This is a genomic window from Kitasatospora sp. NPDC028961 (assembly GCF_055564815.1).
Genome location: NZ_JBVHVO010000003.1, coordinates 55,246 through 167,954 on the forward strand (window position 1 = coordinate 55,246; position 112,709 = coordinate 167,954).

Annotated in this window: 102 protein-coding genes, 1 tRNA gene and 1 pseudogene (2 of these 104 only partly in view); 33 read left to right on the forward strand and 71 right to left on the reverse strand. The window is 73.2% G+C overall.

Annotated features, from left to right (window positions below; genetic code table 11):
* Positions 1-311, reverse strand: the 5' portion of a protein-coding gene (locus ACZ4UX_RS07705; RefSeq protein WP_352290268.1) for a LysR family transcriptional regulator. Its footprint begins 571 nt before the window's first position; 311 of the gene's 882 nt are visible here — the first part of the coding sequence; its start codon is at positions 309-311; its stop codon lies beyond the left edge, outside the window.
* 76 nt (positions 312-387) lie between these two features.
* Between ACZ4UX_RS07705 and ACZ4UX_RS07710 the strand changes: the two genes are divergently transcribed.
* A complete protein-coding gene (locus ACZ4UX_RS07710) occupies positions 388-1,125 on the forward strand; it encodes a CTP synthase C-terminal region-related (seleno)protein (protein ID WP_465706021.1) in 738 nt (245 codons plus the stop codon).
* 34 nt (positions 1,126-1,159) lie between these two features.
* On the opposite strand, the gene ACZ4UX_RS07715 is transcribed toward ACZ4UX_RS07710, so the two are convergent.
* The 3 genes from ACZ4UX_RS07715 to ACZ4UX_RS07725 are packed head-to-tail and all read right to left on the reverse strand — an operon-like array spanning position 1,160 to position 3,051.
* Positions 1,160-1,726 carry a GNAT family N-acetyltransferase gene (locus tag ACZ4UX_RS07715; RefSeq protein WP_465706022.1) on the reverse strand — a complete coding sequence of 189 codons (567 nt, stop codon included), beginning with the start codon at positions 1,724-1,726 and terminating at the stop codon, positions 1,160-1,162.
* Positions 1,727-1,764: 38 nt separating this feature from the next.
* Complete coding sequence (gene coaE / locus ACZ4UX_RS07720) at positions 1,765-2,361, reverse strand: dephospho-CoA kinase (protein ID WP_329487177.1); 597 nt, start codon at positions 2,359-2,361, stop codon at positions 1,765-1,767.
* Positions 2,362-2,409: 48 nt separating this feature from the next.
* Positions 2,410-3,051 (reverse strand): MBL fold metallo-hydrolase, encoded by a 642-nt coding sequence (locus ACZ4UX_RS07725; protein ID WP_329487178.1) that lies wholly within the window; start codon positions 3,049-3,051, stop codon positions 2,410-2,412.
* A gap of 61 nt (positions 3,052-3,112) precedes the next feature.
* Between ACZ4UX_RS07725 and ACZ4UX_RS07730 the strand changes: the two genes are divergently transcribed.
* On the forward strand, positions 3,113-3,571 hold the full coding sequence (locus ACZ4UX_RS07730) for a MarR family winged helix-turn-helix transcriptional regulator (protein ID WP_465706023.1): 459 nt from the start codon (positions 3,113-3,115) through the stop codon (positions 3,569-3,571).
* Positions 3,572-3,880: 309 nt separating this feature from the next.
* Here the strand turns inward: ACZ4UX_RS07730 and ACZ4UX_RS07735 are convergent, their stop codons facing one another.
* Together ACZ4UX_RS07735 and rpsA are read right to left on the reverse strand one after the other, a co-directional pair.
* Positions 3,881-6,115 (reverse strand): MMPL family transporter, encoded by a 2,235-nt coding sequence (locus tag ACZ4UX_RS07735; RefSeq protein ID WP_465706024.1) that lies wholly within the window; start codon positions 6,113-6,115, stop codon positions 3,881-3,883.
* A gap of 235 nt (positions 6,116-6,350) precedes the next feature.
* Positions 6,351-7,841 (reverse strand): 30S ribosomal protein S1, encoded by a 1,491-nt coding sequence (rpsA, locus tag ACZ4UX_RS07740; RefSeq protein ID WP_329487183.1) that lies wholly within the window; start codon positions 7,839-7,841, stop codon positions 6,351-6,353.
* A gap of 412 nt (positions 7,842-8,253) precedes the next feature.
* Between rpsA and ACZ4UX_RS07745 the strand changes: the two genes are divergently transcribed.
* Complete coding sequence (locus ACZ4UX_RS07745; RefSeq protein ID WP_380386090.1) at positions 8,254-9,108, forward strand: class I SAM-dependent methyltransferase; 855 nt, start codon at positions 8,254-8,256, stop codon at positions 9,106-9,108.
* A gap of 180 nt (positions 9,109-9,288) precedes the next feature.
* A complete protein-coding gene (gene hrpB, locus ACZ4UX_RS07750; RefSeq protein ID WP_465706025.1) occupies positions 9,289-11,826 on the forward strand; it encodes an ATP-dependent helicase HrpB in 2,538 nt (845 codons plus the stop codon).
* Positions 11,827-11,882: 56 nt separating this feature from the next.
* On the opposite strand, the gene ACZ4UX_RS07755 is transcribed toward hrpB, so the two are convergent.
* Both ACZ4UX_RS07755 and polA read right to left on the reverse strand, forming a co-directional pair.
* The gene (locus ACZ4UX_RS07755; RefSeq protein WP_465706026.1) at positions 11,883-13,079 is read right to left on the reverse strand and encodes a DUF3103 family protein; all 1,197 of its coding nucleotides are present in this window, start codon (positions 13,077-13,079) and stop codon (positions 11,883-11,885) included.
* Between the two features lie 224 nt (positions 13,080-13,303).
* Positions 13,304-16,003 (reverse strand): DNA polymerase I, encoded by a 2,700-nt coding sequence (gene polA, locus ACZ4UX_RS07760; RefSeq protein WP_465706296.1) that lies wholly within the window; start codon positions 16,001-16,003, stop codon positions 13,304-13,306.
* 383 nt (positions 16,004-16,386) lie between these two features.
* On the opposite strand from polA, the gene ACZ4UX_RS07765 reads away from it, so the two are divergent.
* The 6 genes from ACZ4UX_RS07765 (at position 16,387) to ACZ4UX_RS07790 (ending at position 23,242) form a co-directional block, all read left to right on the forward strand.
* Positions 16,387-16,866, forward strand: a complete 480-nt coding sequence (locus ACZ4UX_RS07765; protein ID WP_329487187.1) for a PaaI family thioesterase — start codon at positions 16,387-16,389, stop codon at positions 16,864-16,866.
* Between the two features lie 586 nt (positions 16,867-17,452).
* Positions 17,453-18,679, forward strand: coding sequence for a branched-chain amino acid ABC transporter substrate-binding protein (locus ACZ4UX_RS07770; protein WP_329487188.1), 1,227 nt, complete (start codon positions 17,453-17,455; stop codon positions 18,677-18,679).
* Between the two features lie 129 nt (positions 18,680-18,808).
* Complete coding sequence (locus ACZ4UX_RS07775) at positions 18,809-19,738, forward strand: branched-chain amino acid ABC transporter permease (RefSeq protein ID WP_465706027.1); 930 nt, start codon at positions 18,809-18,811, stop codon at positions 19,736-19,738.
* A 5-nt stretch (positions 19,739-19,743) separates the two neighbouring features.
* Positions 19,744-21,678: a branched-chain amino acid ABC transporter permease gene (locus tag ACZ4UX_RS07780; protein ID WP_465706297.1), complete on the forward strand. Its 1,935-nt coding sequence runs from the start codon at positions 19,744-19,746 to the stop codon at positions 21,676-21,678.
* Between the two features lie 8 nt (positions 21,679-21,686).
* The gene (locus tag ACZ4UX_RS07785) at positions 21,687-22,529 is read left to right on the forward strand and encodes an ABC transporter ATP-binding protein (RefSeq protein ID WP_465706298.1); all 843 of its coding nucleotides are present in this window, start codon (positions 21,687-21,689) and stop codon (positions 22,527-22,529) included.
* Complete coding sequence (locus ACZ4UX_RS07790) at positions 22,526-23,242, forward strand: ABC transporter ATP-binding protein (RefSeq protein ID WP_465706028.1); 717 nt, start codon at positions 22,526-22,528, stop codon at positions 23,240-23,242. Before ACZ4UX_RS07785 ends, ACZ4UX_RS07790 begins: the two co-directional genes overlap by 4 nt.
* 81 nt (positions 23,243-23,323) lie before the next feature.
* Here ACZ4UX_RS07790 and ACZ4UX_RS07795 read toward each other — a convergent pair whose 3' ends face one another.
* Positions 23,324-24,013 (reverse strand): ANTAR domain-containing response regulator, encoded by a 690-nt coding sequence (locus ACZ4UX_RS07795; RefSeq protein WP_380394343.1) that lies wholly within the window; start codon positions 24,011-24,013, stop codon positions 23,324-23,326.
* 62 nt (positions 24,014-24,075) lie between these two features.
* On the opposite strand from ACZ4UX_RS07795, the gene ACZ4UX_RS07800 reads away from it, so the two are divergent.
* The 3 genes and pseudogenes from ACZ4UX_RS07800 to ACZ4UX_RS07810 all read left to right on the forward strand — a co-directional run bounded on the left by ACZ4UX_RS07800 (position 24,076) and on the right by ACZ4UX_RS07810 (position 25,044).
* Positions 24,076-24,159: transfer RNA gene (locus ACZ4UX_RS07800), tRNA-Leu, on the forward strand.
* A gap of 99 nt (positions 24,160-24,258) precedes the next feature.
* Positions 24,259-24,405, forward strand: a pseudogene (locus tag ACZ4UX_RS07805) (helix-turn-helix domain-containing protein); the annotation flags it as partial.
* A gap of 42 nt (positions 24,406-24,447) precedes the next feature.
* Entirely contained in the window at positions 24,448-25,044 is a 597-nt protein-coding gene (locus ACZ4UX_RS07810) for a helix-turn-helix domain-containing protein (RefSeq protein WP_465706312.1), read from the forward strand.
* Positions 25,045-25,090: 46 nt separating this feature from the next.
* On the opposite strand, the gene ACZ4UX_RS07815 is transcribed toward ACZ4UX_RS07810, so the two are convergent.
* The 3 genes from ACZ4UX_RS07815 to pyk all read right to left on the reverse strand — a co-directional run bounded on the left by ACZ4UX_RS07815 (position 25,091) and on the right by pyk (position 27,073).
* Positions 25,091-25,390 (reverse strand): helix-turn-helix domain-containing protein, encoded by a 300-nt coding sequence (locus ACZ4UX_RS07815; RefSeq protein WP_465706029.1) that lies wholly within the window; start codon positions 25,388-25,390, stop codon positions 25,091-25,093.
* On the reverse strand, positions 25,387-25,554 hold the full coding sequence (locus ACZ4UX_RS07820; RefSeq protein ID WP_465706030.1) for a DNA-binding protein: 168 nt from the start codon (positions 25,552-25,554) through the stop codon (positions 25,387-25,389). The genes ACZ4UX_RS07815 and ACZ4UX_RS07820 overlap by 4 nt, the downstream gene beginning before the upstream one ends.
* A gap of 88 nt (positions 25,555-25,642) precedes the next feature.
* Positions 25,643-27,073 carry a pyruvate kinase gene (gene pyk / locus ACZ4UX_RS07825; protein ID WP_352290245.1) on the reverse strand — a complete coding sequence of 477 codons (1,431 nt, stop codon included), beginning with the start codon at positions 27,071-27,073 and terminating at the stop codon, positions 25,643-25,645.
* Between the two features lie 266 nt (positions 27,074-27,339).
* Between pyk and ACZ4UX_RS07830 the strand changes: the two genes are divergently transcribed.
* From ACZ4UX_RS07830 to ACZ4UX_RS07840, 3 genes are all read left to right on the forward strand, one after another.
* Positions 27,340-28,431, forward strand: a complete 1,092-nt coding sequence (locus tag ACZ4UX_RS07830) for a hypothetical protein (protein WP_465706031.1) — start codon at positions 27,340-27,342, stop codon at positions 28,429-28,431.
* 82 nt (positions 28,432-28,513) lie between these two features.
* Positions 28,514-30,166: a VWA domain-containing protein gene (locus ACZ4UX_RS07835; RefSeq protein WP_465706032.1), complete on the forward strand. Its 1,653-nt coding sequence runs from the start codon at positions 28,514-28,516 to the stop codon at positions 30,164-30,166.
* Entirely contained in the window at positions 30,153-30,692 is a 540-nt protein-coding gene (locus ACZ4UX_RS07840; protein WP_465706033.1) for a hypothetical protein, read from the forward strand. The genes ACZ4UX_RS07835 and ACZ4UX_RS07840 overlap by 14 nt, the downstream gene beginning before the upstream one ends.
* A gap of 39 nt (positions 30,693-30,731) precedes the next feature.
* Here the strand turns inward: ACZ4UX_RS07840 and ACZ4UX_RS07845 are convergent, their stop codons facing one another.
* The gene (locus ACZ4UX_RS07845; RefSeq protein WP_465706034.1) at positions 30,732-34,007 is read right to left on the reverse strand and encodes a helix-turn-helix transcriptional regulator; all 3,276 of its coding nucleotides are present in this window, start codon (positions 34,005-34,007) and stop codon (positions 30,732-30,734) included.
* 542 nt (positions 34,008-34,549) lie between these two features.
* Here ACZ4UX_RS07845 and ACZ4UX_RS07850 point away from each other — a divergent pair.
* From ACZ4UX_RS07850 to ACZ4UX_RS07860, 3 genes are all read left to right on the forward strand, one after another.
* Positions 34,550-35,227 (forward strand): helix-turn-helix transcriptional regulator, encoded by a 678-nt coding sequence (locus tag ACZ4UX_RS07850; RefSeq protein WP_329492076.1) that lies wholly within the window; start codon positions 34,550-34,552, stop codon positions 35,225-35,227.
* A 285-nt stretch (positions 35,228-35,512) separates the two neighbouring features.
* Positions 35,513-37,339: a bifunctional metallophosphatase/5'-nucleotidase gene (locus ACZ4UX_RS07855; protein WP_465706035.1), complete on the forward strand. Its 1,827-nt coding sequence runs from the start codon at positions 35,513-35,515 to the stop codon at positions 37,337-37,339.
* 104 nt (positions 37,340-37,443) lie between these two features.
* Positions 37,444-38,013: a Uma2 family endonuclease gene (locus ACZ4UX_RS07860; protein WP_465706036.1), complete on the forward strand. Its 570-nt coding sequence runs from the start codon at positions 37,444-37,446 to the stop codon at positions 38,011-38,013.
* A gap of 86 nt (positions 38,014-38,099) precedes the next feature.
* On the opposite strand, the gene ACZ4UX_RS07865 is transcribed toward ACZ4UX_RS07860, so the two are convergent.
* From ACZ4UX_RS07865 to ACZ4UX_RS07875, 3 genes are all read right to left on the reverse strand, one after another.
* On the reverse strand, positions 38,100-39,557 hold the full coding sequence (locus ACZ4UX_RS07865) for an aldehyde dehydrogenase family protein (protein ID WP_329487198.1): 1,458 nt from the start codon (positions 39,555-39,557) through the stop codon (positions 38,100-38,102).
* Between the two features lie 91 nt (positions 39,558-39,648).
* On the reverse strand, positions 39,649-40,515 hold the full coding sequence (locus tag ACZ4UX_RS07870) for a helix-turn-helix domain-containing protein (protein ID WP_465706037.1): 867 nt from the start codon (positions 40,513-40,515) through the stop codon (positions 39,649-39,651).
* A 79-nt stretch (positions 40,516-40,594) separates the two neighbouring features.
* A complete protein-coding gene (locus tag ACZ4UX_RS07875; protein ID WP_465706038.1) occupies positions 40,595-40,867 on the reverse strand; it encodes a hypothetical protein in 273 nt (90 codons plus the stop codon).
* Between ACZ4UX_RS07875 and ACZ4UX_RS07880 the strand changes: the two genes are divergently transcribed.
* Entirely contained in the window at positions 40,854-40,982 is a 129-nt protein-coding gene (locus tag ACZ4UX_RS07880) for a hypothetical protein (RefSeq protein WP_465706299.1), read from the forward strand. The two genes, ACZ4UX_RS07875 and ACZ4UX_RS07880, sit on opposite strands and share 14 nt — an antisense overlap.
* Positions 40,983-41,074: 92 nt before the next feature.
* Positions 41,075-41,257: a hypothetical protein gene (locus tag ACZ4UX_RS07885; protein WP_465600285.1), complete on the forward strand. Its 183-nt coding sequence runs from the start codon at positions 41,075-41,077 to the stop codon at positions 41,255-41,257.
* A 196-nt stretch (positions 41,258-41,453) separates the two neighbouring features.
* Here the strand turns inward: ACZ4UX_RS07885 and ACZ4UX_RS07890 are convergent, their stop codons facing one another.
* The 18 genes from ACZ4UX_RS07890 to ACZ4UX_RS07975 all read right to left on the reverse strand — a co-directional run bounded on the left by ACZ4UX_RS07890 (position 41,454) and on the right by ACZ4UX_RS07975 (position 60,097).
* A complete protein-coding gene (locus ACZ4UX_RS07890; protein WP_329487202.1) occupies positions 41,454-42,914 on the reverse strand; it encodes a glutamate synthase subunit beta in 1,461 nt (486 codons plus the stop codon).
* Positions 42,907-47,508 carry a glutamate synthase large subunit gene (gene gltB, locus ACZ4UX_RS07895; RefSeq protein ID WP_465706300.1) on the reverse strand — a complete coding sequence of 1,534 codons (4,602 nt, stop codon included), beginning with the start codon at positions 47,506-47,508 and terminating at the stop codon, positions 42,907-42,909. The genes ACZ4UX_RS07890 and gltB overlap by 8 nt, the downstream gene beginning before the upstream one ends.
* A gap of 516 nt (positions 47,509-48,024) precedes the next feature.
* Complete coding sequence (locus tag ACZ4UX_RS07900) at positions 48,025-48,756, reverse strand: VIT1/CCC1 transporter family protein (protein WP_329487203.1); 732 nt, start codon at positions 48,754-48,756, stop codon at positions 48,025-48,027.
* A gap of 153 nt (positions 48,757-48,909) precedes the next feature.
* Positions 48,910-49,890, reverse strand: coding sequence for a prolipoprotein diacylglyceryl transferase (gene lgt, locus ACZ4UX_RS07905; RefSeq protein WP_465706039.1), 981 nt, complete (start codon positions 49,888-49,890; stop codon positions 48,910-48,912).
* Positions 49,891-50,052: 162 nt separating this feature from the next.
* On the reverse strand, positions 50,053-50,916 hold the full coding sequence (locus ACZ4UX_RS07910; protein WP_465706040.1) for a DsbA family protein: 864 nt from the start codon (positions 50,914-50,916) through the stop codon (positions 50,053-50,055).
* Between the two features lie 74 nt (positions 50,917-50,990).
* The gene (locus ACZ4UX_RS07915) at positions 50,991-51,503 is read right to left on the reverse strand and encodes a MauE/DoxX family redox-associated membrane protein (RefSeq protein ID WP_329487206.1); all 513 of its coding nucleotides are present in this window, start codon (positions 51,501-51,503) and stop codon (positions 50,991-50,993) included.
* 125 nt (positions 51,504-51,628) lie between these two features.
* Complete coding sequence (locus ACZ4UX_RS07920) at positions 51,629-51,877, reverse strand: hypothetical protein (RefSeq protein ID WP_465706041.1); 249 nt, start codon at positions 51,875-51,877, stop codon at positions 51,629-51,631.
* Between the two features lie 202 nt (positions 51,878-52,079).
* The gene (gene trpA / locus ACZ4UX_RS07925; protein WP_465706042.1) at positions 52,080-52,889 is read right to left on the reverse strand and encodes a tryptophan synthase subunit alpha; all 810 of its coding nucleotides are present in this window, start codon (positions 52,887-52,889) and stop codon (positions 52,080-52,082) included.
* A gap of 2 nt (positions 52,890-52,891) precedes the next feature.
* Complete coding sequence (trpB, locus tag ACZ4UX_RS07930; RefSeq protein ID WP_465706043.1) at positions 52,892-54,166, reverse strand: tryptophan synthase subunit beta; 1,275 nt, start codon at positions 54,164-54,166, stop codon at positions 52,892-52,894.
* A gap of 44 nt (positions 54,167-54,210) precedes the next feature.
* Positions 54,211-54,363 (reverse strand): tryptophan biosynthesis modulator TrpM, encoded by a 153-nt coding sequence (gene trpM, locus ACZ4UX_RS07935; protein ID WP_380382725.1) that lies wholly within the window; start codon positions 54,361-54,363, stop codon positions 54,211-54,213.
* A gap of 10 nt (positions 54,364-54,373) precedes the next feature.
* Positions 54,374-55,180, reverse strand: coding sequence for an indole-3-glycerol phosphate synthase TrpC (trpC, locus tag ACZ4UX_RS07940; RefSeq protein ID WP_329487210.1), 807 nt, complete (start codon positions 55,178-55,180; stop codon positions 54,374-54,376).
* 200 nt (positions 55,181-55,380) lie between these two features.
* Positions 55,381-55,821, reverse strand: a complete 441-nt coding sequence (locus ACZ4UX_RS07945; protein ID WP_352287203.1) for a DUF2752 domain-containing protein — start codon at positions 55,819-55,821, stop codon at positions 55,381-55,383.
* A gap of 127 nt (positions 55,822-55,948) precedes the next feature.
* Positions 55,949-56,203 (reverse strand): HGxxPAAW family protein, encoded by a 255-nt coding sequence (locus tag ACZ4UX_RS07950; protein ID WP_352287201.1) that lies wholly within the window; start codon positions 56,201-56,203, stop codon positions 55,949-55,951.
* Between the two features lie 147 nt (positions 56,204-56,350).
* Complete coding sequence (locus ACZ4UX_RS07955; RefSeq protein ID WP_329487213.1) at positions 56,351-56,962, reverse strand: TIGR02234 family membrane protein; 612 nt, start codon at positions 56,960-56,962, stop codon at positions 56,351-56,353.
* Positions 56,959-57,570, reverse strand: coding sequence for a Uma2 family endonuclease (locus ACZ4UX_RS07960; protein ID WP_359802469.1), 612 nt, complete (start codon positions 57,568-57,570; stop codon positions 56,959-56,961). The genes ACZ4UX_RS07955 and ACZ4UX_RS07960 overlap by 4 nt, the downstream gene beginning before the upstream one ends.
* 26 nt (positions 57,571-57,596) lie before the next feature.
* Positions 57,597-59,117 carry an anthranilate synthase component I gene (locus ACZ4UX_RS07965; protein ID WP_465706044.1) on the reverse strand — a complete coding sequence of 507 codons (1,521 nt, stop codon included), beginning with the start codon at positions 59,115-59,117 and terminating at the stop codon, positions 57,597-57,599.
* A gap of 37 nt (positions 59,118-59,154) precedes the next feature.
* The gene (hisI, locus tag ACZ4UX_RS07970) at positions 59,155-59,526 is read right to left on the reverse strand and encodes a phosphoribosyl-AMP cyclohydrolase (RefSeq protein WP_329487216.1); all 372 of its coding nucleotides are present in this window, start codon (positions 59,524-59,526) and stop codon (positions 59,155-59,157) included.
* Between the two features lie 97 nt (positions 59,527-59,623).
* Positions 59,624-60,097: a hypothetical protein gene (locus ACZ4UX_RS07975; protein ID WP_465706045.1), complete on the reverse strand. Its 474-nt coding sequence runs from the start codon at positions 60,095-60,097 to the stop codon at positions 59,624-59,626.
* A gap of 150 nt (positions 60,098-60,247) precedes the next feature.
* Between ACZ4UX_RS07975 and ACZ4UX_RS07980 the strand changes: the two genes are divergently transcribed.
* From ACZ4UX_RS07980 to ACZ4UX_RS07990, 3 genes are all read left to right on the forward strand, one after another.
* Positions 60,248-60,823 (forward strand): hypothetical protein, encoded by a 576-nt coding sequence (locus tag ACZ4UX_RS07980; protein ID WP_465706046.1) that lies wholly within the window; start codon positions 60,248-60,250, stop codon positions 60,821-60,823.
* 36 nt (positions 60,824-60,859) lie between these two features.
* Positions 60,860-61,507, forward strand: coding sequence for a TIGR03085 family metal-binding protein (locus ACZ4UX_RS07985; RefSeq protein WP_465706047.1), 648 nt, complete (start codon positions 60,860-60,862; stop codon positions 61,505-61,507).
* A 152-nt stretch (positions 61,508-61,659) separates the two neighbouring features.
* Positions 61,660-62,445 carry a VOC family protein gene (locus ACZ4UX_RS07990; protein ID WP_465706048.1) on the forward strand — a complete coding sequence of 262 codons (786 nt, stop codon included), beginning with the start codon at positions 61,660-61,662 and terminating at the stop codon, positions 62,443-62,445.
* Between the two features lie 51 nt (positions 62,446-62,496).
* Here the strand turns inward: ACZ4UX_RS07990 and hisF are convergent, their stop codons facing one another.
* The 8 genes from hisF to hisD all read right to left on the reverse strand — a co-directional run bounded on the left by hisF (position 62,497) and on the right by hisD (position 68,381).
* Complete coding sequence (hisF, locus tag ACZ4UX_RS07995) at positions 62,497-63,267, reverse strand: imidazole glycerol phosphate synthase subunit HisF (RefSeq protein WP_465706049.1); 771 nt, start codon at positions 63,265-63,267, stop codon at positions 62,497-62,499.
* Positions 63,264-63,695: a Rid family hydrolase gene (locus ACZ4UX_RS08000; RefSeq protein ID WP_329487222.1), complete on the reverse strand. Its 432-nt coding sequence runs from the start codon at positions 63,693-63,695 to the stop codon at positions 63,264-63,266. Before ACZ4UX_RS08000 ends, hisF begins: the two co-directional genes overlap by 4 nt.
* Entirely contained in the window at positions 63,692-64,417 is a 726-nt protein-coding gene (gene priA, locus ACZ4UX_RS08005; RefSeq protein WP_360633292.1) for a bifunctional 1-(5-phosphoribosyl)-5-((5-phosphoribosylamino)methylideneamino)imidazole-4-carboxamide isomerase/phosphoribosylanthranilate isomerase PriA, read from the reverse strand. The genes ACZ4UX_RS08000 and priA overlap by 4 nt, the downstream gene beginning before the upstream one ends.
* Positions 64,418-64,439: 22 nt before the next feature.
* The gene (hisH, locus tag ACZ4UX_RS08010; RefSeq protein WP_329487224.1) at positions 64,440-65,075 is read right to left on the reverse strand and encodes an imidazole glycerol phosphate synthase subunit HisH; all 636 of its coding nucleotides are present in this window, start codon (positions 65,073-65,075) and stop codon (positions 64,440-64,442) included.
* Positions 65,076-65,153: 78 nt separating this feature from the next.
* Positions 65,154-65,306 (reverse strand): hypothetical protein, encoded by a 153-nt coding sequence (locus ACZ4UX_RS08015; RefSeq protein ID WP_329487225.1) that lies wholly within the window; start codon positions 65,304-65,306, stop codon positions 65,154-65,156.
* Positions 65,303-65,896, reverse strand: a complete 594-nt coding sequence (gene hisB, locus ACZ4UX_RS08020) for an imidazoleglycerol-phosphate dehydratase HisB (protein WP_329487226.1) — start codon at positions 65,894-65,896, stop codon at positions 65,303-65,305. The genes ACZ4UX_RS08015 and hisB overlap by 4 nt, the downstream gene beginning before the upstream one ends.
* A gap of 5 nt (positions 65,897-65,901) precedes the next feature.
* Positions 65,902-67,050, reverse strand: coding sequence for a histidinol-phosphate transaminase (locus ACZ4UX_RS08025; RefSeq protein WP_465706050.1), 1,149 nt, complete (start codon positions 67,048-67,050; stop codon positions 65,902-65,904).
* Positions 67,047-68,381, reverse strand: a complete 1,335-nt coding sequence (gene hisD / locus ACZ4UX_RS08030) for a histidinol dehydrogenase (RefSeq protein WP_352287180.1) — start codon at positions 68,379-68,381, stop codon at positions 67,047-67,049. The genes ACZ4UX_RS08025 and hisD overlap by 4 nt, the downstream gene beginning before the upstream one ends.
* A gap of 91 nt (positions 68,382-68,472) precedes the next feature.
* Between hisD and ACZ4UX_RS08035 the strand changes: the two genes are divergently transcribed.
* Genes ACZ4UX_RS08035 through ybaK form a run of 3 tightly spaced genes read left to right on the forward strand, consistent with a single transcriptional unit; the run spans position 68,473 to position 71,387 of the window.
* Complete coding sequence (locus ACZ4UX_RS08035; RefSeq protein WP_465706051.1) at positions 68,473-70,089, forward strand: oxidoreductase; 1,617 nt, start codon at positions 68,473-68,475, stop codon at positions 70,087-70,089.
* A 42-nt stretch (positions 70,090-70,131) separates the two neighbouring features.
* Positions 70,132-70,860, forward strand: a complete 729-nt coding sequence (locus ACZ4UX_RS08040) for an LON peptidase substrate-binding domain-containing protein (protein WP_329487230.1) — start codon at positions 70,132-70,134, stop codon at positions 70,858-70,860.
* 32 nt (positions 70,861-70,892) lie between these two features.
* A complete protein-coding gene (ybaK, locus tag ACZ4UX_RS08045) occupies positions 70,893-71,387 on the forward strand; it encodes a Cys-tRNA(Pro) deacylase (protein ID WP_352287176.1) in 495 nt (164 codons plus the stop codon).
* A gap of 54 nt (positions 71,388-71,441) precedes the next feature.
* Here the strand turns inward: ybaK and ACZ4UX_RS08050 are convergent, their stop codons facing one another.
* The 6 genes from ACZ4UX_RS08050 to ACZ4UX_RS08075 all read right to left on the reverse strand — a co-directional run bounded on the left by ACZ4UX_RS08050 (position 71,442) and on the right by ACZ4UX_RS08075 (position 78,018).
* Complete coding sequence (locus tag ACZ4UX_RS08050) at positions 71,442-72,275, reverse strand: hypothetical protein (RefSeq protein WP_465706052.1); 834 nt, start codon at positions 72,273-72,275, stop codon at positions 71,442-71,444.
* Positions 72,276-72,437: 162 nt separating this feature from the next.
* Complete coding sequence (locus ACZ4UX_RS08055; protein WP_465706053.1) at positions 72,438-73,250, reverse strand: ABC transporter permease; 813 nt, start codon at positions 73,248-73,250, stop codon at positions 72,438-72,440.
* Positions 73,247-74,248, reverse strand: coding sequence for an ABC transporter ATP-binding protein (locus ACZ4UX_RS08060; RefSeq protein WP_465706054.1), 1,002 nt, complete (start codon positions 74,246-74,248; stop codon positions 73,247-73,249). The genes ACZ4UX_RS08055 and ACZ4UX_RS08060 overlap by 4 nt, the downstream gene beginning before the upstream one ends.
* 149 nt (positions 74,249-74,397) lie before the next feature.
* Positions 74,398-75,603 carry an NYN domain-containing protein gene (locus ACZ4UX_RS08065; RefSeq protein ID WP_465706055.1) on the reverse strand — a complete coding sequence of 402 codons (1,206 nt, stop codon included), beginning with the start codon at positions 75,601-75,603 and terminating at the stop codon, positions 74,398-74,400.
* Positions 75,604-75,912: 309 nt separating this feature from the next.
* Complete coding sequence (locus tag ACZ4UX_RS08070) at positions 75,913-76,959, reverse strand: aspartate-semialdehyde dehydrogenase (protein ID WP_329487236.1); 1,047 nt, start codon at positions 76,957-76,959, stop codon at positions 75,913-75,915.
* A 159-nt stretch (positions 76,960-77,118) separates the two neighbouring features.
* Entirely contained in the window at positions 77,119-78,018 is a 900-nt protein-coding gene (locus ACZ4UX_RS08075; protein WP_465706056.1) for a dihydrodipicolinate synthase family protein, read from the reverse strand.
* Positions 78,019-78,090: 72 nt separating this feature from the next.
* Here ACZ4UX_RS08075 and ACZ4UX_RS08080 point away from each other — a divergent pair, with 72 nt between their 5' ends.
* Entirely contained in the window at positions 78,091-78,981 is an 891-nt protein-coding gene (locus tag ACZ4UX_RS08080; RefSeq protein WP_352287160.1) for a LysR family transcriptional regulator, read from the forward strand.
* A 31-nt stretch (positions 78,982-79,012) separates the two neighbouring features.
* On the opposite strand, the gene dnaE is transcribed toward ACZ4UX_RS08080, so the two are convergent.
* Complete coding sequence (gene dnaE, locus ACZ4UX_RS08085; RefSeq protein ID WP_359802506.1) at positions 79,013-82,546, reverse strand: DNA polymerase III subunit alpha; 3,534 nt, start codon at positions 82,544-82,546, stop codon at positions 79,013-79,015.
* Positions 82,547-82,733: 187 nt separating this feature from the next.
* On the opposite strand from dnaE, the gene ACZ4UX_RS08090 reads away from it, so the two are divergent.
* Complete coding sequence (locus ACZ4UX_RS08090) at positions 82,734-84,062, forward strand: DUF2252 domain-containing protein (protein ID WP_465706057.1); 1,329 nt, start codon at positions 82,734-82,736, stop codon at positions 84,060-84,062.
* A 2-nt stretch (positions 84,063-84,064) separates the two neighbouring features.
* On the opposite strand, the gene ACZ4UX_RS08095 is transcribed toward ACZ4UX_RS08090, so the two are convergent.
* A complete protein-coding gene (locus tag ACZ4UX_RS08095) occupies positions 84,065-85,282 on the reverse strand; it encodes a hypothetical protein (RefSeq protein WP_465706058.1) in 1,218 nt (405 codons plus the stop codon).
* A 74-nt stretch (positions 85,283-85,356) separates the two neighbouring features.
* Between ACZ4UX_RS08095 and ACZ4UX_RS08100 the strand changes: the two genes are divergently transcribed.
* Entirely contained in the window at positions 85,357-85,458 is a 102-nt protein-coding gene (locus ACZ4UX_RS08100; RefSeq protein WP_465706059.1) for a DNA glycosylase AlkZ-like family protein, read from the forward strand.
* A 56-nt stretch (positions 85,459-85,514) separates the two neighbouring features.
* Positions 85,515-85,700: a DNA glycosylase AlkZ-like family protein gene (locus tag ACZ4UX_RS08105; RefSeq protein WP_465706060.1), complete on the forward strand. Its 186-nt coding sequence runs from the start codon at positions 85,515-85,517 to the stop codon at positions 85,698-85,700.
* A 268-nt stretch (positions 85,701-85,968) separates the two neighbouring features.
* Here ACZ4UX_RS08105 and ACZ4UX_RS08110 read toward each other — a convergent pair whose 3' ends face one another.
* Positions 85,969-86,559: a dienelactone hydrolase family protein gene (locus tag ACZ4UX_RS08110; RefSeq protein WP_465706061.1), complete on the reverse strand. Its 591-nt coding sequence runs from the start codon at positions 86,557-86,559 to the stop codon at positions 85,969-85,971.
* 190 nt (positions 86,560-86,749) lie between these two features.
* Between ACZ4UX_RS08110 and ACZ4UX_RS08115 the strand changes: the two genes are divergently transcribed.
* Positions 86,750-88,384 (forward strand): alkaline phosphatase D family protein, encoded by a 1,635-nt coding sequence (locus ACZ4UX_RS08115; protein ID WP_465706301.1) that lies wholly within the window; start codon positions 86,750-86,752, stop codon positions 88,382-88,384.
* A 66-nt stretch (positions 88,385-88,450) separates the two neighbouring features.
* Here the strand turns inward: ACZ4UX_RS08115 and ACZ4UX_RS08120 are convergent, their stop codons facing one another.
* The 7 genes from ACZ4UX_RS08120 to ACZ4UX_RS08150 form a co-directional block, all read right to left on the reverse strand.
* Positions 88,451-89,323, reverse strand: coding sequence for an ABC transporter permease (locus ACZ4UX_RS08120; protein WP_465706062.1), 873 nt, complete (start codon positions 89,321-89,323; stop codon positions 88,451-88,453).
* Positions 89,320-92,154, reverse strand: a complete 2,835-nt coding sequence (locus ACZ4UX_RS08125; RefSeq protein WP_465706063.1) for an alpha/beta fold hydrolase — start codon at positions 92,152-92,154, stop codon at positions 89,320-89,322. Before ACZ4UX_RS08125 ends, ACZ4UX_RS08120 begins: the two co-directional genes overlap by 4 nt.
* A gap of 76 nt (positions 92,155-92,230) precedes the next feature.
* Complete coding sequence (locus ACZ4UX_RS08130) at positions 92,231-92,440, reverse strand: hypothetical protein (RefSeq protein ID WP_465706064.1); 210 nt, start codon at positions 92,438-92,440, stop codon at positions 92,231-92,233.
* A gap of 39 nt (positions 92,441-92,479) precedes the next feature.
* Complete coding sequence (locus tag ACZ4UX_RS08135) at positions 92,480-92,950, reverse strand: GNAT family N-acetyltransferase (protein WP_329487245.1); 471 nt, start codon at positions 92,948-92,950, stop codon at positions 92,480-92,482.
* A 1-nt stretch (position 92,951) separates the two neighbouring features.
* Positions 92,952-93,890: an RluA family pseudouridine synthase gene (locus ACZ4UX_RS08140; protein ID WP_329487246.1), complete on the reverse strand. Its 939-nt coding sequence runs from the start codon at positions 93,888-93,890 to the stop codon at positions 92,952-92,954.
* A 33-nt stretch (positions 93,891-93,923) separates the two neighbouring features.
* A complete protein-coding gene (gene lspA / locus ACZ4UX_RS08145) occupies positions 93,924-94,535 on the reverse strand; it encodes a signal peptidase II (RefSeq protein WP_352287138.1) in 612 nt (203 codons plus the stop codon).
* Between the two features lie 209 nt (positions 94,536-94,744).
* Entirely contained in the window at positions 94,745-95,251 is a 507-nt protein-coding gene (locus ACZ4UX_RS08150) for a TraR/DksA family transcriptional regulator (RefSeq protein WP_465706065.1), read from the reverse strand.
* A gap of 605 nt (positions 95,252-95,856) precedes the next feature.
* Between ACZ4UX_RS08150 and ileS the strand changes: the two genes are divergently transcribed.
* The gene (ileS, locus tag ACZ4UX_RS08155; protein ID WP_465706066.1) at positions 95,857-98,985 is read left to right on the forward strand and encodes an isoleucine--tRNA ligase; all 3,129 of its coding nucleotides are present in this window, start codon (positions 95,857-95,859) and stop codon (positions 98,983-98,985) included.
* A gap of 207 nt (positions 98,986-99,192) precedes the next feature.
* Here ileS and ACZ4UX_RS08160 read toward each other — a convergent pair whose 3' ends face one another.
* From ACZ4UX_RS08160 to ACZ4UX_RS08220, 13 genes are all read right to left on the reverse strand, one after another.
* Positions 99,193-100,524: a DivIVA domain-containing protein gene (locus ACZ4UX_RS08160; protein ID WP_352287132.1), complete on the reverse strand. Its 1,332-nt coding sequence runs from the start codon at positions 100,522-100,524 to the stop codon at positions 99,193-99,195.
* Positions 100,525-100,583: 59 nt separating this feature from the next.
* Positions 100,584-100,865 (reverse strand): YggT family protein, encoded by a 282-nt coding sequence (locus ACZ4UX_RS08165; RefSeq protein WP_148645520.1) that lies wholly within the window; start codon positions 100,863-100,865, stop codon positions 100,584-100,586.
* A 93-nt stretch (positions 100,866-100,958) separates the two neighbouring features.
* Positions 100,959-101,558 carry a cell division protein SepF gene (locus ACZ4UX_RS08170; RefSeq protein WP_329487250.1) on the reverse strand — a complete coding sequence of 200 codons (600 nt, stop codon included), beginning with the start codon at positions 101,556-101,558 and terminating at the stop codon, positions 100,959-100,961.
* Between the two features lie 303 nt (positions 101,559-101,861).
* A complete protein-coding gene (locus tag ACZ4UX_RS08175) occupies positions 101,862-102,650 on the reverse strand; it encodes a YggS family pyridoxal phosphate-dependent enzyme (protein ID WP_329487251.1) in 789 nt (262 codons plus the stop codon).
* Positions 102,647-103,381, reverse strand: coding sequence for a peptidoglycan editing factor PgeF (pgeF, locus tag ACZ4UX_RS08180; RefSeq protein WP_380382765.1), 735 nt, complete (start codon positions 103,379-103,381; stop codon positions 102,647-102,649). Before pgeF ends, ACZ4UX_RS08175 begins: the two co-directional genes overlap by 4 nt.
* Before the next feature lie 3 nt (positions 103,382-103,384).
* Positions 103,385-104,596 (reverse strand): cell division protein FtsZ, encoded by a 1,212-nt coding sequence (ftsZ, locus tag ACZ4UX_RS08185; RefSeq protein ID WP_329487253.1) that lies wholly within the window; start codon positions 104,594-104,596, stop codon positions 103,385-103,387.
* A 364-nt stretch (positions 104,597-104,960) separates the two neighbouring features.
* The gene (locus ACZ4UX_RS08190; protein ID WP_465706067.1) at positions 104,961-105,767 is read right to left on the reverse strand and encodes a cell division protein FtsQ/DivIB; all 807 of its coding nucleotides are present in this window, start codon (positions 105,765-105,767) and stop codon (positions 104,961-104,963) included.
* Positions 105,760-106,866, reverse strand: a complete 1,107-nt coding sequence (gene murG / locus ACZ4UX_RS08195) for an undecaprenyldiphospho-muramoylpentapeptide beta-N-acetylglucosaminyltransferase (protein WP_329487255.1) — start codon at positions 106,864-106,866, stop codon at positions 105,760-105,762. Before murG ends, ACZ4UX_RS08190 begins: the two co-directional genes overlap by 8 nt.
* A 6-nt stretch (positions 106,867-106,872) precedes the next feature.
* Positions 106,873-108,261, reverse strand: coding sequence for a putative lipid II flippase FtsW (ftsW, locus tag ACZ4UX_RS08200; RefSeq protein ID WP_465706068.1), 1,389 nt, complete (start codon positions 108,259-108,261; stop codon positions 106,873-106,875).
* 249 nt (positions 108,262-108,510) lie between these two features.
* The gene (gene murD / locus ACZ4UX_RS08205) at positions 108,511-109,944 is read right to left on the reverse strand and encodes a UDP-N-acetylmuramoyl-L-alanine--D-glutamate ligase (RefSeq protein WP_465706069.1); all 1,434 of its coding nucleotides are present in this window, start codon (positions 109,942-109,944) and stop codon (positions 108,511-108,513) included.
* Positions 109,941-111,002, reverse strand: coding sequence for a phospho-N-acetylmuramoyl-pentapeptide-transferase (gene mraY, locus ACZ4UX_RS08210; RefSeq protein WP_329487257.1), 1,062 nt, complete (start codon positions 111,000-111,002; stop codon positions 109,941-109,943). The genes murD and mraY overlap by 4 nt, the downstream gene beginning before the upstream one ends.
* A complete protein-coding gene (locus ACZ4UX_RS08215) occupies positions 111,002-112,405 on the reverse strand; it encodes a UDP-N-acetylmuramoyl-tripeptide--D-alanyl-D-alanine ligase (protein WP_329487258.1) in 1,404 nt (467 codons plus the stop codon). The genes mraY and ACZ4UX_RS08215 overlap by 1 nt, the downstream gene beginning before the upstream one ends.
* Positions 112,402-112,709, reverse strand: the 3' portion of a protein-coding gene (locus tag ACZ4UX_RS08220) for a UDP-N-acetylmuramoyl-L-alanyl-D-glutamate--2,6-diaminopimelate ligase (protein WP_465706070.1). 1,345 nt of this gene lie beyond the right edge of the window; the window shows 308 of its 1,653 coding nt (coding positions 1,346-1,653); the start codon falls outside the window, past its right edge; its stop codon occupies positions 112,402-112,404. The genes ACZ4UX_RS08215 and ACZ4UX_RS08220 overlap by 4 nt, the downstream gene beginning before the upstream one ends.

The following is a 112,709-nucleotide window of genomic DNA, read 5'->3' on the forward strand; positions in this document are numbered from 1 at the left end:
AGCGCGGCGCCGACCGCCAGCGGGGTGGCCCCGAGCACCAGGCGGGCGCTCGGGGTGCCCGCCAGGCGTGCGACATCGGCGCGCGCCGCGTCCAGCCGCACCAGCAGCGGGGCGGCGTGCTCCAGCAGCCGCGCGCCGGCCTCGGTCGGGCCGACCGGGCGGCGGCCGAGCAGGACCGTCCCGAGATCGGCCTCCAGCGCGGCGATCTGCTGGGAGACCGCGGACTGCGTGAAGCCGAGCGCACGGGCCGCCTCGGAGAAGGAGCCGAGCCGGACGACGGTGACGAAGGTGCGCAGCTGCTGGGGGTCCATGGCTATCAGATCCTCTGATCCAAAGGTAAGAGATCATCGTTGGCGCTGATCCGGAGTCAGGGGTCAGGATAGCCGCATGACCTATCTGACCCCCCGCCTCGCCCTGGTCGGCGACCGCTCCCCCGCCGTCCGCTCGCACGCCCGCGTGCCCGGGCTGCTCGACGCCCTCGCCACCCGCGACCAGCTCGCCCTGGACGCCTACTGGATCCCCACCGGGGACGCCGGGGCAGCGGGCGCCCTCGAAGGCTTCGACGCCGTCTGGTTGCTCCCGGGCAGCCCCTACCACAGCGAGGCGGGCGCGCTGGCCGCCGTCCGCACCGCCCGCGAGCGGGGCATCCCGTTCCTCGGCACCTGCGCCGGCTTCCAGCACGCCGTGGTGGAGTACGCCCGCAACGTCTGCGGCATCGACGGCGCGGCGCACGGCGAGAGCCACCCCGACGAGGACGACCTGGTGATCGTGCCGCTCAGCTGTTCACTGGTCGGGCACGAGGGCGCGGTGCGGATCGCCCCCGGCACCCTCGCCGAACGCGTGCTCGGGGAGACCCGGACGCTGGAGCGCTACCACTGCCAGTACGGGCTGAACCCGGCCTACCTGGAGCGGCTGCGCGCACCCGGGCTGCGGTTCAGCGGTACGGACGAGGCCGGCGAGCCGCGGATCCTCGAACTGCCGGAGCACCCCTTCTTCCTGGCCTCGCTCTTCCAGCCCGAACTGGCCGGGGACGGCACCCGGGCGCACCCCTTCGTCCGGGCACTGGCCGCCGCGGCGGCCGAGCACGCCGGCGCGGCCGCCCGCGCCCGAACCGGCCGCACCTGAGCCGGCCGCCGGGGTGCGGGCGGGAACGGCGGCCTCACATCGGCAGCGACCGCAGCCGCACCGGCCCGTCGGGCAGCCGCGCCCCCTCGGCCAGCGGTGTCCACATGGTTCGCAGCGGCATCGGCACGACCCGCCCGCCCGGCTGCTCCACCAGCACCTCACCCGCCGTCTCCCGCCAGCCGAGCCGCTCGTAGAGCGCGACCAGTGGCGGCCGGCAGAACAGCAGCGCGTACCGCGGGCCCAGCGTCCGGGCGTGCGCCAGGGCCGCGCCGACCACCACCCGGGCCAGCCCCCGGCCCCGGGCGTCGGGGGCGACGGCCACGCCGCCGACCCCCACCGCCTCGGTGTCCGTCCCGCCGACCGTCAGCGGCAGCGGCAGCGGCAGCAGGCCGGCGTGGGCGACCAGGCGGCCGTCCGCCGCCCGGACGCCGAAGTGGATCTCCTTCGGCAGCCAGGTCAGGCCGGTGTGCGCGACCCCGAAGGGATCGTCACCGGCGCCCAGGATCTCTTCGAGGTCGCGCCGGGCGTACTCGGCGAGGCGAACGGCAGCGGGTGCGGATGCGGATGCGGCGGCGGGTACGGGAGCGGGGTGATCGGCCATCCCCCCATGATCACCTTCCCGGCCGGCTTCGAGAAGGGTCAGCCCTGACGGGCCTTCAACGCGTTCCAGACCTCGTCGACCCGGGGGGCGAGTGCCTCCAGCGGTCCGCTGTTGTCGATCACCACGCCCGCGACGGCCAGCCGGTCGGCCCGGGAGGCCTGCGCGGCCATCCGGGCCCGGGCCTCCTCCTCGGTCATGCCGCGCAGCCGGACCAGCCGGTCGATCCGCACCTCGTCGTCGGCGTCGACCACCAGGACCAGGTCGTACAGCGGGGCGAGGCCGTTCTCCGCCAGCAGCGGGACGTCGTGCACCACCACGGCGTCCGGGGCGGCGGCCGCCTCCAGCTCGGCGGACCGGGCCCGGACCAGCGGGTGGACGATCGCGTTCAGCGCCCGCAGCCGCTCGGGGTCGGCGAAGACGACGGCGCCGAGCGCCGGGCGGTCCAGCGCACCGTCCGGCCGCAGCACGCCCTCGCCGAACTCGGCCACCACGGCGCCCAGGCCGTCCGTCCCCGGGGCGACCACCTCACGGGCGATCACGTCCGAGTCCACGATCACCGCGCCGTGGGCGGCGAGCAGCCGCGACACCTCGCTCTTGCCCGCACCGATGCCACCCGTCAGTCCGATCTTCAGCATGGCGCCAGGCTACCGGCGCCCCCGGCCAGCGGTCAGCCCCGACCGGGCTCAGTCCAGGTCGAGGCTCTCGCCGTCCCCGAGGGTGCGCAGCTCGGCGCCCGTCCCCGGGCCGCCGGGGCCGACCAGGCGGGTGTGCACGGCCAGGCCCGCCGGGCTGAGCACCGCGTCGTGGATCGGCAGCGCCCGGCGCGGGCCCGCCTCCCGGACGTAGTCGACCAGTTCGGAGACCTTGGTCCACGGGGCGGCGATCGGGAGCAGCAGCGTCTCCACCACGTGCGGCGGCACGGTCAGCGCGTCACCGGGGTGGAAGAGCCGGCCGTCGAAGAGGAAGCCGATGTTCTTCACCGGCGGGATGTCCGGGTGTATCACCGCGTGCCACTCGCCGTGCACGGAGACCTCGATCCCGCCGATCTCGAAGGCGTCGCCCTCGCCGACCACCGCGACCCGAGGGGCGACGCCCTCCAGCTGGTCGGCGACCGCTCGGTTGGTCCAGACCCGCAGCGCCGGGTCGGCCTCCAGGGCGGCGCGCAGCCGGGCCTCCTCGAAGTGGTCGGCGTGCTCGTGGGTGATCAGCACCGCGTCCGCGCCGGCGAAGGCGGCGGGGTCGGTGAACATTCCGGGGTCGACGACGACGGTGGTGCCGCCGTGCTCCAGGCGGACGCAGGCATGGCCGAACTTGGTGATTCGCATGGGGAAACCGTACAGCAAGGCTGTGCAGTTTCGCTGTACACCTGAGCGATAGACTTCTCCCATGACCAGCGACACCGCAGGCGGCCGCGACACCGCCGCCGCTCCACGTCCGGAGACCCTCGAACTGGCCGCCGACCTCCGCGCCGCCGTCGGCGACCTGGTCCGCGCGCTCCGCCCCGGCGACACCCTGCCGCAGAACCAGGCGGGCGTCCTCGGCCTGCTGATCCGCGACGGGCAGGCCCTCACCGTCAGCGAACTCGCCGCCCGCCAGCGCGTCCGCCACCAGTCGATGGCCCGCACGGTCGCCCTGCTCACCGGGGCCGGCCTGGTCGTCCAGGAGCCGCACGCCACCGACGGACGCAAGCTGCTCGTCTCCCCCACCGGGGCCGGCCGCGCCGCCCTCGCCGAGCAGCGCGCCCGCCGCGAGGCCCGGATCGCCACCGCCATCGAGGCCCGACTCACCCCCGGGGAGCGGGAGACCCTCCGCGACGCCGTCGCCCTGCTGCGCCGCCTGCCCTGACCGCCGCGCACGGCGGCGGGCCACGCCCCGGACCGGGGGCGGTTCTGACGCCCTGTCAGGTGCCGAGCCCGTGACGGACAGGGCTCAGCAGCAGTACGAGGCCATGCGGGGCCACTTCCACCGGGCCGCCGAGCAGCGCGGCTTCGTGCTCGACCCCGCACAGGAACCGCCGGTCGAACGGCTCAGCCGGCTCGCGGGCGAACTGGCCCGCCCGACCCGCTCGCCGGACTGCCCGCCGGCTCCGGTCTGCTGCGCGACCTCGACCGCACCGCCAGCCGGCTCGCCCTGCTCCGGCAGCCCGGCTGAGCCTCAGGTGTTCGCGCCCACCCCGGCGCCCGCCAGGTCGTGGACGGGGGCCCGCGGCACCGGCAGCACGGCCGGCTCGATGGCCGGCAGTTCGACGTGCTCGCTCAGGCCGAACCGCCGGTGCAGCCGCCGCAGCGGAGCCGGGGCCCACCAGTTGAACTCGCCGAAGAGGCTCATCGCGGCGGGCACCAGCAGGCAGCGGACCAGGGTCGCGTCCACCGCCACGGCGACGGCCAGCGCGATGCCCATCTGCTTGACCATCAGCATGTCGCCGAGCGCGAATCCGGCGAAGACGATCACCATCAGCAGGGCCGCCGAGGTGATGATCTTCCCGCTGCGCTGGACACCCAGTTCGACCGCCCGGGTACAGCTGTGCCCCTTGTCCCGCAGTTCCTTGATCCGGGCGAGCAGGAACACCTCGTAGTCCATCGACAGGCCGAACGCGAAGGCGAAGACCAGCACCGGGATGAACGTCTCCAGCCCGCCCGTGGGGCTGAAGCCGAGCAGACCGCTGAACCAGCCGTCCTGGAAGACCAGGGTGAGCGCGCCCAGGGAGGCGCCGAGCGAGAGCAGGTTCATCAGCAGGGCCTTGACCGGCATCACCAGCGAGCCCGTCATCAGGAAGAGCAGCACCAGTGTCCCGAGCGCCACCAGGCCGAGCGCGATCGGGCCCCGGGTGAGCAGTTCGTGCTGGAAGTCGACCACCGAGGCGGCCCCGCCGGTGACGTAGGTGGTGAGCCCGCTCCGGTCGGCGCGCAGCTCCTTGACCACCTGTTCGGCCTCGCCGCCCTGGGGGTCGCCGTACACCAGCACGTCGATGGTGGAGAGCCGGTCGCCGACCGGGGTCACCGCCCGGACGCCGTCCACTCCGGGCAGCTTGGCGACCACGTCGTCCGCGTACGCCTGGGCCACCGGCGCGCCGCCCTCGACGACCACGGTGATCGGGGCCTGGGCGGACTGCGGGAAGCGCTGGTCGATGGTCTCGGCGACCTGCCGGCCGGCCGAGGAGGCGGGCAGCACGGCGGCCCCGGAGGTCCGCATGTCGGCGTGCAGGAACGGCGCGCCGGCGGCCATCAGCAGCGCGGTGCAGGCGAGGGCGACGGGGACGGCGCGCTTGCGGACCCGGCGGACGGTGCGGCTGAAGAAGCCCTCGTCGGGGACGGGCGCGCTCGGTGCCTTGATCCGGCTCCCGGCGAAGCCGAGCAGCGCGGGTATCAGGGTCAGCGCCGCCGCCACGGCGATCACCACCACGCTGACTCCGGCGGCGGCGACCGCGCCGAGCACCGGGCTGGTGAAGACGAAGAGGCCGGACAGCGCCACGGCGACGGTCAGTCCGGAGAAGGCCACCGTCCGGCCCGCGGTGGCGGCGGTCCGTTCGACGGCGGCGGCGATGCCCGCGCCGTGCCCGCGTTCCTCGCGGAAACGATTCACCATGAGCAGCGCGTAGTCGATCGACAGGCCCAGTCCCAGCACGGTGGCGATCGGCAGCACGCTGGTGTCGATGTCCATGATCCTGCTGAACCCGAACATGGCCAGCAGCGCGCCGCCCACCGAGGCGACCGCGCCGATCACCGGCAGGCTGGCGGCGGCCAGGCCGCCGAAGACCAGCACCATGACGACCAGGGTGAGCGGCAGGGTGACGATCTCGCCGAACCGGGTGTCCTTCTCGGTCTGCTTCTTGACCTCCTGCTCCAGCACGAGGTCGCCGCCGACGGTGACCTCGGCCCCGTCCGCCCGGATCCCGGCGAGGCGCTGGCCGACGGCGTCGGTCTGCGCGGCGGTGCTGTCGTCGGCCATCCGGACCGAGACCAGGCCGGCGTCGCCGTCGGCCGAGCGCAGCGCGGCGGCGGCCGGGCCGGGGCCGTAGGCGTCGCTGACCGAGGAGACCCCGGGCAGTGCGGCGATCTCGGCGGTGGCGCGGGTGACGGCGTCCCGGACCCCCGGGTCGTCGACGGGCCTGCCGTCCACCACCGCGGTCACCGTGCCCCGGGCCGGGTCGGCCGCGGTGACCACCGCGCTGCCGCGGTCGGCCTCGGAACTGGCCGAGGAGGCACCGGCGACGGACCCCTCGAACACCCGGCCGCCGATCAGGACCCCGACCACCAGGACGACGGCCCAGAGACCGAGGACCCACCGCCGGTGCCGGAAGCAGAACCGGCCGAGGGCGGCGAGCCGCCCGTCGACCTGACGGCCGGCGGACGTGCGGGTGGGGGGTGTCACTGCGGTGCTACGGCGCATGTGCGGGGGGTGCCTAGCGTGCGGGGCCGGAGTGAACGACCCGTCGGGCAACTCATCCCAAGGTAGGGCCTAGGTCCTGAATCACCCATAGGCACCCGATGAGCCCCTTATCACAAAAATCCAGCGGATAAGGAACAAATAAGTGAATGCCCAAAACAATGAGCCCCACCCGGAGTTCCGGGTGGGGCTCATCGATCAAGCGGCTATGCGCAGGGCACTAGCGAAGGGCGAGAGCTCAGCTCTGGCCGCCCGCCAGCTTCTCGCGCAGGGCAGCCAGGGCCTCGTCCGAAGCGAGAGCGCCGGAGCCCTCGTCGCTGCTGGAGGAGTACGAGCCACCGGCGGCGGCGGCGACAGCGTCGCCACCCTCGGCAGCGGCCTCGGCGTCGGCCTCGCGGCTCTTGATGACCTGGGCCTGGTGCTGCTCGAAGCGGGACTGCGCCTCGGCGTACTGGCGCTCCCACTCCTCACGCTGCTTCTCGAAGCCGGGCAGCCAGTCGTTCGCCTCGGGGTCGAAGCCCTCCGGGTAGATGTAGTTGCCCTGGTCGTCGTACGAAGCGGCCATGCCGTACAGGGTCGGGTCGAACTCGACCTCGGCCGGGTTGGCACCGAGGGCCTCGTTGGCCTGCTTCAGCGAGAGGCTGATGCGACGACGCTCGAGGTCGATGTCGATGACCTTGACGAAGATCTCGTCGCCGACCTGGACGACCTGCTCCGGGATCTCGACGTGGCGCTCGGCCAGCTCGGAGATGTGGACCAGACCCTCGATGCCCTCGTCCACGCGGACGAACGCACCGAACGGAACCAGCTTGGTGACCTTACCCGGAACGACCTGGCCGATCTGGTGGGTACGGGCGAACTGCTGCCACGGGTCCTCCTGGGTCGCCTTCAGCGACAGGGAGACGCGCTCGCGGTCCATGTCAACGTCGAGAACCTCGACGGTGACCTCCTGGCCGACCTCGACAACCTCGGACGGGTGGTCGATGTGCTTCCAGGACAGCTCGGAGACGTGAACCAGACCGTCGACGCCGCCGAGGTCCACGAACGCACCGAAGTTGACGATCGAGGAGACGACGCCGGAGCGCACCTGACCCTTCTGCAGGGTGGTGAGGAAGGTCTGGCGGACCTCGCTCTGGGTCTGCTCCAGCCAGGCACGGCGGGACAGGACCACGTTGTTGCGGTTCTTGTCCAGCTCGATGATCTTGGCCTCGAGCTCCTTGCCCACGTAGGGCTGGAGGTCGCGGACGCGGCGCATCTCGACGAGCGAGGCCGGCAGGAAGCCACGGAGGCCGATGTCGAGGATGAGACCACCCTTGACGACCTCGATGACGGTACCGGTGACGATGCCGTCCTCTTCCTTGATCTTCTCGATCGTGCCCCAGGCGCGCTCGTACTGAGCACGCTTCTTGGACAGGATGAGACGACCCTCCTTGTCCTCCTTCTGGAGAACCAGGGCCTCGATGTTGTCCCCGACGGAGACGACCTCGTGCGGGTCGACGTCGTGCTTGATCGAGAGCTCACGGGACGGGATGACGCCCTCGGTCTTGTAACCGATGTCGAGGAGCACCTCGTCACGGTCGACCTTCACGATGACGCCCTCGACGATGTCGCCATCGTTGAAGTACTTGATGGTCTCGTCGATCGCGGCGAGGAACGCTTCCGCGTCGCCGATGTCGTTGACCGCGACCTGCGGGGTGGTGCTGAGGGAGGAGTCGGTGGGGCTCGTCATTAGGAAAAGGGCTCCGGTGCGGACATGAAGTCGTAGGTAATGCCACGCGGAGGGCCCGTATCGCTCCCACCGAAAGCCGGACAGCCAAGAACACGGCGCACCGAAACATCCCGCACAGCGAGAAATCGATGTCCGTCTTGCGACCGTGGGGTCTTCGACAGATGCGAGCGCGACCTGCTCCGTCCGAGGCGCGCAGGCCCGCAGCGCAACTTGTAGCATACGGGGACGGCCAGGCACGGTCAACGCCAAGGGCGCCAAGACGGTGGAGGCCGGTATGGATCAGGCCATATCCTCCGATTGCGCACCTATGGTGGCGTCCGCAGGAAGCCCTTCCCCGGATGCCACCGCCTGGATCCGGGCCCTGACGGGCCGGCTCGCGGCAGCGGCGCTTCCGCAGACCACACCCTACGCGATGGGCTCTATCACCGTGGCCACCACCCCCCTGTCCGACCCGCATGATCTTGACGACGACGGCGACGACGCGCTAAGGCGCGAGGCCGAGGCCGGCGAGAGCAGCCGGGCCAGCCGGCACTGGTGGGACCGCAACGCGGACGAGTACCAGGACGAGCACGGCGAGTTCCTCGGCGACGACCGCTTCACCTGGTGCCCGGAGGGCCTGGACGAGGCCGACGCCCGACTGCTCGGGGAGGTCGCGGACCGCCGCGTCCTGGAGATCGGCGCCGGCGCCGCCCAGTGCTCCCGCTGGCTGGCCGCCCGGGGCGCCCGGCCGGTCGCGCTGGACATCTCGCACCGCCAGCTCCAGCACTCCCGCCGGATCGACCTCGCCCGCGGCGGCGCGCCCGTACCGGTGGTCCAGGCCGACGCGGCGGTGCTGCCGTTCGCCGACGGCGCCTTCGACCTGGCCTGCTCGGCGTACGGGGCGGTGCCGTTCAGCGCCGACACCGGCGCGCTGATGCGCGAGGTGCGCCGGGTGCTGCGGCCCGGCGGGCGCTGGGTGTTCTCGGTGACCCACCCGATCCGCTGGGCGTTCCCGGACGAGCCCGGCGTCGAGGGGCTGACCGCCACCGCCTCGTACTTCGACCGCACGCCCTACGTCGAGCAGGACGAGCGGGGCCGGGCCACCTACGTCGAGCACCACCGCACGATCGGGGACCGGGTGCGCGAGCTGGTCGGCGCCGGGTTCCGGCTGCTGGACGTGGTGGAGCCGGAGTGGCCGGCCGGGCTCGACCAGGAGTGGGGCGGCTGGTCGCCGCTGCGCGGACGGCTGATCCCGGGCACCGCGATCTTCGTCTCCGAACGGGACTGAGCGGGCCGCCGGGGCCGTCGGACCGGCGCCCGGCGCGGCCGGGCCGGGGAGTCGGGGCCGCCGTGGCCGGGCCGGGGAGTCGGGGCCGCCGTGGCCGGGCCGGGGAGTCGGGGCCGTCGCGGCCGGGCCAGGCCAGGCCAGGCCAGGCCGGGGAGTCCGGGAGTCGGGGAGACTGTCCGGGTGAACCCCGCCTGGCGCGATCTGCCCGTCCGTACCGCCCTGCCGGCCCTGCACCGCGCGCTCGACCGGCGCGGGGTGGCCGCGCTGGCCGCCCCGCCCGGTACCGGCAAGACCACCCTGGTGCCGCTGGCCCTCGCCGGGCTGCTCACCGAGGAGGGCGACCGCCCGGTCCGCCGGGTGCTGGTCGCCGAGCCGCGCCGGCTCGCGGTGCGGGCGGCTGCCCGGCGGATGGCCTGGCTGCTCGGCTCGACGGTGGGGGCCGAGGTCGGCCACACCGTGCGCGGCGAGCGCCGGGTCGGGCCGGACACCGTGGTCGAGGTGGTGACCACCGGCGTCCTGCTCCAACGCCTCCAGCGCGACCAGGAACTGCCCGGGGTGGACGTGGTGGTGCTGGACGAGTGCCACGAACGGCACCTGGACGCCGACACCGCGCTCGCCTTCCTGCTGGACGTCCGGGCGGCGCTGCGGCCGGAGCTGCGAATCGTCTGCGCCTCGGCGACCTCGGACACCGCCGCCTGGGCCGAACTGCTCGGCGGCGCCGAGGGCCCGGCACCCGTCGTCGAGGCGCACGGCGTCTCGCACCCGGTCGACGTGGTGTGGGCGCCGCCGCCCCGGGCCGTCCGGCCCGCGCACGGCACCCGGGTCGACCCGGCGCTGCTGGAGCACGTCGCGGCCACCGTCCGGCGGGCGCTCACCGAGTGCCGGGGCGACGTGCTCTGCTTCCTGCCCGGCGTCGGCGAGATCACCCGGGTCGCCGGGCTGCTCGCGGACGCCCCGGCGCAGGTGCTCCAGTTGCACGGCCGGGCCCCGCAGTCGGTGCAGGACGCGGCGCTCGCGGCGGGCGAGGGCCGCCGGGTGGTGCTGTCCACCGCCGTCGCCGAGTCCTCGCTGACCGTGCCGGGGGTGCGCGTCGTGGTCGACGCCGGCCTGGCGCGCGAGCCGCGCACCGATCACGCGCGCGGCCTGGCCGGCCTGGTGACCGTCCGGGCCTCGCTGGCCGCCGCCCGGCAGCGCGCCGGGCGGGCCGGGCGCGAGGCGCCGGGCACCGTCTACCGCTGCTGGGCGGAGGCCGAGGACGCCCTCGCCGCGCGCTGGCCGACGCCCGAGATCGCGCTCGCCGACCTGACGCCGTTCGCCCTCCAGGCCTCCTGCTGGGGCGACCCGGACGCGACCGGGCTCGCGCTGCCCGATCGGCCCCCGGCCGGGGCGATGGCCGCCGCCCGCCAGACCCTGCGGGCGCTCGGTGCGGTGGACGCCGACGGCCGGGCCACCGCGCGCGGCGTCCGGCTGGCCCGGACGGGGCTCCACCCCCGGCTCGCCCGCGCCCTGGTGGACGGCGCACCGGCGGTCGGCGCGCGGCGCGCCGCCGAGGTGGTGGCCCTGCTGTCGGAGGAGCCGCCGCGCGCCCTCGGGGACGACCTGGGCGCCGTGCTGCGGACCGTCCGGGACGGCCGCGACCCGTACCCGGGCCGCTGGCGCGAGGAGGTGCGGCGACTGCTGCGCGGGGTGGACGGGAGCCCGGCGACCCCGCTGCCGGACGCGACGGCGGTCGGTCTGGTGGTGGCGCTGGCCTTCCCCGAGCGGATCGCCCGGGCCCGGGTGGAGAAGCCCGAACCGGGAGCCCGCAGCCCGTACCTGATGGCCTCGGGCACCGCCGCCGAGCTGGCGCCGGGCACCGCGCTCGGCTCGGTGCCCTGGCTGGCCGTCGCGGCGGCGGACCGGCCGGCCGGCTCGCCGTCCGCGCGGGTGCTGCACGCGGCCGCACTGGACGAGGAGACGGCCCGGCTGGCGGGGGCCCCGCTGCTGACCACCCGGGAGGAGGTGCGCTGGGACGTCCGGCGCCGCGAGGTGACCGCCCGGCGGGTGGAGTCGCTGGGCGCCGTCGAGCTGGCCGCGGCGACGCTGGACCGGCCCCGGCCGGCGCTGCTGCGGGCCGCGCTGCTGGAGGGGCTGGCCCGGGAGGGCGTCGGTGAGCTGCTGAGCTGGCCGGCCGGGGCGGCCGGCCTGCGGGAGCGGCTGGCCTTCCTGCACGCGGCGCTCGGCGAGCCCTGGCCGGCGGTCTCGGACGAGGCCCTGCTGGCCCGGGCGGACGACTGGCTGGAGCCCGAACTCTCGCGCGCCCGGCGGCGCTCCGACCTCGCCCGGATCGACACCGCGGGCGCCCTGCAGCGGCTGCTGCCCTGGGCGGGCGGCGCGGCCGGGCGGCTCGACGAACTGGCGCCGGAGCGGATCACGGTGCCGTCCGGCTCCCGGATCCGGGTCGACTACAGCGGCGAACGGCCGGTGCTGGCGGTCAAGTTGCAGGAGCTGTTCGGCTGGGCCGCCGCGCCCACGCTGGCCGGCGGGCGGGTGCCGCTCACCGTCCACCTGCTCTCCCCCGCCGGGCGCCCGGCCGCCGTGACCGGCGACCTCGCCTCGTTCTGGCGCGAGGGCTACCGGGCCGTCCGGGCCGAGCTGCGGGGCCGCTACCCGCGCCACCCGTGGCCGGAGGACCCGAGCACCGCCGAGCCGACCCGGCGCCTGAACGCCCGGCGCTGACCGGCCGGGTGGCCGGCCGCGGGTGGTGCCCCGCGGGCGGCCGCCCGGCCGGAACGTCAGAACTGCTCGACGAAGTACGGCTCGACGGTCATCCAGCCGTTGCCGCGGGCCCCGTTGAGCCGGCCCGAACTGGTCCGGGCGAGGGTGTACCAGGACTCCACGTAGTCCGGGTCGTCGACCCACCAGGAGGTCGGCAGGGCCGCCAGGACGGCGTTGACCAGCGGGATGTAGGCGCCCTGGTCGGCGATGGTGAGCAGGACGGCGGCCACCGCCTGGGCCAGCGCCAGGTAGTTGGTGTCGCCGTCGTCCTCCATCAGGACGACGTCGGCCAGGTTGTACTTGTAGTTCGACCAGTTCACCAGGATCTGGTTCGGGTAGTACACCGTGCCGTCGTACTGGAGGTACGGCATGGCGACCGAGTCGACCCGGACCTTGCCGTCCTGGCCGAAGCCGGTCACCAGGCCGAACATCTCGGCGGCGCCCTTGAACCAGGGCTCCTCGTCGTCGGCGACCTCGATGCCGCTGATCTTGGTGGCCCACCAGCCGCCGGCCGCCTGCGCCGCGCCCGGTCCCTGCGCCGCCCCCGGCCCGTTCGCCGCGGGGGCACCGCCCGCGGCGCCGAGACCGCGTGCGCCGAACTCCCGCTGGAGGACGGCCATACCGGCGGCCAGCGTCCTGGCGGTGTCGATGTCCACCAGGTAGACCGGCTGCCCGGGCACCGCCGCGGCGTCGAGCGCGTGGGCCCGGCCGGCGGTGTCGTAGGCGCGGACGGTGCGGGCGTGGTCGTCGGCGACGGCGGTGGCCACCAGCGGCGCGGCGCCCGCGTCCAGCGCGGCCCGCATCGACGGGTCGGCCAACTGGACGCGCAGCAGCGGGCCGAGGTCGCCGCCGAGGCCCTTGGCGGCGGCGATCCGGCGGTCCGCCTGCGCGGTGGTGGCGGCGAGCCGGCCGGCGGGGCCCTGGGCGGCCGCGGCCAGCGGGCCGAGGTCGGCGGCGCCGGAGGCCGCGTCGGCGGTCGCGGACCGCAGCCGGTCGCGCAGCGCGGCGTCGGTGAGGGCGCCGGCCAGCGCGCGGGCGACCTCGTCCTCGATCGCGGACACCTGGGTGGCGGTGGCCCGGGCGGCGGGCGCCTGGGCGGGAGCGGTGGGGTTCGGTGCCGGGGCCGGGGCGGCCAGCGCCTGGCCGGCGCCGAGCGCCAGCAGCGGCAGGGCCGCGAGCGCCACGACGGCGCGCCGCAGAGGGGGCACGGACATGAGGGGATCTCCAGACTCGTCGGGTGAGGCGTCGGAGCGGGTGGAGCGGCACGGCGCGCGGATCATGGACGTCGGTGCCATGACAAGTGAAGAGCTCTCCTGACGCCGGATCAACCCCCGGTACGAAGCAATCGCCCGCCGGGCGGCCCGGTCGGCCGCCGGACGGCGAGAAGGCGGTGGGCGCGGCCCGATCCGGACCGCGCCCACCGCCTTCTCGCCGGCCGTCAGTGCGCGGCGGCCTCCCAGTTCGCGCCGACGCCCACCGAGACGTCGAGCGGGGCGCGCAGCGGGTAGGCGCCGGCCATCTGCGCGCGGACGATCGCCTCGACCTGCTCGCGCTCACCGGGCGCCAGCTCCAGCACGATTTCGTCGTGCACCTGGAGCAGCATCCGGGAGGTGAGGCCGGCGGCGGTCAGCGCCTCGTCCACCCGGAGCATGGCGATCTTGACGATGTCGGCGGCCGAGCCCTGGATCGGGGCGTTGAGGGCCATCCGCTCGGCCATCTCGCGGCGCTGGCGGTTGTCGCTGTTGAGGTCCGGCAGGTAGCGGCGGCGGCCGAGCAGGGTCTCGGTGTAGCCGGTGGCGCGGGCCTCGTCGACGACCCGGCGCAGGTAGTCGCGCACGCCGCCGAAGCGCTCGAAGTAGGTGTCCATCAGGCCCTGGGCCTCGGCGGGCTTGATGCCGAGCTGCTGGGAGAGCCCGTACGCGGAGAGCCCGTACGCCAGACCGTAGGACATCGCCTTGATCTTGCGGCGCATCTCGGCGTCCACCGCGTCGCCGGGGACTTCGAAGACCTGGGAGGCGACGGTGGTGTGCAGGTCCTCGCCGGTGGCGAAGGCCTCGATCAGGGCCTCGTCCTCGGAGAGGTGGGCCATGATGCGCAGTTCGATCTGGGAGTAGTCGGCCGTCAGCAGCGCCTCGTAGCCCGCGCCGACGACGAAGGCGCGGCGGATGGCGCGGCCCTCCTCGGTGCGGACCGGGATGTTCTGCAGGTTCGGGTCCTGCGAGGAGAGCCGGCCGGTGGCGGCGACCATCTGGTTGAAGGTGGTGTGGATCCGGCCGGCCGGCGAGACCGTCTTGAGCAGGCCCTCGACGGTGGTGCGCAGCTTGGCCTGGTCGCGGTGGCGGAGCAGGATGACCGGCAGCTCGTTGTCGGTCTGGCCGGCCAGCCAGGTGAGCGCGTCGGCGTCGGTGGTGTAGCCGGTCTTGATCTTCTTGGTCTTGGGCAGGGCCAGCTCGCCGAAGAGGATCTCCTGGAGCTGCTTGGGCGAGCCGAGGTTGAACTCGTGGCCGGCGGCGGCGTGCGCCTCCTCCACCACGCGCTGGATCTCGGTGGCGAACTGGGCCTCCAGGCCGGTGAGCCAGGGGCGGTCGGCGGCGATGCCGGTGCGCTCCATCCGGGCCAGCAGGGCGGCGATCGGCAGCTCCATGTCGCGCAGCAGCTCGGTGGCGCCGACCTCGGCGAGGCGGGTGTCGAAGAGGGCCGCGAGGTCGAGCACGGCGCGGGCCTGGAGCATCAGCGCCTGGGCGCGGGCGGCCAGCGCGTCGACCTCGTCCGGCTCCTCGGGGGCGTCGAAGGCGAGCTGGCCGCTCTCGGCGACCGCGGCCGGGGCGAGCGAACGGGCCAGGTACTCCTCGGCGAGCACCTCCAGGGTGAAGGTGCGGCGGCCGGGCTTCTCCAGGTACGCGGCGAGGGCGGTGTCGGCGACGACGCCCGCGATCGTCCAGCCGCGCTCGGCGAAGGCGCGCATCACCTGCTTGGCGATGTGCAGGGCCTTGGGGGCGGCCGGGTCGGCCAGCCAGTCGGCGAAGGCGCGTTCGTCCTCCTCGGCGAGCAGCGCCGGGTCGAACCAGGCGGCGGTCTCGCCGGCGGCCAGCGCGATCTCGGTGACCTCGCCGGTGCCGAGCGCCCACCGGTAGACGGCGGCCAGCGCGACCGGGGCCTTGCCGTCGGAGTGCCCGCGCAGCCACCCGGCCAGCGTGCCCGGGTCGGTGAGCAGTTCGCCGTCCACCTCGACGCCGGGGGCGAGTTCGGCGGCGGCCTCGGGCTCGGCGGCGGCCGGGTCGATGCCGAAGACCCGGTCGCGGAAGTTGGCGTTGCGGAACTCCAGCGACTCCATCAGACCGGCGACCGCCTCGCGGTCGAACGCGGCGCGCTCCAGGTCGGCGACGGCGAGCGGGAGTTCGACGTCGCGGACCAGCTCGGTGAGGACGCGGTTGCGCTTGACCGAGTCCAGGTGGTCGCGCAGCTTCTCGCCGATCTTGCCCTTCACCTCGTCGGCGCGGGAGACGAGTTCGTCGAAGGAGCCGAACTGGTTGACCCACTTGGCGGCCGTCTTCTCGCCGACGCCCGGGATGCCGGGCAGGTTGTCGGACGGGTCACCGCGCAGCGCCGCGAGGTCGGGGTACTGGCGGGGGGTGACGCCGTACTTCTCGGCGACCTTCTCCGGGGTGTAGCGGGTGAGCTCGGAGACGCCCTTGGTCGGGTAGAGGACGGTGATGTGGTCGGTGACCAGCTGGAGCGAGTCCCGGTCGCCGGTGACGATGTCGACGTCGAAGCCGGCCGCCTCGGCGGCGGTGGCCAGGGTGGCGATGATGTCGTCGGCCTCGAAGCCCTCGACCGTCATCCGCGGCACCCGCATGGCGTCCAGCAGTTCGCCGATCAGGCCGATCTGGCTGCGGAACTCGTCCGGCGTCTTGGCCCGGTTGGCCTTGTAGTCGGGGAACTCGACGGAGCGGAACGTCTGCCGGGAGAGGTCGAAGGCCACCGCGAGGTGGGTGGGCCGCTCGTCCCGGACGGTGTTGGCGAGCATCGAGGCGAAGCCGTACACCGCGTTGGTGGGCTGGCCGGTGGAGGTGTTGAAGTTCTCCACGGGCAGCGCGTAGAACGCCCGGTAGGCCATCGAGTGCCCGTCGAGCAGCATCAGCCGGGGCCGCGCCCCGCCGCCACCCGCCGCGCCCTTGTCCGTACTCTGCGTAGCCACGTCAACGTCCGTTCCTGCCGATTCCACTACCGGCCACCGATCCTATGGCCCGGCACCGACAAAAAGGGCGCCGCGCGGTCCGGACGCCGGGCCCGCGGGGTGCGGCGCCCAGGGGCGTGCCCGGGCGGGCGCGCACCCGCGCGGGCGCCCGCGCGCGAGCAGCCGGGTCCGGCCGGCGGGGGAACGGGGTCCCGGCCGACGGGGGAACGGCCCGGGCGCACCCGCCACGCCAACTCCCCCACGCGATCACTACCGCCGAGTAGGACGGTCGTACGATCGCAGGCAGCACGACGACGTGACCCCCGAGCGGCAGGAGCTCCCCCATGACCGAAGCGGCCCCCGGCGCGACCACCCCCGAACCGGCCCCCGCCCTGAACATCCCGCAGGAGGTGCTGGACCACTTCGCGAAGCTCGGCGTCGACCCGGCCACCTTCTCCGGCGGCCGCCTCGGCGACAAGCTCGGGATCCGGGTCGTCGAGGCCTCCGGTGACCGGGTGGTCGGCACGATGCCGGTCGAGGGGAACCAGCAGCCGTACGGGCTGCTGCACGGCGGCGCCTCGGCGGCGCTGGCCGAGACCCTCGGGTCGGTCGGCGCGATGCTGCACGCCGGCCCCGGCCGGTACGCGGTGGGCGTGGACCTGAACGCCACCCACCACCGCTCGGCTACCTCCGGCCTGATCACCGGGGTCGCCACCGCCGTGTTCAAGGGACGCACCGCCGCCACCTACGAGATCGCGATCACCGACGACACCGGAAAGCGGATCACCAGCTGCCGCCTGACCTGCATGCTCCGCGACCTCTGACGCCCCGTCGGCCCGGCCGACCCGTCAATGGCCCGCCGGTCGGGCCGACCGATCATCAATTCCCTTGTCCGCCCCCTTGTTTGACCTTCGACTGCCCTGGGCAGGCGTTGGTCCAGACAAGGGGGCGGACGCGTTTGCGCGCACTGCGAGGGATGTAACACTGCGTAACAAGTAGGAAATCCGAACTTTCGACCGCTTCCGGGCCCGCATCGACCCGGGGGTGCTTCGTCATTCCCGCGAATGTCCGATATTCGGACGCACACGCCCGACACCAGCACGGCGGACAGTCGTGTCCGATTATCGGTGAGGCCAGGAGTCACCCGCAATTCTGGCCCTTACATGCACCTACCAGCGAGTAGACGCCTGTCAGTACAGGATCGATCGGGCCAGAACGACCACATAGTGAGACGGTCGCTCCGTGTGCTCATAACAAGAGAATCACAGCCTCGCCACAGCACTGCCCGAGCCGCCCAGAGGCATCTAGAGTCACGGCCAGTCACCGCGCCACCGGATTGGGCCAGGCCCATTGCGCATCCCGGCTCCCGCCACTCAGGCGCGGCGCCCTCCTGAACCGAAGGGGACCCCTGTGCGTCACCGTTCAGCAGTTGTCGTGAGCATTGCCGTGATCGGCGCCCTCAGCATCAGCGCCTGCGGATCCCGCGGCGAGAAGAAGTCCGGGGACGGCAACGCCGGGGCCACCACCGTCACCATCGGCGTGGACGCGCCGCTCACCGGCGACCTCTCCGCCCTCGGCCTCGGCATCCGCAACTCCGTCGAGCTCGCGGTCAAGCAGGCCAACGAGAAGAACGAGGTCCCCGGCGTCAAGTTCGAGATCAAGGCCCTCGACGACACCGGCAAGCCCGCCCCGGGCCAGCAGAACGCCACCCAGCTGGTCGCCGACAAGAACGTCATCGGCGTCGTCGGCCCGCTGAACTCCAGCGTCGCCCAGTCGATGCAGCAGATCTTCAACGACGCCAACCTCGTCCAGATCTCCCCCGCCAACACCGGCGTCGCGCTCAGCCAGGGCGAGAAGTGGGCCAGCGGCGACAAGGCCCGCCCCTTCAAGTCCTACTTCCGCACCGCCACCACCGACGCCGTCCAGGGCCCCTTCGCGGCCCAGTTCCTGGCCAAGGACGCCAAGAAGACCAAGGTCTTCCTCATCGACGACCAGAAGACCTACGGCGCCGGCCTCGCCGCCACCTTCAAGGGCGAGTTCGTCAAGCAGGGCGGCACCATCGTCGGCGAGGAGCACGTCAACCCCGACGACCGCGACTTCGCCGCCGTCGTCACCAAGGTCAAGAGCTCCGGCGCCGAAGCCGTCTACTACGGCGGCGAGTACCCCGCCGCCGGCCCGCTCTCCCTCCAGCTCAAGGACGCCGGCCTCACCATCCCGCTGATGGGCGGCGACGGCATCCAGAGCGGCGACTTCATCAAGCTCAACCCCAAGAGCGCGGGCGACTACGCCACCGCCGTCGGCCTGCCCGTCGAGGCGCTCCCCACCGCCGCCAAGTTCATCGCCGACTACAAGACCGCCGGCTACAAGGACGCCTACGAGACCTACGGCGGCTACTCCTACGACAGCGGCTGGGCGATCATCGAGGCCGTCAAGAACGTCGTCAAGGACAACGGCGGCAAGCTCCCCAGCAACCCCCGCGCCAAGGTCGTCGAGGCCGTCCAGAAGGTCTCCTTCGACGGCGTGACCGGCAAGGTCTCCTTCGACGAGTTCGGCGACACCACCAACAAGCAGCTCACCGTCTACACCGTCAAGGACGGCAAGTGGGCCGTGGAGAAGTCCGGCACCTTCAGCGGCTGACCTGACCACCCGTCAGCAACAGCCCGGAACACCGGAGTCATCCCGCGCGGGGGCGCCACCAGTGCCCCCGCGCGCGCCCACATCCCCCACCCACGCGGACTTCACGCAACGCACAACGGAGGCCCAGCGGTGCACGACCTACCGCAGCAGCTGGCCAACGGCCTGATCCTCGGCGCCCTCTACGGGCTCGTCGCGATCGGCTACACGATGGTCTACGGCATCGTCCAGCTCATCAACTTCGCCCACGGCGAGATCGTCATGGTCGGCGGCTTCGGCGCCCTGACCGCCTACCTCGCCCTCCCCGGCGGCACCACGCTCTGGCTGGCCCTACCGCTGATGCTGATAGCCGGCATCCTGGTCTCCACGCTCACCGCCGTCGCCGCCGAGCGCTTCGCCTACCGGCCGCTGCGCACCGCGCCCCGACTGGCCCCCCTGATCACCGCGATCGGCCTGTCGATCGTCCTGCAGCAGCTCGTCTTCTCGTTCTACCCCGACGCGAAGAAGGCCCGGGTCTTCCCGAAGATCCCCGGCGACCCGTTCGAGCTCGGCTCCGTCACCGTCCAGCGCAGCGACATCTTCCTGATCATCGCCGCCCCGCTCTGCATGCTCGCCCTCGGCTGGTTCGTCTCCCGCACCCGCTCCGGCCGCGCCATGCAGGCCACCAGCCAGGACCCCGACACCGCCAAGCTCATGGGCATCGACACCGACCGGATCATCGTCATGGCCTTCGCCATCGGTGCCGCGTTCGCCGCCGTCGCCGCCGTCGCCTACGGCCTGCGCAGCGGCCAGGTCGACTTCCGGATGGGCTTCCTGCTCGGCCTCAAGGCCTTCACCGCAGCCGTCCTCGGCGGCATCGGCAACATCTACGGCGCCATGCTCGGCGGCGTCGCCCTCGGCCTCGCCGAAGCCCTCGCCACCGGCTACATCCAGCACCTGCCCGGTATGCACCTCTTCGGAGGCGGCGCCTGGAAGGACGTCTGGGCCTTCGTACTCCTCATCCTCGTCCTGCTCGTCCGACCCCAGGGCCTGCTCGGCGAACGCGTCGCGGACAGGGCGTGAGCACCATGACCACCACCTCGACCACCGAGACCACCCCGGTCATCCCGCTGCCGGCCCGCGCCGCCGCCCTCCTCACCGGCCTCGGCGCCCTCGCCACCGCCGGCTCCGCCCTGATGTCCTGGACGTACACCGACGAGTTCCCCGGCGACCTCACCTACTACGGCTCCCCCGCCGGCCTCCAGTGGCTCGCCCTCACCGCGGGCCTGCTCACCCTCGCCCTCCTGCTCGCCACCCACGGCGTCCGCGGCCTGCGCTGGGCCGCCCCCACCCGCAGCCACAACGCCGTCCTGCTCGCCGCCGCCGGCGCCTTCGCCGTCAGCTGGTTCTCCGTCATCGCCATCGCGGTCGACCTCGGCGGCCTCGCCAACCTCGACCCCGGCGGCTGGGTCGCCGCCCTCGGCTCGCTGCTCGCCGTCGTCGGCACCCTCGGCCTGCCGCTCGACCGGCGCACCCACGTCCCGGTGCGGATCCTCGACCGGCGGCTGTTCCTGCTCCTCCCCGCCGCCCCGGTCGTCTGGTTCGCCACCCACGCCGTCCCCGAGGACAAGCCCGTCGCCCCGGTGCTGACCGCCCTCGCCGGCGCCCTGGTGATCGCCGCCGCCGCCGTCCTGCTCCTGCAGATCGGCCACCTCGCCAACAGCGGGCTCCGCCTCGGCACCGTCGAGCGGCCGCTGCCCGCCGCCCGCGAACTGCCCTCCTGGGCCGAGGTCCTGCTCATCGTGCTGGCCTTCGCCATCGGCCTGTTCGCGATCACCTTCGGCATCGACACCGAGTACGGCGAACTCTTCACCGCCTACCTGCTGCTCGCCGCCGCCGTCGTCCCCGCCCTGGCCAAGGGCGGCCTGCTGGCCCGGCTGCGCGCGCTGACCGTCAAGTACCGCCCGGTCACCACCGGCGCCGCCTTCGCCGCCGCCGCCAGCTTCCCGTTCACCCAGACCAGCGACCAGTACACCTCGGTCGCCGCCAACATCCTGATCTTCGCCACCGTCGCCCTCGGCCTCAACATCGTCGTCGGCCTGGCCGGCCTGCTCGACCTCGGCTACGTCGCCTTCCTCGGCGTCGGCGCCTACGCCGCCGCCCTGGTCTCCGGCTCCCCCGCCTCGCCGATCCACGTCCAGTTCCCCTTCTGGGCCGCGATGCTGACCGGCGCCGTGGTGTCGATGATCTTCGGTGTGCTGATCGGCGCCCCCACCCTGCGGCTGCGCGGCGACTACCTCGCCATCGTCACCCTCGGCTTCGGCGAGATCTTCCGCATCACCATGCTCAACCTCAACGGCACCACCGGCCCCAAGATCACCAACGGCTCGAACGGCATCCCGCGGATCCCCGACCTCCAGATCCTCGGCTTCGACCTCGGCAAGCCGCACACCGTCCTCGGCGTCGAACTCGGCCGGTTCTCCAACTACTACCTGCTGATGCTCCTGGTCACCGCCCTCGTCGTACTGGTCTTCGCCCGGGTCGGCAACTCCCGCATCGGCCGCGCCTGGGTCGCCATCCGCGAGGACGAGACCGCCGCCGAGGCCATGGGCATCAACGGCTTCCGGCTCAAGCTCCTCGCCTTCGCCCTCGGCGCCTGCCTCGCCGGCCTCGCCGGCACCGTCCAGGCCCACGTCAGCTACACCGTCACCCCCGACCAGTACACCTTCGCCGAGGCCCTGCCGCCCAACTCCGCCTTCCTGCTCGCCGCCGTCATCCTCGGCGGCATGGGCACCATCAGCGGCCCGCTGGCCGGCGCCACCCTCCTCTTCCTCATCCCGAAGAAGCTGGAATTCCTCTCCAACTACCAGCTGCTCGCCTTCGGCATCGCCCTCATCGTGCTGATGCGCGTCCGCCCCGAAGGGCTCATCCCCAACCGGCGCAACCAGCTGGAATTCCACGAGGCCGCGATCCCCGCGCAGCTCTCCGGCGACACCGTCGCCCTCACCAAGGCAGGGGCGTGACCAGCCAGATGACCACCACCGACGCCCCCGCCGCCGTCTCCGGGCCCGGCCCCGCCAAGCCCCTGCTCGAAGTCTCCGGCGTCACCATGCGGTTCGGCGGCCTCACCGCCGTCAACAACGTCTCCCTCACCGTCGGCGAAGGCGAGATCATCGGCCTGATCGGCCCCAACGGCGCCGGCAAGACCACCTTCTTCAACTGCCTCACCGGCCTCTACGTCCCCACCGAGGGACGCGTCGCCTACCGCGGCACCGTCCTGCCGCCCAAGCCCCACCTCGTCACCCAGGCCGGCATCGCCCGCACCTTCCAGAACATCCGGCTCTTCGCCAACATGACCGTCCTGGAGAACGTCCTCGTCGGCCGGCACACCCGCACCAAGGAAGGCATCTTCTCCGCCATCCTCCGCGGCCCCGGCTACCACCGCGCCGAAGCCGAGAGCCGCGCCCGCGCCATGGAACTGCTGGCGTTCACCGGACTCGCCGACAAGGCCGACCACCTCGCCCGCAACCTCCCCTACGGCGAACAGCGCAAGCTGGAGATCGCCCGGGCCCTCGCCTCCGACCCCGGCCTGCTGCTCCTCGACGAGCCCACCGCCGGCATGAACCCGCAGGAGACCCGGGCCGCCGAGGAACTCGTCTTCGCCATCCGTGACAAGGGCGTCTCCATCCTCGTCATCGAGCACGACATGCGGTTCATCTTCAACCTGTGCGACCGCACCGCCGTCCTGGTCCAGGGCCAGAAGATCGTCGAAGGCGACCGCGAGACCGTCCAGAGCGACGAACGCGTCATCACCGCCTACCTCGGCGCACCGCTCGAAGGCACCGCCCCCGCAGCAACGGAGACCGACCAGTGACCGCACTCCTCGAGGTCAAGGACCTCCGCGTCGCCTACGGCAAGATCGAAGCCGTCAAGGGCATCAGCTTCACCGTCAACCAGGGCGAGGTCACCACCCTGATCGGCACCAACGGCGCCGGCAAGACCACCACCCTGCGCACCCTGTCCGGCCTGCTCAAGCCCACCGGCGGCACGGTCACCTTCGACGGCCAGGCCCTCACCACCGTCCCCGCCCACAAGATCGTCGCGCTCGGGCTCGCCCACTCCCCCGAGGGCCGGCACATCTTCCCGCGGATGACCATCGAGGAGAACCTGCTGCTCGGCGCGTTCCTGCGCACCGATACGGCCGGCATCGCGGCGGACGTCGAGCGGGCCTACGGCCTCTTCCCGATCCTCGGCGAGCGGCGCAAGCAGGCCGCCGGCACCCTGTCCGGCGGCGAGCAGCAGATGCTCGCCATGGGCCGGGCCCTGATGTCCCAGCCGAAGCTGCTGATGCTGGACGAGCCCTCGATGGGGCTCTCCCCGCTGATGATGCAGAAGATCATGGCGACCATCGTGGAGCTGAAGGCTGGCGGCACGACCATCCTGCTGGTCGAGCAGAACGCCCAGGCGGCGCTCTCGCTGTCCGACCAGGGTTACGTGATGGAGACCGGCCGCATCGTGCTCAAGGGCACCGGCGCCGACCTCCTGCACGACGAGTCCGTGCGGAAGGCCTACCTCGGCGAGGACTGACCTCCCGCCCGGGCGGCACGTGGAAGGGCCCGGCAGCGTGCGCTGCCGGGCCCTTCCACGTGCCTGTCGGCCCACGGGCCGCTACTGCTCGCCCTTGGCCTCGTCGGCCTTCTTCTTGTCCTGGGCCTCGCCCTCTTCGATCACGGCCTCCGCGACCGCGGCCATCGTCATCCGACGGTCCATCGAGGTCTTCTGGATCCACCGGAACGCGGCCGGCTCGTTCAGCCCGAACTTGGTCTGCAGCACGCTCTTCGCCCGGTCCACCAGCTTCCGGGTCTCCAGCCGCTGGGTGAGGTCCTGGATCTCCTCCTCCAGCGTCCGCATCTCGGTGTACCGGGAGACGGCCATCTCGATCGCGGGGACCAGGTCGCTCTTGCTGAACGGCTTCACGATGTACGCCATCGCGCCCGCGTCCCGCGCCCGGTCCACCAGCTCGCGCTGCGAGAACGCGGTCAGCATCAGCACGGGCGCCAGGTGCGCCTCGTGGATCTGCTCGGCGGCGGAGAGCCCGTCCAGGACGGGCATCTTCACGTCCAGGATCGCCAGGTCGGGCCGCAGCTCCTCGACCAGCTTCAGCGCCGTCGCCCCGTCCCCGGCCTCGCCGACGACCGTGTACCCCTCCTCTTCGAGCATCTCCTTCAGGTCGAGGCGGATCAGCGCCTCGTCCTCGGCGATCACAATTCGGGTGATCTGGGGCATGTCGGTCTCAAGCGGCTCTGCCTGCTCGTCGGCGGTGCTCACGGGGCTCCTCGTTCCGGCGGGGTACTGCATCAATGAGGGTACCTACACCCACCCGCGGACGCGCACGCGGTATGCTGTCGCAGTCGCACCCGGCCGGGTTGGCGGAATAGGCTTACGCGGATGTCTCAAACACATCTGTCCGAAAGGACATGCGGGTTCGAATCCCGCACCCGGCACTTCACGCGGTATTCCCGCTGAATGAGGAATTCACCGGATCCGGTGGATGGTCGCGGAATCTCCCCGATGTCACCCGGGCAGCACACACGCTGAGCGACATGACTCCCCCCTCGGTGCGCGAACAAGCCGTCCGTCTCCTTCGCCAAGGCGTCCGCAACACCGACGTAGCACGGAGGCTCGGCGTCCCACCCGGCACCGTCTCCTGGTGGAAACACGAAGATCGTGCCAAGCACGGCACGCTTCCCGGGCGCAAGCGGTCGACCTGCGTCCACTGCCACGGAGACGAGATGAACCGCTCCGCCTACGCTTACCTGCTCGGCCTCTATCTCGGCGACGGCCACATCAGCCGGCCCGAGCAGCACCGCACGGCGAGCCTGTCCATCTCCTGCGACGACAACTGGCCGGGAATCATGGATTCCGCCGAGAAGGCCATGCGCGAGGTGATGCCGCACAACAAACCGTGCCGGGTCCGCCGAACCGGCTCCCACGACGTGAAGCTGTACTCCCAGCACCTGACCTGCTACTTCCCCCAGCACGGCGCCGGTAGGAAGCACGAGCGCCTCATCGCCCTGCGGCCCTGGCAACAGGAGATCGTCGAAGCCCACCCGTGGGAGTTCCTGCGCGGCCTGATCCACTCCGACGGCTGCCGCATCACCAACTGGGCGACCCGCACCGTCAACGGTGTCGTCCGCCGCCATGAATACCCGCGCTACTTCTTCACCAACACCTCGACCGACATCGTCGCCCTCCTCACCTCGACCCTCGACGCCGTCGGCGTGCGGTGGAAGACCTCCGCCCCCCGCCCCACCGGCCAGGTCAACGTCTCCATCGCCCGCAAGGCCTCCGTCGCCCTCATGGACGCCCACATCGGCCCCAAGTACTGATGGCGGCGCGCTCCCCCGGGAGCGCGCCGCCATCGGCGAAGCCCGGTCAGCCCGCCTTGTCCAAGGGCTCCAACTCGACCGTGAGACGCATCCCCAGCGCCGAGGCCAACCGCTCCAGGACGACGATGGTGGGCATCGTCCCGCCCGCCTCGAAACGGGCCACCGTCGGCTGCTGCATACCGGCCGCCGCCGCGAGTCGGGACTGGGTCATACCGAGGGCCTCCCGGCGAAGTCGCACCTTCTCCCCGAGTTCGAACCTGATCCGGGCGGCCTCGTAGGCCGCGCCGGCACCCGGGCGGTCGAGGATCTCCTCCCGCACCGCACGCCAGGACGTCCGCTCACTCATGTCGCCCACTCCTCCTCGTCGTCGACGGTGTGCTGCTCGGCCGCGCAGCGGCGCAGCGCACGCCGGGCCCGGTCGACCTCGGAGCTCTCGCCCATCCGCGTCTTGCGGAACACCGTGAGCAGAATGATCCTTCTGCCGGTCGCGATCCAGCAGGTGATCCGCATGTCGAGCTCGCCGAGATGGAAGCGGAGCGAACGGGCGGCATTCCCCAGGATGGGGGATGCCGCCCGTGGACCCGCGTGCGAAGCCCGGTCAGCTGTCCAGTGTTCCCACGTGGTGGACGCGGACGAGGTTGGTGGAGCCGGCGAGGCCGGGTGGGGAGCCGGCGGTGATGACGACGATGTCGCCCTTGCGGCAGCGGCCGAGGGAGAGCAGCGCGGCGTCGACCTGTTCGACCATCTCGTCCGTGGTGGCGGCGAAGGGGCCGAGGAAGGTCTCCACGCCCCAGGTGAGGGCGAGTTGGCTGCGGACGGCCGGTTCGTAGGTGAAGGCGAGCACCGGGATCGGCGAGCGGGAGCGGGAGAGCCGGCGGGCGGTGTCGCCGGACTGGGTGAAGGCGATCAGGTACTTGGCGCCCAGGAAGTCGCCGATCTCGGTGGCCGCGCGGGCGACGGCGCCGCCCTGGGTGCGCGGCTTGGTGCCGGCGGTGAGCGGCGGGAGGCCGTCGGCGAGGACGTCCTGTTCGGCGGCCTCGATGATGCGGCCCATGGTCCGGACCGTCTCGACGGGGTACTTGCCGACGGAGGTCTCGCCGGAGAGCATCACCGCGTCGCTGCCGTCGAGGACGGCGTTGGCGACGTCGGAGGCCTCGGCCCGGGTGGGGCGGGAGGCGTTGATCATCGAGTCCAGCATCTGGGTGGCGACGATGACCGGCTTGGCGTTGCGCTTGGCCAGCTTGACGGCGCGCTTCTGGACCATCGGGACCTGTTCGAGGGGCATCTCCACGCCCAGGTCACCGCGGGCCACCATGATGCCGTCGAAGGCGTCCACGATGGATTCCAGGTTCTCGACCGCCTGCGGCTTCTCGATCTTGGCGATGACCGGGACGAAGCGCCCCTCCTCCGCCATCACGCGGTGGACGTCCTCGATGTCGCGGCCGCTGCGGACGAAGGAGAGCGCGATCAGGTCGGCGCCGGTCCGCAGGGCCCAGCGCAGGTCGGCGATGTCCTTCTCGCTCAGCGCGGGTACGGAGACGGCGACGCCGGGGAGGTTGAGGCCCTTGTGGTCGGAGACCAGGCCGCCCTCGACGACGGTGCAGCGGACCAGCGGGCCGGCCACCTCGACGACCTCCAGGGTGACCCGGCCGTCGTCGACGAGGATCCGCTCGCCGCTGGTGACGTCGGCGGCGAGGCCCGGGTAGGTGGTGCCGCAGATGTTCTGGTCTCCGACGACGCCCTTGTCGGTGGAGATCGTGAACTCGTCGCCGCGTTCGAGAAGTACCGGGCCTTCGGCGAAGGTCTCCAGTCGGATCTTCGGGCCTTGAAGGTCGGCGAGCACGCCGACGCTGCGGCCGGTCTCGTCGGCGGCCTTGCGGACCCGGCGGTAGCGCTCCTCGTGCTCGGCGTGGGAGCCGTGGCTCAGGTTGAAGCGGGCGATGTCCATCCCGGCGTCGACCAGCGTCTTGATCTGGTCGTACGAGTCGGTGGCTGGCCCGAGAGTACAGACGATTTTTGCTCGGCGCATACCCCTGAGCGTAGGCATTACCGGCGCGTAACATCGACGCCCGTCCGACCGGCGGGATGACCTTTGCAGGAAGGTGAGTTGAACAATCTGACACCCGCTCGGACTGGTGTGCGCGCGGCACCCCGCGGGCGTCCGCCGATGCGATTCCGTGAAGGGGTGTTCACCCCCGGTTCACCACGCCTTCGGCCGCCGCTCGCGGCCCGGCGGGACGCTCGTCACCCGGGTGGGAGCCCGGACACGGGTCCGACGAGGGGGAATCGCCCGGTATGAAGCGTGCGTTCGGGGTGATCGCGGCACTGGTGCTGCTCGGCGGGGTGGCGTTCGCGCTGCTCAAACCCACCGGCAAGGACGATCCGGGCTCGAAGGTCGTCACGGTGACCGGCGTGATCGGCTCCGAGAAGCGGGACTTCTTCAAGGATCCGGACGTCGTGGCCGCGCTGGCGGAGCAGGGCCTCAAGGTCGATGTGCAGACCACCGGTTCGTGGCTGATGAGCGAGAGCGACCTCGGCCGGCTCGACTTCGCGTTCCCGGCCAGCCTGTCGCCGGCCGAGGCGATCCGCCGGCAGCTGCAGCTCAAGGACGGGCCGGTCCGCCCGTTCTACTCGCCCCTGGTGGTGCTGGCCCACCAGTCCACGGCCAAGGTGCTGGCGCAGAACGGGCTGGCCTCCCAGGACCAGAACTCCCGGGTGTGGACGTTCAGGATGGACGAGTACGTCAACGTGGTGAAGGCCGGCCGCCGGTGGGAGGAGCTCACCGGCGCGAAGGACCAGGCGGACCTCAGCGGTGCGGTCTTCATGACCACCACGGACCCCGCCGAGTCCTCCTCCGGAGCGCTGTACCTCGCGCTGGTCTCCTACCTGCTCAACAACCACCAGGTGGTGTCGAGCGACGCCGAGGTGCAGCAGGTGAAGGCCGTGCTGTCCTCGCTGACCAGCAAGCAGGGCATCCAGAAGAGCAGCAGCGACGAGCCGTTCCGGGACTTCCTCTCGAACGTGGGCAATCCGCTGGTGCTCGCCTACGAGTCGCAGGCGGCGCAGCTGGCGGTGGAGGGCAAGGGCACCGGCGACATGGTGGTGCTGTACCCGGACACCACCATCTCCTCCGACCACACCATCGTCGGGCGCACGGCGGCCGGGCAGAAGCTGGCCGCGCTGCTGAACGACGACCAGAAGCTCCGCAAGCTGGAGGCCAGGTACGGGTTCCGGCCGCAGTCGGATCCGGCCGCGTTCGGTCTGCAGACCGCCGGGCGGGAGAACCCGGCCTTCGCGGCGGACCTGACGGCGGCGCGGGTGAAGCAGGCGCCGGTGCCGTCCTCGGAGGCGCTGGCCAAGCTGGTCGACGCGGCGAAGGGGAGGTGACCGGCCGATGGCGGGCGGGACGGCGGCGGGGCGAACGGGACCGCCCGAAGCGGTACACGACGGCACGACGGACGGGGCGACGATGAGGACGACCAGGGTGGGGGCCGCGGCGGGGCGCGGCGGGCGGGTGCTGGTGGCGGGGCTCGCCCTGCTGGTGGCGGCGACGGCGTGCACGTCCTCGCCGGCGCCGGCTCCGCAGCAGAGCGACGCGCCGGCGCCGACCGCGCGGGCGGGGGTGCTGCGGGTGCTGGCCGGCAGCGAACTGCAGGACATGGCGCCGGTGCTGGAGGAGGCGCAGAAGGCGACCGGGGTGACCGTCCAGTTCGCCTGGACCGGGTCGCTGGACGGTGCGGACGCCGTGGCCTCGGGCCGGGCGGACGGCAAGTACGACGCGGTCTGGTTCCCCTCGAACCACTATCTGCGGCTGGACGACGCGGGGAAGTCGAAGCTGCTGTCGGAGACGCCGGTGATGGTGTCGCCGGTGGCGGTGGGCGTGCGGTCGTCCGCGCTCAACGAGCTGGGCTGGGGCGACGGTTCCAAGGTGAGCTGGGGGCAGCTGGCGGACGCGGCGTCGACCGGCAGGCTGGCGTACGGGATGGCCGACCCGTCGCGGTCCAACTCGGGCTTCTCGGCGCTGGTGGCGGTGGCGGCGGCGTTCTCGGGGGCGGATTCGGCGCTCACCGAGGCGGACGTGCGGAAGGCGACGCCGTCGCTGAAGCAGTTCTTCACGGGGCAGAAGCTGACGTCGGGTTCGTCCGGCTGGCTGGCGCAGGCGTACGCGCGGGCGGAGCAGGGCCGGGTCGGGGCGCTGGTCAACTACGAGTCGGTCCTGCTGTCGATGAACAAGACGCTGCCGGCGGACCAGCAGTTGACGGTGATCCGGCCGACCGACGGCGTGGTGTCGGCGAACTATCCGCTGACGCTGCTCAGTTCGTCGGCCGAGCGGGAGCGGGACTCGTTCCGGCGGCTGACCGACTACCTGCTGAAGGACGATGTACAGAAGCGCGTCTCGGAGTTGACGCTGCGTCACCCGGTGTCGGCGGGGGTGGCGGCGGCGCCGTCGCTGCCGGCCGACCGGCGGCACGAGTTGCCGTTCCCGGGCAGCAAGGCGGTCGCGGACGGCCTGTTGGCCTCGTACCAGGACGAGCTGCGCCGGCCGTCGCGGACGGTGTACGTGCTGGACACCTCGGGGTCGATGGCGGGGGCGCGGCTGGCGGCGCTGAAGTCGGCGCTGGGGCGGCTGACCGGGGCGGAGGACACCCGGGGGGTGCGGCGGTTCCGCAACCGCGAGGAGGTGACGCTGCTGTCGTTCGCCTCCAAGGTGAAGTCGACGAAGACGCACACGGTGCCGGCGGCCGGTGCGCAGCAGGAGCTGGCGTCGATCGACGCGGATGTGCAGGCGCTGTCGGCGGACGGCGGGACGGCGGTGTACAGCTCGCTGCAGGAGGCGTACCGGTTCCTGGACCGGCAGCAGGCGGCGGCGCAGGACGACCGGTTCACGTCGATCGTGGTGATGACGGACGGTGAGAGCAACGAGGGCGCGTCGGACAAGGACTTCCGGAACTTCTACAACGGGTTGTCGGCGGCGCAGAAGGCGGTGCCGGTGTTCCCGATCCTGTTCGGGGACGCGGCGAAGAACCAGTTGCAGGGGATCGCGGAGCTGACCGGGGGCAAGCTGTTCGACGGGACGGCGTCGCTGGACGGGGCGTTCGAGGAGATCCGTGGGTACCAGTAGCCGCGGGGGTCCGCGCGGGCGGCGGGTGGTGGGGTATCTGGAGTCCACCCGCAACCTGGTCGGCTGCGGGGGCGGGGCGGTCGGGCTGGGGCTGCATTTCGCGGGGCTCGGCGGTGCGTGGTGGCCGGGGATCGTGGCGGCGTTGTACGCCGTGGGTGTGCTGCTGGCGCCGGGGCCGCGCCCGGTGGCCCCGGGGCGGGTGCCGGACGTGCCGGTGCCGAACGTGCCGCTGCCGGACGTGCCGGTGCCCGCGCCGCCGGTGCGCTGGGTGGAGCTGGACGCGCTGGCGGGTTATCTGGGGACGGTGGCCCTGCCGTCGTCGGTGAAGCTGGACGACCTGGTGGAGCGGTTGCGGGTGGTCGGTCCGGGGCCGGCGGCGGAGCGGATCGTGCTGCGGCGGCTGCCGGTGGCGGTGGACGGCTATCTGCGGGCGCGGACCTGGGAGCGCTGGACGCCGGACGGGGAGGATCCGGGGGTGGCGCTCGCCCGGGAGGTGGAGCGGATGGCGGCGGTGCTGGCGGGTTGAGCGGGGGGCGGGCCCGCGCCGGGTGTCGGCGCGGGCCGGTCACGTCTCCAGGGCGCCGGCGAGTTCCGCCCGGCGTCGGACGCCGAGTTTGCGGAAGCTGTTGGTCAGGTGGGTCTCCACGGTCCGGACGGCCAGGTGCAGCATGGCGGCGATCTCGGCGTTGGAGTGTCCGGCCGTGGCCAGGCGGCAGATCCGCAGTTCGCTGTCGGTGAGGGCCTCGGCGCCGGCGTGCTCGCCGCGGCCGCGCCGGGCGCCGCTGGCGCGGAGCGCCTCGACGGCGACGGCCCGCAGTCGTATCGCGCCGAGCCGTTCGGCGCGGCCGGCGGCCTCGCGCAGGGCGCGGCGGGCGGCGCCGCGGCGGCCGCCGTCGGCGAGCAGGCGGCCGTGGGTAATCAGCGCGGGGATGAGTTCGGTCTCGATCTCGGCGGTGCGCAGGAGTTCGACGGCCTCGGCGGCGAGGTCGAGTCCGTGGCGGCCGCCGGTGGCGGCGCCGAGGGCGCGCAGGGCGCGGCCGACGGTGCGCGGGGTGCCCCAGACCCGGGCGAGCCGCAGTTCCTCCTCGGCGAGGGCGACGGCGGGGCCGGGTTCGCCGAGGGCGGTGTGGCAGTCGGCGGCGGCGGAGCGCCAGGGGGTGACGATGGGGCTGAGGACGTGCCGTTCGCCTTGGCGGCGCCCGCATTCCATCAGGTCGACGAGGGCTTCGGCCGGTTCGCCGGTGGCGAGTCGGAGCAGGCCGCGGGCGTACAGGTACTCGTTCCACTCCCAGGAGCCCTGGGCGCGGTCGGCGGCGACGGCGCGGGCGAGGCCGTGGGCCTGCCAGTAGCGGCCGGTCTCGGTGAGGGCGATGACGGCCTGGGCGACGAGGTGGGCGTTCTGCTGGCCGAGCAGGCCGGCGTAGGTGGCGGGGGCCTGCGCGTCGGCTTCGGCCGGTTCACCGGGCGCGGTCGCGGCGCCCGGGGTGGTGACGTCGCGGTCCGCGAGGTGAGGGTCCGCGGTGCCCGGGGCGCAGGCGCCCGGGCCGGTGTACGCCGGTGTCCCGCACCACCAGGACCAGACGGAGCGCTCGTGGCGTTCGGGCCGCTCGGCGGTCTCGCCGCCGGACCGGCCGCGGGCGCCGGTCCGCAGCCCCTGGCGGACGGGCTGGGCGGGAGCGGGCGGGGCCGCCTGGGCGGGGGCGGGCGCCGGTCCCGGGAGCGCGGCGGGCCCCGCGCAGGCGGCGGGCGCGGACGCGGCGGCGGCCGACGCGGCGGACGATCCGGTCAGCGCGAGGTCGTCGAGCAGCGCCTGGTACTCGCCGCGCATCACCCGGCTCTCGGCGCGCACGCTCAGCAGGCACTGGTAGCCGGGGTCCAGCGAGGGCCCCCGGTACGCGGCCAGGCCGCGCGCCACCAGCCGGTCCGCCTCGGGCAGCAGGTCCGCCCACTGGGCCAGGGTGGCGGCGGAGACCAGGACGTAGGAGCGGCAGAGCGGGTCAACCGGGGCGTCGAGCAGGTCCTTGACCCGGGCGGCGACCTCGGCCGCGGAGAGCACCCCGCTGGTCGAGTCGAACTCGGTGAGCAGCGCGTACGCGGGCGGTGCGAGCCGGTGCTGGGTGCGGGCGGCGAACCGCTGGACGCCCTCGACCACCTGGAGCCAGCTGTGGCCGTCGTGCGCGGCGATCAGTGCGGCGGCGGCCTGGACGGCGTGGACGAGGTCGTCGCGGTCGGCGAAGCGTTCGGCCAGTTCCTCCATCAGTTCCAGCGCCGCGGGGGCGTCGCCGCGGGCGGCCAGTACGGCGCCGAGCGTGTTGGCGGTCTGGAAGACGCCTTCGTCGGACTGCTGGAGGTGGACGGCCTCGGCGAGGTGGCGGACGCCCGCGGTGCGCTCGGCCGGGCCGAGGGTGACCTCCAGGCCGCCGAGCTCGGTGAGCAGCAGGCCGCGCCGGCGGTCGTTGAGCGGCTCGGTGAGGACCCGGCGCAGCAGGGTGACGGCGTCCTCGGGGCGGTCGGCCTCGGCGGCCTTGCGGGCGGCGCGGCGCAGGGCTTCCGCGGCCCAGCGCGGGGCGGGTGCGGGGGTGAGCAGGAGGTGTCCGGCGACGCGTTCGTCGGGTGCTCCGGTGCGGTGCAGGAACTCGGCGGCGGCGCGGTGGACGCGGGCGCGGTGGCCGGGTTCGTGGCCGGCCAGGACGGCGTCGGTGAGCAGCGGGTGGGTGAAGCGGGGCCAGCGGCCGGGGCCGGGGTCGTCGAGCAGCTTCTGGGTGGTGAGCTCGGCGAGCCAGCCGGTGATCTGGTCGGGGTCGGCGCCGGCGAGTTCGGCGAGCATCGGTACCGGGTCGAAGTCCCCGGCGCCGGGCAGGGGGGCGGTGCGGGCGGCGGGGTGTTCCTGCATGCGGGCGAGGACGCGGGCGGCGGTGAGGGCGCGGTCGCCGCCGCCGCGCAGCCACTGTTCGACGGCTTCGGGGAAGGCTCCGCCGGGCATCCGGGCGCAGCTGTCGGGCAGGGCGCGCAGGGTGGTGAGGGCGCGGGGCGCGGGCAGGGCCGGGAGGGCGACGAGGGCGGGCGGGGCGGGCAGCGCGGTGAAGGCGGCGGGGCAGCACTCGTCGGGGTGGTCGCGCAGGTCGGCGAGGAGTGCGGTGAGCAGCAGCGGGTTGCCGCCGGTGGCGCGGACGCAGTCGTCGGCGAGGGCGGGCGGGGCGCCGAGGCCGAGGTGGAGTTCGGCGAGCCGGGTGGCGGCGGTGGTGTCGAGGGGGTCGAGCCGGGTGGTGTCGGCCAGTCCGGGGGGCAGGCCGCGGCCGAAGCGGGCGGGCGGGCTGCCGAGGGAGCTCTGGCGGCGTTCGGTGGCCAGCAGGAGGACGGGCAGCCGGTCGATCCGGCGGGCGAGCTGGAGCAGCCAGTCCCGGGAGGCCCGGTCGGCGAGGTGGATGTCGTCGACGGCGAGCAGGACGGGGCTGTGGGCGGCGTGCAGGCGCAGCAGGGCCCAGAGGTCGGTGTCGGTGTCGGGGGCGGTGCGGCCGGTCCCGGTGGGCGGTGTGCCCTGGCCGGGGGCGGCCTCGAACAGCTGGCGGGCGGCGGCGTAGGGGGTGGTGGCCTCGTCGACGGAGCAGCGGGCCCACAGCACGGTGGTGCCGTGGGCGGCCTCGCGGCGGGCGGCTTCGGCGAGCAGGGCGCTGCGGCCGGTGCCGGCGGCGCCGGTGACCAGCAGGACGCCGCCGGTGCCGGTCCGGGCGCGGGTGGCGAGTGCGGCGATCCGGCGCAGCTGGGGGTCGCGGGCCGCGAGGTGCGGTGGTGCGGCGACGGTCCGGTCCTGCTGGTGTCGGCGCGTCCTGACGGTACTCATCTGCTTCCCTCCCGCGACGCCCGCCGATGACCGGACGGGCACTTTTCCCCGTTGTGCAGGGAAACGGCTTGACGCCGTGTCAGCGGCTCGGTTAGAGCTGTGATTCTCGTCGCACCCCTTTCGGAGCCGCTCCGCACCCCACCCCGCCCGATCCGTCCGGCTGCCTTCCGCGCCCCGCACCGCCCCCGCCCGGGCCGGGGCCGCGCCCGTCGTCCGCGTGTCCGCGTGTCCGCGCGGCGCTGCGCTGCTCCGTTGCCGTCGGGTGGCCGATCTCGTGGTGGACCACGATGGCCGTGGCCGCCCGTGGCGGGGACCATGGAGCCTACCGGGGGGCCGTCGTCGTTCCCGCATCGCACGCCGCACGCCTGTGCCCGCCGGGCCTGCAAGGGCCTGGGCGCGGCGCACCGCCGTCCGGCTGCGAGCCGGGGATTTTCCAGGAGGGGGCCAGCTTGACTGTCCTGCACACCGACCACGAACGCCGGGCCGTGCCCAGGCACGCTCCCGCGTCGGCGGGCCAGCGGATGGTGCCGCCGCAGCGTCCGATGTCCGCCCGGCACGTCGCCCCGTCCGCCGCTCCCCCGTCCAGCGGTGGCCGGACCAGCGTCGTCGTCCAGGCCGCGGACCCGATCTCGCGGGCCGGGGCGGAGGCGCAGCTGCGCCGTCACCCGGGGCTGGAGCTGTTGGATCCGGCGCCGGGTGCGCCGACCACGCCGGGGGCGGTCACCGTGCTGCTGGCCGAGTCGGCGGACGCCGCCGTGATGGCGAACCTGCGACGGCTGGTGCGCGGCGCCGAGCAGCGGGTGGTGCTGGTCGTCGAGCGGATGCGCGAGGCCGAGCTGCTGGAGGCGGTGGAGTGCGGCGTGGCCGCGATCATCTGGCGCCGGGAGGCCACCGCCGAGCGGCTGGGCCGGGCGGTGCTGGCGGCGGCCCGGGGTGACGGTGACCTGCCGGCCGACCTGCTGGGGCGGCTGATCAGCCAGGTGGGCCGGCTGCAGCGGAGCGTCCAGGGAATGCCGGGCCATGCGCCGTCGGGGCTGTCCGAGCGGGAGTCGGACGTGCTGCGGCTGGTCGCCGAGGGCTGGGACACGGGAGAGATCGCGGCCCGGTTGTCGTACTCCGAGCGCACGGTCAAGAACGTCCTGCACGGGTTGACGACCCGGCTGCAGTTGCGCAATCGGGCCCACGCGGTCGCCCACGCGGTCCGCGAGGGGTACATCTAGGCCCCGCGCCCGTCCTTCGGCCACCCGCCCGCCGCGTCCCGTCCGCCGGCGCGGCGGGTGGCCGCTTTTCCGGCCGCGGCGGGTGCCCTGTTCTGCGGCCGCGGCGGGTGCGGTGCGCGATGCCGGTGCGGCGGTGTCACGAACGAGTCGCCAAGATCTCACCTGCTGGAAACGTTTCGGGGCTACCCATCGGCCGGGTCGCGCGGCACACTTCTACGCGCGTACCTCTACGCGCGTCACCACACCTGACGACCCATTCGCCGTCCCCACCCGGGAGAGCCGTCCATGCCTCTGAACCGTCGTGACTTCGTCGCCCGGTCCGCCGCCACCGCCGCCGGCGCCGCCCTGGCCGGCGGCGCCGGCCTCGTCGCCGCCACGCCCGCCGCGGCGGCGGGCCCGGACGAGACCCGCGCCAAGGGGCGGGCCAAGAAGCAGGCCTTCACCGTCATGGGCACCACCGACCTGCACGGCCGGGTGCTCAACTGGGACTACTTCACCGACGCGGTCTACGCCGACAAGGCGCACAACGAGGTCGGCCTCGCCAAGATCTCCACGCTGGCCAAGCAGGTCCGCGAGGAGAAGGGCTGGGACCGCACCCTGCTGATCGACGCCGGCGACACCATCCAGGGCACCCAGCTGACCTACTACTACGCCCGGGTCGACCCGATCGCCACCGAGGCCGACACCGCGCCCGAGCACCCGATGGCGCTCGCCATGAACACCATGGAGTACACGGCCGCGGCGCTCGGCAACCACGAGTTCAACTACGGCATCGACACCCTGCGCGCCTACGAGGAGCAGCTGGACTTCCCGCTGCTGGGCGCCAACGCGCTGAACGCCCGCACCGACAAGCCGGCCTTCCCGCCGTACGTGATCCGCAAGCTGCGGCTGGGCAACGGCCCGGCCCTCAAGGTCGGCATCCTGGGCCTGACCAACCCGGGCATCGCGATCTGGGACAAGGCGAACGTCGCCGGCAAGATGACCTTCCCCGGCATCGTGGAGACCGCGAAGGTCTGGGTGCCCAAGGTCCGCGCGGCCGGCGCGGACATCGTCGTGGTGGCCTGCCACTCCGGCATGGACGAGGCCACCTCCTACGGCGACCAGCTGCCGTGGGCGGAGAACGCCTCGGTCGCGCTGGCCGAGCAGGTCGCGGGCATCGACGCCGTCCTGGTGGGCCACGCGCACAAGGAGATCCCGCAGCGGCTGGTCGTCAACAAGGAGACCGGCCGGACGGTCGTGCTCTCCGAGCCGCTCTGCTGGGGCCAGCGGCTGACCTGCTTCGACTTCGAGGTGGAGCTGGACAACGGCGCCTGGAAGGTGGTCTCGCTCTCCTCCCGGGTGCTGAACTCCAACACCGTCCCGGAGGACCCGGAGATCGTCGGCCTGATGACCGACCAGCACAAGAAGGTGGTCGAGTACGTCAACCAGGTCATCGGCACCGCGAAGATCGAGCTGTCGATCGCCGAGGCGCCGTTCCGGGACGTCCCGATCATCGACCTGATCGGCCGCGTCCAGGCCGACGTGGTCAAGGAGGCGCTGGCCGGCGGCCAGTACGCCAAGCTGCCGGTGCTCGCGCAGGCCGCGCCCTTCAACCGCACCGCGGTGATCCCGTCCGGCCAGGTCAAGCTGCGCGACGCGGCGGGCCTGTACATCTACGAGAACACCCTGGAGGCCCGCATCCTGACGGGCGCCCAGCTCAAGGACTACCTGGAGTTCTCGGCCCGGTACTACAACCAGCTCGCCCCGGACGCGCCGGTCGACAAGGCCACCCTGACCAACGCGCAGAACACCCCGGACTACAACTACGACTCGGTGTACGGCCTGGGCTACGACATCGACATCGCCCAGCCGGCCGGCTCGCGGATCGTCAACCTCACCTTCGAGGGCAAGCCGGTCGACCCCGCCGCCCAGTTCGTCCTCGCGGTGAACAACTACCGTGCCAACGGCGGCGGCAACTTCCCGCACGTCGCGGCCGCCCCGAAGGTGTGGGCCAACTCGGACGAGATCCGCAACGCGATGATCGCCTGGGTGAAGGCCCGGGGCGTCATCGACCCGGCCGACTTCGCCGCCGAGTCCTGGCGCCTGGTCCGGGCCGGCCGCCCGGTGTTCTGACCCCGCCCGCCCCACGACCGCCGCGACCGCCCCGCCACCCCTTCCCCGGTGGCGGGGCGCCCGCGTCCGGCCCCGCGGGGCCGTCGCGGTGGGAGGATGGCGGCATGACCGAGTTCCGTGTCCCCGAACGACATGCCCAGCTCCTGGCGTACGCGCAGGGCCTGACTCCGCCGTCGGGGTGGAAGATCGAGATCTCCGGCGACGAGATCATCATGATGGCGGGCCCGTCGGTGATCCACCAACGCAACCTGCTGATCGTCCGGGAGCAGTTCGACGCGCACCGGCCGTCCGACCTGATGCCCAGCGAGAACACCGACCTCGCCTCGCCGAACGTCGGCAAGCTGCGCAATCCAGACCTCACCTACATCCCGGTCTCGGTGGTCGAGCTCGGCGGCCACGACGTCCCGGCCGAGCTGGCGGCGATCGCGGTCGAGATCGTCCCGCCCTCGAATCCGGAGAACGACCTGGTCGGCAAGGTCCGCGACTACCCGCTGATGCGGATCCCGCTGTACCTGGTGATCGACCCGCGCGACGGCACGCTCACCCTCCACTCCGAACCCGGCAACGGCGTCTACCGCCGCCGGTGGAGCGGCGGGTTCGGCGACCGGGTGCCCGTCCCGGAGCCGTTCGCCTTCGAGCTCACCACCACCGAGCTGATCCGCTACCCCCGCTGAGGCCGGGCGCCCGCGCCGGTGGCGGGGCCCCCGCCACCGGTGGTCCGGGTGGCGGGGGCCCTGCCGTGCCCGGCGGGCCCGAGGGGTCAGAACGGGAAGCGGCTGCGCCCGTGCTGGATGGAGATCCACTTCACCGTGGTGAAGGCGTCCACCGTGGACTCGCCGTTGAGGCGGCCCACCCCGGAGTTCTTCTCGCCGCCGAACGGCACCACGGCCTCGTCGGCGATGGTCCCGTCGTTGACGTGGATCATGCCGGTCTCGATCCGCTGCGCCACCCGCACGCCGCGCTCCACGTCCGCCGTGTGCACGGCGCCGCTGAGCCCGAAGGGGGTGTCGTTGGCGATCCGGACCGCCTCGTCCTCACCGTCGAACGGCACCACCAGGACGACCGGGCCGAAGAGTTCGCGCTGCAGGATCGGCGCGCCGGCCGGCAGGCCGCCGAGCACGACCGGGTCCATCAGGCTGCCGTTGGTCTCGCCGCGCAGCAGGGCGGTGGCCCCGCCGGCGATCGCCTGGTCGACCTGGGCGGTGATGGCGTCGGCCTGCACCGGGTTGATCAGCGGGCCGATCTGGGTGGCCGGGTCCTTCGGGTCGCCGACCCGCAGCGTGGCGACCTTGCGGACGAACCGCTCGGTGAACTCCGCCTCGACGCTGCGGTCGACCAGCACCCGGTTGGCCGCCATGCAGACCTGGCCCTGGTGGGCGAAGCGGCTGAACACCGCGGCGTCGACCGCGTAGTCCAGGTCGGCGTCGTCGAGCACGATCAGCGCGCTGTTGCCGCCGAGCTCCAGCACCGTGCGCTTGAAGTGCGAGGCGGCGACGGTGGCGACGTGCCGGCCGACCTTGTCCGAGCCGGTGAAGGAGATCACCTTGGGGACGGGGTGCTCGATGAACGCGTCCCCGATCTCGGCGATGTCGGTGATGACGACGTTCAGCAGACCGGCCGGCAGGCCCGCCTCCTCGAAGATCCTGGCGATCAGCGTGCCGCCGACCACCGGGGTCTCCTGGTGCGGCTTGAGCACCACGCCGTTGCCGAGCGCGAGGGCCGGCGCGACCGCCTTCAGCGACAGGAACAGCGGGAAGTTGAACGGGCTGATCACACCGACCACGCCGACCGGGAGGCGGTACAGGCGGTTCTCCTTGCCCTCCACGGGCGAGGGCAGCAGCCGGCCCTCGGCACGCAGCGACAGCTGCATCGACTCGCGCAGCATGTCCTTGGTGAGGGAGAGTTCGAACCCGGCCTTGAGGGCGGTGCCGCCCAGCTCGGCCATGATCGCCTCGGTGATCTCCGCCTCGCGCTCCTCGACGATGCGCAGCGCGCGCTCGAAGACCAGCCGGCGCGCGTAGGGGTTGGTGGCGGCCCACTCCTTCTGCGCCCGCTCGGCCGCGCGGTACGCCCGGTCGACCTCCTCGACGGTGGCGACGGTGATGGTGGCGAGCTTGTCGCCGGTGTAGGGGTCGACGTCGACGATGTCCCAGGAGCCGCTGCCGGTCCGCCACTCGCCGTCGATGTACTGCAGCGCCAACTCGGAAAGGTACGACATCTGATCCCTCTCGTGCTGATTCGGGAAAGCTGCGGGAAAGCCCGCAGGCTCTCCTCGATCAGATCTGATCAGGGCTCATCGTACTGACGCCTCACAGTTCTTGGCGTACGGAGCGAAGAAGTTCCCGGGTCAGCTCGGGGGTGAGACTGTCGGCCACCAGACGGTCCGCCGCGCCGGAGTACTCGGCCACCTCGGCGGGCTTGTCCAGGTAGAGCGCGGTGGTGAACTGCTCCAGGTAGACGACGTCCGCGAGCTCCGGTTCGGCGAAGCTCAATACCGAGAAGGCGCCGCCCTCGGCGCGCAGCCCGCCGAAGCGCAGCGGCATCACCTGGAGCACGACGTTGGGCAGTTCGGTCAGCTCCAGCAACCGGTCGATCTGCGCCCGCATCAGCTCGGGCCCGCCCCAGGGGCGGCGCAGTGCGGCCTCGTCCAGGACGGCGAGCAGCCGCGGCGCCCGGTCGGCGGTGAGCACCCGCTGGCGTTTCAGCCGGACCTCGACCCGCCGCTCGACCTCGTCGGCCTCGGTGACGTGGCCGCCGTGGGTGATCACCGCCCGCGCGTAGTCGGCGGTCTGCAGCAGCCCGTGGACGAACTGCACCTCGTAGCTGCGGATCTCGGTGGCGGCCTCCTCCAGGCCGAGGTAGGTCTGGAACCAGCCCGGCAGCACGTCGCCGTAAGCGTGCCACCAGGACGTCGCGTTGGCGTCGCGGACCAGCCCGAGCACCGAGGCCCGCTCCTGCTCGGCCTCGACCCCGTACAGCGTGAGCAGGTCGGCGACGTCGCGCTCCTTGAAGCCGACCCGGCCGAGTTCCATCCGGCTGATCTTCGACTCGGAGGCGCGGATCGAGTACCCGGCCTCCTCCCGGCTGACGCCTCTGGCCTCCCGCAGCCTTCGCAGTTGGGACCCCAGTAGCAGGCGCCGTACCGTGGCACCTCCGCCTGCCTGAGTCATGCTCATCGCGTCACCCTCCGCACGTCGCGCAGCCCCCCGGCCGTCGGCCGCAGTCTGCCATCTGACACGGACAAACAACAGTCCGTCAGCGATCGCGTTCCAGGCGTAGCAGCCCGGGTACCGCGGCCAGGCTCAGGACCAGCAGGAACAGCCACGGCCAGGCGGCGCCGCGCCCCAGCAGCAGGGTGAGCACGGCGGGAGCGACGGCCTGGCCGATGTTCCAGGGCAGTTGGTGGACCGCCAGGTAGCGGCCGCGCAGCCCGGGGTCGGCGAGCGAGACGCTGAGCTCCTCCCGGAAGCTCGACGCACCCGCCTCGACCACCGAACTCGCCGCCCGGACCGGCCTGTCGGCCGCCAACGTGTCGCACCACCTCACGGCCCTGCGCGGAGCGGGCCTGGCCGCCCGCCACCGCGCCGGCCACACCGTCCTCTCCCTGCGCACCGAGGCCGCGGAACTGCTGCTGCGCGGCTGAGCCCCGAGAACCGCCGCCGCGCGGCTGAGGCGCGAAGACCGCTGCGCGGCCGGGGCCCGGAACCGCCGCGGCCTCCGGCCCGTCCAAGCGCCATGCGCCGACGCCGCCCGAGCCCCGCCGCCCTGCTGCTCACCGTGCTGGCCCTCACGGCCCTGGTGTTCGCCGTCCTGACGGTCACCGCCGGGGGGAACGACCGGGGGCTGCCGCCCCGGCCCGGCGATCCGGGCCTCCCCCGCCCCACCGTCACGATCGCCCCGGCGACGCCCCGGGTCTGAACCGCCACCGCGGCGGGCGCACGAAAGCGGCACCTGCCCCCAACTTGGTCGGGGAGAGGGCAGGCGCCGTGGGACCGCGTTTGGCCCGGCGACACTGGCGGGAGGAGCGGCTCGTACTCCCGGCGATGCGGTGCCGGGCGCTCTGGGGGTGGACGGGTCCACCGGCGGGAGTGGCCGCCGGCGGTCCGGCCGGGGGTCAGACCACCAGCGGGCGGTCCGTCGGGCGGATCGGGGCGGGCAGCGGGGTCTTGCCGCCCAGGTACTTGTCCACCGCGGCGGCGGCCGAACGGCCCTCCGCGATGGCCCAGACGATCAGCGACTGGCCACGACCGGCGTCCCCGCAGACGTAGACGCCATCGACATTGGTGGCGAACTTCCCGTCCCGGGCCACATTACCCCGTGCGTCCAGGTCGACGCCAAGCTGCTCGACCAGGCCGTTCTTCACGTCCGTGCCGGTGAAGCCCATGGCCAGGGTGACCAGCTGGGCCGGGATCGCCCGCTCGGTGCCGGGGACCGGCTCGAAGCGGCCGTCCCGGAACTCGACCTCGACCAGGTGCAGCTCCTGGACGTTGCCGTCCTCGTCTCCCGTGAAGTGGGTGGTGTTGACGGCGTAGACCCGCTCGCCGCCCTCCTCGTGGGCCGAGGTGACCTTGTAGGTCATCGGCATGGTCGGCCAGGGCTGGTGGCCGGGGCGCTCGTCGCTGGGGCGCGGCATGATCTCCAGCTGGGTGACCGAGGCCGCCCCCTGGCGCAGCGCGGTGCCGAGGCAGTCCGCGCCGGTGTCGCCGCCGCCGATGACGATGACGTGCTTGCCCTTGGCGCTGATCGGCGAGTCGACGAAGTCGCCCTCCTGCACCTTGTTGGCCAGCGGCAGGTACTCCATCGCCTGGTGGATGCCCTTGAGCTCGCGCCCGGGCACCGGCAGGTCGCGGGCGGTCGTCGCACCGGCGGCCACGACCACCGCGTCGAAGCGCTCGCGCAGCTGCTGGCCGGTGATGTCCTCGCCCACGTGGACGCCGGTGCGGAACCGGGTGCCCTCCGCCCGCATCTGCTCGATGCGGCGGTTGATGTGGCGCTTCTCCATCTTGAACTCGGGGATGCCGTAGCGCAGCAGGCCGCCGACGCGGTCGGCGCGCTCGTACACCACCACGGTGTGCCCGGCCCGGGTGAGCTGCTGGGCGACGGCCAGGCCGGCCGGGCCGGAGCCCACCACGGCGACCGTCTTGCCGGAGAGCCGCTCGGGGATCTGCGGCGTGACGCCGCCCCGGTCCCAGGCCTTGTCGATGATGGTGACCTCGACGTTCTTGATGGTCACCGCGTCCTGGTTGATGCCCAGCACGCACGCGGACTCGCAGGGAGCCGGGCAGAGCCGCCCGGTGAACTCCGGGAAGTTGTTGGTCGCGTGCAGCCGCTCGATCGCGCCGACGAAGTCGTCCCGGTAGGCCAGGTCGTTCCACTCGGGGATGAGGTTCCCGAGCGGGCAGCCGTTGTGGCAGAACGGGATGCCGCAGTCCATGCAGCGGCCGGCCTGCTTGCTGATGATCGGCAGGAGGCTGCGTTCGACGTAGACCTCGTTCCAGTCCCGCAGACGGACGTCCACGGGCCGGCGCTCGGCCAGCTGCTTGCCGGTGGTCAGGAAGCCCTTGGGGTCAGCCACGTGCCGCCTCCATCATCTTGCGAGTGGTCTCGGACTCGGAGAGTCCATCGCGCTCAGCGGCGTCCTTGGCGGCGAGCACAGCCTTGTAGTCGGTCGGCATGATCGTGGAGAAGCGGGAGACCCCGCTGCCCCAGTCGGCCAGGAGCTCGGCGGCGACGGTGGAGCCGGTCTCCTCGTAGTGCTGCTGCACGGTCTCGCGCAGCCATTCGCGGTCGGCGGCGCTGGGGGCCTCGATGCCCACCATGCCGTCGTTGACGTTGGCGGGCCGCAGGTCCAGCACGTAGGCGACGCCGCCGGACATGCCCGCCGCCAGGTTGCGCCCGGTCTCGCCGAGGATGACGACCCGGCCGCCGGTCATGTACTCCAGACCGTGGTCGCCGACGCCCTCGACCACCAGGGTGGCACCGGAGTTGCGGACGGCGAAGCGCTCGCCGGCCTTGCCGCGCAGGTGCACGCGGCCGCTGGTGGCGCCGTAGCCGATGGTGTTGCCGGCGATCACGTGGCTCTGCGCGTCGGCGCCGATCGCGGCCGCCTCGCGGGCCGGGCGGACGATCACCACGCCGCCGGAGAGTCCCTTGCCGACGTAGTCGTTGGCGTCGCCCTCCAGGCGCAGTGTGATGCCCTTCGGCAGGAAGGCGCCGAACGACTGCCCGGCCGAGCCGGTGAAGGTGACGTCGATGGTCCCCTCCGGCAGGCCCTCGCCGCGGTACCGCTTGGTCACCTCGTGGCCGAGCATGGTGCCGACCGTGCGGTTGACGTTGCGGATCGGCAGCTGGATGCGGACGGCGTCGCCGCGCTCCAGGGCGTCCTGGGCGAGGTCGATCAGCTGGTTGTCCAGCGCCTTGTCGAGCGCGTGGTCCTGCGTGGTGGTGCGGTGCAGGGCCGCGCCCTCGGGCAGCTCGGGGACGTGGAACAGCGGCGCCAGGTCGAGCCCGGCGGCCTTCCAGTGCTCGATCGCGGCCTGGGCGTTGATGTGCTCGGCGTGGCCGACCGCTTCCTCGATCGTGCGGAAGCCCAGCTCGGCGAGGATCTCGCGGACCTCCTCGGCGATGAACTCGAAGAAGTTGACGACGAACTCGGGCTTGCCGGAGAAGCGCTCGCGCAGCACCGGGTTCTGGGTGGCGACGCCGACCGGGCAGGTGTCCAGGTGGCAGACGCGCATCATGATGCAGCCGGAGACGACCAGCGGGGCGGTGGCGAAGCCGAACTCCTCGGCGCCCAGCAGCGCGGCGATGACGACGTCGCGGCCGGTCTTCAGCTGGCCGTCGGTCTGCACCACGATGCGGTCGCGCAGGCCGTTGAGCAGCAGGGTCTGCTGGGTCTCGGCGAGGCCGAGCTCCCAGGGACCGCCCGCGTGCTTGAGCGAGGTGAGCGGCGAGGCGCCGGTGCCGCCGTCGTGGCCGGAGACCAGCACGACGTCCGCGTGCGCCTTGGAGACGCCGGCCGCGACCGTGCCGACGCCGACCTCGGAGACCAGCTTCACGTGGATGCGGGCCGCCGGGTTGGCGTTCTTCAGGTCGTGGATCAGCTGGGCGAGGTCCTCGATGGAGTAGATGTCGTGGTGCGGCGGCGGGGAGATCAGGCCGACACCCGGGGTGGAGTGCCGGGTCTTGGCGACCCACGGGTAGACCTTGTGGCCGGGCAGCTGGCCGCCCTCGCCGGGCTTGGCGCCCTGGGCCATCTTGATCTGGATGTCGTCCGCGTTGACCAGGTACTCGGAGGTGACGCCGAACCGGCCGGAGGCGACCTGCTTGATCGCCGAGCGGCGCTCCGGGTCGTAGAGGCGGTCCGGGTCCTCGCCGCCCTCACCGGTGTTGGACTTGCCGCCGAGCCGGTTCATCGCGATGGCCAGCGTCTCGTGCGCCTCCAGCGAGATGGAGCCGTAGGACATGGCGCCGGTGGAGAAGCGCTTGACGATCTCGGAGACCGGCTCGACCTCGTCGACGGAGATCGGGGTGCGGCCGAGGGTGTCGAGGCGGAACAGGCCGCGCAGCGTCATCAGGCGCTCGGACTGCTCGTTCACCCGGTCGGTGTACTGCTTGAAGATGTCGTACCGGCGGTTGCGGGTGGAGTGCTGCAGCCGGAAGACGGTGTCCGGGTCGAACAGGTGCGGCTCGCCCTCGCGGCGCCACTGGTACTCGCCGCCGATCTCCAGCGCGCGGTGCGCGGCGGGGATGCCGGAGGCGGGGTACGCCTTGGCGTGGCGGGCGGCCACCTCCTTGGCGATCTCGTCGAGGCCGATGCCGCCGAGCTTGGTGGTGGTGCCCGCGAAGTAGGCGCCGACCAGCTCCTGGGAGAGGCCGATCGCCTCGAAGACCTGCGCGCCGCGGTAGGAGGCGACGGTGGAGATGCCCATCTTGGACATGACCTTGAGCACGCCCTTGCCGAGCGCCTTGATCAGGTTCTTGATGGCCCGCTCGGGCTCGACGCCCTCGATGAAGACTCCCTGGGCGACGAGGTCCTCGACGGACTCCATGGCCAGGTACGGGTTGACCGCGCCGGCGCCGTAGCCGATCAGCAGCGCGACGTGGTGCACCTCGCGGACGTCGCCGGCCTCGACCAGCAGCGACACCTGGGTGCGCTGCTTGGTGCGGATCAGGTGGTGGTGGATCGCGGAGGTGAGCAGCAGCGAGGGGATCGGCGCGTGCTCGGCGTCCGAGTGCCGGTCCGAGAGCACCACGATCCGGGCGCCGTCGGCGATCGCGGCGTCGGCCTCGGCGGCGATCTCGGCCAGCCGCGCGGCCAGGCCCTCGCCGCCGGTGGCGACCTTGTACAGGCCGGAGAGCGTGACGGCCTTGAGGCCGGGCTGGTCCCCGTCGTGGTTGATGTGGACGAGCTTGGCCAGCTCGTCGTTGTCGATCACCGGGAAGGTGATGCCGACCGAGCGGCAGGAGGCGGCCTCGGCGGTCAGCAGGTTGCCCTCGGGGCCCAGGTTGCTCAGCAGCGAGGTGACGAGCTCCTCGCGGATGGCGTCCAGCGGCGGGTTGGTGACCTGCGCGAAGAGCTGCACGAAGTAGTCGAACAGCAGCCGCGGCTTCTCGGAGAGCGCCGCGATCGGGCTGTCGGTGCCCATCGAGCCGAGCGCCTCGCCACCGGTGCGGGCCATCGGCGCGAGGATGACCCGCAGCTCCTCCTCGGTGTACCCGAAGGTCTGCTGGCGGCGGGTCACCGACGCGTGGGTGTGCGCGATGTGCTCGCGCTCGGGCAGCTTGGCGAGCTGGATCTGGCCGCCGTCGACCCACTCCGCGTAGGGGTGCTCGGACGCCAGCGCGGACTTGATCTCCTCGTCCTCGACGATGCGGTGCTCCGCGGTGTCGATGAGGAACATCTTGCCGGGCTGCAGCCGGCCCTTGCGGGCGATCTTCTCCTGCTCGATGTCGAGCACGCCGACCTCGGAGGAGAGGACGACCAGGCCGTCCTCGGTGATCCAGTAACGGGCCGGGCGCAGGCCGTTGCGGTCCAGCACGGCGCCGATCTGGGTGCCGTCGGTGAAGGTGACGCAGGCCGGGCCGTCCCAGGGCTCCATCAGGTTGGAGTGGTACTGGTAGAACGCGCGGCGGGCCGGCTCCATGGTGGCGTGGTTCTCCCACGCCTCCGGGATCATCATCAGCACCGAGTGCGGCAGCGAGCGTCCGCCGAGGTGGAGCAGCTCCAGGACCTCGTCGAAGGAGGCCGAGTCGGAGTGGTCCGGGGTGCAGATCGGGAAGATCCGGTCGAGCCCCTGCCCGTTCCTGTTGGCCGGGATGAGGTCGGTGGCGAGCTGGGACTCGCGGGCGGTCATCCAGTTCCGGTTGCCCTTGACCGTGTTGATCTCGCCGTTGTGCGCGACGAAGCGGTACGGGTGGGCGAGCGGCCAGCTCGGGAAGGTGTTGGTGGAGAAGCGCGAGTGCACCAGGCCGAGCGCGGAGGCGTAGAGCCGGTCCGACAGGTCGGGGAAGAAGGGCTCCAGCTGGCCGGTGGTCAGCATGCCCTTGTAGACGATGGTGCGCGCGGAGAGCGACGGGAAGTACACGCCGGCCTCGCGCTCGGAGCGCTTGCGGACGACGAAGGCGAGCCGGTCGAGGGTGATGCCCTCGCTGCCGTCCTTGGCCAGGAACACCTGGCGGAAGCGCGGCATCACCGAGCGGGCGGTGGCGCCCAGCAGGTCGGGGGTGACCGGGACGTCGCGCCAGCCGAGGACGGTGAGGTCCTCCTCCGCGGCGATGGCCTCGATCTGCGCGACGGCGGCGGCGGCGGCCGCGTCCTCGTCGGGCAGGAAGGCGATGCCGACCGCGTAGGAGCCGGCGGCGGGCAGCTCGAAGGAGACCTTGGCGCGCAGGAAGGCGTCGGGGACCTGGGTCAGGATGCCCGCGCCGTCACCGGAGTCCGGCTCGGCGCCGGTGGCACCCCGGTGCTCCAGGTTGCGCAGGACGGTGAGCGCCTGCTCGACGATCTTGTGGTCGGCGATGCCGGTCAGCGTGGCGACGAAGCCGACGCCACAGGCGTCGTGCTCGTTCCTCGGGTCGTACAGGCCCTGAGCAGCAGGTCGCGCATCCGGAACGAGCGCGTACGGCGGGCGGGCGGCGCCGGCCTGGGGCTCGTTGGCGGAGTGCATGGATGCAGACAGCATCGGCTCTCCCGTCGTCGTCTTGAGCAATGAGCTTCGTGCAATAGGGACGACGTTGGCCCTCTGCGATTTCGTGCAGGTTACATGATGCCGGAGATCCCGAGAAGTGGAACATCTCGTCCATATGGCGGACATGACCCCAGGTCAGGGGCTATTACCGGCGAGTAGTGCGAGCGGGAGGAGTCGGTTTGCCGACTGCGCGCTCCCTCCAGTGTGCCCGTGCCGCGGAGGACCGAAACGGGACCGAAATCCCCCGTCGACAAGATCGCCACGAGCGCGCCTGCGATTCGATCCTCCGGGGCCGATCGGACCGAAGGAATCCTCGGACCGGCGGCTCTTCGGCCGATACTAGGACGACCGCGCATCCGGGCCCATGTGCGGAACGTCACGCGCTTCACAGCATATCCATGCAGCCTGCTGTAGCAATCGACGATTCCCCCGCCCCGGCCGCCACAGCGCCCCGGCGGGCCCGGTCAGCGGCCCCGGCGGCCCGGCGGGCCCCGGTCAGCCGACCTGCCCGCCGATGAGCATGCCCAGCAGATACGTCACCGCGGCCGCCGCCCCGCCCAGCACCAGCTGCCGCAGCCCGCTGAACCACCAGGTCCGCGCCGTCACCCGGGCGACCACCGCACCGCAGAGGAAGAGGCCGCCCGTCGCGAGCAGCACCGCGGGCAGCAGCGAGGTCGCGCCCAGCAGGTACGGCAGCAGCGGCAGCAGCGCGCCGACCGCGAAGCAGACGAACGAGGACCCGGCCGCGACCCACGGCGATGGCAGGTCGTTGGGGTCCACCCCCAGCTCCTCCCGGGCGTGGACCTCCAGGGTCCGCTCCGGATCGGCGGAGAGCTGCCGGGCCACCTCGCGCGCCAGCTCCGGATCGACCCCGCGCGAGGCGTAGAGCTCGGCCAGCTCGGCCAGCTCGCCCTGCGGGTTGCGGCGCAGCTCCAGCCGCTCGGCCTCGATCTCCGCCTGCACCAGCTCGCGCTGCGAGGCCACCGAGGTGTACTCCCCCGCCGCCATCGAGCAGGCACCGGCCGCCAGACCGGCGAGGCCGGTGATCACCACCGTGCCGCTGGAGGCCGCGCCCCCGACGACGCCGGTCATCAGCGCGAAGTTGGAGACCAGCCCGTCCATCGCACCGAACACCGCCGGCCGCAGCCAGCCGCCGTTCACATCGCGGTGGTGCCCTGCGGCGGGCACGCGGGGGTGTTGCCCGGCCTCGGGTTCAAGGGTGGTCACGCTCACGGTCCCGGGTCTCCGTCCGATCGTCCGACGACCCGAACGTAGTCCTTCCGGCCTGGGCACTTCCAGCAAAGTAAGGCTGTCCGAACACACCTCCGGCCGCCCTCCGCGGAAGTCGGGAGAACGGCCGGTGGCAGGGGAAAGAGCTGGTCAGGTGAGGTTCTTGGCGTCCTTGTCGGCACTCCCGGCGACGGACCGGGCCGAGTCGCCGTCCACCTTTTTGTCCGAGGGGCAAGACGCCGCCGGGCTGTCACCCGAGGAACCCGGAGCTTCCACGGGCTCGGCGGCGTCGGACGGGCCGGTCGCGGTCGGGTCGATGGTCGCCGGGTCCTCCCGGCCGGGGTGCTTCTTGCCGACGATCACGAGGGAGACGACGGCGGAGATGAAGACCGCGATCGCCACCCAGTCGTTGAGCCGCAGCCCGAAGAAGGTGTGCGCCTCGTCGATCCGCAGCCACTCGGTCCAGAACCGGCCGACCGTGTACGCGGCCACGTACAGCGCGAAGGCCCGGCCGTGGCCGAGGGTGAACCGGCGGTCCGCCCAGATCACCAGCGCCGCGACGCCCACGCACCAGAGCGACTCGTAGAGGAAGGTCGGGTGGTAGATCCCGGTGACCACCTCGCCGTTGGGCAGCGTCTTGTCGATCTCCAGGCCCCACGGCAGCGTGGTCTCCCGGCCGTACAGCTCCTGGTTGAACCAGTTGCCCCAGCGGCCGAGCGCCTGGGCCAGCGCGATGCCCGGCGCGATGGCGTCGGCGTAGGCGGGCAGCGGCACGCCCCGGCGGCGGGCACCGATCCAGGCACCGACCGCGCCGAACGCGATCGCACCCCAGATCCCGAGGCCGCCCTCCCAGATCTTGAAGGCGTTCCAGGGGTTCTTCCCCTCGCCGAAGTAGAGCTGGTTGTCGGTGATCACGTGGTAGAGCCGGCCGCCGACCAGGCCGAACGGCACGGCCCAGACGGCGATGTCGCCGACCGTGTGCTTGCCGCCACCACGGGCGACCCAGCGCTTGCTGCCGAGCCAGACGGCGACGACGACACCGAGGATGATGCAGAAGGCGTAGGCGCGCAGCGGGATCGGTCCGATGTAGAGGACACCCCGCGACGGGCTGGGAATGTAGGCGATATCCATGGCAGCTCCGACGCTACAGGGTCGGCGGCCCGCCCCGGTCACCCCGCGGGTCACAGATCCCGAACAACAGGGTGCCGGACGCCGGACGCCGGGCCGGACGCCGGACGCACCGCCGCCCGCTCCGGACGGGGAGGGGCGGCGGGCGACCGGCCGGGGCCGGCCTCAGCCGGCGTTCGGCGACGGGTTGTTGCTCTCCGGCGCGGTGCCGGTCGGCGCCGGGGACTGCCCGTGCGAACCCGGCGTGCCCAGCTTCTTGCCCTGGTTGGCGGCGTCCACCCACGTGACCAGGTTCTGCGGGGTGATCTCCTCATTGCCGTTCTTCGGGTAGATCGGCTGGCCGTTGAGCAGCACCGTCGGGGTCGACTTGTAGCTGGACTTGTCGAAGTCCTGCTGCACCGCGGAGACCCAGCCCCCGTAGGTGTTGTCGTTGACGCAGGCCTCGAAGGCCGGCGTGGCCAGGCCGTCGACCTGCTTGGCGAGGTTGATCAGGGTGGCCTTGTCGCCGAAGGCGTCGTTGGTCTCGTCCGGCTGGTTGCGGTAGAGCACGTCGTGGTAGTCGCGGAAGTGCCCGGCCTGCTGGGCGCAGCCCAGCGCGTTGGCCCCGTACTTGGAGCCCTTGCCGGGCACCGCCCGGTCGATGAACGAGACGATGTGGTAGTTGGTGTAGATCTTGCCCGCGTCTTCCAACTGGTCGATGGTGGAGGCGAATTCACGCTCGAAGGTGCCGCAGGCGGGGCAGCGCGGGTCCTCGTAGACGGTGAGCACGGCCGGGGCGTCGGCGGCGCCCACCGGGACGACGAGGTTCTTGTCCCCGATGGTGCCGGCCGGCGCGGCGGTCGGGGTCTCCGGCTTGGAGCGCTGGTTCTGCACCACGACGCCGGTCACCACGGCGGCGGCGATCACCGCCAGCACCACACCGCCGATCACCAGCTTCTTCTTGCGCCGGCCGCGGGCCTCGTCGGCCGCCCGGTCCGCCAGCATCCGCTCGCGGGCGGTGCGCTTGCCTTCTCGGTTCTTCTCGCTCATCGCCTTGACATCCACTGTTCGCCTTGACATCCACTAGCGGGGAAAGGGGTGTGGGGATGGGTGCCCGCGGCCGCTCAGGCCGCCAGCCAGCCGTCCACCGAGAACTTGGTGCGGGGGCGCCAGATCAGCCAGCCGGCCAGGAGCAGGAACCCGGTGTCGCGCAGGATCTCCTGGAGGTACTCGGTCTGCGAGGCGTCCACCGCCCCGCCGCCGCCGAAGCAGCCGCAGTCGATCGAGATGCCGCGCGCCCAGGCCGAGGCGATCCCGGCGATGAAGGCGAGCAGCAGCAGCGCCGACACGCCCGCGACCAGCCGGACACCGAGCCCGATCACCAGCAGCAGCGCGAGCGCCAGCTCCAGGAAGGGCAGGGCGTAGCCGACCGGCTTGACCAGCGACTCGGGCAGGATCTCGTACGCGCGGACCGCCTGGGCCGCCTCGGCCGGATCGGCGATCTTGGCCAGTCCGGCCCAGCCCCAGACCACGGCGAGGCCGAGCCGGGCGGCGGTGCCGATCCACTCCGTCCAGGCCGGCCACGGACGCCGGGCCGCCGGCTCGGTCTGGCTGAGGTGCGCTGCCGGGCCGGCCATCGGGAAACCCCCCTCGGGAAACACGTTCACTTCCTGAGGAACCGTAAGGGATGAGGGGTGGTTCCTCCATATTCAGGAATTAAGCCGGATGAGTGACGGCTGATGGCGTTCTGTCCGAATGTGTTCTAGTGCCCGTTCGGGTCGCAGCCCGGCGGGCGCCCGGGGTCGTAGAGGTCCGGGCGGCTCTCGTGCGCCGAGCGCGTCGCCCGCGCCACCGCGTCCACCCGGGCCGCCTCGGCGCAGACGTACGCGTCCCGCTCGGCCCGCTCCGCCCCCCGCCTGGCCAGCGCGTGTCCCACCGCGGTGTCCGCCCCGACCGCCGCGGACAGGGCCAGCACGGCGGCCGCCGCCCGCAGCAGGACGGCTCGCTGCACACCCGGCACCGGCGGACCCCTTCCGTTCGCTTCACGCCCCCGTACACGTGGTTCGTGCACTCGTCCCTCCACTCAACGCCGGTCAACCCCACCTGATGCGTCGGAGCCGCCTTGTTCACCCGTTCGGGTCCGGCCGGGCACGCCGACGGCCCGTCGCCCCCTCCGGTGGGGGCGACGGGCCGTCGGTGTCGGACGCGGGTGCCTACCGGCGGCGGACGCCCCGGGCCAGCTCGCCGGCCAGCTCGCGGACGGCGGCCAGCGCGGCCGGCTCGTCCCCGTCGGCGTCCAGGATCCGCTGGACGAAGGCCGAGCCGACGATCACGCCGTCCGCGAAGCCCGCCACCTCGGCGGCCTGGGCGGCGGTCGAGACGCCGAGGCCGACGCAGACCGGCAGGTCGGTGGTGGCCCTGGTCCGGGCGACCAGGTCCTCGGCGAGGTTGCCGACCCGGGCCCGGGTACCGGTCACCCCCATCACGGCGGCCGCGTAGACGAAGCCGGAGCCCGCCGCGGTGACCTCGGCGAGGCGCTTGTCCCTGCTGCTGGGGGCGACCACGAAGACGGTGTCGAGGCCGTGCTCGCCCGCCGCCTTGCGCCACTCCTCGGACTCCTCGACCGGCAGGTCCGGCAGGATGCAGCCGGCGCCGCCGGCGGCGGCCAGGTCGGCGGCGAAGCGCGCCGTGCCGTAGCGGTCGACCGGGTTCCAGTAGGTCATGACCAGCACCGCCGCCGCGGGGTGGGCGGTGGCCACCTCCTGGACGGTGCGCAGCACGTCCTTGATCTTCACCCCGGCCCGCAGCGCGATGTCGTCGGCGGTCTGGATGGTCGGGCCGTCCAGGACCGGGTCGGAGTGCGGCAGGCCGATCTCGACGACGTCGCAGCCGCCCTCGATCAGCGCGTTGACGGCGCGCACGCCGCCGTCGACGGTCGGGAAGCCGGCCGGCAGGTAGCCGATCAGCGCGGCGCGGTTCTCCGCCTTGGCCCCGGCCAGGACGTCACTGAGCTTCGAAGCCATGGTCACTTACCCCCGTTGCCGGTGCCGTCGCCGGCGTTGCCGGCCGCCTTGCCACCGGTCTCGTCGTACAGCCCGAAGTACTCGGCCGCGGTGTGCATGTCCTTGTCGCCGCGCCCGGAGAGCGAGACCAGGATGGTGGCCTCCGGTCCGAGCTCGCGGCCCAGCTCCAGGGCGCCGGCCAGCGCGTGGGCGCTCTCGATGGCCGGGATGATGCCCTCGGTGCGGGACAGCAGCCGCAGGGCCTGCATGGCGGCGTCGTCGGTGACCGGGCGGTACTCGGCCCGGCCGGTGTCCTTCAGCCAGGCGTGCTCCGGGCCGACGCCCGGGTAGTCCAGACCGGCCGAGATGGAGTGCGACTCGATGGTCTGGCCGTCCTCGTCCTGCAGCACGTAGGTGCGCGAGCCGTGCAGCACCCCGGGGTCGCCCTTGGTGAGGGTGGCGGCGTGCTTCGGGGTCTCGGCGCCCTCGCCGGCCGCTTCGCAGCCGATCAGGCGCACCCCGGCGTCCGGGATGAACTCGTGGAAGATGCCCATCGCGTTGGAGCCGCCGCCGACGCAGGCGACCACGGCGTCCGGCAGCCGTCCGGTCCGCTCCAGCACCTGCTCGCGGGCCTCGACGCCGATGACCCGGTGGAAGTCGCGGACCATCATCGGGAACGGGTGCGGGCCGGCCACCGTGCCGAACAGGTAGTGGGTGGAGTCCACGTTGGCGACCCAGTCGCGGAACGCCTCGTTGATGGCGTCCTTGAGGGTGCGGCTGCCGGACGTCACGGACACCACCTCGGCGCCGAGCATCCGCATCCGCGCCACGTTCAGCGCCTGGCGCCGGGTGTCGACCTCGCCCATGTAGATGGTGCAGTCGAAGCCGAACAGCGCGCAGGCGGTGGCGGTGGCCACGCCGTGCTGGCCGGCGCCGGTCTCGGCGATGATCCGGGTCTTGCCCATCCGCCGGGTCAGCAGGGCCTGGCCCAGCACGTTGTTGATCTTGTGCGAGCCGGTGTGGTTGAGGTCCTCGCGCTTGAGCAGGACGCGCGCGCCGCCCGCCTCGGCGGAGAAGCGGTGCACATCGGTCAGCGGGGAGGGGCGGCCGGTGTAGTCCTTCAGCAGCCCGTCCAGCTCGGCCGCGAAGGCCGGGTCGGCCTTGGCCTTCTCGTACTCGTCGGCGACCTGTTCGACGGCGGCGACCAGCGCCTCCGGGATGAAACGGCCCCCGTAGGCGCCGAAGTAACCGCGGGCGTCCGGCACCTCGGCGCCGGGCAGGTAGTCCTTCTCGGACATGGTGGAGTCCTTCTCGCAGATGACGGCAGTGACGTCGGAACGGCCTAGCGGCCGTGCGTCCTGCGCCATCGGCGGCCCTGCACCTGCCCGGGCTCGCAGCCGATCACGTAGCGCACCCGCCTGCCCAGCACCCGGCGTGCGGGCGCGCGGCAGCCGCGCGGGCGGCAACCGGGAGCGAGACGGGAGGCGAGTTTCATGGCGGCGGGGTCAGTCCTTGTGCCGCAGGGCGGGGTGCGCACCGGCGGCGACCAGGTCGGCCACCGCGGCGCGCGGGTCCCGGCCGGTCACCAGGGTCTCGCCGACCAGCACCGCGTCGGCGCCCAGGTTGGCGTAGGAGATGACGTCCAGCGGGCCACGCACACCGGACTCGGCGATCTTGACCACGTGGGACGGGATCGCGTGCACGATGTTGCCGAAGGTGTTGCGGTCCACCTCAAGGGTCTTGAGGTTGCGGGCGTTCACGCCGATGATCTTCGCACCGGCGTCCACCGCGCGGGCGATCTCCTCCTCGTCGTGCACCTCGACCAGCGGGGTGAGGCCGATCGACTCGGCACGCTCGATCAGCGACACCAGGGCCGGCTGGTCGAGCGCGGCGACGATCAGCAGCGCGAGGTCGGCGCCGTGCGCGCGGGCCTCCCAGAGCTGGTAGGCGGTGACGATGAAGTCCTTGCGCAGCAGCGGGGTGTCCACCGCGGCGCGGACGGCGTCCAGGTCCGCCAGCGAGCCGCCGAAGCGGCGCTGCTCGGTCAGCACGCTGATCGCCGCGGCACCGCCCGCCGCGTAGTCGGTCGCCAGGGCGGCCGGATCGGCGATGGCGGCCAGCGCTCCCTTGGACGGGCTGGAGCGCTTGACCTCGCAGATCACCCGCACCCCGTCGCCCTTGAGGGCGGCGACGCCGTCCTTGGCGTCCGGGGCCTTGGCGGCGAGCTCCTTGAGCTGGTCCAGTGAGACCTCGGCCTGCCGCTCGGCGAGGTCCTCGCGGACCCCTTCGATGATCGTGTCGAGCACACTCACGCGAGCGCCCCCATCAGTTCTGCTAGTTCTGCTAGCGAGGAGCCGGACGGCCAATGGGCCCGCCGGCCCTTCGATGGTATCGGCACCGGGGAGCGCGAGGCGCATCCACCCGGCGCGCGTCTCGCGGAACGGACGCCCCCCGACATGCCTCCCGACACGCCTCCCAACTGCGGCTTCACACCGTCCACACCGCGCCGGGGTCAGATCAGCGGCGGCGCCAGCCCCACGCCCACCGACAGGTTGCGCACCACCGTGAACACCAGGACCAGCAGCGCGACCAGCGCCCAGCGGCGGGCGCCCAGCGCGACCCGGGGCGCCGGTCCCCCGGTCAGCGCCGCCCACACCCAGCGCACCCAGAGCAGCGCCAGCACCGCGAAGAGCAGCACCGCGGCCGCGTTGTCGTGCAGCGCGCCGCTGAGGTCGCCGTGGGCGAGGGCGTGGACGCAGCGCAGGCCGCCGCAGCCCGGGCACCACCAGCCGGTGGCCGCCAGGAACGGGCAGGTCGGGTAGTGGCCGGGGGCGTTCGGGTCGACCACCGCGAGGTACACGGTGGGGACGGCCGCCGCGGCCAGGGCGGCCAGCGGCGGACCGAGCCGGCGCAGGACGGACGGCCGGGCGGAGACGAGGGGGGCGGCGTTCACGCCCACGATTGTGCCGGTACGACGCGCCCGCCGGGGGCACGAAACGGCCTCCGGCGGCGAAACGTTCCGGCCGGGACGACGAAACGGCGGGCGTGGCGCCCGCCGTTCGGTACCGCGCGGGGCTTCGTCAGGCGGCGGCGACGACGGCGGCGGCCGCGGCGCGGTCCTCCACGGTCTCGACGTGCGGGCTGGGCTGCTTGCCCATGCCGGCCATCGACATGGCCTTGCCGATCACGCCGCCCAGCACGACGACCGCCAGGCCGCCCCAGACGACCGGCACCGACGGGAGGATCATCGCCACGCCCGCGATCGCGAATCCGACGAAGGAGATGGTCACGCCGGTCCAGGCGGCGGGGTTGTGGCCGTGTGCTGCTGCCGACATCTGCGGTGCTCCTTGGTTCTCCGGGGCCCGGCCGGGCCCCGGCGGGCCCCTGGCGGGTTGACGAGTTCCATTGTGCCGGGCCACACACCGTCGGCCCAAAGGGGGTGCTCGTCTATCGGGTCACATCGGGGGCGGGGCGGGTCCGGGTCAGCCCGCGGTCGGGTCCTCGCCGCGGTCCAGCGCCTTCCAGAGGTCCGCCGGCGTCTCGGCCGCCTTCGCCGGTGCCGTCCGGGTGGGGGCGTCGTAGCGGCTGCCCATGGCCGGCCAGCTCCGCCCGTACCGGACGACCAGCAGCCCGGCCAGGGCCAGCAGCAGCCCGCCGACCAGGGCCACCCAGGGCCAGCCGGTGTGGCCGACCTCGGTGGCGGTGGTGCCGGAGAGCGCCAGCTTGCGGGCCGCCTCGCCGTCCAGCGCGGCACTGTCGCCCGCCCCCGCGGCCGCGGTCGCCGCCGCGCCGAGGCCGGCCAGCAGGGTGAGCAGGCCGACGGCGATCCGGCCGGCGCCGCGCACCGCGAACACCGCCAGGGCCGCCGCCATCGCCACCAGGGCCAGCCCGCCGGGCAGTTCGGAGATCCGGCTGCCGGTGACGGACACCTCCAGGGTGCCGGCCACGCCGTCGGCCCAGACCCGGCCGACGGCGGTCAGCACCAGCACCGCGCCCAGCACGGTCAGCAGCAGCATCAGGCCGAGCGTGCGGCGCCCGGACCTGGCGGGGGCGGCGGATACGGCTTCGGCACGCGACTGGGTAGGAACGCTCACCCGTCCACTATCCCCCGGCCGCCGCCCGGCTCCGCACCCGGGGTCGGCGACTCGACCGGAAAGTCGTCGGTCCGCAGCACCAGGGTCCGCCCCGCCAGCGGCAGGAACAGGTCGTTGCCGAACGGCACCCGCTCCGCCTCCCGGTACGTCCCGGCCGGCTGCGGCGCGCTGTACACCGTGCAGACCGCCTCCGCCGGGTCCACCAGCACGTACAGCGGGATCCCGCACTCCGCGTAGAAGCGGTGCTTGCGCACGAAGTCCTCGTCCTGCTGACCGCGCGGGACGGCCTCCAGCACCGCCTCCAGGTCGCGCCAGCCGTACCGGCCCCCGGCCCCGGGGCGCGCGCCCGGGGCGACCAGGGCAACGTCCGGCGCGTAGCCGTACCGCGCGGACGGGAAGTCCACGACGGCCTGGGCCAGCACCGTGCCGCGCCCGGCCGACTGCTCCCCGGCCTGCGCGGCGACGGCCCGCGCGATCGCCGCCGAGGCGGCCGTGCGCGGCGTCATGGTGACCTTCCCGGCGGTGATCTCCACCCGGTGGCCGGGCGGCAGCCGGGTGCCCGCCAGGACGTCCCAGGCCGATCCGGTGGGCTGCCGGTCGTCCGACATCGTGGCCTCCTCGCTGCTGGGCGTCGCTAGAGCGTCGGCGTGCGCAGGGTGTTGGCGGTCGCCACGGCGCGCAGGACGGCGGCGGCCTTGTTGCGGCACTCGGTGTCCTCGCCGTGCGGGTCCGAGTCGGCGACCACGCCCGCGCCCGCCTGCACGTAGGCGGTGCCGTCGCGCAGGACGGCGGTGCGGATCGCGATCGCGGTGTCGGAGTCCCCGGCGAAGTCCAGGTAGCCGACGCAGCCGCCGTACAGGCCCCGACGGGTGGGCTCCAGCTCCTCGATGATGCGCATCGCGCGCGGCTTCGGCGCGCCGGAGAGCGTCCCGGCCGGGAAGCAGGCGGTCAGCACGTCGAACGCGGTCCGGCCGGGCGCCACCCGCCCGGTGACCGTCGAGACGATGTGCATGACGTGGCTGTACCGCTCGATCTGCATGAAGTCGACCACCTCGACGCTGCCCGGCTCGCAGACCCGCCCGAGGTCGTTGCGGCCGAGGTCGACCAGCATCAGGTGCTCGGCCCGCTCCTTGGGGTCGGCGAGCAGCTCGGCGGCCAGCTCGGCGTCCTCGTGCGGGGTGGCGCCGCGGTGCCGGGTGCCGGCGATCGGGTGCAGCATCGCCTCGCCCTCGGTGACCTTGACCAGCGCCTCGGGGCTGGAGCCGACCACGTCGAAACCGCCCTCGGCGGCGCCGTCCGGACCGGGGAAGCGGAACAGGTACATGTAGGGGCTGGGGTTGGTGGTGCGCAGCACCCGGTAGACGTTCAGCGCGGAGGCCGGGCAGGGCGCCTCGAACCGCTGCGAGGGCACCACCTGGAAGGCCTCGCCGGCCCGGATCCGCTCCTTGATCTCCTCCACGGCCGCCCGGTACGGCGCGCCGCCGAACGGCGAGCGGACCTCCCCGGGGCCGGCCGGGGTGAAGGTGGCGAGGCCGGGGTCGACCGGCTTCAGCAGGTCGGCCTCCATCGCGTCGAGGCGGGCCACCGCGTCCGCGTAGGCCTCGTCGACGCCGCTGGCCAGGTCGTTGTGGTTGACCGCGTTGGCGATCAGCAGCACCGTGCCGTCGGCGTGGTCGAGCACGGCGAGGTCGGTGGCGAGCAGCATGGTCAGCTCGGGGAGCCGCAGGTCGTCCGGGTTGAGGTCGGGCAGCTTCTCCAGCCGGCGGACGACGTCGTAGCCGAGGTAGCCGACCAGGCCGCCGGTCAGCGGGGGCAGGCCGTCGTCGGTGCGGCGCGGGGTGTGCAGCGCCTCCAGCGCGGCGCGCAGCACCTGGAGCGGGTCGCCGGTGGTGGGGATGCCGACCGGCGGGGCGCCGAGCCAGCGGGCGTCGCCGTCGGCGCCGGCGGTCAGCGTGGCGGCGCTGCGCACGCCCACGAAGGAGTAGCGGGACCAGCTGCGGCCCTGCTCCGCGGACTCCAGCAGGAAGGTGCCGGGGCGCTCGCCGGCGAGGCTGCGGTAGAGGCCGATCGGGGTGAGGCCGTCCGCGAGGAGCCTGCGGGTGACCGGGATGACCCGGGTGTCGACGGCGAGCTTGCGGAAGGCTTCGAGGTCCATGGCGGGCGGCACCTTCTGGTCGTGGCGGGCTGGGGGATCAGGCGAGCGGGAGCACGTCGGCGTCGAAGCAGGTGCGGTCGCCGGTGTGGCAGGCCGCGCCGCTCTGGTCGACCTTGACGAGCAGGGTGTCGCCGTCGCAGTCCAGCGCCACCGAGACGACCCGCTGGACGTGGCCCGAGGTGTCGCCCTTGACCCAGTACTCCCGGCGGCTGCGGCTCCAGTAGGTGCAGCGGCCGGTGGTGAGGGTGCGGTGCAGCGCCTCGTCGTCCATCCACCCCAGCATCAGCACCTCGCCGGTGTCGTACTGCTGCGCGACGGCCGGGAGCAGGCCGTCGTCGGTGCGCTTGAGCCGGGCGGCGATCTCGGGGGCCAGGGCGGTGGAGCCGGGGGCGGCGGGTGTGGTGGACATGGGGCCATTGTGTCAGCCCGGCCCCGGCCGCCGGGCCGCCGTCCGGATCGCGGCCCGGCCCGCGCGGCGGCGGGCCCGGCCCGCCCCCGGCCGCGGCTCAGGCGGACCGCTCGCAGCCCTGCGGCCAGATCCGGTGGACGAACAGTCCGGCCCGCCGGGCCAGTTCGGCGACGTGGGCGGGCTCGCTGCCGGGCTCGCCGTCCCAGACCGCGATCACCTCGTCGACCATGCCGACCAGGGCGCGGGCGGTGTCGTCGCCGAGGCCGCCGTGCTCGACGGCGGCGAGCCGGTGGACGGCGCCGGCCTCGTTCATCAGCCGCAGCCGGGTGCCCCGGTGCCGGTCCTCGGCGCGGCCCACCGGCGCCGCCCCGGCGGGGACGATCACCTCCAGCTTGCCGCCGTGGTCCAGCACGGACCGGGCGAACCAGCTCTCCGGGCCCTCGCCGGCGCAGGTGACGCCGACCAGGTCGTAGGAGCCGAAGGTGGTGACGAGGTTCCAGAGGTCCCCGCGGACCAGCATCTCGGTGATGCCACCCGACAGGCCGTGGTGACCGGTGATTCCGACGCGCATCCGAAACTCCTGGGATCGTGTCGTGCCGGGGCGAGCCTAACCGACCCCCGTCCGCCGCCGGGCTCCGCTCTGCCGCACCGGACCGGTCTGCTCGTACGAGTTGTGCCAACCGCCTGTCACCGGGCCCCGGAGTGGGCCATTCTCGTGGCCATGACCTCCGAGCAGCCCCCCGCAGCCGCCTCCCGTCCGTCGCGGGGCCTGGTCCTCGCCGTCTCGGCGGTGCTGGCCGTCCTGCTCGCGGTGGTGGCCACCGTGCTGCTCTGGCCCGAGAAGAAGCCGGTCGCGCCGGCGCCGCCGCCCGCTCCCAGCACGGCCACCCCGACGCCCACGCCCACCCCGACCCCCACCCCGACACCGACACCGACCAGGACGGTGCCGTACACCTTCCTCCCGGTGGGCTCCTGCTTCGACCACCCGCAGCTGAACAAGACGGTCACCAAGCCGGAGGCCCGGCCCTGCGAGGGCGAGCACGACGGCGAGGCGATCGCCGACCTGCTGCTACCGGACGGGCTGACCGGCGACAGCCAGATCGGCAAGGCGATGCGGGAGGGCTGCCAGCCGGCCCAGGCCGCCGCCGAGGCCCGCCAGGGCGGCGGCGGCCCCTACTACGGGTACCCGTTCGGTCCGTCCATGACCTACTACCAGCAGGGCTGGCGGGACTTCACCTGCACCCTGACGGCGAGCAACCGCCCGGGCGGCGTCCGGCTCTCCGGACACCTGCGCTGACGGCCGGGCCCGGGGCCGGGCCCCTAGGCTGTCCGCATGTCGAACCACGCCCTCGCCGAGCGCCACCGGCTGGCCGGACTCCTCGCCGCCGCCGGACCGGACGCCCCCACCCTCTGCGCCGGGTGGACCACCCGCGACCTCGCCGCCCACCTGGTCCTGCGCGAGCACCGGCCGGACGCCGCGGCCGGCATCCGGATCGGCCCGCTGGCCGGCTGGACCGAGCGGGTGCGCACCGGCTACGCCGAGCGCCCGTACGAGGAGTTGCTGCGGACGTTCCGCGCCGGCCCGCCACTGCTCTCCCCCTTCGCGCTGCCCGGCGCCGACGAGGCGGCGAACACCGTGGAGTACTTCGTGCACGCCGAGGACGTCGTGCGGGCGGGCGACCCGTGGCAGGCGCGGCCGGTTCCGCCCGGGCGGGCCGAGGCGCTCTGGCGCCGCCTGCCGCTGCTCGCCCGGCTGGAGGGCCGCCGCTCCCCCGCCCGGCTGGAGCTGCGCCACCCGGACGGGCGGAGCCTGACGGCCGGCCCTGCGGGGGCGCCGACGGTGCGGATCACCGGCGAGCCGGGCGAGCTGGTGCTGTTCGTCCACGGCCGGGGCGCCCGCACCGAGCTGTCGGTGGACGGCCCGCCGGACGCGCTCGCCGCGCTGCACCACCTGTTCCCGCTGCCGGCGGCCCGGGGGTAGGGCCCGGGCGGGCGGCCGCGGGGACGTGCCCGCGGCCGCCCCGGCTGCGGATGTCAGTGGCGGGGTGCAGACTCGCAACGGGCCGGGAAGAGGCGCGGCCGCGCCTCCGGAACGCCGCCCGGCCGTCTTTCCCGTCGAAGGAGCACCACCTCATGCTCACCACCGACTTTCCCACCGGCTCGCCCTGCTGGATCGACCTCGGCAGTCCGGACCCGGCCGCGGCCGCCGCCTTCTACGGCGCGGTGTTCGGCTGGACGTTCCAGGACCTCGGCCCGGAGACGGGCGGCTACGGCTTCCTGCAGGCCGACGGCAAGACCGTGGGCGCGATCGGGCCGCTCACCGAGGAGGGTGCGAAGTCCGCCTGGACGACGTACTTCAAGACCGCGGACGCGGACGCCACCGCCAGGGCCGTCGAGCAGGCCGGCGGCACCGTCCGGGCCGCGCCGTTCGACGTCATGGACGCCGGGCGGATGGCCCAGCTGACCGACCCGCAGGGCGCGCAGTTCGCGATCTGGCAGGCCGGCACCACCAAGGGCCTGGACGCGGTGTCCGCGGACAACGCGCTGGTCTGGGCCGAGCTGCACACCACCGACACGGAGGCCGGCTTCGGCTTCTACGAGAAGGTCTTCGGCTGGCGCAACGAGAAGTTCCCGGCCCCGGGGATGACGTACCTGGTGCTCTCCCCCGCCGAGGGCGACCTGCGGGCCACCAGCTTCGGCGGCATCGCCCCGGTGATGGGCGAGGGGCAGCCGCCGTCCTGGACGCCGTACTTCGCCACCGAGACGGTGGACGAGCTGGTGCGCCGTGCCCAGTCGGCCGGCGGCACGGTGCTGATGCCCGCCGAGGACGTCCCGGAGGTCGGCCGGATCGCCTGGCTGGCGGACCCGTTCGGCGCGCCGTTCGCCCTGATCAAGGGCGAACCGCGGCAGGACTCCTGAGCGGAGCCGCCCGGGCCGGCCGCGCACGCGGGCGGCCCGGGCGGCGCGGTCTCAGCGGACGGGGTGCCCGGCCGCCCGCAGCGCGTCCTTGACCTCGCCGATCCGCAGGTCGCCGAAGTGGAAGACGCTGGCGGCCAGGACGGCGTCCGCGCCGGCCTCCACCGCCGGGGCGAAGTCGGCGAGCTTGCCGGCGCCGCCGGAGGCGATCACCGGGACGGCCACGGTCTTGCGGACGGCCCGGACCAGCTCCAGGTCGTAGCCGTCCTTGGTGCCGTCCGCGTCCATCGAGTTGAGCAGGATCTCGCCCGCGCCCAGCTCGGCCGCGCGGCCCGCCCAGTCGACGGCGTCCAGGCCGGTGCCGCGGCGCCCGCCGTGCGTGGTGACCTCGAAGCCCGAGGCGGTCTCGGTGCCCTCGGGGCAGCGCCGGGCGTCCACCGACAGCACCAGCACCTGCCGGCCGAAGCGCTGGGCGATCTCCCGGACCAGCTCCGGGCGGGCGATGGCCGCGGTGTTGACGCCCACCTTGTCCGCCCCGGCCCGAAGCAGCCTGTCGACGTCGTCGACGGCCCGGATGCCGCCGCCGACGGTGAGCGGGATGAAGACCTGCTCGGCGGTGCGGCGGACCACGTCGTAGGTGGTCTCGCGGTCGCCGGAGGAGGCGGTGATGTCGAGGAAGGTCAGCTCGTCGGCACCCTCGGCGTCGTAGAGCTTGGCCATCTCGACCGGGTCACCGGCGTCGCGCAGGTTCTGGAAGTTGACGCCCTTCACCACCCGGCCGGCGTCGACGTCCAGGCAGGGGATGACACGTACGGCGAGGGTCACGGCTGTTTGCCTTCCAGAGTGCGTGCGAGCCCGGCGCGGTAGGCGTCGAGTTCGACCTCGACCATCATCCGGGAGTCGATCAGGCCGTCGACCACCACCATGGTGGCCGCCGGGCGGGCGGCGTCGAAGAGCGCGCGGTGGGCGCGGCCCACCTCGTCGGCGTCGCGGGAGTGGGTGATGTACATCCGGGTACGGACCACGTCGTCCGTCGTCAGGCCGTACGCGGCCAGGGCCTTGAGGCCCACGCCGAACGCGGCGAGGGTCTGCAGGTACGGGTCGCCCTCGTGCTCGATCTTCCCGTCCACCCAGGCGGTGGAGCCGGCCACGTGCACGTGGTCCCCCGCGGCGACCGCCCGCGAGTAGCCGAACTCGTCCTCCTTGGGGGAGAACCCGGCCACCCGACCGCGTACGACCTGACGTTCCGTCATCCTGAAACCGCCTCCAGGGCCTCTTCGAGGGTGAACTTCTGCTCGTAGAGTGCCTTGCCCACGATGGCTCCCTCGACACCCTCGCCGACGAGAGTGGCGATGGCGCGCAGGTCGTCCAGCGAGGAGACGCCGCCGGAGGCGACCACCGGCTTGTCGGTGGCGGCGCAGACGTCGCGCAGCAGCTGCAGGTTGGGGCCGGTCAGGGTGCCGTCCCGGTTGACGTCGGTGACCACGTAGCGGGCGCAGCCCTCGGCGTCCAGGCGGGCCAGCACGTCGAAGAGCTGGCCGCCGTCGCGGGTCCAGCCGCGGCCGCGCAGGGTGGTGCCGACCACGTCCAGGCCGACGGCGATCTTGTCGCCGTGCTCGGCGATGACCTTGGCGACCCACTCGGGGCTCTCCAGGGCGGCGGTGCCCAGGTTGACCCGGGTGCAGCCGGTGGCGAGGGCCGCGGCCAGCGACTCGTCGTCGCGGATGCCGCCGGACAGCTCGACCTTGATGTCCAGCGCGGCGGTCACCTCACGGAGCAGGTCGCGGTTGCTGCCGGTGCCGAACGCGGCGTCCAGGTCGACCAGGTGGAGCCACTCGGCGCCGGCGTTCTGCCAGGCGAGGGCGGCGGCGAGCGGCTCGCCGAAGGAGGTCTCGGTGCCGGAGGCTCCCTTGACCAGGCGGACGGCCTGGCCGTCCCGGACGTCGACGGCGGGGAGCAGTTCGAGGCGGCTCATGATGGTGGCAACTCTCAGATCGTCAGAGGGTGTTGACCCAGTTGGTCAGGAGGGCGGCGCCGGCGTCGCCGGACTTCTCGGGGTGGAACTGGGTGGCCCAGAGCGGGCCGTTCTCGACGGCCGCGACGAACGGCTGCCCGTGCGTGGCCCAGGTCACCAGCGGGGCGTGCAGCCGCGCGCTGTGGACCTCCAGCTCCCAGCGGCGCACCGCGTAGGAGTGCACGAAGTAGAAGCGGGTGTCGGCGTCCAGGCCTGCGAAGAGCCGGCTGCCCTCGGGGGCGTCGACGGTGTTCCAGCCCATGTGCGGGACGACCGGCGCGTCCAGCGGCTCGACGGTGCCCGGCCACTCGTCGCAGCCGGGCGTCTCCACGCCGTGCTCGACCCCCTTCTCGAAGAGGATCTGCATGCCGACGCAGATGCCCAGCACCGGGCGGCCGCCGGCGAGGCGGCGGCCGATGATCTGCTCGCCGCGGACGGCCTTCAGCCCGCGCATGCAGGCCTCGAAGGCCCCGACGCCGGGGACGAGCAGGCCGTCCGCGTCCATCGCGGCCTGGAAGTCCGACGTGACGGTGACGGTCGCGCCGGTGCGCTCGACGGCGCGCTGGGCCGAGCGGAGGTTGCCCGACCCGTAGTCGAGTACGACGACGTTCTTGCCCATGTTCAGGTGTCCAAGTCTCTCGGCTGTTCCGAAGCGGCTCTGTGCGGCGCCGTCCCGCGGGGCGGCGCCGGGGCGGGTCTACAGCCGCATGAGGCCGGAGGCCAGGCAGAGCACCGAGCCTATGGCGAGCACGGCGATGACGCCCTTCGGGATCTTCTGCTTCCAGAACGAGATGACGCCGCCGGCCAGGAAGAGGCCGACGAAGAGGAGGACGATCGCGGACTTGCTCACAGCGCACCCTTGGTCGAGGGGAGGATGCCGACCGCGCGCGGGTCGCGCTCGGAGGCGTAGCGCAGGGCCCGGGCCAGCGCCTTGAACTGGCACTCCACGATGTGGTGCGCGTTGCGCCCGTACGGCACGTGGACGTGCAGGGCGACCTGCGCCTGGGCCACGAAGGACTCCAGGATGTGCCGGGTCATGGTGGTGTCGTAGCTGCCGATCATCGGCGCCATCGACTCCGGCTCGGTGTGCACCAGGTAGGGGCGGCCGGAGAGGTCCACCGTGACCTGGGCGAGCGACTCGTCCAGCGGCACCGTGCAGTTGCCGAACCGGTAGATGCCGACCTTGTCGCCGAGCGCCTGCTTGAAGGCGGCGCCCAGCGCGAGGGCGGTGTCCTCGATGGTGTGGTGGGTGTCGATGTGCAGGTCGCCGTCGGTCTTCACGGTGAGGTCGAAGAGGCCGTGGCGGCCGAGCTGGTCGAGCATGTGGTCGTAGAACCCGACGCCCGTGGAGATCTCGGTCCGGCCGGTGCCGTCGAGATCGATCTCGACCAGGACCGAGGTCTCCTTGGTGGTGCGTTCAACGCGTCCGATGCGGGACATGCGGGTTACAGCTCCTGACTGGCCGCGCGCGCGGAGCGCGCCGCTGCGGGGGTGGGGGCGGGCGACGGGAGGGCGGAGCGGACGGCGTCCAGGAAGGCGTCGTTCTCGGCCGGGGTGCCGGCGGTGACGCGCAGCCACCCGGGCACGCCGTTGTCCCGGACCAGGACGCCCCGGTCGAGGATCGCCTGCCAGACGGCGTGGGTGTCCGCGAAGCGGCCGAACTGGACGAAGTTGGCGTCCGACTCGGTCACCTCCAGGCCCAGCCCGCGCAGCGCGTCGACCAGCCGGTCCCGCTCGGCCTTGAGCCGGCCCACGTACCCGAGCAGGGTGTCGGTGTGCTCCAGGCAGGCCAGCGCGGTGGCCTGGGTGACGGCCGACAGGTGGTACGGCAGCCGGACCAGCTGCACCGCGTCCACCACGGCCGCGTCGGCGGCCAGGTAGCCCAGCCGCAGGCCCGCCGCGCCGAAGGCCTTGGACATGGTGCGGGTGACCACCAGGTTGGGGCGGCCCTCCAGCAGCGGCAGCAGCGAGGCGCGGTGCGAGAACTCGACGTACGCCTCGTCCACGACCACCAGGCTGGGCCGGGCGGCCTGCGCGGCGTCGTAGAGCCGCAGCACCACGTCGGCGGCGACGGCGGTGCCGGTCGGGTTGTTCGGCGAGCAGACGAAGACGACGTTCGGCCGGTGCTCGGCGATCGCCGCGACGGCGGCGTCCACGTCGATGGTGAAGTCCGCGTTGCGCGGCCCGGAGAGCCAGCCGGTGCCGGTGCCCCGGGAGATCAGCGCGTGCATCGAGTAGGAGGGCTCGAAGCCCAGCGCCGTGCGGCCGGGGCCGCCGAAGGTCTGGAGCAGCTGCTGCAGGATCTCGTTGGAGCCGTTGGCGGCCCAGACCTGCTCGCGGGTGCGCCCGAAACCGGTCGTCGTGGTCAGGTAGGCGGCCAGGCCCTCGCGCAGCTCGACCGCGTCCCGGTCGGGATAGCGGTTGAGGCCGCGGGCGGCCTCGGCCACCCGCTCGGCGATCCGGGCCACCAGCTCCGCGGGCAGCGGGTAGGGGTTCTCGTTGGTGTTCAGCTGGACGGGGACGTCCAACTGCGGTGCGCCGTACGGGGACTGTCCGCGCAGTTCGTCGCGGATGGGGAGGTCGTCGATCTTCACGAGCGGGGAACCGTCCAGTCGCTGTGCCAGTTCTGTTCGTCTCCCACGAAACGTGCCTTGACGGCGTCGCCGTGACCGGGGAGGTCCTCGGCGTCCGCGAGGTTGACGACGTGCGCGGCGATGCCGGCCAGCGCCTCCCGGTCGTACTCGACGACCTGGACGCCGCGCAGGAAGGTCTGCACGGAGAGCCCGGAGGAGTGGCAGGCGCAGCCGCCGGTCGGCAGCACGTGGTTGGAGCCGGCCGCGTAGTCGCCCAGCGAGACCGGGGTGTAGCGGCCGATGAAGATCGCGCCGGCGTTGCGGACCCGGTCGGCGACCGCGTGGGCGTCCCGGGTCTGGATCTCCAGGTGCTCGGCGGCGTAGGCGTTCACCACCGCCAGGCCCTGCGTCAGGTCGTCGACCAGGATGACGCCGGACTGCCGGCCGCCCAGCGCCTCGGCCACCCGCGCGCTGTGCTTCGTCCGGGCGACCTGCGTCTTCAGCTCGGCCTCGACCGCCTCGGCCAGCTCGGGCGAGTCGGTGACCAGCACCGAGCCGGAGGTCGGGCCGTGCTCGGCCTGGCTGATCAGGTCGGCCGCGACCTCCGCCGGGTCGGCGCTGTCGTCGGCGAGGACGGCGATCTCGGTCGGACCGGCCTCGGAGTCGATGCCGATCCGGCCCGCGAAGTACCGCTTGGCCGCCGCCACGTAGATGTTGCCCGGACCGGTGACCATGTTGACCGGCTCGCACTCCTCGGTGCCGAGCGCGAACATGGCGACCGCCTGGGCGCCGCCGACCGCGTACACCTCGGTGACGCCGAGCAGCGCGCAGGCCGCCAGGATCGTCGGGTGCACCCGGCCGCCGAAGGCCTTCTGCGGCGGCGAGGTCACCGCGATGCCGGTCACCCCGGCCTCCTGCGCGGGCACCACGTTCATCACGACGGAGGACGGGTAGACGGCGAGGCCGCCCGGCACGTACAGGCCGACCCGGTCCACCGGCACCCAGCGCTGGGTGACCGTGCCGCCCGGCACGACCTGGGTGGTGTGCCCGGTGCGGCGCTGGTCGGCGTGGACGAGGCGGGCGCGGCGGATCGACTCCTCCAGCGCGGCGCGGACCTTCGGGTCCAGCGTCTCCAGGGCCTCGGCGAGCTGCTCGGCGGGCACCCGGGTGGACTCCAGCCGCACGCCGTCGAAACGCTCGGTGATGTCGATCAGCGCCGCGACCCCGCGATGATGCACGTCCTCGGCGATCGGGCGCACCGTCTCCAGGGCGGCCGCGACGTCGAAGTCGGCACGGGGCAGCAGGTCGCGCGGGTCGTCGAGGGATCCGCGCAGGTCGATTCGAGAGATCACGCCACCCAGTGTAAGGAGTGGCCGGAACCGGCGGCCCCGCATTTCAGTCCGTGATACGAAAGGCGAGACGACCGGGGGAGACGGGGGAACGATGGCGGAGCGTGCGCCGGACGGCTGGACGCGGACCGAGCAGGGGCTCTGGGAGGCGTTCCGCCAGGGCGAGGTGTACGACCTGCGGGCGCGCGGCGCCGAACCGGCGAACGGCGCCGGCGGCCGGACCGGCACCCCGCTGGACGACCCCTTCGGCGACGCGCCCTGGGGCCCCGGGCGCACCGTCCGCGCCGAGGTCCTGGCCCACCTGCTGCTGGACGGCCCGCCGGCCGCCCCCGGCCGGGTCGCCTCGCTCAAGCTGACCGGCGCCCGGGTCACCGGCCCGCTGGTGCTGGCCGGCGGCACCATCGGCCACTACGTCGAGGTGCACGACTGCCGCTTCGAGCGGAAGGTCCTGGTGTCCGAGGCCGACGCCGGCACCCTGCGCTTCGTCAGCTGCGCGATCCCCCGGCTGGAGGCCTCCCGCCTGACCACCTCCGGCGACCTGCACCTGGCCCGCTGCCGAATACCGGGCGGCGTCCGGCTCACCGACTCCCGGATCGGCACCGACCTGCTGCTCAACCAGGCCGTCCTCGGCGGCGACCGGTTCGGCCGGGCGCTGTCCGCCGACGGCCTGGCCGTCAGCCAGGACTTCGAGGCGGACCGGCTGGAGTCGCGCGGCGAGGTCAGCCTGCGCTCCGCCCGGATCGGCGGCCGGCTCTCGCTGCGCGGCGCCCAGCTGTACGCCGTCCCGGAGAACCCGAACGCCCTCAACGCCGTCCGGCTCACCGTCGGCCACACCCTGTACCTCAGCGGCTCGGCGGACGGCGGCTGGTCCTCCTCCGGCTCGTACTACGGCTCCGGCTACGGCCAGGTCGTCACGGCCGGCGTGGCCGGCACGCCGTTCCGCGCGCACGGCGCCGTCCGGCTCTCGGACAGCCGCTTCGACAACGCCTGCCTGATCGCCGACGCCGAGTTCCACCTGGGCACGGACGACGAGCTGGCGCTGCGCCGGATCCAGACCCCCGAGCTGCGCTTCACCTGCCGCACCCCGCCCACCGGCAAGGTCTCGCTCTCGCGCGCCCGGGTGGGCAACCTGGTCGACGCCCCGGACTCCTGGCCGCACGGCAGGCACCTCGGCCTCACCGGCTTCACCTACGAGTGCCTGCGCCCGGCCGCGCCCTTCAGCGTCCCGCAGCGGATCGCCTGGCTGGAGGGCTCCTCGGTGGAGTTCCAGCCCGAGTCCTACGAGCAGCTGGCCGCCGCCCTGCGCCGCGACGGCGCCGACGACGACGCCCGCGAGGTGCTGTACGCCAAGCAGCGCCGCCGCCGGCAGACCCTGCCGCTGCCGGCCCGGCTCTGGGGCCGGGTCCAGGACGTCACCGTCGGCTACGGCTTCCGCCCCGGCCGGGCCGCGCTCTGGCTGCTGCTCGCCTGGGCGCTCGGCAGCGGCTACTTCGCCGCCCACCGGCTCCAGCCGCTCAAGGCCGACGAGAGCCCGCACTGGAACCCGGTGCTGTACGCGCTCGGCCAGCTGCTGCCGGTCGTCGACCTCGGCCAGCAGGGCTGGAACCCCGGCGGGTTCAGCCAGTGGGTGGCCTCCGGGCTGGTGATCGTCGGCTGGATCCTGGCCACCACGGTCGCCGCGGGCGCGACCCGGATGCTCCAGCGCGGATAACCCGGGCGCGAGGCGGCCGCCCGGGGAACTACGCTGTCGGCCGTGACAGAACGGCTGCCGCTCTTCCCGCTGAACACCGTGCTCTACCCGGGCCTGGTGATGCCCCTGAACATCTTCGAGGAGCGTTACCGCCGTCTGGTCGCCGACCTGCTCGCCCTCCCCGAGGACCAGCCGCGGCGGTTCGGCGTGCTCGCCATCAAGGACGGCCGCGAGGTCGCGCCGGTCCGGCCCGAGGAGGGCCCGGCCGGTCCGCTGGACGGCCTGGGCACCGTCACCGGGGACCCTCTGGAGGCGCTGTACCACGTCGGCTGCGTGGCCGACGTCGCCTCGGCCCAGGAGCAGCCGGACGGCCGGTACGAGCTGCTGGTCACCGGGACCACCCGGTTCCGGCTGCGCTCGGTGGACACCGGCGGCGCGTACCTGAACGGCGAGATCGAGACGCTCGAGGAGCTGCCCGGCGAGGGCGCCGGGGCACTGGCCTCCGGCGTGGAGCGGGCCTTCCGGGCGTACCAGAAGCGGCTGGCCGGCGCCCGCGAGGCCAGCACGGTCGGCCGCCAGGAGCTGCCGGACGACCCGCAGGTGCTCTCCTACCTGGTGGCCGCGGCCTCGGTGTTCGGGACGCCGGTCAAGCAGGAGCTGCTGGCCTGCCCCGACACCGCCCGGCGGCTGACCTCCGAGCTGGAGCTGCTGCGCCGCGAGACGGCGGTGCTCAGCTGGCTGCCGTCGCTGCCCGCGGTCGATCTGACCCGGCAGTCGTTCAGTCCCAACTGACCACGCCCACTCACGCGTTCGAAGAGGTCCCGATGGCCAGGAAGCCGAAGAAGGGCGGCGGGGGAACGCCCGCCACCGTCGCCCTGGAGAACGCCGCGGTGGCGTTCACCGTGCACTCCTACCCGCACGATCCGGCCGCCGCCTCCTACGGCGGCGAGGCCGCCGAGGTGCTCGGCGTGCCGCCCGAGCGGGTCTTCAAGACCCTGGTCGCCGATGTCGACGGGGTGCTCACGGTGGGCGTCGTCCCGGTCGCGGGCCGGCTGGACCTCAAGGCGCTCGCCACCGCCGTCGGCGGCAAGCGGGCCGCGATGGCGGACCCGGCGGCCGCCGAGCGCAGCAGCGGCTACGTCCTCGGCGGGATCTCCCCGCTCGGTCAGCGCCGCCCGCTGCGCACCGTGGTGGACGACAGCGCGCTCGCCCACGCCACGGTGTACGTCTCGGCCGGCCGGCGCGGGCTGGAGGTCGAGCTGGCCCCGGCCGACCTGGTCGGCGTCACCGGCGCGCTGACCGCCCCGATCGGCCGCTGACCGCCGGGGCGTACCGGGCGGGTCCGACGAAGGCCGCCCCCGCCCGGTGCGCCGTCACGGCGTGCGGCCCTGCGGCGGCTGGTCCTGCGGCGGCTGCTCCTGCGGCGTGCGGTCGCCCGGGTGCTCCCCCGCCGGGCCCGGGTGGAACGACCCGCCGGGCAGCGGTCCGGCCGCGCCGGGCGGCCCGGCCACCGGCCGCTGCGGGTCGTACGGGCCCGCCCAGTACGGCGGCGGGTCCTCCTCGCGCTTGCCGAAGGCGGCCGAGAGCGCCAGCAGCACCACCATCGCGGCCATCGGCCAGGCCAGCAGCGCGCCGTAGGCCCCGAGGTCGATGTCCGCGTCGAAGTGGCCGCCGTTGCCGACCCGCCGCGCCTCGGCGACGAGGTCGCTCGCCGGGCCGAGCCGCCGGCCCAGGCCCCAGGCGCCCACCGAGGCCAGCAGGCCGCCGACCGCGAGGCCGGTCGCCACCGCGATCCCGCCGCCGCGCCGCCGGGTGAACAGGAAGGCGCCGAGCGCGGTCACGATGCCCATGCCCAGCCCGATCAGCACGAAGACGCTGTCCGCCCCGGCCCGCTGCTCGCCCTCCGGGTCGCCGTAGAGGATCTTGTTGCCGTCGACCACCAGCGGCACCTTCGGCGCCAGCCAGGCCCAGAGCACCGCCATCAGCAGACCCAGCGCCAGACAGGCCAGCACCGTGACCGCACCGACCTTCAGCTCGGGCAGCAGCCGCTCCAGCGGCGCCCGCCGGTCCGCGGCCCGCAGGACGGCCTGGTCCACGGGCGGCGGCGCGTACGGGTCCCGGCCTGCGGCCGGACCAGGGGCGGTGGCGTCCGCGTCGGTGCCCGCGGCGGCACGCAGGGGGTCCGGAGGTGTGTTCGGTACGGTCACGGGCCCCATCGTTTCACGACCGCCGCCCGAACGGACCCGCCACCCGTACCGGCCCGCGCCCGGAGCCCGCCCGGCCTCGCGCGGCGGGACCGTCGCACGGGCCCGGGGCTTGCCCGACACCTCCCGCCGCCCGCCGGTGCGGCGCGGATCATCGGGCAGGCCCTAGCGGGTGGTGGCCCGCCGGTACGCCCAGGTGGCCACCGCGAGCGACGCCACGCCGACCCCGGCGCAGACCGCCAGGTCGCCCGCCACCGCCGCCCAGTCCGGGTCGGCCGCGAAGGTCCGGGCGAACGCCTCCACGCCGTACGTGGAGGGCAGCAGCTCGCGCAGCCAGAGCACCGGCTGCGGCAGGTTGTCCACCGGGAGCACGCCCAGCAGCAGCGCCGCCGACATGCCGAGCTGCCCCAACATGGTGGCGATCTCCTGCTTGGGCGCCAGCAGTCCGCAGGCCGCGCCCAGCCCGGAGAGCGCCGCCCCGGCCAGCGGCACCACCGCGAGCAGCACCCAGAGCTGCCCCATCGGCAGCCCGAACATCCAGGCCCCGGCGACGGCCGTCACCAGGGTGCCCGGCACCGTGAAGGAGGCGTACGCGGCGGCCGCGCCGAGGACCACCGAGGCCGCCGGGACGGGCAGCGTCGCGTAGTGGTCGAGGCCGCCGGTGGCCCGCAGCCGGCCGAAGTACTGGGCCAGCAGGTTGAGCGCGACGAAGGCCACCACCAGCACGCTGGAGCCGGCCACCACCGACCGCGCGGCCGAGGTCTGCCCCGGGTCGACGACGCCCCGCATCATCACCAGGATGCCGAGCGACTGGAAGGTCGCCACGAACAGCAGCGGAATGCGGGCCACCTTGGCCCGGGCCAGCTGCGCCCGGTAGACGGCGGCCAGCGCGGGCAGCAGCCGGGCGGCGGGGGCCAGCGGGGCGGGCCCGCCGGCCAGGGCCCCGGCGGTCTGCGGCGGCACCGAGAGCAGCGTCACTTGGCCAGTCCTCCATGGCGGCCGCCCAGCTTGAGGTAGGCGTCCTCAAGGCTCGGGGTGGCCAGGGTGAAGTCGTCCAGCGCGGCGAAGGCCGGGCCGGTGGTGACGGCGGCGACCAGTTCGCGGGCCCGCTCGGGGCTGGTGCGCACGGTCCAGCGCCGGCCGGTGCGCTCGGCCCGCTCGGCGAGCGCGGCGACGGCGGGCACCGCCATCGGTGCCTCGTCCCGCCAGACCAGGTCCAGCCGGACGTCACCGTCCACCAGTGCCTTGAGTCCGCCGGGGGTGTCGCAGGCGATCACCCGGCCCTCGTCCACGACCGCGACGCGGTCCAGCACGGTCTCGGCCTCGATGACGTTGTGGGTGACCAGCAGCACGGTGGTCCGCCGTTCGGCGCGCCGGCGGTCGACGGCGCTCCAGACCGCGCGGCGGGCGACCGGGTCCATGCCGGTGGTCGGCTCGTCCAGCACCAGCAGCGGCCGCTCCCCCACCAGCGCGGCGGCGAAGCAGGCGAGGCGGCGCTGGCCGCCGGAGAGCTTGGCGAGCGGCCGGTGGGCGAGCGGTTCCAGGGCGAGTTCGGTCAGCACGTCGGCGGCCTCGGCCCGGGCCCGGACCCGGCTGAGGCCGCGCAGCCGGCCGGTGGTCTCGGCGGCGAGCGCGACGGTCAGCTCGTCCAGCGCACTGGACTCCTGGCCGAGGTAGCCCAGCAGGCGGGCGGCCCGCTCGGGGTGGCGGACGACGTCGTGGCCGAGCAGCTCGATGGAGCCCGAGTCGGGCCGCAGCAGGCCGGTGAGCTGGCGGACCAGCGTGGACTTGCCGGCTCCGTTCGGCCCCAGCAGCCCGAAGATCTCGCCCTGCCGGACGGTCAGGCTGATGCCGTCGTTGGCCCGGATCTCACCGGCGGCCCCGGTGCCGCGTCCGGCGCGGTAGGTCTTGACCAGGTCGCGTACGGCACAGCACGGCGAGGCCTCCCCGGGTGCCCGCCCGGCCGTCTCGCTCATCCGCCCGCCTCGCTCCACCGAGCGGTCGCACCACGGATCGCGTCCCTGTCGACGCTCCGCTCCTTGCCCTCGCTCACGAGCGAAGACTCTACGCGGTGGACGCGGTCGGCCGGACAAGGGGGCCCGGCCGCCCGGGGCGGCGGGGCGGGTCAGTCGTCGACGACGAGGTCCCCGCCCGGCACCCGGCCGGCGAGCTCCTTCCAGAATCCCGCCCGGATGGCGTACCGGTCGTGCTCGTCGATCTGGTCGTCCTTGTGCGCGAGCAGCCCGAACCGGGCCGCGTAGCGGAGCAGCTCGCCGTCGACCCGGTGCGGGATGCGCGGGTAGTCGGGCCAGAGCACGGTGAGCCGTTCGACGTCGCCGAGCCGCTCCGTCCAGCGGCGGGCGAACACCTGGCCGACCTCGTGGGCGTCCCCGCCGATGGTGGTGATGTCCTCCTCGCGGTCGGCCCAGCGCTGCTCGGCGGTGGTCAGCTGGGCCAGCGTGGGCAGGCCGTCCCCGGCGGTGACGGCCTGTTCGACGGCGGGCCGCTCGACCCAGCCCCGGTCCGACGACCAGCGCAGCACCGGGCCGGTGGGGTGCGCCGCCGCCGCCGGCAGCTGGGGGGTGCGCCCGGCGAGGTCCTTGGGCGTCGGCACGACCTTCAGCGCGGTGGCCGTCCCGGTGGCGCGCCCGTTCGCCACCGGCACCTGCTCGGCCGCGGGGACGGCGGCGGGCCGGGCGGCGGACGCGACGGCGGCGGGCGGGGCGGCCAGGATCTTGGCGATCTCGTGGCGCGGCCCGGGGGCGGGGAAGGCGGTGGCGGTGTCGCGCAGGGTGAACGAGCCCTCGATCCACTCCCGGTCGAGCACCCGCCGCTCGTCCGCCTCGCCGACCAGGTCCTCGGACTGGTTGAAGTCGCCGTCGGCGGCCTGCAGCGCCCAGAGGTGCACGACCACGCCGTGCTCCTTGGCGGACATCATGCCGGGCAGCAGGTCCCCGTCGCCGGTGATCAGCACGACGTCCGCGCAGGCCCGGTTGCGGGCGAGCTCGGAGAGCTCGGCGTGCATCGCGGCGTCCACGCCCTTCTGCACCCAGCGGCCCTCCGCCCTGGTCAGGGCGCCCAGCCGGACGGTGACCCGCGGCAGGACCCGGAGCCGGCGGTGCTCGGGCATCGGGCGGCGGTCGGGGGCGGCGTCGAACCAGTAGATCCGCAGCAGCGGCAGCCCGGTCTCGGCCTCGGCGCGCTCGCGCAGCGCGGTGATGAGCGCGGTGTGGTCGACACTGACCCGGGAACGGCTCGGGTCGCCGGCGAGCAGGCTGGCGGCGGCGCCCAGCAGGTAACCGGCGTCCACCAGGACGACACAGCGGTCCATCGCGCACCTCTTTTCGCTCGCCCTCGGGGATCCGGCGGCGCCGGTGTGCGGCGCTGCCGGGTGGGCGCGGTCGGCCCGGCGCTCGGGCCCGTGGGGTGAGGGTGCCCGTGGCCGCCCGATCGTTGGGTCACCTTTACCCCTGGTTCGCCCGCCGAATCTCGGCGGATGTCGCGGTCCGGCAACATCCGGCGGCGGTGCGGCCGGGGCGCGGACGAGGTGCGCGCGAGGTGCGGCCGGGGCGCGGGCGAGGGCCGGGAACGCGCGGCGGGCCCCGTCCGAGGACGGGGCCCGCCGGGTGCGACCGCGTGCTCAGCCCTTGAGCTCGGCGGCGACGAGTTCGGCCAGCTGGACGGCGTTGAGCGCGGCGCCCTTGCGCAGGTTGTCGTTGGAGACGAACAGCGACAGCCCGTTCTCCACCGTCTCGTCGACGCGGATGCGGCCGACGAAGCTCGGGTCCTTGCCCGCGGCCTGGAGCGGGGTGGGGATCTCGCTCAGCTCGACGCCGGGGGCGGCGGCGAGCAGCTCGACGGCGCGCTCGGGGCTGATCGGGCGCTCGAAGCGGGCGTTGATCTGCAGCGAGTGGCCGGAGAAGACCGGGACGCGCACGCAGGTGCCGGCCACCTTCAGCCCGGGGATGCCGAGGATCTTGCGGCTCTCGTGGCGGAGCTTCTGCTCCTCGTCGGTCTCGTTGGAGCCGTCCTCGACGATGGAGCCGGCCAGCGGCAGCACGTTGAAGGCGATCGGGCGCTTGTAGACCTTGGGCTCGGGGAACTCGACCGCGGAGCCGTCGTGGGCGAGCGCCGAGGCGCCGTCGACGACCTTGGCGGCCTGGTCCTGGAGCTCGGCCACACCGGCCACGCCGCTGCCCGAGACGGCCTGGTAGGTGGAGACGACCAGCGCGGCGAGGCCGGCCTCGTCGTGCAGCGGGCGCAGCACCGGCATGGCCGCCATGGTGGTGCAGTTCGGGTTGGCGATGATGCCCTTGGGGCGGTTCGCGATGGCGTCGGGGTTGACCTCGGAGACGACCAGCGGGACGTCGGGGTCACGGCGCCAGGCCGAGGAGTTGTCGATCACGACGGCGCCGGCCGCGGCCGCCTTGGGGGCGAGTTCCCTGGAGGTGGAGCCGCCCGCCGAGAAGATCACGATGTCCAGGCCGGTGTAGTCGGCCGTGGCCGCGTCCTCGACGGTGATGTCGGTGCCCTGCCAGGGCAGCGTGCGCCCGGCCGAACGGGCCGAGGCGAACAGTCGCAGCTGCTCCACCGGACCCACACCTCCGGGAAGTCCTGCGCGCTCCGCCAGGATCTCGCGGACCACGCCGCCGACCTGGCCGGTGGCCCCGACAATGCCGATCTTCATTCCGACTACTCCTCTTGATGGTGCTGGTCACAGCCGCCCTCCGCCCATCATGCCCTGTCACCCGGGCGGGGCGACCTGGTATTCCACGGTGTGAGAGCCCGGCCCCGGTCCGGCCGGTCCCGCCGGGCGCCGATCCGGCCGGATCGGGGCCGGGCCGGACTAGTGGTCCAGACCGGTGGCGAGTGCGAGCGCCACCGCCACCTCGTCCGCCCCCGCCGGCAGCAGCGGCAGCCGGACGTCCGGGGTGGGGATCCGGCCCTGCGCGTGCAGCACGCCCTTGACGACGGCGGGGTTGGGCGCGGCGAAGGCGGCCGTCGCCAGCGCGGTCAGCCGGTGCCCCAGGGCCCGTGCCCGCGGTACGTCCCCGCGCTCCCAGGCCTCGGTCAGCTCGACGAACCGGGCGGTGGCCAGGTGGGCCGAGGCCGGGATGCCGCCGGCGCCGCCGAGCGCCAGCACCGGCGCGAGGAAGGCGTCCTCGCCGGACAGCACCGCGAACCCGTCCGGGGCCTGCGCGAGCAGCTCGACGGCCGTCTGGTCCAGCCCGCCGGTCGCGTACTTGACGCCGACCACGCCGTCGATCGCGGCGAGTTCGAGCAGCGCGCCGGCCGACAGCTGCTGCCCGGTCCGGTACGGGATGTGGTAGACGACCAGCGGCACCGCGCTCGCCGCGGCCAGCGCCCGGAAGTGCGCGACCGTCCCGGCCTCGCCCGGGCGGACGAAGGCCGGAACGGTGACCAGCGCGGCCGCCGCCCCCGGCACCCGCGCGCCCAGCCCGGCCAGCTCCTCGGCGGCGGCCCGGGTGTCGGCCCCGCCCGCGCCGACCACCAGCTGGGCGCCGCGGTCGGCGCAGACGGCCGCGCAGACGTCGACCACCGCGCGCCGCTCGGCCGCGTCCAGCGTGGCCGGTTCGCCGGTGGTGCCGAGCGCGACCAGCCCGGCCGCGCCGTCGTCCAGCAGCGAACCGGCCAGCTTCTCCAGTGCGTCCAGCGCCACCGAGCCGTCCTCGGCGAACGGGGTGACCAGCGGGACGTAGATGCCCTTGAGAACCGTGTGTTCCATGCCCACGATCCTGCGGCCCGGTCATCACTCAGGTCCAGTTCACATTTCTGACGCTTCTCGTAAGCTGGGCCGATGCTCGATGTCCGACGCCTGCGCCTGCTGCGCGAACTCGCCCACCTCGGCACCATCGCCGCCGTCGCCGAGTCGCTCTCGTTCAGCCCTTCGGCGGTCTCCCAGCAGCTGTCCGTCCTGGAGAAGGAGGCCGGTGTCCCGCTGCTGGAGCGCACCGGGCGGCGGGTCGCGCTGACCCCGGCCGGGCTGGGCCTGGTCCGGCACGCCGAGGCGGTGCTGGCACGGCTGGAACAGGCCGGCGCCGAACTCGCCCACGCCAGGGAGGGGCTGGCCGGTCCCCTGCGGATCGGCACCTATCCTTCGGCGGCCCGGGCGGTGATCCCGGCGGTGCTCGCCGAGCTGTCCGGCTGGCACCCGGGGCTGGAGCCGATGGTGGCGGAGGTGGACCCGGCGGACGTGGCGGCGGCGCTGCGCGCGGGCGAGCTGGACGTCGCGCTGGTGCACGAGTACGACCTGGTGCCGACCGACCCGGAGCCCGGCCTGGCGGTGACCCGCCCGGTGTTCACCGAGCCGATGTACCTGGCGGCCCGGGCGGCCGGCACCGTCGCCGAGCAGCGCGCCGCGCCCTGGATCATGGCGCCGCGCGGCACGCTCTGCCACAGCATGGCCGTCCGGGCCTGCGAGAGCGCCGGCTTCGCCCCCCGGATCCGGCACCAGATCGACGACTTCGCGACGGTGCTGGCCCTGGTGGCGGCCGGCCAGGGGGTGGCGCTGGTCCCGCAGCTGGGCACGGAGCGGACCCCGCCCGGGGTGGTGCTGACCCGGCTGCCGATGTACCGCCGGACCCGCGCCGCCTTCCGGGCGGGCGCGGGCTCGCACCCGGCGATCTCGGCCTTCGTCTCGGCCCTGCACACCGCCGTCCCGCCCGCCCTCGGCGGCGCGGTGCTCTGAGCTCGCCCCGGGGCTTCTCCCGGGGCCGGTCTCAGTTCGCCAGGCAGCTCGGCCCGAGCAGCTGCTTGAGGTCCCCGAACAGCGCCGGGTCGGACTTCACCCGGTGCCGGTCCAGCCGGAGCACCGTGGTGGTGCCGCCGCGCCGGAGGTGGACGTGCACCTCGGTGGTCCCCTTGTGGTGGGCCAGTACCTCGCCGAGCCGGGTCACCACCTGCGGGTTGAGCCGGCTCTCCGCGATGGTGAGGGTGATCGGCAGCTGGGCGGCGACGTTCGACAGGTCCGGCACCGACAGCTCCATGCCCATCAGCCGCGGCACGTCCTCCCGCTTGTCCAGCTTGCCGCGGACGAACACCACGGAGTCCTCGACGAGTTGCGAGGAGACCAGCTGGTAGCTGGCGGGGAAGAACATGCAGTCGATCGAGCCCGCCAGGTCCTCGACGGTGGCGATCGCCCAGGCGTTGCCCTGCTTGGTCATCTTCCGCTGGAGGCCCGAGATGATGCCGCCGATGGTGACGATCGAGCCGTCCGGCCGCTCCGCGAGGTCGGCCACCGCGCAGTCCGCCCTGTCGGCGAGGAGGTGCTCGATGCCGTGCAGCGGGTGCGAGGAGACGTAGAGGCCGAGCATCTCCCGCTCCTGGGTGAGCAGGAAGGCCTTGTCCCACTCCTCCTCGGAGAAGACCACGTCCAGCCCGAAGCTCGGCTCGTCGGCGACCGCGTCGCCTCCGAACAGGTCGAACTGGCCCTCCGCCTCCTTGCGCTTGACCCCGACCACGTTGTCGATCATCGGCTCGAACTCCGCGGTCAGCCCCTTGCGGGTGTGCCCGAGCGAGTCGAACGCGCCCGCCTTGATGAGCGATTCGACGGTCCGCTTGTTGCAGACCACCGACTCCACCTTCTCCAGGAAGTCGGGGAAGGAGGTGAACTTCCCCTTCGCCTTCCGGGTGCGGATCATCGACTCCACCACCGGCCCGCCGACGTTGCGGATGGCGGTGAGGCCGAACCGGACGAGGGTGTCCCCGTGCGGGGTGAAGTCGGAGTCGGACTCGTTGACGTCCGGCGGGAGCACCTGGATGCCCATCTTCCGGCACTCGTTGAGGTAGACCGCCGACTTGTCCTTGTCGTCCTTCACCGAGGTCAGCAGCCCGGACATGTACTCGGCCGGGTAGTTGGCCTTGAGGTACGCCGTCCAGTACGAGACCAGCCCGTACCCGGCGGTGTGCGCCTTGTTGAAGGCGTAGCCGGAGAAGGGGACGAGGACGTCCCACACCGCCTGGATCGCCGCGTCCGAGTAGCCGCGCTCGCGGCAGCCCCGCTGGAACGGGACGAACTCGGCCTCCAGGATCTCCTTCTTCTTCTTGCCCATCGCGCGGCGCAGCAGGTCGGCCTGGCCGAGCGAGTAGCCGGCCAGGATCTGGGCGGCCTTCTGCACCTGCTCCTGGTAGACGATCAGGCCGTACGTCGGCTTGAGGATCTCCTCCAGGGGCTTCTCCAGCTCCGGGTGGATCGGGGTGATCTCCTGCTGGCCGTTCTTGCGCAGCGCGTAGTTGGTGTGCGAGTTGACGCCCATCGGGCCCGGTCGGTACAGCGCGAGGACGGCGGAGATGTCCTCGAAGTTGTCGGGCTTCATCAGGCGCAGCAGCGAGCGCATCGGCCCGCCGTCGAGCTGGAAGACGCCGAGCGTGTCGCCGCGGGCCAGCAGCTCGTAGGCGGGCTTGTCGTCCAGGGGCAGGTCGAGCAGGTTGATCCTGACGCCCTTGTTCCGCTCGATCGCCTTGACGGCATCGTCCATGATCGTCAGGTTGCGCAGGCCGAGGAAGTCCATCTTGAGAAGGCCGAGGCCCTCGCAGGTGGGGTAGTCGAACTGCGTGATGGTGACGCCGTCGGTGTGCCGGGTCCAGACCGGGATGTGGTCGGTGAGCGGCTCGGCGGACATGATGACGCCGGCCGCGTGCACCCCGGGCTGGCGGATCAGGCCCTCGATGCCGCGCGCGGTGTCGATCACCTTGCGGACGTCCGGGTCGTTCTCGTACAGCCCGCGGATCTCGCCGGCCTCGCCGTAGCGCGGGTGCGAGGGGTCGGTGATGCCCGAGAGCGGGATGCCCTTGCCCATGACGTCCGGCGGCATCGCCTTGGTGATCCGGTCGCCCATCGCGTACGGGTAGCCGAGGACGCGCGAGGAGTCCTTGATGGCGGCCTTCGCCTTGATGGTGCCGTACGTGACGATCATGGCGACCTTGTCGGAGCCCCACTTGTCCGTCACGTACCGGATCACGTCACCGCGCCGGCGCTCGTCGAAGTCGATGTCGACGTCGGGCATGGAGACGCGCTCGGGGTTGAGGAAGCGCTCGAAGATCAGGCCGTGCGGGATCGGGTCGAGGTCGGTGATGCCCATCGCGTAGGCGACCAGCGAGCCGGCCGCCGAGCCGCGGCCCGGCCCCACCGCGATGCCCTGCTCCTTGGCCCACATGATGAAGTCGGCGACCACCAGGAAGTACGCCGGGAACCCCATCTGGATGATGGTGTCCATCTCGTACTCGGCGAGCTTCTTGTGCTCCTCGTCGTACCCGCCCGGGAAGCGCCGGTCCATCCCCTGCCAGACCTGGGCCTTGAAGAAGTCCGCCTCCGACGCGAAGCCCGCCGGGATCGGGAAGCGCGGCATCAGGTTCTTGAACTCGAACATGCCCTCGGTGTCGACCCGCGAGGCGACCAGCAGCTGGCTGTTGCGGCAGCCCTCCTGCCAGGCGTCCGAGGAGTCCAGCGCGTACATCTCGGCGGCCGACTTGATGTAGTAGCCGGTGCCGTCGAAGCGGAAGCGGTCCGGGTCCGAGAGGTTCTTGCCGGTCTGGACGCAGAGCAGCAGGTCGTGCGCGCCGGCGTCGGACTCGGTGGTGTAGTGCGAGTCGTTGGTGACCACCGGCGGGATGTCCAGCTTCCGGCCGATCTCCAGCAGCCCGTCGCGGACCCGCTTCTCGATGTCCAGGCCGTGGTCCATCAGCTCCAGGAAGTAGTTCTCCCGGCCGAAGATCTCCCGGTAGTCGGCGGCGGACCGGAGCGCCTCGTCGAACTGGCCGAGCCGCAGCCTGGTCTGCACCTCGCCGGAGGGGCAGCCGGTGGTGGCCATCAGGCCGGCCGCGTGCTCGGCGATGATCTCCTTGTCCATCCGGGGCCACTTCACCAGCCAGCCCTCGGCGTAGGAGCGCGAGGTCAGCTTGAAGAGGTTGTGCAGGCCCTGCTTGTTGCGGGCCCAGATGGTCTTGTGGGTGTAGGCCCCGGACGCCGAGACGTCGTCCCGCTTCTGGTGCGGCTGCCCCCAGAGGACGCGCTTGGTGTTGGTGCGCGACTCGGGCGCGACGTACGCCTCGATGCCGATCACCGGCGTGATCCCGGCGGCGGTGGCCTGCTTGTGGAACTCCGCCGCGCCGTACATGTTGCCGTGGTCGGTCATCGCGACATGGGTCTGGCCCAGCCGCTCGACCTCCTTGAAGAGCTGCTTCAGCCGGGCGGCGCCGTCCAGCATCGAGTACTCGGTGTGGACGTGCAGGTGCGCGTACGGCTGGTCGCTCAAGGCGGGGCCTCCGGAGGCTGGTGCTGTCTGGCTGGCCGGCGAACGCACAGGTCACGGAGGTGCCTGGAAACAGCTGTGGTCCGAGCCGCCATCGGGGCCCGGACCAGCTCTCACACGTTCACGGTCCTACTCTAGCCTCCGGCCCCAGAAGTGCCCGGCCGCCCACCACGCCGCAAAGGACCCTTCCATGTCCCACCCGCAGCCCATCGCCGACCACCGCGCCGAGACCGTCCTGAGCGTCTTCGACACGGCCTTCGGCGACCTGCTCGCCAAGGACCCGGCGGCGTTCCGGGTGAAGTTCCGGAAGATGGCCGCCTCGGCGTTCGCCTTCTACCGCGGCACCGCCGGGCTCTACTACGCCGACCTCGCCGACGGCCCGTTCGCCGGGTACGGCACCACCTTCCTGGACGAGCGCACCAGCCGGGTCTGGATCCACGGGGACCTCCACGCCGAGAACTTCGGCACCTACCTGAACGCCGAGGGCCGGCTGGTCTTCAACGTCAACGACTTCGACGAGGCCTACGTCGGCGCCTTCACCTGGGACGTCCAGCGCCTCGCCGCCTCGCTGGCCCTGATCGGCTACGCCAAGGCGCTGTCCGACACCACGATCACCCAGCTGGTCACCGCCTTCGCCACCGCCTACCGGGCCCAGATCGCCGCCCACGTCTCCTCCGGCGACGCCGACCCGTTCACCCTGGACACCGCCACCGGCCCGATCCTGGACACCCTGCGCCGGGCCCGGCTGCAGACCCGGGTCGCGCTGCTCGACGGCGACACCGTCGTCGAGGGCTACGAGCGCCGGTTCCGCCTCGGCGGCGGCGCGATCGAGCTGGACGAGGCGACCCGTGCCGAGGTGCTCGCCGCCTTCGAGGCGTACGTCGCCACCCTGCCGCCCGCCTCCCGCACCCGGCCGGAGTCGCTGAAGGTCAAGGACGTCGTCGGCCGCCGCGGCATCGGCATCGGCAGCGCCGGCCTGCCCTCCTACAACCTGCTGCTGGAGGGGCACACCGACGCGCTGGAGAACGACGTCGTCATCTACATGAAGCAGGGCCAGACCCCGGCCGTGTCGCGGCACGTCACCGACCCGGCGATCGCCGGGTACTTCGAGCACGAGGGCCACCGCACGGTCATCTCCCAGCGCGCCCTCCAGGCGCACAGCGACCCGTGGCTCGGCCACACCACCCTACGCGGGCGCGGCCAGCTGGTCGCCGAGGTCTCCCCCTACACCACCGACCTCGACTGGACCGACCTCAACGAGCTGTCCGACCTGCTCGCCGTCACCGAGTACCTCGGCCGCGCCACCGCCACCATGCACGCGGCCGCCGACGAGTCCTCCAGCGGACACACCCTGGTGCCGTTCTCCACCGAGCACGCGATCGACGCCGCCATCACCCGCGACGAGGCCGGCTTCACGGCGATGCTGGTCGACTTCGCGCACGCCTACGGGGCGCAGGCCCGCCAGGACCACCAGCTCTTCGTCGACCTCTACCGCAACGGCCGCATCCCCGGCCTGTAGGGCTACCCGGTCAGGGCCGCCAGCCGCGCCCCGGCGGCGGCCCTGACCTCCGTCTCCTCCATCGGGTCGTCCCGCAGGTAGGCCAGCCGCTCCCGCACCTCCGGCCCGTCCGGCGCCTGCCCGACGGCCAGCAGCCGCGCCGCCGCCTCGCAGTCCCGGAGCGACTCGGTGTACACCGCCCCCAGCCCGGCCGGGCCGATCGCGGCCAGCGCCTCCAGGTAGGCGGCCCGCTCGTACGAGTGCGGCGTCCACAGCCAGAACCGGCGCAGCAGCGAGACGGCGTCGCCGGCCTCCGCCGGCCCGAACCGGGCGAGCGCCTTGGCCTGCCTCCTCGGCCCGCACCAGTGCCGCCGCACCCAGTGCCGTTCCAGCTCCGCCACCAGCACCGGGACGTCCTCGGCCGCCCCGTACTCGGCCAGTACCCACTGCCCCTGCGCCCGCAGCCAGTCCGGCTCCGTGACCGCGGCCCACTCCCGCGCGGCGGGCACCGCCCGGGCGCCGAGCTTCTCCAGCACCCCGATCAGTGGCCACAGCACGTACCTGCCGTCCGCCGTCCCCAGCGACGGCACCAGCGGAAGCACCCCGGGCTCCGGCCCCCGGTCGTCGAGCACGTCCAGCGCGGCGGTCCGGCGCTCCTGCGACTCGGCCGGATCCGCCAGCAGCTCCAGCAGCTCCGCGTTCCCCGTCCTCGCCAAGGGCTTCGCCTCCCGGGGCCCGTGCACCGGCCCCGGCCGGACCCACCCCCAACGCGTCCACGGCTCGCCCCACCGGTCCGCCGGATCCCGCCGCGCCCGTTCCCCGGCCGTCTCCGCCAGGTCCTCCCACCACTCCACCGGCCACCGGTCCGCCATCGCCTCCAGCACCGGCGCCCAGTGCCGCCCCACCCCCACATGCGCCCGCAGCGCCTCCCGGGCCTGCGCCGACCCGTCGAGCGCCAGCAGCACCAGCACCGCGCCGGCCCGCTCACAGGTGTCCTCGTCCCCCGCCAGCAGCTCGACCACCGGCCCGACCGGCAGCGCGAGGTCCCTGACCAGCCGCGCCAGATAGAGCGCCCGCTGATCGACGGCGTCCCACCGCCAGTCCCACCGCACGCACCCGTACACCAGCTCGGCGGCCGCCGCCGGGGCGTACTCGGCCATCCGCGCCCCGAGCCCCCGGCCCCGCTGCAACAGCCCCGGCAGCGTCGCCGCCGGGGCGTACTCGTATCTCCGCTGTGTCACCCCGCCATCCTCCCCCAGCCCCCGTCGAGGACGGTTTCCGACCTACATCCCCGCTGGCGTCGGCCTTCCCGGACATGCGGACCGCCCTGGACTGGCTGCTCCGCCGCTACCTGCACGCCTGCGGCCCGGCCACTCCGGAGCACTTCGCCCGCTGGCTGGCCGCCCCCACCCGCTAGGCCGAGCGGCTCTTCACCGACGACCTGGTGCCCGTCCGGCTCGAAGGCGGCACCGCGTGGCTGCCCGCCCGCCCGCCGAACCGACCGGCCTGCTCCTGCTCCCCTACTTCGACGCCTACACCGTCGGCTGCCACCCCCGCGACCTGCTCTTCCCCGGCCCGGCCGCCACCCGCGCCCTGAACCGCGGCCAGGCCGGCAACTACCCGGTCCTGCTGATCGACGGCACGGTCGCCGGTGAGTGACACCAACGCCGCACCGGCCGCCGCGTCGACATCACCGTCGAGCCCCTGACCGGACTCACCCCCCCCCCCCGGCACCTGCGCGACCTTGATGACCAGGGCACCCGAATCGCCGAAGTCCTGGAAGCCACCCCCACCGTGACCATCGGCCAGATCACCACCGGCCCCCACGCCTGACCGGGGCATCGAGGCGCCGAACAGAGTGGGGCCGGGCCGGAACAGCCGTGCACAGGAAGTCGGCCGGGCCGACTTCCTGTGCACGGGGTGCGTCTCAGACCGCCTGGTCGTCCAGCTCGGCGAGGAAGTCCAGGGCCACCGCCCAGGTCCGCTCGGCCGCCTCGGCGTCGTAGTCGGGCAGCTCGGGGTCGGTGTAGACGTGACCGGCGCCCCGGTAGCGGTGGACCTCGACGTCGGCGCCGGCCCGGCGCAGCTGCAGGTACCAGGCGTTCAGCCAGTCCTCGGACTCGAACGGGTCCGGCTCGGCCACGTGCAGCTGGACGGGGATCGAGGTCGCCGCGTCCTCCCGGATGTCCGAGGTGCCGTGCAGCAGGAGCAGGCCGAGCGCCTTCTCGTCGGCCAGCGCGAGGTTCTGGGCGAGCGAGCCGCCGAGCGAGAGGCCGGCGTAGACGAGCGCGGCTCCCGACCCCAGCAGCGGGGCGGCGGCGCCGACGGCCCGGCGCAGCAGCTCGTCACTGCCGAGCTCCTCCTTGTACGCCATGCCCTCCTCGACGTCGTCGAAGGTCTTCCCGTCGAACAGGTCCGGGGTGTGCACGGTGTGCCCGGCGGCGCGCAGCCGGTCGGCGGCGGCGTGGACGGCGGGGCGCAGTCCGTAGACGGAGTGGAGGAGCAGGATCTGGGCCACGGTCGGACTTCCTTGCAGGGCGGGCGGAGACTCCCCCCATCATCGCTCATGGCCACCGGGTGGCCTCGCGCCCGCGCGGCGGTGGCGGAGGCCACGCGTCGGTGAAGCGGCGACGAACAGTCAGTCCGACCTATGGAGTGGCGCGTTACCGACCGGTAGCCTGTCCGCCGTGACTGACCTTGTCGATGACATGACCGCCGCCCGCCCGCACCGCCGCCAGGTGCTGAAGGCCACCGCGATCGTGGCGGGCGCCGCCGCCCTGCCGCTCGCCCTCGGCTCCGCGGCCTCGGCCGCGACCGCCCCGCAGTTCCTGCACGGCGTCGCCTCCGGCGACCCGCTCCCCGACGGCATCCTGCTCTGGACCCGGGTCACCCCGACCCCCGACGCCGTTCCCGGCTCCGCCACGGGCCCGGCCACCGAGGTCCGCTGGGAGCTCGCCACCGACAAGGGCTTCACCCGGATCGCGGCGAGCGGCACGGTGACCGCCACCGCCGCCTCCGACCACACCGTCAAGGCCGACGTCCGCGGCCTGACCCCGGACACCCTCTACTGGTACCGCTTCACCGCCGGCGCCGCCGTCTCCCCGGTCGGCCGCACCCACACCACCCCGGCCGCCGACGCCGCCCTCTCCCGTCTGCGCCTGGGCGTCGCGTCCTGCGCCAACTGGGAGGCCGGCTACTTCTCCGCCTACCGCCACCTCGCCGCCCGCGGCGACCTGGACGCCTTCCTCTTCCTCGGCGACTACATCTACGAGTACAAGACCGGCGAGTTCTGCGCCCGCGGCTCGGTCGTGCGCCCGCACGCCCCCACCCACGAGATCCTCACCCTCGCCGACTACCGGACCAGGCACGGCCGCTACAAGACCGACGAGGACCTCCAGGGGCTGCACGCGCAGGTCCCGACCATCGCGATCTGGGACGACCACGAGTTCGCCAACGACGCCTGGTCCGGCGGCGCCGAGAACCACACCCCCGGCACCGAGGGCGACTGGGCCGACCGGATGGCCGCCGCCAAGCAGGCCTACTTCGAGTGGATGCCGGTCCGCCCGTCGATCGCCGGCACCACCTACCGCCGCCTGCGCTACGGCAAGCTCGCCGACTTCCACCTGATGGACCAGCGCTCGTTCCGCTCGGAGCAGGTCAAGGTCGGCAACGGCGACGTCGACTCGGCCGACCGCAGCATCACCGGTCGCGCCCAGATGGACTGGCTGAAGGCCGGGCTCACCGCCTCCGACACCACCTGGCGGCTGATCGGCAACGAGGTGATGATCTCCCCGGTCGCCTTCTTCTCGCTGCCGGACTACCTGCTGCGCCCGCTGGCCAAGCTGCTCGGCCTGCCGGGCGAGGGCCTCGCGGTCAACACCGACCAGTGGGACGGCTACACCCACGACCGCCGCGAGCTGCTCGGCCACCTCACGAAGAACGGCATCACCAACACCGTCTTCCTGACCGGTGACATCCACTCCGCCTGGGCGTCGGACGTCCCCAACGAGGCCGCCACCTACCCGCTCTCGGGCAGCGCGGCCACCGAGTTCGTGGTGACCTCGGTGACGTCGGACAACATCGACGACGTCCTCAAGGTCGCCCCGCAGACCCTCTCGCTGGTGGCGGCCGCGGCGATCAAGTCGGCCAACCCGCACGTCAAGTGGGTCGACCTGGACTCGCACGGCTACGGCGTCCTGGACATCACCCCGAGCCAGACCCAGATGGACTACTACATCCTCTCCGACCGCACCCGCAAGGACGCCACCACCAAGTGGACGCGCTCCTACCGCACCCGGTCCGGCACCCAGCAGATCGAGCGGGTCTACTCCCCCGTCAAGTAGGCCGCGCCCCGGAGGGGGTACGCCGCACAGGTGTACCCCCTCCGCAGACGCCCCTCCGCAGGCTCCTCAGGACACCACGTCCTTGCGCGCGAACCCGCGGAACGCCAGCGCCAGCAGCACCACCGCGTAGGAGAGCGACAGCGAGACGCCCTGCACCATGCCGCCCCACTCCAACTGCGGCTGCAGGGCGTCCGCCCAGGCGTACTGCCAGTGCGCGGGAAGCCATTCCCGCAGGTCACCGAGGGCGGTGACGGCGTCCAGCACCCCGGTGACGATGGAGGCGAACACCGCGCCGCCGACCGCGCCCAGCGGCGCGTCGGTCGCGGTGGAGAGCCAGAACGCCAGCGCCGCGATCACGACCTCGCTCAGGAACACGAACGCCACCGCGAGCGCCAGCCGCGGCAGTGCCTCCGTCGCCGACAGGGTCGCGCCGGTGGGCAGCTTCAGGTCCCCCCAGCCGTACGCGGCGGTGCCGACCAGCAGCCCGATCGCCGGCAGCAGCACCACGGCCGCCGCCGAGAAGGCCAGCCCCACCACGAACTTGCGGGCCAGTAGCCGGGCCCGGGGCACCGGCGCGGCCAGCAGGTAGCGCAGCGAGGACCAGCTGGCCTCCGAGGCCACGGTGTCCCCGCAGAACAGCGCCACCGGGATCACCAGCAGGAAGCCGGTGCCCATGAAGAGCAGGGTGGTCGCGAAGTTCGGGCCGGAGGCGGTGGCCAGCTCGATGAAGCTGGTCCGGTCGGCCCGCCCCGGCGTGCCGCCGATCTGGAACGCCGCCAGGATCACGAACGGCATCGCGGCCAGCACCCCGCCGATCACCAGGGTGCGCCGGCGCCGCAGCTGGCGCAGGGCCTCGATCCGCAGCGGCAGCGTCCGCCCGGGCCGGTACCCGGGCGCGTGGTCCGGTGAGACGTGGTCCGGTGACACAACGGCGCTCACGCCGCACCTCCGATCAGCGACAGGAACGCGTCCTCCAGCCGGCGGTGCGGTCCGGCCCGCTCCACCGGCACTCCCAGGCGCACCAGCTCGGCCAGCAGTTGGCTGGCCGCCATGCCGTCCAGCCGCACCAGCAGCCCGCCCTCGACCACCTCCACCGAGCCCACACCGGCCAGCGCGCCCGCCTTGTCGGCGGCCACCGCCAGCTCCGACGGCCCGAACGAGTCGGGTGTGCCGATCAGCAGGTGCTCGCCCGCGCCGATGATCTCGGCGACGGCGCCCGCCGTGACCAGCCGGCCGCGGTCCATCACCACCAGGTCGGTGCAGCTCTGCTCGACCTCCGCCAGCAGGTGGCTGGAGACGATGACGGTCCGGCCGGCGGCGGCGTAGCGCACCATCACCTCGCGCATCTCGCGGATCTGCGGCGGGTCGAGCCCGTTGGTCGGCTCGTCCAGGATCAGCAGGTCCGGCAGGCCGAGCATGGCCTGCGCGATGGCCAGGCGCTGCCGCATGCCCTGCGAGTAGGTCCGCACCGCCCGGTCCAGCGCCTCGCCGAGCCCGGCGATGGCGAGCGCCTCCGCCAGGTGCGCGTCCGCCTCCGGGCGGCCGGTGGCCTGCCAGTACAGCCGCAGGTTGGCCCGGCCGCTCAGGTGCGGCAGGAACCCGGCGCCCTCGACGAAGGCGCCGACCCGCGACAGCACCGGCGCGCCGGGCCGCACCAGGTGGCCGAAGATCCTGATCTCGCCGGCGTCGGGCCGGATCAGGCCCATCAGCATCCGCAGCGTGGTGGTCTTGCCGGCGCCGTTGGGCCCGAGCAGCCCGAGCACCTGGCCCTGCTCCACCCGGAAGCCCACGTCCCGGACGGCGTACCGGTCGGTGGCGCCCTTGTAGCGCTTGCCGAGGCCGGTGATCTGCAGCGGCACCTCGGCCAGCGCCGGGTCGTAGGCCGGCCCGCGGGCGGTCCGGCCGCGCCGGCGCAGCCGCGGCAGGAGCAGCAGCGCGGCCGCCACCGCGACGGCGATCAGCGGCAGCAGCCAGGTCCGGGCCGGCAGCGGGGTGGCCTCCGTCACCAGCTCGGCGACGGTCGGCGCGGTGACCGGGCCGGCCAGGGAGACCCGATAGGTGGCCGGCTCAGCCGACGAGGCGTACGCCAGGTCGGTCGCGGCGAGCACCAGCCGCAGCCGGTGCCCGGCGGCGAAGGTGTGGTCGACGGTGGGCAGCGCCACCGTGACGGTCCGGCCGCCGGGCGCGTCCGCGCCGGTCACCCGGAGCGGGGCGGACAGCTGCTGCGGCAGGGTCTGCTTGCCGTCCGGCGCGACGTCGTACAGCTTGGCGAAGAGCACCGCGTCCGGCCGGTCGGCCGCGACCTTCACCGTGCCCGTCGGCTGCCCGGTCAGGTGCAGTTGCCCGTCCAGCGGCGCCGAGTCGAACCCGGCGTACTGACCGGGGAAGTCGAGCGAGAGCCCGGCCCCGAGCGAGGCGGCCTGGCTGAGCGCGCCGATGCCGGGCAGCGCGGAGATGTTGGGCGGCGCGCCGCCGGGCGGGTTGGCGAAGGTCTGCTCGGCGCCCGCCTTGCCGCCGGTCAGCTCCACCTGCCGCGAGCCGGTGCCCGCCAGGCCGGGGTAGGCGTCGGCGGAGGCGCCGCGCAGCACGGCCTGGAAGCCGGTGGAGTCCACCCCGCCGGTGCGGGTCACCCGGAACGCCGGCCCGGTGGAGCCGGCCGCGTCCTGCCCGGCCGGCTCCTTCAGGTACCGGTCGAACCAGGCCCCGACCCGGTCGTCCACCCGGGCGCTGGTGTCGGTGCCGCCGTCGTGCCCGCCGGCGAACCAGTCCACCGCGACCGGCGCGCCGTTGGCCGCGACCGCCCGGGCGATCGCATCGCCCTGGTCGAGCGGGAACAACGAGTCCTGCTGGCCCTGGACGACCAGGGTGGGCGCCTTGAGCCGCCCGGCCACCGAGGACGGGCTGGAGCGGTCCAGCAGGGCCACGGCCTCCGGATCGGCGTGACCGGCGGTCGCCACCCGGTCGTACATCCGGCAGAGCTCGTCCAGGAAGCGGCCGCAGCCGACCGTCGCGTCCGCCGAATCGCCCGGGGCCTGCTGCGGCCCGGTGCCACCACGCGGGGCCTCGCCGGAGGGGCCGAGGTCCCCCGCCGAGCCGGTGGTGAAGAAGATGCCGGCCCAGAGCTTCTTGAACACGCCGTCCACCGCGCCCGAGCCCCGCACGCCCTGCGGGAACAGCGCGTCGGCCAGGTTCCACCAGGTGATCTGGCTGGCCACCGCGTCGATCCGGCTGTCGTACGCGGAGCCGAGCAGCGACACCGCCCCGCCGTACGAGGCACCGGTGATGCCGACCCGCGGGTCGCCCGGCCCGTCGAGGCGCACCTCGGGCCGCTGGGCCAGCCAGTCGACCAGGTGCCGGACGTCCTCGACCTCGCGGTCGGGGGCGTTGAGGCCGATCCGGCCGCCGGAGTGGCCGAAGCCGCGCGCCGACCAGGTCAGCACCGCGTAGCCCTGCCGGGCGAGCTGCTGGGCGCGCTCGCGCTCACCCTCCTTGGAACCGCCGAAGCCGTGGGCGAGCAGGACCGCCGGGCGGGGGCCCGTCCCGGTCGTGAAGAACGAGGTGTCCAGCTGGACCGTGGCATCGCTGCCGGGCGTCTCCGGCATGCTGAGGAAACGGTCCTCCTGCCGGACGGGCTCGTTCCCGCCGGCGGCCACCGCCACCGCCGTGCCGACTCCGGCCACCACCACCAGGGCCACCGCCGCGGCCAGCACTCTTCGTCCGACAGCCGTTCCGCGGCCGCGCCACCGACGCCACGCCCCACCGAGCTCCATGGTCGGTGATCGTATCCGCCGTGCCGGTAGGCGTCCGATAAGGCCGCCCGGGCCGGGCCGTGCCGAGACGCCCGATTCATCCGGCTGTGCCCGAGTATCGTCCGCCCGTCCGGCTCCACCGCCCGACGACGAGGTGCCTGCGCTCCGGCCGCTGATCGTCCTGCTCGCCGCCATCGCCGCCACCCTGGTGGTCGGCCGGATCGTCGACCAGGCCCTCCAGCGCGTCGTGGCGGCCGGCCTGGAGGCGGCGTTCAGCCGGTACGAGCCGGCGCCGACGACTGCGCACGGAGGAGCACCCCGGTCCCGGCGCGGCCCGGGACCGGCCCTAGAGCACCCGGGTCATGGTCCGGTGCGGGATCCCGGCGTCGTCGTAGACCGGGCCCTCCGCCGTGTAACCGAGCCGCTCGTAGAAGCCCAGCGCCTGCACCTGCGCGTGCAGCTCGACCTCACGGGCGCCCCGCCCGCGTCCGGCCGCCTCGACGGCGCGGACCAGCTCGGCGCCCAGCCCGGTGCCGCGCGCCGCCTTCACCACCGCGAGCCGGCCGAGCAGCACCCGGCCCGCCGTCCCGCCGGTGAGGGCGAGCGCCTGCGGGCCGTGGATCAGCCGGGCGGTGCCGAGCGGCTCGCCCTCCGGGCCGACCGCCAGCAGGTGCTCGGAGGTCGCGTCGAGGTCGTCGTACTCCAGTTCCTCGGGCACGCCCTGCTCGGCGATGAACACCTCGTGCCGGACGCCCCGCACCAGTGCCAGGTCGTCCGCGCCCTCGGCCACCCGGATCCGCGCCGCGAAGGAGCTCATGTCAGCTCTCCGCCGAGATGATGTCCAGCGCCCTGCGCAGGTCCTCGGGGTACTCGCTGCCGAACTGCACCCACTCGCCGTCGGCGGGGTGCTCGAAGGCGAGCGAGACCGCGTGCAGCCACTGCCGGGTCAGCCCGAGCCGCTTGGCCAGCGTCGGGTCGGCGCCGTAGGTCAGGTCGCCCACGCAGGGGTGGCGCAGCGCCGACATGTGCACCCGGATCTGGTGGGTCCGGCCGGTCTCCAGCTTGATGTCCAGCAGCGAGGCGGCCCGGTAGGCCTCGATGAGGTCGTAGTGGGTGACGGAGGGCTTGCCCTCCTGGATGACCGCCCACTTCCAGTCGGAGCTGGGGTGGCGCCCGATCGGCGCGTCCACGGTGCCGCTCATCGGGTCCGGGTGGCCCTGCACCAGCGTGTGGTACTTCTTCTCGGTCACCCGGTCGTGGAACTGGCGCTTGAGGTCGGTGTAGGCGCGCTCGGACTTGGCGACCACCATCAGCCCGGAGGTGCCCACGTCGAGCCGGTGCACGACGCCCTGGCGCTCCGCGGCGCCCGAGGTGGAGATCCGGTAGCCGGCCGCGGCCAGGCCGCCGATCACGGTCGGACCGGTCCAGCCGGGGCTGGGGTGGGCGGCGACGCCGACCGGCTTGTCGACGAGCACGATGTCCTCGTCGTCGTGGACGATGCGCATGCCCTCGACATGCTCGGCGACGATCCGCACGGGCGCGGCGGGGGCCGGGATCTCGACCTCCAGCCAGGAGCCGGCGGTGACCCGGTCCGACTTGCCGGCCAGGGCGCCGTCGAGCGTCACCTTGCCGTCGGCTGCCAACTCGGCGGCCTTCGTCCGGGAGAAACCGAACATCCGGGCGAGGGCGGCGTCGAGACGCTCACCCTCCAGGCCGTCGGGTACGGGGAGGCTGCGGATCTGCGCTGCGGTACTCACCCGTACGAGTATGCCGGACGCGGGAGCCGCCCCTTACGCGGTCGGGCCGGGCCGGTCCCCGTCGGCGTCGCCCCCGGCCGCCCCGTCCTTGCCGCCCGCGCCCTTGCCGGCCGGCTGGTGGACGGTGCCGTCCGGGTTGCTGCCGCGGAAGGAGAGCAGCACCACCAGGATGCCGCCGCAGACGATCGCCGAGTCGGCGAGGTTGAAGACGGCGAAGTGCTGGACGGAGATGAAGTCCACGACGTGGCCGCGGAAGGCGCTCGGCGAGCGGAACAGCCGGTCGGTCAGGTTGCCCAGCGCCCCGCCGAGCAGCAGCCCGAGCGCGATCGCCCAGGGGAGGCTGTACAGCCGGCGGGCGATCCGCCAGATGACCACGATGACCGACGCCGCGATCACGGTGAAGACGATGGTCAGCGCCTGGCCCATGCCGAACGCGGCGCCGGAGTTGCGGATCACCTGGAAGGTCACCACGTCGCCGATCACCTTGATCGCCGCGTGGTTCTCCAGGCGGGCGACCACCAGCAGCTTGGTCCCCAGGTCGATCAGGAAGGCGACCAGTGCGACGCCCAGCAGGACACCGATCCGCCGGCGCCCCTTCGGTGCCTCCTGCTCGACCGGAGCGGTCACCTCACCGGGCTCGGCCACGGCCTCCTCCAGGGCTTCGGCGGGGGTCGGGACGGACTCGTCCCGCGTCTGGGGGGAACCTTGCGTACTGATGATCCGCTCCGCTGCCGATGAGGGTCCCCCGGGGCCGAAGACCGGGGGAGAGTGGGCCGGTGGTCGCCGACCTCGACGAGTCAGGCGACGTTACGGGGTCGAGCGTACGGCAAGCCCGACCCCCCGCGTCGCCCCGGTCAGCGGCGTTCCTGCTTGGCCTTGCACTGGACGCAGAGCGTCGCCCGGGGAAAGGCCTGCATGCGGGCCTTGCCGATGGCCTGGCCGCAGGACTCGCAGGTCCCGAAGCCGACGCCCTCCAGCCGGCCCAGGGCCCGCTCGACCTGCGCGAGGCTGTCCCTGGCGTTGTTGGCCAGCGCCAGCTCGCTCTCCCGCGAGATGTTCTTCGTACCGGCGTCGACCTGGTCGTCGCCGGCTCCGTCGTTGGAGTCCCGCATCAGCCCGGTGATCGCGGCCTCGGCGGCGCCGATCTCGTTCTGCAGCCGGTCCAGCTCGCTGATCAGCTCGGCGTGCAGTTCGTGCACCTCCTGCGAGGTCCACGGGTCCTCGCCCGGACGGACGGGAAGCTCGGCCGGGTCCACGGCCTCCGCGCCGCCGCCGCGGACCGCCGCGGCGGCGGTGCGGGTGCGGCCGGGGGCCACGAGCGCGGAATCGTTGCTGGTCTTGTGCCGTGCGGTAGTGGTCACGGTCCCCTCCCCTGGTTCGCCTGCCACGGCCTTGCGGGCCCGCTTGGTGGCGGTACCCGCGCCGGTTGCCTCATCAGCCATGGCTTCGACCCCATCTACGAACGAATCGAGCCGCCGGTTCCCGGCGGCCTCCAGTGCCGGAACGATAATCCCCATCAAAACCGGTCACAACATGACATACCGACGCCTCACCATGATCCCACCCAGGCAGCCGTCACAACCGCCCCGCCCCGCGCGCTGACCTGTGTTGTGCCCAGAACACCCCCGCCTAACCGCCTCCGCGCGCCGTCGCGGCGGCGGACAAACCGACTTGCGGCTGCCGATAGACTGGGCCGGCAAGGCGCAGATGGGACGAGTACCGACGTACGCAGCCACCAGCGACCCGGGGACGGTGCGAGCCCGGGGGTGTGCGCGGCGGGAAGATCACCCCGGAGCCGCCGGAAGAACGGCCGCTGGTCAGCCCAGCGGCCCGGTAGAACCGGCAGCAAGCCCAAACAAGTGGGTCGCAGCAGCACCGCGGCCAAGGAGGGTGGTACCGCGGGGCGGCTCGCCGTCTCGTCCCTCCGTCGGATCCAGCCGATATCCGCCGGAGGTTTGACACCGCGATGACCACCTACAACGCCGTCCCCGCGCAGGTGGACCTGCCTGCCCTCGAACACCAGATCCTCTCCTTCTGGCAGGACAGCAAGATCTTCCAGCGCAGCCTGGAGCAGTCCGAGGGCCGCCCCGAGTGGGTGTTCTACGAGGGCCCGCCGACCGCCAACGGCATGCCCGGCGCCCACCACATCGAGGCCCGCGTCTTCAAGGACGTCTTCCCCCGCTACCGGACGATGAAGGGCTACCACGTCGCCCGCAAGGCCGGCTGGGACTGCCACGGCCTCCCCGTCGAGCTGGCCGTCGAGAAGGAGCTGGGCTTCTCCGGCAAGCAGGACATCGAGGCGTACGGCATCGCCGAGTTCAACGCCAAGTGCCGCGAGTCGGTGACCCGCCACACCGACGCCTTCACCGAGCTCACCACCCGGATGGGCTACTGGGTCGACCTCGACGACGCCTACCGGACGATGGACCCGTCCTACGTCCAGTCGGTCTGGTGGTCGCTCAAGCAGATCTTCGACAAGGGCCTGCTGGTCCAGGACCACCGGGTCGCCCCCTGGTGCCCGCGCTGCGGCACCGGCCTGTCCGACCACGAGCTGGCCCAGGGCTACGAGACCGTCGTCGACCCCTCGGTCTTCGTCCGCTTCCCGCTCACCTCCGGCCCGCTGGCCGGCGGGGCCGCGCTGCTGGTCTGGACGACCACGCCGTGGACCCTGGTCTCCAACACCGCCGCCGCCGTCCACCCCGAGGTCACCTACGTGGTGGCCACCGACGGCACCGAGCGGCTGGTCGTCGCGGAGCCGCTGCTGGCCAAGGCGCTCGGCGAGGGCTGGGAGGCCACCGGCGAGTCCTTCACCGGCGCCGAGATGGAGCGCTGGGCGTACCGCCGCCCCTTCGACCTGGTCGAGATCGAGGACGCGCACTACGTCCTCAACGCCGACTACGTCACCACCGAGGACGGCACCGGCATCGTCCACCAGTCCCCCGCCTTCGGCGCGGACGACCTCGCGACCTGCCGCCGCTACGGCCTGCCGGTGGTCAACCCGGTGCTCGCCGACGGCACCTTCGCGCCCGAGGTCCCGCTGGTCGGCGGCCAGTTCTTCAAGAAGGCCGACGAGGCCCTGGTCGCGGACCTCCAGGAGCGCGGCCTGCTCTTCCGCCACCTGCCGTACGAGCACAGCTACCCGCACTGCTGGCGCTGCCACACCGCGCTGCTCTACTACGCGCAGCCGTCCTGGTACATCCGGACCACCGCCGTCAAGGACGCGATGATCCGCGAGAACGAGGCCACCAACTGGTACCCGGAGACGGTCAAGCACGGCCGCTTCGGCGACTGGCTGAACAACAACATCGACTGGGCGCTCAGCCGCAACCGCTACTGGGGCACCCCGCTGCCGATCTGGCGCTGCGAGGAGAACCACCTCACCTGCGTCGGTTCGCTGGCCGAGCTCTCCGAGCTGACCGGCACCGACCAGAGCGGCCTGGACCCGCACCGCCCGTACATCGACGACGTCACCTTCGCCTGCCGCGAGTGCTCCGGCACCGCCACCAGGGTGCCCGAGGTGATCGACGCCTGGTACGACTCCGGCTCGATGCCCTTCGCCCAGTACGGCTACCCGTACCAGAACAAGGAGCTCTTCGAGAAGCGCTACCCGGCGCAGTTCATCTCGGAGGCGATCGACCAGACCCGCGGCTGGTTCTACACGCTGATGGCCGTCGGCACCCTGGTGTTCGACCGGAGCAGCTACCAGAACGTCGTCTGCCTGGGCCACATCCTGGCCGAGGACGGCCGCAAGATGTCCAAGCACCTGGGCAACATCCTGCAGCCGATCCCGCTCATGGACCAGCACGGCGCGGACGCGGTGCGCTGGTTCATGGCGGCCGGCGGTTCGCCCTGGTCGGCCCGCCGGGTCGGCCACGGCACCATCCAGGAGGTGGTCCGCAAGACCCTCCTCACCTACTGGAACACCGTCGCCTTCCAGGCCCTGTACGCCCGCACCTCCGGCTGGGCGCCGTCCGCGAACGACCCGGCCCCGGCCGCGCGGCCGCAGCTGGACCGCTGGGTGCTCTCCGAGCTGAACACCCTGGTCCGCGAGGTCGACGCGGCCTTCGAGGCGTACGACACCCAGCGCGCCGGCAAGCTGCTCTCCGGCTTCGTCGACGACCTCTCCAACTGGTACGTCCGCCGCGGCCGCCGCCGCTTCTGGCAGGGCGACGCCGCCGCGCTCGCCACCCTGCACGAGGCGCTGGAGACGGTCACCCGGCTGATGGCCCCGCTGACGCCGTTCATCACCGAGCGGGTCTGGCAGGACCTCGTCGTCCCGGTCGCACCGCAGGCCCCGGCCTCGGTCCACCTGGCGGGCTGGCCGGAGGCGGACGAGGCGCTGATCGACGCCGACCTCTCGCGCCACATGGCGCTGGTGCGCCGGCTGGTCGAGCTGGGCCGGGCCACCCGCGCCGAGTCCGGTGTGAAGACCCGTCAGCCGCTCTCCCGCGCGCTGATCGCCGCCCAGGGCTGGGAGGAGCTGCCGGCCGACCTGCGCGCGCAGATCGCCGAGGAGCTCAACGTCTCCACCCTGGAGTCGCTGGCCGAGGTCGGCGGCTCGCTGGTCGACACCACCGCCAAGGCGAACTTCCGGGCGCTCGGCAAGCGCTTCGGCAAGGGCGTGCAGGACGTGGCCAAGGTGGTCGCGGCCGCCGACGCCGCGGTGCTCGCCGCCGAGCTGCGCGCCACCGGCAGCACCGGGGTGGAGCTGAACGGCGAGCGGATCGAGCTGGGCCCGGACGAGGTGATCATCACCGAGACCCCGCGCGAGGGCTGGGCGGTCGCCAACGAGTCCGGTGCCACCGTCGCCCTCGACCTGGCCATCACCCCGGAGCTCAAGCGCCTCGGCATCGCCCGCGACGCGATCCGGCAGATCCAGGAGGCCCGGAAGAACTCCGGCCTGGAGGTCTCCGACCGGATCGTGCTGCGCTGGCAGGCCGCCTCCGACGAGACCACCGAGGCGATCACCGAGCACGGGCCGCTGGTCGCCGAGGAGGTGCTGGCCACCGACTTCGCGGCGGGCGCCGCCGACTGGGAGTCCGAGACCTTCTCGGACGAGGGCCTCGGCCTGACCTTCCGGCTCCGCAAGGCCTGACCCGCACGGCCCGACCCGTCGGGCCCGACCCGCACGGCGAAGCCGCCGCCGCCCCACCCGGGGCGGCGGCGGCTTCGCCGTCTCCGGAGCCCGCGCCCCGGCGCCCGGTCGCACCGGCGCTCACCCGGGCGGGCACACCGACGAGGGCGCCCCCGTCATGACCCGGAAGTCACGGCAGGGGCGCCCTCGAAATGCCTGGCTACAACCTCAGTTGTCGCCGTCCTCGTCGATCAGGAAACCGCGCATCGGCGCCGGCGCCTGCTGCATCGGCTGCGGCGGCTGCGGGCGGACGGCGGCCATCGGCTGCGTCATCCCGGCCGGCTGCATCTGCGGGGCACCGGAGTTGCCACCGGAGGACTGCCCGCCGAAGCTCGGCGCACCGTTGTTGCCGCCGAAGGAGCTCTGGCCGCCGAACGAGGGCTGGTTCCCGCCGAAGGACGGCTGGTTGCCACCGAAGCTCGGAGCACCACCGCTCATCGCGGACGCACCGGCCGGAGCCATCGACGACGCGGCCGGCGGCAGCGAGGCGGTGGCCGGGATGCGCGGCGGAGCGAGCGAGTCGTCCGCCTGCGACTCCAGCTGGCGCAGCTGGGTCTCCAGGTAGGACTTCAGACGCGTGCGGTACTCACGCTCGAACGCCCGCAGGTCCTCGACCTTGCGCTCCAGCGTGGCCCGCGCGGACTCCAGGGAGCCCATCGCGACGCGGTGCTTCTCCTGTGCGTCCCGCTCCAGGGCGTCGGCCTTGGCACGGGCGTCGCGCTCCAGACCCTCGGCCCGGCTGCGCGCCTCGCCGACGATCTTGTTGGCCTCGGAACGGGCCTCCGAGATCGCCTGGTCCGCGGTCTGCTGGGCGAGCGCCAGCACGCGGGCCGCGCTGTCGCCGCCGGGGCCCTGCTGCTGCTGCATCGGAGCGCCCATCGGGCCGCCCATCTGCTGCGGCTGGCCCATCGGGCCGCCCATCTGCTGCATCTGCTGCTGGCCCATGCCCTGGCCCATCGGGTTGCCCATCTGCTGCGGGCCACCCGGACCGCCCATGGGCTGGAGCATCTGACCGCCCATCGGCTGCACCAGCTGCTGCTGGCCGCCCATGGTCTGGTTCATCTGCTGCTGCTGGCCGCCCATCGGGCCGCCCTGGCCGGACGGGAGCTGCGGGGCACCGGACGGCAGGCCGAGGGGCTGGTTGCCCATCTGCTGCTGCTGCGGGCCGCCCATCTGCTGCGGACCGCCGGGGCCGCCCATCTGCTGCGGGCCGGGGCCCTGCTGCTGCCCGGGGACCGGCGGGCCGGATATGGCGGCCGGCACCGGGGCGCCGGGACGCGAGTCCTGCGGCGGCTCCTTGCGCATGTTGGCCTGGTTCTGCGCGGCGGCACGGGTCGCGGCGGCCAGCTTGGCGCGCAGGTCCTCGTTCTCGCGGAGGAGGCGGGTCAGCTCCGCCTCGACCTCGTCGAGGAAGGCATCGACCTCGTCCTCGTCATAGCCTTCGCGCAGGCGGACGGTCGTGAACTGCTTGTTCCGAACGTCCTCGGGGGTCAATGGCATCTCTTCACCTCAACGTGATCGTCGGCACACCGGCATCCTGTCGCATCGCTCACCTACGACTAGGGCCGCACAAGCGAGATCAGGACATACACAATGATCATCAGTACGAAGAAGGACAGGTCGAGCGCCACGCCCCCGAGACGCAACGGCGGAATGAACCGCCGAAGAAGCTTGAGCGGCGGATCCGTGACAGTGTACGTGGCCTCCAGGACCAGGACCATGGCCTTGCCGGGCCGCCACGAACGTGCGAACTGGAAGACCCAGTCCATCACCAGCCGCACAAGCAGGAACACCAGGAAGACGGTCAGCGCGTAATAGAGCACCGCCCACACGATCCCCATCGCGCTTCCCTCTCCCCGGTTCTCGGCCCTTCGGCCGTGCCGCCTGTCACTAACTCACTGTCGATCAGATCCACACGTAAAGTCGTGGCCGGGTCAGCTCTGGTTGAAGAACCCACCCTCGGCGATCCGAGCCTTGTCCTCCGCCGTGACATCGACGTTAGCAGGCGACAGCAGGAACACCTTCTGTGTCACGCGCTCGATACTGCCGTGCAGACCGAAGACGAGTCCAGCGGCGAAGTCTACGAGCCGCTTGGCATCGGTGTCGTCCATCTCGGTGAGATTCATGATCACCGGGGTCCCGCCACGGAACTGTTCCCCGATCGTACGGGCCTCGTTGTAGGTCCGGGGGTGCAGCGTGGTGATGCGGTAGGGCTCTCGTTCGTTCACTACCTTGGGCATGATCACCGGGGCGCTCTTCTCCAGGTTGTGGCGGCGTTCGGGTGTGATGGACGACACTGGGGCCATCCTCGGGGTCTCCTGGCGGATCGGGACCGCGGCCGGCACCGGCTGCGGCGTGATCGAGGAGACCGGGGCGGGTGCCGCGGCGGGCCGGGGGATGTCCTCCGTCCGCCCCGTTCGGATCGGCTCGGGGTCCGCGTCGTAGTCGTCGTCGGGGTCGTACCCCTGGCCGTCGTACGTCTCGTCCTCCACGAGGCCGAGGTAGACCGCCATCTTGCGCATTGCGCCGGCCATGCTCCTGTCTCCTCCGCTCATGCCCACCTCGCTGTCCGCTCGGTGGTCGCTTCGCGAACGCGCGCCTCTCGATGGTCGCTCGCCCTGCCCGCTCCGTGGTGGACCGGCTCCGTACCGACGGCCGGGCCGTCCGGCCCCGGCTGCGGATTCCGCGGTCCGCCCACGACGAGCCGACGGGCCGACGGCCGGTCAGAACTCGTGGGTGGGGGCCGCGGAGCTACGATCCACGGTTCGCCAGCGCTCTGGAAAGCTGCTAGCTTCTGTCCTATTTTGTCCTGCAGTCTGATCTACTACCCGGTGACGTTACCCGAGGGGTGACCGCACTCCGAGTACCGCCGTTCCGACGCGCACGTGTGTCGCCCCGGCGGCAACGGCCTGCTCCAGGTCACCGCTCATTCCTGCGGAAACCATGGTGGCAGCAGGATGGGCCGCCCGTACGGCGGTTGCGATTTCCGTCAACCGCTCGAAGGCCCGGGCCGGATCGCCGGCGAGCGGACCGGAGAGCGGAGCGACGGTCATCACACCGTCCAGTCGCAGCCCGGGCGCGTCGGCGATCGCGTCGGCCAGCGCCTCGACCTCCGACGGGGTCGCCCCGGCCCGGCCCTCGCCCTCGCCGTGCTCCTTCTCCAGCGCGACCTGCACCAGGCAGCCCAGCTCGGGCCGCTCGGCCTTGAGCACCGCCGCGGAGAGCGACTCCACCAGCCGCGGCCGGTCCACCGAGTGCACGTGGTTCGCGTACCGGACCACCGAGCGGACCTTGTTGGTCTGCAGCTGGCCGACGAAGTGCCAGTCCAGCGGAAGGTTTCTGCACTGCTCCGCCTTGGGCGCCGCGTCCTGGTCGCGGTTCTCCGCGACGTCGGTGACGCCCAGTGCGGCCAGCAGTGCGCTGTCCTGCGCCGGGTAGGTCTTGGTGACGACGATCAGCCGCACCTCGTCACGCGCCCGCCCCGCGGCCGCGCAGGCGTCGGCGATCCGGCGTTCGACCACGTCGAGGTTGGTCCCGAGTTCCTCGTACCGGGCCCGCTGGCCCGGCGTCAGGGCGGCGAGGAAATCCGCACCGCCCGGGAACGGTCCGTAGATGTCGTTCGTCATGAGTGATCAGAGCCCAACCAGACGTAGCTCGCGAGCCGGCCCGTGCGCTGCTCGCGGCGATAGGAGTAGTGATCGGCGGATTCGAGGGTGCAGACCGATGATCGCACCAACTCGGTGACGCCCGCAGCGGTCAGCTGCGCCGCCACTCCCTCCGGCACGTCCAGGGCCGGGGTGCCCCAGGAGGTCTCGGCGTGCGCGGCCGGCACCAGCCGGGCCACCTCCGCACGCAGTTCCGCCGGCACCTCGTAGCAGCGGCCGCAGACCGCGGGCCCGGTCGCGGCGGTGATCCGCCCCGGCTCGGCGCCCAGCTCCACCATCGCCCGGACCGCCGCCGGCACCACCCCGGCCGCGAGGCCGGGCCGGCCCGCGTGGGCCGCGCCCACCACGCCCGCCACCGGATCGGCCAGCAGGACGGGCGTGCAGTCCGCGGTCAGCACCGCCAGCGCCAGCGGCCGGTCGGTGACCACCGCGTCGACGGTCGGCGCCTCCCCCGCGGACTGGCGCCGCGTCACCACGGCCACCTCCGCGCCGTGGACCTGGTTCATCCAGACCACGTCCGCCGGGTCGAGGCCCAGCGCGCCGGCCGCGATCGCCCGGTTGCGCCGGACGGCGGCCGGGTCGTCCCCCACCGCGCCGCCGAGGTTCAGCTCCCCGTACGGCGAAGTGCTCACCCCGCCCCACCGGTCGGTGAAGGCGAAGTGAGCACCGTTGCGTACTGCGTGATCGACCACTGCTTACTTCAGGAAGTCCGGCACGTCGAGCTCCTCGGCGGGGCTCTCCACGTACGGCTGGCGGGCCGGCTGCACCTGCGGCGGCACCGGAGCGGCGGTCGTGGTGGCCGGGCTCTCCGTCGAACGCGCCGGGGCGTCGCCCTCGGAGCGGGCCGTCACCGACCCGATGCTCCCGTACGAGGGCCGGGTCGCCGGACGCTCGGGGGCGGCCGGCGGCGGCGTGGCCGGGGTGGCCTTGACCACCGGGTCGCGGACGATCGCCGGGGGCTGGCCGCCGTCGAAGCCGGCCGCGATCACGGTGACCCGCACCTCGTCGCCGAGCGCGTCGTCGATCACCGCACCGAAGATGATGTTGGCCTCGGGGTGCGCGGCCTCGCTGACCAGCTGGGCGGACTCGTTGATCTCGAACAGACCGAGGTCGGAGCCGCCGGAGATGGAGAGCAGCACGCCGCGGGCGCCGTCGATCGAAGCCTCCAGCAGCGGCGAGGAGATCGCCATCACGGCGGCCGCCTTGGCGCGGTCCTCGCCCCGGGCCGAACCGATGCCCATGAGCGCCGAACCGGCCTCCGACATGACGGACTTGACGTCCGCGAAGTCGAGGTTGATCAGACCGGGGGTGGTGATCAGATCGGTGATGCCCTGGACGCCGGAGAGCAGCACCTGGTCGGCGGAGCGGAACGCGTCCAGCACGCTGACCTGGCGGTCCGAGATGGACAGCAGGCGGTCGTTGGGGATCACGATGAGGGTGTCGACCTCTTCGCGCAGGCCGGCGATGCCGTCCTCGGCCTGGTTCGCGCGGCGACGGCCCTCGAAGGTGAAGGGGCGGGTGACCACGCCGATGGTCAGCGCGCCGAGCGAGCGGGCGATGTTGGCGACGACCGGCGCGCCGCCCGTGCCGGTACCACCGCCCTCGCCCGCGGTCACGAAGACCATGTCGGCCCCCTTGAGGACCTCCTCGATCTCCTCGCGGTGGTCCTCGGCGGCCTTGCGGCCGACCTCGGGGTTGGCGCCGGCGCCGAGGCCCCGGGTGAGTTCACGGCCCACATCGAGCTTGACGTCGGCGTCGCTCATCAGGAGGGCCTGCGCATCGGTGTTGATCGCGATGAACTCGACGCCCTTGAGACCGACCTCGATCATCCGGTTGATGGCGTTGACACCACCGCCGCCGATGCCGACAACCTTGATGACTGCGAGGTAGTTCTGCGGTGCTGCCACGTCGAAGGCCTCTCGCCTCGAATTTCCGGGTCGGCCGGCCCCCTGTGGGGTGCCGTACCGACGGATGTCGATGGGTAGGGAGCCTGGTTTCTGACTGAATGTCCGAAATGCCGACCGCCGACCCCAACCCTAAACTTGACGTTTAGGGTTAGTGCTGTGCCTCCGTCACATCACCAGGAAGCACAGTCTGGTGACACAGGACACTAGGTGGCCCCGGGCACGTGTTTCAACGAACACGCCGAGCTTCCCTTTTTCTTTTGAGCCTATGTGATCATCAACCAGCTTATGAAACCGGGGTGACCACCAAGGGTCGGGCCGTCACCGAAAGGCGTCAACCCCTCCCCCAGGGAGAGAACCTACCGGATCATCCCGACACCGCCGGCGCGTCCGGCGCACTGACGTCGAAGTTCGTACCCTTCTGACTCATCAGTGCCACCAGCACCCGGGCTTTTCGATCGATCTGGTCCGGACTCCCCCAGCGGACCGTGGCACCCCCGCTGAGCTGCAGCTGGATGTCGTCGTAGGAGTGCACCAGCACCGCCCCGGCCCGCTGCCGGACCTCGGCGGGCAGCCCGGCGGCGACCGCCACCGCCCCCTGGACCAACTGCGGACGGGAAATCACCCCGGCCGCGTCGTTCGCCTGCTGACTGAGCCGCAGTTCGACCACCGGCACTCCGGCCGGGGCGGCGTCCTCGGTGGCGAAGCTCACGCCACCTGCGTCCACCTGGGTGAATCTGCCGTCGTCCCCCTTGACGGCGGCCACCGCGGTGCGCTGGGTGATCTTCACCCGCAGGGTGTGCGGCCAGCCCCGCCAGACCTCGGCCCGGGCCACCCGCGGGATCGCCTCCACCCGCCGGGTGGCGGCGTCCAGGTCGACCCGGGCCAGCGGGCCGGCGCCGACCGTGCCGATCGCCGCGCGGACCTGGTCGACCGTCAGCCGGTCGTCCTGCACCCCCTGCACCGCGACGCTGCGCACGTCCAGGGCCGAGGAGAGGAAGACCAGCCAGGCCAGCCCGCCCAGCACCGAGGCGCCGAGCGCGGCCAGCACCACGATGCCCCGCCGGGAGAGCCGGAGCCGGGGCGAGTACTCCTCGTCCCCGAACTCCACCTCCTCCCGCGGGTACCCCCGGCCGGAGGCCGGGGGTTGATCGGCGGGCCGACCGTCAGCCACGGCGGCGGCCACCCCTGGCGGCCTCGATCGCTTCGTAGACCATGCCGACCAGCAGGTCGTCGGCGTCCCGGCGGCCGAACTCGGCGGCGGCCCGGCTCATGTCCCAGAGCCGCTGCGGGTCGGTGAGCACCGGCAGGACGTTCTGCAGGACCCACTCCGGGGTCAGTTCCGCGTCGTCGACCAGCAGCCCGCCGCCGGCCTTGACCATCGGCTGGGCGTTCAGCCGCTGCTCGCCGTTGCCGATCGGCAGCGGGACGAAGGCGGCCGGCAGGCCCACCGCCGCCAGCTCGGCCACCGTCATGGCGCCGGCCCGGCAGAGCATCAGGTCGGCGGCGGCGTACGCGAGGTCCATCCGGTCCACGTACGGCACCGCGCGGTAGGGCGGCATCCCGGGGATGTCGTCCACCTGCGGCAGCTCGTTCTTCGGCCCGACCGCGTGCAGGATCTGCACGCCGTACTGCTGGAGCCGGGGCGCGATGGCGGTGACGGTCTCGTTGAGCCGGCGGGCGCCCTGCGAGCCGCCGGAGACCAGCAGCGTGGGCAGCCGCTGGTCGAGGCCGAAGTAGTGCCGGGCCTCCGGCCGGGCCGCGTTGCGGTCCAGGGTGGCGATGGTCCGGCGCAGCGGGATGCCGATGTACCGGGAGTCGCGCAGCTTGCTGTCCGGCGTGGAGACGGCGACGAAGTCGCTGTACCGGGCACCGATCTTGTTGGCCAGGCCGGGCCGGGCGTTGGCCTCGTGGACCACGATCGGCACCCCGGCCCGCTTGGCGGCCAGGTAGGCCGGCATCGCGACGTAGCCGCCGAAGCCGACCACGACATCCGCCTTGACCCGCTCGATGATCTCCTGGGCGGCCCGGACGGTGCCGCGCAGCCGGCCCGGGACGGTGATCAGCTCGGGGGTGGGCTTGCGGGGCAGCGGAACGGCCGGGATCAGCTCCAGGTGGTAGCCCCGCTCGGGCACCAGCCGGGTCTCCAGGCCGCGCTCGGTGCCCAGGGCGGTGATCCCGATGGACGGGTCGTGCCTGCGGAGGGCGTCCGCGAGGGCGAGGGCCGGCTCGATGTGACCGGCGGTCCCCCCGCCGGCGAGTACGACATGCACCGAAATTCACCGCTCCCTGCGTGCCGGCACCGGGGCCGGGCGCGCTGTGGTTCGTCGTCGTGGCAGCACCCGGGCCAGTCGTCTCCTGACCCGGGAGTTCTTGCTCCGGGCGGCCAGGGCCGCCTTCGCGCCCGAGGTGCTGCGCGCGAGGCACAGCAGCACACCGATCACGGACATGGCCGACAGCATGGCGGAACCGCCGTAGGAGAACAGCGGGAGCGGGACGCCCGCGATGGGCAGCAGTCCCAGTGCCGACCCCAGGTTGATCACGGCCTGCGCCATGATCCACGTGGTGGCGGCCCCCGCGGCGTACCTGACGAAGGGGTCCTTCGTACCGATGGCCACACGGATACCCGCGTAGCCTAGTGCCGCGAAGAGACCGATCACCGACAGCGTCCCCACCAGACCGAGTTCCTCGCCCGTCGTGGCGAAGATGAAGTCGGTGTGCGCCTCCGGGAGCTGGCCCCATTTCTCGACGCCGGCGCCGAGGCCGGAACCGAACAGACCGCCCAGTCCGAACGAGTACACCCCGTGCAGCGCCTGGAAGCACGCGCCGGCCGGGTCGAGCTTGGTCACCCCGATGCAGGAGAGCCGTTCGGCCCGGTGCGGGACGGTGACCACCAGGGCGGTGCAGACCACGACGGCGACGCCGAGGGTGGCGACGAACAGCCGCATCGGGGCGCCGACCATCCAGAGCAGGCCGAACAGCATGGCGACCAGGATCATCGAGGTGCCCATGTCGCCGCCGAGCATGATCATCGCGAGCAGCAGCAGCGCGCCCGGCACCAGCGGGACCAGCAGGTGCTTCCACTGGTCGAGGGTGCCGGTCCGCTGCTTGCGGGCGAGCAGGTCGGCCCCCCAGAGCACCAGCGCGAGCTTGGCGAACTCGGACGGCTGGAACTGGAAGAAGCCCAGATCCAGCCAGTTCCGGTTGCCGTTGACCTCCACCCCGACCCCGGGGATCGCGACCAGCGCGAGCGCACCGATCACGCCGAACATCACGGGGTAGACGATCACCCGGAGCACCGCCACCGGGACCAGCGCGAAGCCGACCAGCAGCGAGAAGCCGAGCAGCACCGCGACCAGCTGCTTGAAGAAGTAGAACTGGGTGGACCGGTGCTGGCCCAGCGCGAGGATCTGCGAGGCCGAGAAGACCATCATCAGGCCGAGCACCACGAGCAGCAGCGTCGCGCCGATGATCAGCAGATAGGGCGTGAGCGGCCGGTCCAGGGTGTACCGCAGACGGGCCCGGAAGGCCTGCAGACGGGCCAACGGGCCGGCCGACTTGTAGGCGGTCGTGGTGGCCGAGAGCACCCGCCACGGATCGCCGGAGCCCTTTCCCGGCGTACCGGAACCGCCCTCCCTGCCCTGCCCCGCCACCACGCTGCCCCTCATTCTCTGTGGCTCGGCTCGCCTCCGGGCCGCTTTGACCCGGCGCCGACGGTCGGCGCTCCAACACCCCTCGTTCCTCGGGGTGTCCTCGCTTCTCCCTTTCGGCACCGGCGCGGCCCTTCGGCTCGCTCGCCCGTGCACTGGCCGGCGGGCCGAGTCGGACGTCCGGGCGAACGGGCCGGCCGCGCACGGGTCGCCGAGCCGAGCCTGACGTCATTCACCCGGGCCCGGGCGCCGGACTCGGCCGTGCCGTCAGCTGTCCGCGAGCTCCCGGACCGCCGCGGCGAAGAGGTCGCCGCGCTCGCCGTAGTTGGTGAACATGTCCATCGAGGCGCAGGCCGGGGCCAGCAGCACCGTGTCACCCGATCGGGCGAGTGACGCGGCCGTACGGACCACCTCGGTCATCGCCACCGCGCCAGTCTGGCCCTCGGCCGCCTCGATCACCGGGACATCCGGCGCGTGTCGCGCCAGCGCGTCCCGGATCACCCCGCGGTCCTCGCCGATCAGCACCACGGCGCGCAGCCGCTCGGCCGCGCCCTGGACCAGGTCGTCGAACGCGGCGCCCTTGGCCAGCCCGCCGGCGATCCAGACCACCGGCCGGTACGCGGCCAGCGAGGCCGCGGCGGCATGGGTGTTGGTGGCCTTGGAGTCGTCGATGTAGGTGACCCCGGCGACCACGCCGACCTCGGCGATCCGGTGGGCGTCCGGGCGGAAGGCCCGCAGCCCCTCCCGGACGGCCGCGGCGTCCACCCCGTACGCCCGGGCGAGGGCGGCGGCGGCGAGCGCGTTGGCGATGTTGTGCGGGGCCGGCGGGTGGACGTCGGCGACCGAGCCCAGCTCGGCGGCGTTCTTGTCCCGGTCCGGCACGAAGGCGCGGTCCACCAGCAGGCCGTCGACGACACCGAGGTTCGACAGGCCGGGCGAGCCGAGGCCGAAGCCGATCGCCCGGCAGCCCTCCTCGACGTCGGCCTCGCGGACCAGCGCCTCGGTGGCCGGGTCGGCCAGGTTGTACACGCAGGCGACGACGTTGCCCTCGTAGATCCGGCCCTTGTCGGCGGCGTACGCCTCCATCGAGCCGTGCCAGTCGAGGTGGTCGGGTGCCAGGTTGAGCACGGCCGCCGCGTACGGGCGCAGCGAGGGCGCCCAGTGCAGCTGGTAGCTGGAGAGCTCGACGGCGAGCACGTCGTACAGCTCCTCGGCGAGCACCGCGTCCAGCACCGAGACCCCGACGTTGCCGACGGCGGCGGTGCGCCGGCCGGCGGCGGTGAGGATCGAGGCGAGCATCTGGACGGTGGTGGTCTTGCCGTTGGTGCCGGTGACGGCCAGCCAGGGGGCCGGCTCGCCGGTGGACGCCAGCGGCGCGCGCAGGCGCCAGGCCAGTTCGACGTCGCCCCAGACCTCGACGCCGGCCGCCTCGGCGGCGGCGAACAGCGGGCTGCTGGGCGGCCAGCCCGGCGAGGTGACGACCAGCCGGGTGCCCTCGGGCAGGCTGTCGCCGTCGCCGAGGCGGACGGTGACGCCCAGTGCCCGCAGCTCGGCGGCGCGGGCCTCCAGGCCCGGGCCGGAGCCGCCGTCCACGACCGTGACCAGCGCGCCGAGGCCGTGCAGCACCCGGGCGGCGCTGATGCCGGAGACGCCCAGGCCGGCGACGGCGACCGGCAGTCCGGTCCACACCGGTCCGGTCATCCCGTCACCCATCCCGCGTAGAAGAGGCCGAGACCGACGGCCACGCAGAGGCCCTGGATGATCCAGAACCGGACCACGATCAGGACTTCGGTCCAGCCCTTGAGTTCGAAGTGGTGCTGCAGCGGGGCCATCTTGAAGACCCGCTTGCCGGTCATCCGGAAGGAGCCGACCTGGATGATCACCGAGAGGGTGATGATCACGTAGAGGCCGCCGAGCAGCGCGAGCAGCAGCTCGGTGCGCGAGCAGATCGCCAGACCGGCCAGGGCGCCGCCGAGGGCGAGCGAGCCGGTGTCACCCATGAAGATCTTGGCGGGCGAGGTGTTCCACCAGAGGAAGCCGAAGCAGGAGCCCATCAGGGCGGCGGCGACCACCGCGAGGTCCAGCGGGTCGCGGACGTCGTAGCAGCTGGAGGTGGCCGAGATCGCGTAGGCGCAGCTCTGGCCGTACTCCCAGACGCCGATGAAGGTGTAGGCGCCGAAGACCATCACCGAGGCGCCGGTGGCCAGGCCGTCGAGACCGTCCGTCAGGTTCACGCCGTTCGACATCGCGGCGATCATGAAGTACGCGAAGATGACGAACAGCACCGGGCCGATCGACCAGCCGAAGTCCCGGACGAAGGAGAGGTGCTGGGAGGCCGGGGAGAGCCCGCGGTCGTCGCTGAACTGCAGCGCGAGGATCGCGAAGGCGAGACCCACGAACGACTGGCCGAAGAGCTTGGCCTTGGCCCGCAGGCCGAGCGAACGGCGCTTGACGACCTTGATGTAGTCGTCCAGGAAGCCGACCAGGCCCAGACCGACCGTCAGGAACAGCACCAGCAGACCGGAGGCGGTCGGCGAGTCGCCCGTTATCGCCTTGGTCGCGAAGTAGGCGATCAGCGTCGCCAGGATGAAGGCGATGCCGCCCATGGTGGGCGTGCCCTTCTTGCTGTGGTGCGCCTTGGGGCCGTCGTCGCGGATGTACTGGCCGTAGCCGCGCTTGGCGAGCAGCTTGATCAGGGCCGGGGTCCCGAGCAGCGAGAGGACGAGGCCGATCATGCCGGAGAAGAGGATCTGCTTCATTACTCGGCCGCACCGTCCGCGAGCAGTGCCTCGGCCACCTTCTCGAGCCCCACCGAACGGGAAGCCTTCACCAGGACCACATCCCCCGGCCGAAGCTGACTGCGCAGCAGTTCGACCGCCGCGTCCGCGTCGGACACCAGCACCGACTCCTCACCCCACGAACCTTCGTTCCTAGCGCCCAGTTCCATGCAGGCCGCCTCGCGTCCGCCGACCGCCACCAGCTTGGTGACGTCCAGCCGTACCGCGAGCCGCCCGATGGCGTCGTGCTCGGCCAGGCTGTCCTCGCCGAGCTCCCGCATCTCGCCGAGCACCGCCCAGGTGCGGCGGCGCTCCGGGCCGCGCCCTCCGATCGAGACCAGCGCCCGCAGCGCGGCCCGCATCGAGTCGGGGTTCGCGTTGTAGGCGTCGTTCACGACGGTGAGACCATCGGCCCGGTCGACGACCTCCATGCGCCAGCGGGACAGCGCACCCGCTTCGCTCAGCGCTTCGGCGGTGTCATCGACGGACATCCCGAGCTCCACCGCCACCGCTGCGGCGGCGAGGGCGTTCGAGACGTGGTGCTCACCGTACAGGCGCAGCTGCACGGGTGCGGAACCGGCCGGGGTGGTCAGCGTGAACGATGGCCGTCCGGTGGAGTCCAGGCGAACATCCTGTGCCCGGACGTGCGCCTCGCGGGACTCCCCGAAGTACACCACCCGGGCCCTGGTGCGGGAGGCCATCGCGCGCACCAGCGGGTCGTCGGCGTTGAGGATCGCCGCACCGTCCGCCGGCAGCGCCTCGACCAGCTCGCCCTTCGCCTCGGCGATCGCCTGCTGGGAGCCGAACTCGCCGACGTGGGCGGTGCCGACGTTCAGCACCAGGCCGATCCGCGGCGGGGTGATCGAGGTGAGGTACTCGATGTCGCCCTTGTGCCGGGCACCCATCTCCATCACCAGGTGCCGGGTGCCGGCCTCGACCCGCAGCGCCGTCATCGGGTGCCCGATCTCGTTGTTGAGCGAGCCGGGCGGGTAGACGGTGTCGCCGAGCCGCTGGAGCAGCTGGGCGATCAGGTCCTTGGTGCTGGTCTTGCCGGCCGAGCCGGTCAGCGCGACCACGGTGGTGGATTCGGCGCGGGCCACCACCGCCCGGGCCAGCTTGCCGAGTGCGTCCACCACGCTGTCGACCAGGACGGCGGGCACCCCGACCGGGCGGGCGGCCAGCACCGCGACGGCGCCGGCGGCGACCGCCTTCTCGGCATAGTCGTGGCCGTCCACGTGTTCGCCGGCGAAGGCCGCGAACAGGCAGCCGGGGCGCACCTTGCGGGAGTCGACCTCGACCGGGCCGGTGACCGGGGTGTCGGGGTCGGCGCCGTCCAGGGTGCCTCCGACGGCTGCGGCCACCTCGGCGAGGGTCAGTGCGATCACGGCTGCTCTACTCCTCCGGTGCCCCGGGCGGCCGTGGTCCGCGTGATCGAGTCCCGCAGTACCTCCCGGTCGTCGAAGGGGCGGATCTCGTCTCTTACGTACTGGCCGAGCTCATGGCCCTTGCCGGCCACCAGCACGGTGTCACCGGCCTGGGCGCGGGCCACCGCGAGGTGGACCGCCTCGGCCCGGTCGGGCACGACCAGGACGGCGCCGCGCTCGGCCTCGGGCACCGAGGCGGCGCCCGTGAGCATGCTGGCGAGGATCGCCAACGGGTCCTCGCTGCGCGGGTTGTCGCTGGTCAGCA

Bases quoted from the DNA above. Each gene is read 5' to 3' on its own strand.
- ACZ4UX_RS07710 (WP_465706021.1), top strand. From the start codon at position 388: ATGACCTATCTGACCCCCCGCCTCGCCCTGGTCGGCGACCGCTCCCCC.
- ACZ4UX_RS07715 (WP_465706022.1), bottom strand. From the start codon at position 1,726: ATGGCCGATCACCCCGCTCCCGTACCCGCCGCCGCATCCGCATCCGCA.
- coaE (WP_329487177.1), bottom strand. From the start codon at position 2,361: ATGCTGAAGATCGGACTGACGGGTGGCATCGGTGCGGGCAAGAGCGAG.
- ACZ4UX_RS07725 (WP_329487178.1), bottom strand. From the start codon at position 3,051: ATGCGAATCACCAAGTTCGGCCATGCCTGCGTCCGCCTGGAGCACGGC.
- ACZ4UX_RS07730 (WP_465706023.1), top strand. From the start codon at position 3,113: ATGACCAGCGACACCGCAGGCGGCCGCGACACCGCCGCCGCTCCACGT.
- ACZ4UX_RS07735 (WP_465706024.1), bottom strand. From the start codon at position 6,115: ATGCGCCGTAGCACCGCAGTGACACCCCCCACCCGCACGTCCGCCGGC.
- rpsA (WP_329487183.1), bottom strand. From the start codon at position 7,841: ATGACGAGCCCCACCGACTCCTCCCTCAGCACCACCCCGCAGGTCGCG.
- ACZ4UX_RS07745 (WP_380386090.1), top strand. From the start codon at position 8,254: ATGGGCTCTATCACCGTGGCCACCACCCCCCTGTCCGACCCGCATGAT.
- ACZ4UX_RS07755 (WP_465706026.1), bottom strand. From the start codon at position 13,079: ATGTCCGTGCCCCCTCTGCGGCGCGCCGTCGTGGCGCTCGCGGCCCTG.
- polA (WP_465706296.1), bottom strand. From the start codon at position 16,003: ATGCTGCTCGACGGGCACTCGATGGCCTACCGGGCGTTCTACGCGCTG.
- ACZ4UX_RS07765 (WP_329487187.1), top strand. From the start codon at position 16,387: ATGACCGAAGCGGCCCCCGGCGCGACCACCCCCGAACCGGCCCCCGCC.
- ACZ4UX_RS07780 (WP_465706297.1), top strand. From the start codon at position 19,744: ATGACCACCACCTCGACCACCGAGACCACCCCGGTCATCCCGCTGCCG.
- ACZ4UX_RS07785 (WP_465706298.1), top strand. From the start codon at position 21,687: ATGACCACCACCGACGCCCCCGCCGCCGTCTCCGGGCCCGGCCCCGCC.
- ACZ4UX_RS07795 (WP_380394343.1), bottom strand. From the start codon at position 24,013: ATGCAGTACCCCGCCGGAACGAGGAGCCCCGTGAGCACCGCCGACGAG.
- ACZ4UX_RS07810 (WP_465706312.1), top strand. From the start codon at position 24,448: ATGAACCGCTCCGCCTACGCTTACCTGCTCGGCCTCTATCTCGGCGAC.
- ACZ4UX_RS07815 (WP_465706029.1), bottom strand. From the start codon at position 25,390: ATGAGTGAGCGGACGTCCTGGCGTGCGGTGCGGGAGGAGATCCTCGAC.
- ACZ4UX_RS07820 (WP_465706030.1), bottom strand. From the start codon at position 25,554: ATGCGGATCACCTGCTGGATCGCGACCGGCAGAAGGATCATTCTGCTC.
- pyk (WP_352290245.1), bottom strand. From the start codon at position 27,073: ATGCGCCGAGCAAAAATCGTCTGTACTCTCGGGCCAGCCACCGACTCG.
- ACZ4UX_RS07830 (WP_465706031.1), top strand. From the start codon at position 27,340: ATGAAGCGTGCGTTCGGGGTGATCGCGGCACTGGTGCTGCTCGGCGGG.
- ACZ4UX_RS07835 (WP_465706032.1), top strand. From the start codon at position 28,514: ATGAGGACGACCAGGGTGGGGGCCGCGGCGGGGCGCGGCGGGCGGGTG.
- ACZ4UX_RS07845 (WP_465706034.1), bottom strand. From the start codon at position 34,007: ATGAGTACCGTCAGGACGCGCCGACACCAGCAGGACCGGACCGTCGCC.
- ACZ4UX_RS07850 (WP_329492076.1), top strand. From the start codon at position 34,550: ATGTCCGCCCGGCACGTCGCCCCGTCCGCCGCTCCCCCGTCCAGCGGT.
- ACZ4UX_RS07855 (WP_465706035.1), top strand. From the start codon at position 35,513: ATGCCTCTGAACCGTCGTGACTTCGTCGCCCGGTCCGCCGCCACCGCC.
- ACZ4UX_RS07860 (WP_465706036.1), top strand. From the start codon at position 37,444: ATGACCGAGTTCCGTGTCCCCGAACGACATGCCCAGCTCCTGGCGTAC.
- ACZ4UX_RS07865 (WP_329487198.1), bottom strand. From the start codon at position 39,557: ATGTCGTACCTTTCCGAGTTGGCGCTGCAGTACATCGACGGCGAGTGG.
- ACZ4UX_RS07870 (WP_465706037.1), bottom strand. From the start codon at position 40,515: ATGAGCATGACTCAGGCAGGCGGAGGTGCCACGGTACGGCGCCTGCTA.
- ACZ4UX_RS07885 (WP_465600285.1), top strand. From the start codon at position 41,075: ATGCGCCGACGCCGCCCGAGCCCCGCCGCCCTGCTGCTCACCGTGCTG.
- gltB (WP_465706300.1), bottom strand. From the start codon at position 47,508: ATGCACTCCGCCAACGAGCCCCAGGCCGGCGCCGCCCGCCCGCCGTAC.
- lgt (WP_465706039.1), bottom strand. From the start codon at position 49,890: ATGGATATCGCCTACATTCCCAGCCCGTCGCGGGGTGTCCTCTACATC.
- ACZ4UX_RS07910 (WP_465706040.1), bottom strand. From the start codon at position 50,916: ATGAGCGAGAAGAACCGAGAAGGCAAGCGCACCGCCCGCGAGCGGATG.
- ACZ4UX_RS07915 (WP_329487206.1), bottom strand. From the start codon at position 51,503: ATGGCCGGCCCGGCAGCGCACCTCAGCCAGACCGAGCCGGCGGCCCGG.
- trpA (WP_465706042.1), bottom strand. From the start codon at position 52,889: ATGGCTTCGAAGCTCAGTGACGTCCTGGCCGGGGCCAAGGCGGAGAAC.
- trpB (WP_465706043.1), bottom strand. From the start codon at position 54,166: ATGTCCGAGAAGGACTACCTGCCCGGCGCCGAGGTGCCGGACGCCCGC.
- trpM (WP_380382725.1), bottom strand. From the start codon at position 54,363: ATGAAACTCGCCTCCCGTCTCGCTCCCGGTTGCCGCCCGCGCGGCTGC.
- ACZ4UX_RS07950 (WP_352287201.1), bottom strand. From the start codon at position 56,203: ATGTCGGCAGCAGCACACGGCCACAACCCCGCCGCCTGGACCGGCGTG.
- ACZ4UX_RS07960 (WP_359802469.1), bottom strand. From the start codon at position 57,570: ATGTCGGACGACCGGCAGCCCACCGGATCGGCCTGGGACGTCCTGGCG.
- ACZ4UX_RS07965 (WP_465706044.1), bottom strand. From the start codon at position 59,117: ATGGACCTCGAAGCCTTCCGCAAGCTCGCCGTCGACACCCGGGTCATC.
- hisI (WP_329487216.1), bottom strand. From the start codon at position 59,526: ATGTCCACCACACCCGCCGCCCCCGGCTCCACCGCCCTGGCCCCCGAG.
- ACZ4UX_RS07975 (WP_465706045.1), bottom strand. From the start codon at position 60,097: ATGCGCGTCGGAATCACCGGTCACCACGGCCTGTCGGGTGGCATCACC.
- ACZ4UX_RS07980 (WP_465706046.1), top strand. From the start codon at position 60,248: ATGACCTCCGAGCAGCCCCCCGCAGCCGCCTCCCGTCCGTCGCGGGGC.
- ACZ4UX_RS07985 (WP_465706047.1), top strand. From the start codon at position 60,860: ATGTCGAACCACGCCCTCGCCGAGCGCCACCGGCTGGCCGGACTCCTC.
- ACZ4UX_RS07990 (WP_465706048.1), top strand. From the start codon at position 61,660: ATGCTCACCACCGACTTTCCCACCGGCTCGCCCTGCTGGATCGACCTC.
- ACZ4UX_RS08000 (WP_329487222.1), bottom strand. From the start codon at position 63,695: ATGACGGAACGTCAGGTCGTACGCGGTCGGGTGGCCGGGTTCTCCCCC.
- priA (WP_360633292.1), bottom strand. From the start codon at position 64,417: ATGAGCCGCCTCGAACTGCTCCCCGCCGTCGACGTCCGGGACGGCCAG.
- hisH (WP_329487224.1), bottom strand. From the start codon at position 65,075: ATGGGCAAGAACGTCGTCGTACTCGACTACGGGTCGGGCAACCTCCGC.
- hisB (WP_329487226.1), bottom strand. From the start codon at position 65,896: ATGTCCCGCATCGGACGCGTTGAACGCACCACCAAGGAGACCTCGGTC.
- ACZ4UX_RS08035 (WP_465706051.1), top strand. From the start codon at position 68,473: ATGGCGGAGCGTGCGCCGGACGGCTGGACGCGGACCGAGCAGGGGCTC.
- ybaK (WP_352287176.1), top strand. From the start codon at position 70,893: ATGGCCAGGAAGCCGAAGAAGGGCGGCGGGGGAACGCCCGCCACCGTC.
- ACZ4UX_RS08060 (WP_465706054.1), bottom strand. From the start codon at position 74,248: ATGAGCGAGACGGCCGGGCGGGCACCCGGGGAGGCCTCGCCGTGCTGT.
- ACZ4UX_RS08065 (WP_465706055.1), bottom strand. From the start codon at position 75,603: ATGGACCGCTGTGTCGTCCTGGTGGACGCCGGTTACCTGCTGGGCGCC.
- ACZ4UX_RS08070 (WP_329487236.1), bottom strand. From the start codon at position 76,959: ATGAAGATCGGCATTGTCGGGGCCACCGGCCAGGTCGGCGGCGTGGTC.
- ACZ4UX_RS08075 (WP_465706056.1), bottom strand. From the start codon at position 78,018: ATGGAACACACGGTTCTCAAGGGCATCTACGTCCCGCTGGTCACCCCG.
- ACZ4UX_RS08080 (WP_352287160.1), top strand. From the start codon at position 78,091: ATGCTCGATGTCCGACGCCTGCGCCTGCTGCGCGAACTCGCCCACCTC.
- ACZ4UX_RS08090 (WP_465706057.1), top strand. From the start codon at position 82,734: ATGTCCCACCCGCAGCCCATCGCCGACCACCGCGCCGAGACCGTCCTG.
- ACZ4UX_RS08100 (WP_465706059.1), top strand. From the start codon at position 85,357: ATGCGGACCGCCCTGGACTGGCTGCTCCGCCGCTACCTGCACGCCTGC.
- ACZ4UX_RS08115 (WP_465706301.1), top strand. From the start codon at position 86,750: ATGACCGCCGCCCGCCCGCACCGCCGCCAGGTGCTGAAGGCCACCGCG.
- ACZ4UX_RS08125 (WP_465706063.1), bottom strand. From the start codon at position 92,154: ATGGAGCTCGGTGGGGCGTGGCGTCGGTGGCGCGGCCGCGGAACGGCT.
- ACZ4UX_RS08135 (WP_329487245.1), bottom strand. From the start codon at position 92,950: ATGAGCTCCTTCGCGGCGCGGATCCGGGTGGCCGAGGGCGCGGACGAC.
- ileS (WP_465706066.1), top strand. From the start codon at position 95,857: ATGACCACCTACAACGCCGTCCCCGCGCAGGTGGACCTGCCTGCCCTC.
- ACZ4UX_RS08160 (WP_352287132.1), bottom strand. From the start codon at position 100,524: ATGCCATTGACCCCCGAGGACGTTCGGAACAAGCAGTTCACGACCGTC.
- ACZ4UX_RS08165 (WP_148645520.1), bottom strand. From the start codon at position 100,865: ATGGGGATCGTGTGGGCGGTGCTCTATTACGCGCTGACCGTCTTCCTG.
- ACZ4UX_RS08170 (WP_329487250.1), bottom strand. From the start codon at position 101,558: ATGGCCGGCGCAATGCGCAAGATGGCGGTCTACCTCGGCCTCGTGGAG.
- ACZ4UX_RS08175 (WP_329487251.1), bottom strand. From the start codon at position 102,650: ATGACGAACGACATCTACGGACCGTTCCCGGGCGGTGCGGATTTCCTC.
- ftsW (WP_465706068.1), bottom strand. From the start codon at position 108,261: ATGAGGGGCAGCGTGGTGGCGGGGCAGGGCAGGGAGGGCGGTTCCGGT.
- murD (WP_465706069.1), bottom strand. From the start codon at position 109,944: ATGACCGGACCGGTGTGGACCGGACTGCCGGTCGCCGTCGCCGGCCTG.
- mraY (WP_329487257.1), bottom strand. From the start codon at position 111,002: ATGAAGCAGATCCTCTTCTCCGGCATGATCGGCCTCGTCCTCTCGCTG.